Consider the following 105,121-nt stretch of genomic DNA (forward strand, 5'->3'; position numbering starts at 1 on the left):
GCGCTGCCACCAGCCGCGGCGCGGTGCGCCATCGTCACCTTCGTCTGCCGCTTCGGCTTCTCCGTTCACGATGACCGTCTCCGCAGCCTCATCCGATGGAACGGCCTCGACGGGCGTTTCAACGGATGGCGCGGTCTCGATGGCAACGGCTTCCTCGACCACCGGATCGGCCTTCTTGCGACGCGTGCGCTTGGGCTTGGCCGGCGCCTCTTCGGCGGCGGGCGCTTCCGGTGCAGCCTCGGCAGCAGGTGCTTCCTCCGCCACCGGATCGGCCTTTTTGCGGCGCGTGCGCTTGGGCTTGGCCGGCGCCTCTTCGGCGGCGGGGGCTTCCGGCACGGCTTCGACGGGCGTTTCCACGGGAGCTTCGACCGCAACGGCTTCCACCGCTTCGGCGGCAGGTGCGGCGCTTTCCTTCGCCTTGCGTGCACGGGGGCGGCGGCGGGTCTTGGGTGCTTCTTCCTCGGCAAGGGCTTCGGGCGTTGCTTCCGCCACGGGCTCCTGAACGACTTCGGCCTCGACGGCTTCGACCGCTTCCTCGCTTGCAACCGAGCCTTCGCTCACCGCTTCCTCGCCGGCTTCGCGGCGGCGTCGTCCGCCCCGGCGGCCCCGGCGGCCCCGGCGACGGCCTTCGCCCTCCGCTTCGGCGGCGGCTTCGGCCGGAACAGCCTCGGTCTCGCCCTCGATCTCGGCTTCCTCTTCGGCGCTGTCGGCGTCCTCGCCAGCCTCGCCTTGGGTCTCCGACTCGGCGCGATGCTCGTCGCGCTGACCGCCGCGACGGCGACGACGGCGGCGACGGCGACGGCCGCCTCCTTCCCGATCATCGCCGCGATCCTCGCCCCGCTCGGCGCGTTCCTCCTGCGCGGCGTCGACTTCCTCGATCTCTTCCTCGTCCAGTTCCTCGATGACGTCGAGATCGTCATCCTCTTCCGCGATCGGCGTATAGTCGACCACCCGCTCCGGACGCGGCCCGCTGGCCTCGACCGACATGCGCGCGCCTTCGACCTCGCCATCGGGCAGGATCGCGATGCGCACGCCATAGCGCTGCTCGATCTCGTCCAGCTCCCGGCGCTTGTTGTTGAGCACGTAGAAGGCCGCTTCCTGACTCGCCCGCAGCGTGATCAGGCTGCCGCGACCGCGCGCCGCCTCCTCTTCCAGCATGCGCAGCGCGCTGAGGCCCGCCGACGAAGCGGTGCGGACCAGCCCCGTGCCTTCGCAATGCGGGCACTGGCGGGTCGATGCTTCCAGCACGCCGGTGCGCAACCGCTGGCGGCTCATTTCCATGAGGCCGAAGCCGGAGATCCGGCCGACCTGGATGCGGGCGCGATCGTCCTTCAGCGCCTCCTTCATCGCCTTCTCGACCTTGCGGATGTTGGAGTTCATCTCCATGTCGATGAAGTCGATGACGACCAGGCCCGCCATGTCGCGCAGGCGCAATTGACGCGCAATCTCCCGCGCCGCTTCCAGATTGGTGGCGACAGCGGTCTGCTCGATGCCATGCTCGCGGGTCGACCGGCCCGAGTTGATGTCGATCGAAACCAGCGCCTCGGTCGGATTGATGACCAGATAGCCGCCGGACTTCAACTGAACGACGGGATTGTACATCGCCGCGAGCTGGTCCTCGACGCTGGCGCGCTGGAACAGCGACACCGCGTCGGCATATTGCTTCACCCGGCGCGCATGGCTGGGCATCAGCAGCTTCATGAAGTCCTTGGCCGCCTTATAGCCATATTCGCCCTCGACGATGACCTCTTCGATATCCTTGTTGTAGATGTCGCGGATCGCCCGCTTGATGAGGTCGCTGTCATTGTGGATCAGCGCGGGTGCGTCCGATTTCAGCGTCTTCTCGCGGATTTCGTCCCACAGGCGCGCCAGATAGTCGAAGTCGCGCTTGATCTCCGGCTTGGTGCGCTGGAGGCCCGCGGTGCGGACGATGCAGCCCATGGTGGAGGGCAGGTTCATCTCCGCGATGATCGACTTCAGCCGCTTGCGGTCGGCGGCGTTGCTGATCTTGCGCGAAATCCCGCCGCCATGGCTGGTGTTCGGCATCAGCACGCAATAGCGGCCGGCAAGCGACAGGTAAGTGGTCAGCGCCGCGCCCTTGTTGCCGCGCTCCTCCTTGACGACCTGCACCAGCAGCACCTGGCGGCGCTTGATGACGTCCTGGATCTTGTAGCGGCGGCGCAGCGCCATGCGCTTGCGGCGCAGTTCGTCGGCGGCATCGTCGCCCTTGCCGCGACGGCCGCGGCCCCTGCCGTTATCGCCGCCATTGCCGTTCTCGGCCGTTTCCTCGCCATGATCCTCATCGTCATGATGATGGGTGGCCTCGACGACTTCCAGCCCGCCGTCGGCGGCGACATCCTCGTCATCCTCGACCTCGGCGCGCAGCGCGGCCTCTTCCTCCGCATGGGCGCGTTCCTCGCGCAGCAGCGCTTCGCGGTCCTCGCGGGGGATCTGATAATAGTCGGGGTGGATTTCGCTGAAAGCCAGGAAACCGTGCCGATTGCCGCCATAATCGACGAAGGCCGCCTGCAAAGACGGTTCTACGCGAGTGACCTTGGCGAGGTAGATATTGCCCTTGAGCTGCTTGTGCTCGGCCGATTCGAAGTCGAACTCCTCGATCCGGTTACCTTTGACGACCGCGACCCGGGTTTCTTCCCGGTGGCGCGCATCGATCAGCATACGCATTGTCATTTATTGTTCTCCGGCGCTGGCGGCCGACGGCACTGGGCCGGGCTGCCGCGCGATAGTAAGGGGGCGGCGCGAGTTGCTGCATCGCCCGGTTTGGCATGGAAAATTGCGTGTCTGCTGCCGGGGCAGGGCCGGACCATGTGCCGGACACCACCAACCACGCCGCATCGCCCGGGATCGGGTTCAGCGTGGATTGGAAATCATGCCTCATGCAGCGTCAACCTGTTCGTGCATCGGTTCCGGGCGTTGCCGCCCGCCGGTGCCATCGTGAATATCCCCGAAAGAACGTCGCCCGAAAAGGCGCGTCTCCAAGGAATGTGAATGGGTAGCAGTCAAAATGGCAAGGAGCAACGGCTCCTGGAAATATTGTTTCGCGTCGCGCCACTTTGACCCGAATGGCGCCAGGCGGTTTATCGCCCCTTATGTGAAGATGGTGTTAAGCCTGCCGTTCGGCAATGCTTGACGCATCATTCGGTTGTCGTTCGCCTGCGCGCGTGAAATTGCGCTGGACGGCGACGGGCCGCGCGGTGCACAAGCGGCGCATGCTCCAAAGTCTTGCGCTCGCAAGCATGATCCTTTCGGCCGTCCCCACTTCCGCCGACCCGCTCCATGGCGACCGGGCGAGCATGCGCTTCGACGCGCCCGCGCATATGGCGCCCCGTCCGGCGAAGCGCCTGCACAGCATCACCGTTCCCATCCCGCCGGTGGCGCGCGGCGTTTCCTTGCCCCCGGTGGAGGGACCGCGCGACGCATCCCGCCCGCTGGTCGTGATCGATGCCGGCCATGGGGGCCATGACCCGGGCGCCGTGAACCGCGACAATGGCGAGCGCGAGAAGGACGTGACGCTCGCCATCGCGCTGGCGATCCGCGACCAACTGGCGCGCTCGGGCCGCGTCCGCGTCGCGCTGACCCGCAATGACGACCGGTTCCTGGTGCTGCAGGAGCGCTACGGCATCGCGCGCCAGCTCAATGCGGACCTGTTCATCTCCATCCACGCCGATTCGGCCGATGACGACCAGGCGCGCGGCGCGACCGTCTACACCTTGTCCGAAACCGCATCCGACCGCGAGGCGGCCCGGCTGGCGGCGCGAGAAAACAAGGCGGATATGTTGAACGGCGTCAATCTGGGTGGCCAGCCCAGCGATGTCTCTTCGATCCTCATCGACCTGACGCAGCGGGAATCGATGAACCTCTCGGTGGCCTTCGCCCGGCTGCTCCAGCGCGAGGCGGCGCCCTATGTGCCGTTTCGCGGCACGGCGCACCGCTTCGCCTCGCTGATGGTGCTGAAGGCGCCCGATACGCCGTCGGTGCTGTTCGAGGCCGGCTATCTTTCCAACAGCGCCGACGCGGCTTTCCTGGCGTCGAAGGCAGGCCAGGCCGACATCGCCAAAGGCGTCGCCCGTGCGATCGAAGTGCATTTCGCCCGCAGGCTGGCGGTTGGTAACGGCGGTTAGGGCCCGTCCTTGCCGTCTTGCCGTCATGCTGAAACAGGTTCGGCAAAATCAGAACCGAGCCGCCAACGCACTCCGGCCTCACATGGGCATTCCACTCTGGCGCTTCCCCCATTTTGACCTTACAGCCTCGACCATCATGGAAGAGGCACGCCCCAAATACGCCGCATCGTCCTTTGCTCAGCGCCTGCGCCGCGGCGCGAGCGGCTTTGGGGAACGCCTCCGGCCCCATTGGGACAAGCGCTGGTTCCGCTGGATCGCGATCGGTTTCGGCGGTCTCCTCCTCGCCTATGCGCTGTTCTGGCTGGTCTTCGCGCGCGGGCTGCCCGATGCGGCGACGCTGCTGGAATATGAACCGCCCCTGCCGACCATCGTGCGCGACACCAACGGACAGCCGGTCCACAGCTATGCCCGCGAACGGCGCGTGCAGCTCCAGTATAGCGACTATCCGCCGCTCCTCATCCGCGCCTATCTTTCGGCGGAGGACAAGACCTTCTTCGAGCATCATGGCGTCGACATCCCCGGCTTCATCGGCGCGGTTTTCGATTATGCGACCAAGATCGGGTCGGGCCAGCGCGCCCGCGGCGGCTCCACCATCACCCAGCAGGTGGCGAAGAACCTGCTGATCGGCGACGAATATTCCCCCACCCGCAAGGTGAAGGAAATGATCCTCGCCTATCGCATGGAGGGGGTGCTTTCGAAGCAGCAGATACTGGAACTCTACCTCAACCAGATATTCCTCGGCCGCAACGCCTATGGCGTGCAGGCGGCGGCGCGCGCCTATTTCGACAAGGATGTGGCCGACCTCAAGCTGCATGAGATGGCCTATCTGGCGATCCTGCCCAAGGGGCCTGCCAATTATCGCCCGGAAAGCCCGACCGGCCATGAACGCGCACTCGAACGCCGCAACTGGGCGCTGGGCGAAATGTACAAAAATGGCTGGATCACGGAGGCTCAGCGGAACGAGGCGCAGGCCCAGCCGCTCGGCACCGTGGCCGCGCACGGCTCCAGCTTCGACGCCCGCGCCGGCGGCTATTATATGGAGGAGGTGCGCCGCCGCCTGATCCAGCTTTTCGGGGAGAAGGCGGAGGATGGCCCCAACAGCGTCTATGCCGGCGGCCTTTGGGTCCGCAGCCCCTATGATCCGAAGATACAGGATCTGACGACGACGGCGTTGCGCAACGGGCTGTTGCGCTTCGACGCGGGCAAGGGATGGTCCGGGCCGGTCGCCAGGATCGACATGGATCGCGGCTGGAAGCGCGAGCTGGCGGCGAGCTATATCGACGTGGACTATGCCGGATGGCGTGTCGCCGTGATCGTCAGCCGGGATTCCTCCGCGGCGCAGATCGGCTTTTCCGATGGATCGACCGGCACGCTGCCCGCAGGCGCCGCGCAACTGCCCTATCGCAAGACGGGCGGGCCGGCCTTCGCCGCGATGAAGCCCGGCGACCTGATCGTGGTGGCGCGCAACGGATCAAGCTGGGCGCTGCGCAACGTGCCCGAAGTCTCCGGCGGCATGGTGGTGGAGGAAACCCATTCAGGCCGCGTCCGCGCCATGCAGGGCGGCTTCGACAACCGTCTCTCCTCCTACAACCGAGCCACGCAGGCGATGCGCCAGCCGGGATCGACCATCAAGCCCTTCGTCTATGCCGCCGCGCTGGACAATGGCATGACCCCGGCCTCGATCATCGTCGACGGTCCCTTATGCGTCTATCAGGGCGCGGGCCTCGGCCAGAAATGCTTCCGCAACTTCACCGGGGGCAGCGCCGGGCCGCAGACCATGCGCTGGGGCGTCGAACAGTCGCGCAACCTGATGACCGTGCGCGCCGCCAGCCAGACCGGCATGGACCGTGTCGTGCGCACCATCAAGGCGATGGGGATCGGGGACTACCAGCCCTATCTCTCCTTCGCGCTGGGCGCGGGCGAAACCACGGTGGAGCGGATGGTGAACGCCTATGCCATGCTCGCCAATCAGGGACGGCAACTCAGCCCCAAGCTGATGGACTATGTGCAGGACCGGCGCGGCAAGGTGATCTGGCCGCTGCGCTGGCGCGCCTGCGACGGCTGCAATATGGCCAATTGGGATGGCAAGCCCATGCCCCGCTTCGGCTTCGAAGGGCGGCAGGTGATGAATCCCATGACCGCCTATCAGGTCGTGCACATCGCCGAAGGCGTGATCCAGCGCGGCACCGCCACCGTGCTGGCGGACCTCAAGCGCCCGCTGTTCGGCAAGACCGGCACCACCAACGGCCCGACCAATGTCTGGTTCGTCGGCGGATCGCCGGACATCGTCGCGGGCGTCTATATCGGCTATGACCAGCCGCGCAGCCTGGGCGGCTGGGCGCAGGGCGGCCGCGTCGCCGCCCCGATCTGGAAGGCGGCGATGACGCCGGTCCTCGAAACCATGCCCAAAACGCCCTTCATCGCGCCGGCCGGCATCCGCATGGTCACGATCGACCGCCGCTCGGGCAAGCGCGTCTATGGCGTCTGGCCGACCGACGAACCCAAGCCCGCCGTGATCTGGGAAGCGTTCAAGCCCGAATCCGAACCCCGGCGCTCGATCCGCAAGGAAGAGGTCGCCGCCCAGGACAAGGCCGCCGCCCGCATCGAAGCGACCGTCCAGCGCCGCCAGCGCACCGACAGCGACTTCCTGCAGGACCAGGGCGGGATTTACTGACAGGGCAGGGGGGGGGGGTCGCTGCCCTCCCTTTCCTTTGACCACGACATGCTGCCGCCAGGGCAGGAGCCGAGTCCTGCCGTCAGTGGAACACCGCATCGCCTGAACCGGGCTCTCATGAGTGCCTTCGCAGGAGCGCTTTGTGCTTAATGGCAGCCACTGTCGAACAGAGCGCCGCCTCAGTCCCTATCCGATCGCCTGTTCCGCCGGGATGTAGGGCAGTCCCAGCGCCTCCGCCACGGCCCGATAGGTGATCTGCCCGTTCCACACGTTCAGCCCGGCGAGCAGATGCGGGTCCGCCCGCAGCGCTTCGTTCCACCCCAGGTCGGCGATTCGCAGCGCATGGGGCAGGGTCACGTTGTTGAGCGCATAGGTGCTGGTCCGCGCCACGGCGCCGGGCATGTTGGCGACGCAATAATGAACGATGCCCTCGACGATATAGGTGGGGTCGTCATGGGTGGTGGGGTGGCTGGTCTCGAAACAGCCGCCCTGGTCGATCGCCACGTCCACCAGCACCGCGCCCTTCTTCATGGTCTTCAGCATGTCCGCCGAGACCAGCTTGGGCGCGGCGGCGCCGGGGATCAGAACCGCGCCGATCACCAGGTCCGCCTCCGCCACGCATTCGGCCAGATTGGCGCGGTTGGAAAAGCGCGTCTTCGCCCGCGCCTCGAAATGAATGCCCAGCCGCTCCAGCACTTCCGGGCTGCGGTCGAGGATGGTGACGTCCGCGCCCAGACCCGCCGCCATCTGCGCTGCGTTGAAGCCGACCACGCCGCCGCCGATCACAGCCACCTTCGCGGGCAACACGCCGGGCACGCCGCCCAGCAGCACGCCTCGCCCGCCATGCGCCTTTTCCAGCGCGGTCGCGCCGGCCTGGATCGCCATGCGGCCGGCAACCTGGCTCATGGGCTTCAGCAGCGGCAGCCCGCCATGAGCGTCCGTCACGGTTTCATAGGCGATGCCGATCGCCCCCGACGCCATCAACTCCCGCGCCTGGTCGGGATCGGGCGCCAGGTGGAGATAGGTGTAGAGGATCTGGCCGGGGCGCAACAGGGCGCGCTCCTCCGGCTGGGGTTCCTTGACCTTCACGATCATCTCCGCCGTCGCGAAAATGCCGGCCGGGTCGTCGACGATCTCCGCACCCGCGCGGGCGTAGAGGCCGTCATGCGCGCCGATCCCCTCCCCCGCGCCGCTTTCCACCAGCACGCGGTGGCCGTGGGCGGTCAGCTCATGCACGCTCTCAGGCGTCAGGCCGACGCGATATTCGTGATTCTTGATCTCCCTGACGGTGCCTACGATCATGACCATCTTCTCCATCCTTGCCGGCGAAGCTGTAATGTCCGTCAGATAGGCATCGTTCCGGCAATTTGCCCGTTGCGGCGGAATGGAGCGTTCAGGGCGCCTCCCGCACCGGCACCGGCGCGTTGCAGAGGTCGACACCGCCTGCGGGACGCTCGTAGAAATCATCCTTCCGGTTCGCCCGCAGGCGAAGATAATCGGCAAAGCTCCGCGAGCCGACGTCCATCACCTGATAGCGTGGCCGCTGCGATTCCGGCAGGTCGCTGGCGAGGCGGACGGAGAGGATCGGCAGGCGCTTCTCCCCCGTGGCATAGAAGCCGAGATCGCCGGAGCCGCGCGGCAGGCTGGCGAGCAGGTCCATGCCTTCGATCACCCGGCCGACGACCGCGATATTGCGGTCGAGTTGGCGCGGGGCCTGGCCGATCACGGCGTAAAGCTCGGCGCCGGTTCCCGCGTCCGGGGAAAGGTTCCGCGCCACCCCGACCATGGCATAGCAATGGGGCAGCCAGGCCGACGCCTCGTCCATCGCGACCGGCCAGCCATTGATGAAGCCGGTGCGCGGGGCATAAGCGTCCGGATAGGGCAAGGGTGTCACGGGCGTCTTGAGGGCTGCGAGGGGGCGGGCATAATCCGCCCCGATGTCCGTGGCGATGCCGGAGGGCAGGGCTTTCTTCTCGGTCACATCGCCCCATTGGGCGACATAATTGTCCTGCACGCGGTAGACGCTTTCGCCATCCCACCAGCCCGCGCGGGCGAGTGCGCGGATATTGGCGACGTGGGCGGGCGCGAAATCGGGCGCGAGCTGGATGACGACGCGCTTGTCGCCCTCGACCGTCATGACCAGCAGCGTATCGGCCGCGATGGCCTGCCATGCGCTGGCGGGCGCCTGTGCGACGATGGCGGACGGGGTGGCTGGCGCATCGGCGGCAAGCGCCGGGGAAGGCAGGAAAAGCGCGGCCAGGAAAGCGAGGGAACGGATTTGCATGCTGCAATCAAGCATGGGAGGGAAATGAAAGTAAAGCATCCCCTTGCCTAGCGCGCCGACGCACGATAGGGAGCCGCCTCCAGTGCAATGCGGAGCGGTGGCCGAGTGGTCGAAGGCGCTCGCCTGGAAAGTGAGTATACGTCAAAAGCGTATCGAGGGTTCGAATCCCTCCCGCTCCGCCACTTCGGTATAAAACCGGGAACGCCGATTCCCGCCGATTTCCCTCCCTTAGTGGCTATCAGCGCCCTCAACAGCGTGTTTTTGCTGCCGTTGATGTAGATCGCATCGTCCGCGACCTCGACATGCTGGGCGAAAGCCCGGACGTGATCCCGCCGATAGCCGCCCTTTTCGAGCCGAAGCCCGGTGCGCGCCTCGCTCGCCAGTTCTCGCACGGCCGCGCCTGTGAGGCCCTTATGAGCCGAGTTTTTCAGCATGGCTTCGGTCCTCACCGCGTCGGCCCGTGCCTGATCCCGTATCGCAGTAAGGCCCGCGATGCGTTCGCTAAGGGCGGATTCGGCCGGGTCGAGCGAACCCGCCTCGATAGCATCGTAGAGCCGCTTTAGCCGCATGTCGGCCTCGGCCGCGCGCTGGTTCAATTCGGCGATGTGCTGGCCGCGCCGCTCGACGCTCTCCTGCCGGCGATCCAGCAGCGAGGCGAGCACGTCTTCGATCCGCTCGGGGTCCAGTAGCCTTTCCTCGATATGGCTGACCACGATGCGGTCCAGCTTGTCCATGGGGATCGCGCGGCCCTTGCAGCCGGTTTCGCCCTGCCGTGCCCGAATCGAGCAAGCATAATAGCGGTAGCGGCCGTTCTTGCCGGTGCGCAGCGTCATGGCCCCGCCGCAATTGCCGCAATAGCAAATGCCAGTCAGCAGGTTCGGGCCGCTGACGACGCGCGGCGGCGTCACCTTCGGATTGTTGACCTGCAACCGCTTCTGCACCGCCTCGAATATCTCAAGGTCGATCAGCGGCGGCACCGCGACGGTGACGACTTCTTCCTCCGGCTTCACCTCGCCTTTCTTGGACCGGCGATTGAACCGATGTTCGCCGATGTAAGTGCGGCGAGTCAGGACGCGGTGAAGCTGACCGATGCCCCAACGCCCGCCGCTGCGGGTGAACATGCGGTTCCTGTTGAGGTAGCTGACGATGTTCTTGACGCCCATGGGGCCGGACGTGCCGTCGCCTTCCGATGCTAGGCGGAAGATCAGCCGCACGGTGTCGGCGTGCAGCGGGTCGATTTCCAGCTTCTTCTTCATCTTCGTGCCGCGCTGCTCGGCATCGACGACGCGGTAGCCGATGGGTGGCAGCGAGCCGTTCCAGAAGCCTTGCCGGGCGTTCTCCTTCAAGGCGCGCAGGACGTGCTTGGCGTTTTCCTTCGACTGGTATTCGTCGAACAGTGACATGATCCGCCGCATCATTTGGTGGATCGGATCGTCACCAAGTTCCTGCGTCATGGATACGAGCTTGACGCCGTTCTTTGCCAGCTTCCGGTAATAGTATTCCATTTCAAATTCGTCGCGGAAGAAGCGCGAGAAGCTATGCACCACCACCACGTCGAACGCTGGAGGCTTCGACGTGCCGGCTTCGATCATGCGCTGGAACTCGGGGCGGCGGTCGTTGGTCGCCGATGCGCCCGGCTCGACGAAGGTTTCGACAAGCTGATAGCCGCGTTGCTCGCAATAGGCTTCGCCCTGTCGCTTCTGGTCGGGGATCGACACGTCATGCTCGGCCTGCCGTGCCGTCGAGACGCGCAGATAGAGCGCGGCGCGCAGGGCGACGTGCGGGGAATGAATGTTCATAGCGCGCCTCCTTTCGCCGCGCGGCGTTCGAGCAAGGGCAAGTCCAGCTCGACACGATCATGCAGCACCTTGGGCACGACTTTCTGGCCCTCGCCGGGGTCCATGCGGATCAGGCCGTAGCTCGCCATCTTCTTGAGGGTGCGGGACAGGCTGGGCTTCGCCCGCCCCGTGATCCGCGACAGTTCCTCCAGCGAGCCGGGCGACTGCTCGTCGATGACGCGCAGCAGCTCGCGGTTCCCGCTGGAAAGGAGTTGCGCAAAGGATTCCATGGAAGTGAACCACACCTTCGGATCGCCCGCCGCCGGCTTTTCCTCGCCGCGCGCGATCCGCATGGTGCGGGCCTTCATCTCGTCGTAACCGGCAATCCCGACTTTCAATGTGGTCATGTTACGCCTCGCTCCTTCAATACCGCGTCCACCGCCTGCCAGAAGTCGGCCAGCAGCGTGGCCGCATCCTCGTAGGCGTAGGGCTTCACGGTCTGGAGGCGGTGCCGATGGTCCATCGGCTCGCCGCGCTTCCCCCGGCCGACCGGATGGGCGTTATCGAAGCCGACCAGCCGTTCGCCCGAAGGCCCATGAAGCGTGAGCGAGTAATCGAGGCCGTGCGGCTTTTCCGGCGAGGCCGGAACACGGGTGACGATGAACTTCACCCAATGGCCGCCCTCGGGATCGACGACAAGCACCTGACCGTCGAGGTCCAGAAGCACGTCGAGGCTCTGGTCACGATCCTCGCTCATGGCTTACTGTTACCATCTGATGTTAACGATGACAAGCCCTTATTGTCAGGATCGGCGTCGATGGGGCCGAACAGGCGGTCGAGCACATGGCCGAAATACCGCTCGAAGATTTGCAGTTCTTCCTCGGTGATCGGCACCTTCTCGGGCCAGTCGTCGAAGACCGGCAGCGTCTCAACATCGACGATGCGAAGCGGCGAGCTGCGGCGTTCCCGGCCGTCTGGCGTGGGTTCGTCGGCGTAGTCGAAAAGATCGTCGGGAAGTGCTTCGGGGACCGGGTGTCGCGGTCGCCCTTTGCGGGCGCGACGGCGCTCTGCGCACATGGAATCCTCCTTGGTTCTGGTGGATTCCGGGGCGCTATTGGCCCCGGAATTAGGCGAACCATGGAGGGCAGTCGGCGGCCTGTAGCGTGCCGTATTTGCGCCTATGCGCTGGCGGCACCCCTGCCGGAATGGGGTTAGCTGGAGGCTCGCCGCGCCTTGGCGAAACCGCGATCCGTGGCGATGAAGTGTTGAAGCATCGGCACGATGAGTTTGGCGGGATCGGCGACGGGCTGGCCGCTCTGGCGGGCCAGCACCTCGGCATAGGCGATCAGATCGCGGTTGAGCGTTGCGGGCAGCTCCAGCATGACCTTCACGGGCTTGTCGTCGGGCAGCGGGCCAAGTTTCAGCTTGGTCATGGTCAACCTCCTGCCGGCTCGAATACAAGGTCGCGGGTGACGATGATCCTGACCGGGAAGCCGGGCCGGATGGTGAGCGTCGGCGCAACCTGCAACTGGCGCTGCACGATCTGCTGGCCCGCCTGATTGACGGTATCCTGCGCCCCATCGCGGATAGCTCGAACAAGCCGGTCCTCGTCGCTCGTCGCCAGCTCCGTGCCGACTGCGAGCAGCATGGATAGCCCTGCGGCCTTCATCAGATCCCACCAATGATAATCGACGCCATCCTCAAGGCCGGCATAGCCGCTGGCGTCCGCGCCCGGCAGACGCTCAAGGACGATGGAACGGCCTCCCGGCAGGATCAGGCGATTCCACACCAGCAACACGCGGCGCTGGCCGAAGGTCACGCCATCATCGTATTGACCGATGATGCGCGTTCCCTGCGGGATCAGGAGCAGCGAGCCGGTTGGGCTGTCATAGACGTTCTCTGTCACCTGCGCGGTGATCTGGCCGGGCAGGTCGGAACGGATGCCGGTGATGAGCGCGGCCGGGATCACGGCCCCGGCCTGAAGGATATACGGCGATGCCGGCGGCGCGACGCGATCCGGAGCGACTGTTTGCCGGTCCACCGGCCCATTGAGAAACGCCGCGTGGCGGTCCTGTGTCGCGGGCTGCCCGCCGAGGCCAAGCCCGGCAAGGCTGGGCATGGCCGTTCCTGCCGGCGCTCCCGTGCGTGGGCCGGACTGGAAGAACACATTGCTCAAGCGCGCGGCTTCTTCCTCGGCCCTGCGGCGTTCTTCCTCGGGATCGACGGCGGGCGTCGTCATGACAGAGGGCGTGACCGGCTGTCCCCTTGTCTGCGCGTCGAGGATCGGGCGGCCGAGGTCGCCGGGCAGCGCGGGGCCGAGCAGCGGCCCGCTGTAGTCGCTCGGCAAGCCGGACAGGCCGTCCGCCGTGGGGCGGTTCTCGGTCGAATAGAGTTCGTCACCTCCTGATCCTGCATCGCGGGTCTGGAGCGCATAGATCAGCGCGCCACCGATGCTGAGAAGCGCAACCGCGCCGACGCCTGCCAGCATCTTGCGGGAAAGACGGGTGACGCTGGGCGTTTCGGCGCGCAGGCGCATGGGGGCGGCGGTATCGGTATCGCTCATGAGGACGATCCTCCCGTGGTCGTGCTGGCTGGCTCTGCTGCGGCCTGCGTCGGGTTGGTGCGGACGATCCTGACGACCTGCTGGCGGTTGCCGCTGCCAAGGCGCAGCTCGGCCGCGCCAAACAGCCTGTCCACGATCAGGATGTTCTGATGGATTCGGCTGTTGACGATCTGCGGCTCGCCATTGGAGCCGAGCACGAAGATCGGCGGCATCTCGCCCTGCACGATCCCGGCCGGGAAGACGACATAGACGCGGCGTCCATCGTCGAAGACGGAGACGGGCCGCCACGGCGGGCTATCGCCTGTCAGGCCGTAGCGGTAGTTCCTCGCAGCCTCGGCCGGGATGACCGGCGCGGCCGGAACCGTCTGGCGCTGGCCGGGCGGCGGGGCGGGATAGGCCCATGCCACGGCGGGCATGTAGAGCGATTCCCGCGCGCGCAGCTCGAGCATGTAAGTGCGCCGGTCGGTGGTGACGACAAGGTTGGTGGAAATATCCGGCCGCGTCGGCTTCACGAGGATATGGACACGGCGGTTTGCACCGCTGCCGCTCTCGGTGTCGCCGATGATCCAGCGAGCGGTGTCGCCCGCCGCGATCGGCCCCGCGCCTGTCAGGCTCTCGCCCGGCTCCAGCGCAATGGTCGTGATCTGCCCGACTGCGGCATAGACCTGATAGAGCGCGCCTTCCGACCACGGATAAATCTGGATGGCGTTGTAGTAGCCTTCCCGGCGCGGCTCGACGCGGGCGGCGGCATTGGCGTTCTCGACGCGCCCGGTCGGCGTGCCTGCGGCGGTGCCGCCCCGCGCCACGGTCCATGCCGGGGGTACATGCAACGGCCGGGGCGTGTTGTCGGTCGCCGCCGCCTGCACGGTCGGCAGCGGCGGCACGCTGGCGTCATAGCTGAATTGCGGCGTCCGGTTGGTGGCGCAGCCTGCAAGCATGGTGGCCGAAAGCAGCACGGCCGCGATTGCCGGGGTGCGGGTGGTCGTCCTCATTGGCTCATCTCCCGCGACCACGAAATTGCATTGACGTAGATTCCCAACGGGTTGGCGCGCAGGCGCTCGGCGTCGCGCGGCGGCTGGATGACGATGGTGAGGATGGCCGTCCATCGTTCCGTGGTGGAAAGCTGGCCGTTCTCAAAATGGCGTTCGGTCCACGCCACGCGGAAGCTGTTGGGCGATGCCCGGATGACGCTCGACACCTCGACGGCGACCTGCTGACGGCCGACCTTAGCAAAAGGATCGTTTGCCCTCGCGTAGTCGTTCAATGCCGCCGCGCCGCGATCCGTGGTCCACTCATAGGCGCGAAGCCAGTTCTGGCGGACAATGATCGCGTCGGCCGGGATCGCACGCACCTGCTCGATGAAGCGGCCGAGATGGAAAGCAATCTGCGGATCGGTCGGCCGATAGTCGGCGTTGGCAGGCGCGACGGTCTGCGCCTGACCGAGATTGTCCACTTGCACCACCCAAGGCACTACGGTCCCGCGCGCGGACTGCCAGACCAGCGCCGAGGCGAAGCCGGCCGAAAGAATCAGCGAACCGAACGCCATGTAGCGCCAGTTCCTCGCCTGCACGCGGGCCGAGCCGATACGCTCGTCCCATGCCTGCGCGGCCTTCTGATAGGGCGTCTCGGGTTCGGGCGATTTGCCGTAGTGGGTTGCTGGTCGTTTGAAGATGCTCATGAGCGGTCACTTTCGGAAAGGTTGACGGAGGAACCGGAGCCGTGGCTGTCGCCGGAGCGGACGGCATGGGCGGTCATGGTGGTGCCGTGGTTGAGGGCCTGCCGGCGCTGCATCCGCTGCGCCCATGCCGGAGGGCTGCCCGCCGGGCCGGATGGAGCGGCTGCGGGATCGGCACTCGCACCGCCGACCGTGCCCATGGTCGAGCTGCCGCCAGTCGCGCCGAAGCCGGCCTTTGCGCCAGCGGAGAAGCTGGACTTGATGCTTTCGCTTGCTTGGGATGTTGCGCTGGAGGCCGCGCGTTTGAGCGGCGAGACGGCGGCCGAGCCTGCGGCGCGTGCAACACCGCCGAGGCCGGAAGCGACACCGGCCGCGCCGGACTGGCCGAGCGAGCCGAGGCTATAGGCAGCGGTCGCCGCGCCCGCGGCGGTCGCGCCGCCGCGGGCGGCCGCGGCCCCACCGGACAGGGCAGCAGCACCGCCCTTCGCGGCGAGCATGGCCCCGCCGCCAGCCGCCGCACCGCCAGCAAGCACCATGCCACCGGCTGCGAGGCCCGTGCCAACGGCCGCGCCCGCGCCGAGCTGCGGCCCGCCAGAGACGATGCCGTTGGCGATGCCGGGACCGAAGATGCCGAGGCCGAGCAGCGACAGGGCGGCGAGCACAATCGCCATGGCGTCGTCGATGGTCGGGGTTGCCCCGCCGAAACCGGCCGTGAATTGCGAAAACAAGGTGCTACCGATGCCGATGATGACGGCGAGAACCAGAACCTTGATGCCGGACGACACCACGTTGCCGAGCACCTTTTCGGCCATAAACGCGGTCTTGCCGAACAAGCCGAACGGAATCAGCACGAAGCCGGCGAGCGTCACCAATTTGAACTCGATCAGGGTGACGAATAGCTGGATGGCGAGGATGAAGAAGGCCAGCACCACCAGCGCCCATGCGAACAGCAGGCAAGCGATCTGGATGAAGTTCTCGAAGAACGGGATCCAGCCCATCAGGTCGGAAATGGAATCGAGCAGCGGACGGCCGGCGTCGAGGCCTGTCTGCGCCACGCGGCCCGGCCGCATCAGATCGGTGACGGAAAAGCCGGTGCCCGACGCCATGAGGCCGAGGCCGGCGAAGCTCTCGAAGACGATGCGGGCGAGGTTGTTCCAATTGCCGATGATGTAGGCGAAGACGCCGACGAACAGGGTCTTTTTGACCAGTCGGGCGATAATGTCGTCATCCGCCCCCCATGCCCAAAAGAGCGCGGCGAGCGTCACGTCGATGACGATCAGCGTCGTGGCGATGAAGGCGACCTCGCCACCAAGCAGGCCGAATCCGCTGTCGATGTAGGAGGTGAATACGCCGAGGAAATTGTCGATGACGCCCGTGTTGCCCATGGTCAGCGCCCTTCGCTGCGGTCACGGCCGAGAAAACGGTCGCGGGATTGCGCCCATGCGGCGAGGCAGTCAGCGTCACTCGCCGCCGCCTCGCCGAGCTGCTGGCAACGGCGCAGGGTTTCGCGCAGCGGGTCGGCCGGCGGCTGGAGGGCCGGCGCGGGGGGCGGCGCGGAAGGTTCGTCCTTCCGCGCCATGTCGATTGCGGTCGCCGTGACGGCGATGGCGATGAACACCACGGCCCCAAGCCGGGCCAGCATCTTGCCGTCCATGGCGAGCCTCCCGGTCAGTTGTTGCCGTTGTTGAACATCTGCGCGTTGCCGGGCTGATAGCCGCTGCCCGGCGTCAGGAAGCGGCGGCGCTGCTCGCGGCCCTGTTCGGCAGCGGTCGCGCGCTCTGCTTCGGTCAGCGCGTCGGCCCGGCCGTTCGCCGAGATGACCGCGATCAGGTCGGAAAGCTGCTGCGACTGGAGGGCGAGAAGCTGATTGCCAGCCTGCGTGGCTTGCAGCGCGCCGGTCGCGCCTTGGCTCTGGCCGACCAGCGCGGCCATCTCGGCGCGGTTGCTGTCGATATTGCCGACCGCGCCTGCCTGCACGCGCATGGCGTCCTGCAAGCCGCCAACCGTGTTCTCCCATCGGCCGCGCGCATCGGCGACCAGTTGGGCGTCGGTCGCCGATAGCGAGACATTGCCATATTGCTGCTGGAACGCTTGGTCGATCTGCCCGACCTCGAAAGCGATGTTCTGCGCTTGGCCGAGAAGCTGCTGCGTGCGCTGGACGTTCTGCTGGAGCTGCTGGAGCGAGGAATACGGCAGGCTCGCCAGATTACGGGCCTGATTGATGAGCATTTGCGCCTCGTTCTGGAGGCTGGTGATCTGGTTGTTGATCTGCTCCAGCGTGCGCGCTGCCGTGAGCACGTTCTGCGCATAGTTGCTCGGGTCATAGACGATGCGGCCGAAGCCGAATTGCGCATGGGCCGGGCTTGCCAGCATGGGCGAAAGCGCGACGGGCACGGCGAGCGCCAGCGCGAGGGCCGAGGCCCCGACGATCTTGGAATAGGTCATGGAAGAATCTCCTGTGTGGGGTGGGTATCCGGCATGGCCGACGCGGCGGATTCCGGCCGGTCGGCAAGATTGGTGAGGTTGGGGATCAGGTCGGCCGCCCAATCGACGCCGCGCTCGCGCAGCCATGCGGCGAGGAAGCCGTCGCGGCCGGCCTCAGTGACGATCTGCGCAATGAGGGTCTGGTCGGATTTGGCGGACGCGGCGCAGAGCGCGAGGCCGACTTCGGACAGGCCAAGCTCGAACAGGCGATTGCCCCTGCGGCTTTGGCAGTAGTAATCCCGCTTGGGCGTGGCCCGTGCGAGGATTTCGATCTGCCTGTCATTGAGGCCGAAGCGGCGATAGATGGCCGTGATCTGCGGTTCGATGGCCCGCTCGTTCGGCAGCAAGAGCCGCGTCGGGCAGCTCTCGATAATGGCGGGCGCGATGTTGCTGCCGTCAATGTCGGACAGGCTTTGCGTGGCGAAGATGACGCTGGCGTTTTTCTTGCGCAGCGTTTTCAGCCATTCGCGGAGCTGGCCGGCGAAGCCCTCGTCGTCCAGCGCAAGCCAACCCTCGTCGATGATGAGCAGCGTCGGCCGCCCGTCGAGTCGGTCGCCGATGCGATGGAACAGATAGGCGAGCACGGCCGGGGCCGCGCCGGTCCCGACAAGGCCCTCGATCTCGAACGCCTGCACGTCCGCCGATCCCAAATGCTCTGTCTCGGCGTCGAGGAGCCGGCCATAGGCACCGCCGACGCAGAACGGCCGGAGCGCCTGTTTCAGATCGTTGGATTGCAACAGCACCGCAAGGCCGGTGATCGTGCGTTCCTCGACCGGCGCGGAGGCGAGTGAAGTCAGCGCCGTCCAAAGATACTCTTTGACCTCGGGCGTGATGGCGATGCCTTCGCGCATGAGGATGGCGGCAATCCAGTCCGCCGCCCAAGCGCGTTCATAGGTGTCGTGGATGCGGGCAAGCGGCTGGAGCGAAACGGACGCCTCGTCCCCTTCCGTGAGGCCACCGCCCAAATCGTGCCAATCCCCGCCCATGGCGAGCGCGGCGGCGCGGATGCTGCCGCCGAAGTCGAAGGCGAAGACTTGACTGGCCGCATAGCGCCGGAACTGCAAGGCCATGAGGGCGAGCAACACGGATTTGCCCGCGCCCGTGGGGCCGACGACAAGGGTGTGGCCTACGTCGCCGACATGGAGACTTAGCCGGAACGGGGTTGAGCCTTCGGTCTTTCCAAAGAGCAAAGGGGGTGCACCGAAATGCTCGTCCCGTTCCGGCCCCGCCCACACCGCCGAAAGCGGGATCATGTGGGCGAGATTCAAAGTGCTGATGGGCGGCTGACGGACATTGGCGTAGGCGTGTCCGGGCAGGCTGCCGAGCCATGCGTCAACCGCGTTGACGCTCTCGGGCATGGCGGTAAAGTCGCGGCCCTGAACGATCTTCTCGACCAGGCGCAGCTTCTCGTCGGCAATGCGCGGGTCGGCATCCCAAACGGTGACGGTGGCCGTGACATAGGCCATGCCCGCCACGTCCGCCCCAAGCTCCTGCAACGCCATGTCCGCGTCGAGCGCCTTGTTCGCCGCGTCGGTGTCCACCAGCGCGGACGCCTCGTTCGTCATGACCTCTTTCAAGATCGCGGCGACGCTCTTGCGCTTGGCGAACCATTGGCGGCGGATGCGGGTCAGCAGCCGGGTCGCATCGGTCTTGTCGAGCAGGATCGCGCGCGTGCTCCACCTGTAGGGGAACGGCAGCCGGTTCATGTCGTCGAGCAGGCCCGGCGTGGTCGCGGTCGGGAATCCCACGATGGTCAGCACGCGCAGATGCGCGTCACCAAGGCGCGGCTCCAGCCCGCCGGTCAACGGCTGGTCGGCAAGCAGCGCGTCGAGGTGCATGGGCACCTCGGGCACGCGCACGCGATGGCGGTTGGTCGAGATGGTGGAATGGAGATAGGTCAGCGTCGCGCCGTCATCCATCCAACGGCACTCGGGCATGAAGCCGTCGAGCAAGGCCAGCACGCGGTCGGTGCGGTCGATGAAGCCGCGCAGCAGCTCCCACGGGTCCACGCCTGTTTTCTCGCGCCCCTCGTAAAGCCATGTTTCGGCACGGGCGGCTTCCTCGGCCGGGGGCAGCCAGAGGAAGGTCAGGAAATAGCCGGACACGAAATGCGCGCCCGCTTCCTCGAAACCGGCCTTGCGCTCGGCATCGACCAGCGCCGATGCGGCATCGGGAAACGTGCTGCCGGGATAGGTCGCGGCCTCGCTGCGCTGCGCCTCGACGAAGATGCTCCAACCGGAGCCGAGGCGGCGCACGGCATTGTTGATGCGGCCGGCGACGGCGACCAGCTCGGCGGCGACGGCGGAATCCAGATCGGGACCGCGAAACTTCGCCGTCCTCTGAAAACTGCCGTCCTTGTTCAAGACGACGCCGGAGCCGACCAATGCCGCCCATGGCAGATAGTCGGCGAGCCGGGCGGCGGTGCGGCGATATTCGGAAAGGTTCATCATGGCCGCGCCCTCACACCGCCAGATGGCCGGGGACGCGCAGATGCCGACGCCCGACCTCGACGAATTGGGGATCGCGCTTCGCCGCCCATACGGCTGCGAAATGGCCGATTGCCCAAATGGCGATGCCGACCAGCCAGAGGCGCAAGCCGAGGCCCACGGCCCCGGCAAGCGTCCCGTTCATGATGGCAATGCTTCTCGGTGCGCCGCCAAGCAGGATATGCTCGGTCAATGCCCGGTGGACCGGGATCGAGAATCCCGGCACCGCGTCGAGCTGTTCGAGTCCGCCCGCCATCAAACGAGCGCCCCGCCGCCGAAGGAGAAGAAAGACAGGAAGAAGCTCGATGCGGCGAACGCGATGGACAGGCCGAAAACGATCTGGATCAGGCGACGGAAGCCGCCGCTGGTATCGCCGAACGCGAGGGTCAGGCCGGTGACGATGATGATGATGACGGCGATGATCTTGGCGACCGGCCCCTCAATGGACTGGAGGATTTGCTGCAAGGGCTGTTCCCACGGCATCGACGAACCGGACGCATGGGCGGCCGGGGCGAGCATGAGACTGATGGCAAGGGCGGATGCGGCGGTCGCCATGCGGCGATAGCCGCGCGAAAGCGTGCGGATCATTGGGGTTCTCCTGTGCTGGTTTGGATTGCGGGGGTGATGCGATAGTCGCCGTCCGGCCCCAGCCCCTCGACGCGGGCAAGCTCGGCAAGCCGGCGCGCGGAACCGCGCCCGGAAAGGACGGCAACAAGGTCGATGGTTTCCGCGATCAGGGCGCGCGGGACTGTGACGACTGCCTCTTGAATGAGCTGTTCAAGGCGGCGTAGCGCGCCGATGCCGGTGCCGGCGTGAATAGTGCCGATCCCGCCGGGGTGCCCCGTGCCCCATGCTTTCAGAAGGTCGAGGGCTTCCGATCCGCGCACCTCCCCAATCGGGATGCGGTCGGGGCGCAGGCGCAGCGAGGAACGGACCAGATCGGAAAGCGTCGCCACGCCGTCTTTCGTCCGCATGGCGACCAAATTGGGCGCGGCGCATTGCAGCTCGCGCGTGTCTTCAATGATGACGACGCGATCCGCGCCCTTGGCGACCTCGGCGAGCAGCGCGTTGGTCAGCGTCGTTTTGCCGGTGCTGGTGCCGCCCGCGACAAGGATGTTGGCGCGGGTTGCGACGGCTTCACGCAGCATTTCCGCCTGATCGGCGGACATGATGCCGGCGGCCACATAATCGTCGAGCGTGAACACCGCGACGGCGGGCTTGCGGATGGCGAAGGTCGGGGCGGCGACCACGGGCGGCAGCAGGCCCTCGAATCTTTCGCCCGAGTCCGGCAGCTCGGCCGAGACGCGCGGGCTGCGGGCATGAACCTCCGCGCCGACATGATGCGCGACCAGCCGAACGATGCGTTCGCCATCGGCGGCGGACAGGCGCTCGCCCGTGTCGGAAAGCCCTTCGGACAGGCGGTCGATCCACAACCGCCCGTCCGGGTTCAACATCACCTCGACCACCGCCGGGTCTTCGAGCAGCCGGGCAATGGCGGGGCCGAGCGCGGTGCGCAACATGCGCGCGCCGCGCTGGATCGCTTCCTGTCTGTGGTGGTTGGTGGTCATGTCGGCCCCGGCTTCTGGCGGGGCGCAACAGGCGGTCCCCGGATCGGGGTCGATTAAGAAAGCCCGGAATTGGGCCGGTTCAACAAGTATCTAGCTGCGTGCGGTGATCGGCGGCGAACGGCGGTAAATAGGATGGGTCCGAATACTTACTCTTGATCGCCGTTGCTCTCGGACTCGTCCGGTAACGGATCGTCGGGAAGTGAGTCGAGGTCACGAGACAGCTCTTTGAGGAACCTGTCGCCGGTCGCCAGACGCCGGCCGAGATTCTGCATGAAGCCCTCGAACCGCTCCGCGCCTTTGGCGCGGGCAGCGGATTGTGCGGCTCCCGTAAGCGGCGGCGTGATGGTCATCCAGAAATGGATGAACTGCGCGACCGTCTCGCCGAGGACGGCGAGATCTAGGTCGAGCGTGTCGATCTGACGGCCGAGCTTGTCCAGACGGCGCGACATGGCGGCTTCAAGCTGGTCGTCGGCATCGCCGGACAGGTAGGACATAACCGCCGCCTCCACGATGGCGGATTTTGACACATTGCGGCGCAGCGCCACCGAGCGGCGCAGCGCCATCGCCTCGATCTGCGGAATGAGCGCGGGGTCGAAATAGATATTCAGGCGGGTGCGTGTGGTCATGGGCGTGTCCTCAAAGCTCGATTCCATCATCGGAGTTCATCGCCACCTGCCGCGCGACCATCTTCATGCGCTGGCGCAAGGCGCGGGCCTTGGCCGCGTTAACGTCCGGCTCGTCGTCTAGAAACTCGAACTCCTGTTCGGGCGACGGCGGCGGGGCGACGATTTCCTCATGCTCGGGCAATTCCGGCTCGCGGCGGATGCCTGCATTGGCCGGATCGCCCTCGGCCCCGTCTGCGGCGTCGGTCGCGGGACGGCTTTCCGCCGCGACCACGCGGCCGGACCAATCATCGGTCGATGGGCTGGGCGCCAGCGGAGCGGCGACCAGATCGGGCGGGGTCAGGATGCGTTCCTGAAACCGCGCATCCTCGAAATAGCGGGCCTTGGTCGCGCGGATCGGCGGCGTGCCCGCGACCATGACGATTTCGTCGGTGGGTGGAAGCTGCATGATTTCGCCCGGCGTGAGCAGCGGCCGGGCCGTCTCCTGCCGGGAAACCATCAAATGTCCTAGCCATGGTGCAAGGCGATGGCCGGCGTAGTTGGTGGAATCGCGCAGCTCGGTCGCGGTGCCGAGCGCGTCGCTCACCCTTTTGGCGGTGCGCTCGTCATTCGCGGCGAAGCTGACGCGGACGTGGCAGTTGTCGAGGATTGCATTGTTCGGGCCATAGGCGCGCTCGATCTGATTGAGGCTCTGCGCGATCAAAAAACCCTTGAGGCCGTAGCCCGCCATAAACGCCAAGGCGGACTCGAAAAAATCCAATCTGCCGAGCGCGGGAAACTCGTCCAGCATGAGCAGAAGCCGATGGCGCTTGCCGGAGGTGGTCAAATCCTCGGTCAACCGCCTGCCGATCTGGTTGAGAATCAGGCGGATAAGCGGCTTGGTGCGGTTTATGTCGGACGGCGGCACGACCAGATAGAGCGTGACGGGCTGGCGGCTGCCGACCAGATCGGCAATGCGCCAGTCGCATCGTGCCGTCACGCGAGCCACGACAGGATCGCGGTAGAGGCCGAGAAACGACATGGCGGTAGAGAGCACGCCCGACCGTTCGTTCTCGGATTTGTTCAACAGCTCGCGGGCCGATGACGCGATGACGGGATGAACGCCCACCTCGCCGAGATGCGGCGTGTCCATCATCGCGCGCAAGGTCGCCTCGACCGGGCGGCGCGGATCGGACAGGAAGTTGGCGACGCCGGCCAGCGTCTTGTCCTTCTCGGCATAAAGAACATGCAGGATCGCACCGACAAGCAGGCTGTGGCTCGTCTTCTCCCAATGATTTCTTTTATCGAGACTGCCTTCGGGATCGACCAGAATATCCGCGATGTTCTGCACGTCGCGGACTTCCCATTCGCCCTGCCGGACCTCCAGCAGCGGGTTGTAGGCCGACGATCTGGCATTGGTCGGATCGAACAGAAGAACGCGGCCATGCTTCGCGCGAAAGCCCGCTGTCAGCGTCCAGTTCTCGCCCTTTATGTCGTGGACGATGGCGGATGCGGGCCATGTCAGCAGCGTCGGCACCACCAATCCGACGCCCTTGCCGCTCCGGGTTGGCGCGAAGCATAGAACATGCTCGGGACCGTCATGGCGCAGATAGTCCCGGTCGTATCGGCCGAGCAGGACGCCATCGGGGCCGAGTAATCCGGCCGCGCGGATTTCCTTGCCCTCGGCCCATCGCGCGGAGCCGTATGTGGCGACGTTGCGCGCCTCCCGCGCCCGGATGATCGACATGAAGATGGCGGCGGCGATGGCGATGAAACCGCCCGATACCGCGATGATGCCTCCCTCCACGAAGATCGCGGGCGCATAGGCATCGAAGGAAAACCACCACCAGAAGAAGGCGGGCGGATAATAGAGCGGCAGGCCCGCCAGCTCGAACCATGGTGCCCCAAGCTGCGGCTGGAAGCCGAGGCGGAACGCCGTCCATTGCGTCGCTGCCCACACCATCACCAGAACGATGGTGAAGACGACAGCGATTTGACCCCAAAGGATTCGGCCTCCGCGCAATGCAGGCTCCAGTCGGCAAAAGAGACGGAGCCAATCAGAGAGTAGGCAAAATCGGGACAGGCAACAGGAAAGGGGGTGCGGGAGGGCTACAGGATATTATCGGCGGTAAATAGGACGGTCGTGGCAGGGTTATCGCCTGCGCCAATGGCTATGCTGGCGGATCAAACCGAATCGCGGGGAAAATCAGTCCGTCCGAACCAGCCGCCCCATGTCGCTTGCGAGTGTCAGCAGATTGCGGAGTGCGGCGCTACGGTTGAACGGCGACCAGAGGGCCGAGAACGGAACGGGTTCCGGCTCGTCGGCGAACGGCAGGAAGACCACGCCGGACGTTTGCAGCAGCGACGTGGCCGCACCGACGATGGTGATGCCGAAGCCCTGTCCGACCATGGACAGCAGCGTGCCGCGCCCCACGTCGAAACGCAGGATCGACGGCGCGGGCCAGCGCCCGGCGAGGCGCAGCACAATATGGTCATGCACCTGTGGGCCGGTGCCGCCATGGCGGACAATGAAAGTCTCGCCGGCCAGATCGGACCAAGTGATTGCGGACTGCCCGGCGAGGCGATGCTCATCCGATAGCACGGCCACCAGCGGTTCGGTCCAGATTGGTCGGGTATGGCAGTCGGGCATCTCGGGCTTGCCCGCGACGAACGCCACGTCCAGCCGGTCGGCACGAAGCTGCATCACCGCATCACGGGCCGTGCCTTCGGTGATCTCGACCTCAATGCCGGTATGGGCTTCCCGATAATGACGGATCAGCTCCGTGAGAAAGCTGCGTGGGATCAAGGCATGGATGCCGATGCGAAGCCGGCCGCATTCTCCTTGAGCTGTCATGCCGGCGGTCTTCACCGCGTGATCGAGTTGATCGACACCCGCTGCGACTCGTTCCATGAAGTGCCTGCCGGCGTCCGTTAGCCGAACGCCACGCGCATGACGCTCGAACAGCAGGACACCAAGATTATCTTCCAGCGCTTTCACACGCGCGCTGACGCTCGACTGGCTGACGCCGAGTGATTTGGCCGCGTGTCGAAAGTTCAGGTGCTCGGCGACGGCGATGAACTGAACAAGGGAAATGAGCGGTATCCTGCCGGACAGAATACCGCCATTCACGAGGTTTCGATGGTTCGTGCGCCGCATCGGAGCGGGCCTCTACCAGTCGTCGGTCAGACGACTGGTAACTTCTCGGTGGCAGTCCTACGGGACCGCAAGAGCGCCAACCCCAAGGAGACCAGCACCGCCATCGCCGTGGCGTAACAGATCAGGGGCCATGCAGTGCCGCCGTCCAACAGCGTTACCGCCAATGTCCCGACGATACTGACGATTAGGCTTTGGATGCAGAAGTAGAACGCAACCGCTGATCCTGCGATGTCGTCGAACTCTGCCAAAGCGCCGTTCGCGGTAACGGATACCGTGAAGACAATCCCAACCGCGATAACCCACATCGGCAGGATGAAGCTGAGAAAAGAAGGCGATCCAAAGAGTTGGCCGATCCCCAACAGGATCGCGCCGCAAACGAGCAACGCCATGCCACGCGCCACGCATCCAGCGATTCCCCATTTGGCGACGAAGGATTTTGCGAAACGGGTTGTCGCGACCATGACCAGAGCGACAGTTGCGAAGGCCAAGCTGAATCCGATCTTGGAATAGCCGGCTTGGCCTATGAGAACACGGGGCGCTGTCGAGAAGAAAACGAAGAATGTGCCCATGCCGGCACTAAATCCGACTGTGTAAACCCAAAAGGCCGGGCTTGCGAAGATCGGCAGAACGGATCGGCGCATTTTGGTCTGATCCAACGAGCGGGTTTCGTGCCACCTGAAACCTGCATTTAGGAGTGCGAGCAACGCCAGTGCAGCCAAAGTGACGAATATCGCCTGCCATCCCAAGAACTCGCCGATTAACGCACCGGCGATAGGGCCGAGTGCAGGCACGAACGCCAGCATCGAACTGAAAAGGCCGTAGATGACGGCACCTTCGGGACGATTGGCATATACGTCGCGCACGGTCGCGAAGGTAGCCACCAGCATAGCCGATGCTCCAACTGCCTGAACCACACGGAAAGCGACAAAGGCCAATGCAGTTGAAGAGCAGGCTGCTCCTATAGACGCAACAACGAAAGCCGTTGCGCCCGCGAGCAGAATTGGCCGCCGCCCGATGCGATCCGAGAGCGGTCCAAAGATCACTTGGCCCACGCCGAGCATCACCATGTAGAGGCTCAACGTGAGTTGGATTATGGAGGGAGTCGTGTTCAGGATGCCCGGCATCGCTGGAACGACTGGAAGATAAATATCCATCGCCAGCGAGGCGAGAATGTCGAAGGGAGCCATAAGCAGCAATGCTGCTGGCAGCGTATAGGCCCACGCGGGGCGTGTGGTGGTCATGACGAATCAACCGCTCGATTTAAGGATACCGGGCAGCGTCTGCTCGTCAGCAATCAGATGGGATTGGTCTTACAGAGCGCCGCAACAACAATTCTGATGTTGCGGCTTACTTGTCTGCGGACTGGGAACTTCCCATGCTGATGACTCCACGATTACGAAATTGAACAACTGTCTCTTATCGGATTACCTGTTGCGTCGCAATGCGGTATCGTTGGCTCCTAGAGGCCCAACCCCCTCTGCCTTCCCAACTGCCACGACACCGATCCGCCCTGCATGACGCCCATGACCTCGCGGCCGAGCTGGCGGTCGATGACCGGCCGCCACGGGACTAGCGTAAACTCATGGGATTTCTCGACCACGGCGAACTTGCCGCTGGATAGCTGCACGGTGCCGGTGAACTTGCCGCTGACGTTCTCGCCGTCCGTGGCGGCGCGGAACGGCAGCCCCTTGCCCTCGGCCATCTCCGCGCCGACGCGGGCAACCTCGCGCTCGCGCAAGGTGGCGAGAAGGCTGCGCCGATAGAAGATGCGACCGTTCCGCGCTCGGGTGGCGTCGCCCTGTTCGATATGATGCTCGCGGCGCTGGTCCATCGCCTCGCGCACCTGCTGGCCGAAACCGACCGACGCAAGCTCGGCCGTTTCGCCATGGATCAATCGGCGGTCCAGCCATGTCGCGCCGTCCGATCCGATCTGCTTGCCTAGATCGACTGGGGAAAGGACGCGCACGCTGGCCTGTCTGTCGCGGCCGGCGTCATAGACGGCGGCGCGGCTGACCAGATCATCGGGGATGCGCCATTGGTCTGCGTCGATGCGCTCGACGATACCGGCGCGGCGCAGCGCCTCCAGTCGGCGGACATGGGCATCGACATAGCCCTCATAGTCGCCGCCCGGAACGCGGCCCTCGAATTTCGCCTGCTCCAGATGACGGCTCGGGCGATAGATGCCGTCCTCGGCGATGACCGTGATGGTGCGGTCGGACGGCCGGGCTGCCGCCTCTGCCGGGCCGATCTCGATGATGCTGCCGATGCGGGCATCCTCCAGCCGCTCGGGCGCGATGCCGGCGATGTGGTGCGTCCAGCCGTCGATGCCGTCCACCACAATGGTCAGGTTCTCGCCTAGTTCGTCGGACAGATGCTTGTCCACGACGCGGCCAAAGATCGGCGTCTCGGGCACTCCGTCATGGATTTGGAAACTCATGGGATCGCGCTCGCCGCCCTGCGGGCCGAGCGCCTTCTGCATGGTGCGGATAATGTCGCCGCGCTCGCCCAATTCGCGCAGGGCCGGTTCCATGTCCTTGCTCAATTCCCAAACGGCAGGCGCGTGTTCAGTCGCCAGCCCCATCTTCTCCAGCTTGCCGAGACGGCGCAGGCGCAGCGCCCGCTCGAACTGCCGCCTCGGCTCTGCCGATTCATGGCGCAGGTCGAGGAAACGGGCATCGGCTTCCTCGACCATGGCGCGGTCGATCCGGGTGAAACGGTCTTGGTCGATTTCGGCGGACAGCTTGCGGGTCTGCTCGATCTCGGTGACGGGGCCGAGTTCCAGACTGGCAAGCTCGCTGGCGCGCTCGCGCAAGCCAGCGGAAAGATAGTCGCCGTTGATGACTAGATCCCCGCCCGTGTCGTCGCGGCCGTTGACGACGATATGCACATGGGGATGGCCGGTGTTGTAGTGATTGACGGCAACCCAATCGAGTTTCGTGCCGAGGTCCGCTTCCACCTGTTTCATGAAATCGCGGGTGTAGGCCGTGAGGTCCGACAGCTCCGCGCCGTCCTCGGGCGAGACGATGAACCTGAACTGGTGGCGGTCGTCCTTGCCGCGATCAAGGAAGGCGTCGCCATCGGCGCGGTCTTCGGTCGCCGAATAGAGCCGGCCCCGCTCGCCGTCGCGTGACGTGCCGTCGCGCTGGACATAGCGCAGATGCGCGCGGGCACGGACGCCCTTCCATGCGGCCCTGACGCTGCGCTGCTTGACGATGACGCGGCGGCTGCCCGGCTGGCGATGATGCCAATGGCCGGAGATATTGCGGGCGCGCACGAAGCTCGCGCCCCGGCCGCGCTTCACGCCCTTGCCGCTGGCGACCACGGCACGGGACCGGCCCGGCGATGACGGGCGGGCGGATGACGACATGGAAGGATCGCGGGAGGCTGCCGCCTGATGCTGGCGGGTGATCTTCTTGACCTGCGTGAAAAAGCTCTTGGTCTTGCCGGCCTTCGGCGTGTCGGATCGGATGCGGCCGGGCTTCGGTCGGAAGCGATTTTCGTCGTCGGCGCTCAAGGGCGCGACTCCAGCCCAAACCGCCGAAAACAGGCCGATATGGGCCTATGGTGCCGCTCGAAACCCTGCAAAGCCAAGGCTTTGCACGAAATCGCGGCACGCGGCCTCTCAAAACCATGGTGCCGGAACCGGCCACCTAACCAGTGTGCAGACAACAATAATTTCCAGAAGCGGCCCGACATGGTGCCGTCTTCTTTAATCTTGCCCTCCGCCCTTTCTGTCTTTTCTGCCCCTCCTGCCGGAAATCCTGCCGGGCGCAAACATGCCCAACCGGATGCCGAAACCAGAGCCGCCGAGCGCGGGAACGCCGCCCTCATGGCGTTCCCCCATCGCTGGCGCTCGCCACGAAAATGCTGCCGTCCTGCGGCTCCGCACGGGCGGGGTCGCGCGCCGGAACGGCAGCGCGGCCGTCGCCTGTTTGCACCTCGGACGGCGGCGCGGCGGCAGCCCGCGTGTCGGCCGGGCGCATGACGAACAGCGGTGCCTCCCGCCAATCGGGCGGCGGTGCCGGTGGTTGCAACGGCGCATCCGATGGAGCTGCGCCGCCAAGGATCGGGGCGAGCGCGGCGACATAGGCGCGTGTCTCGGCGGGAAGCGGGCGGCCCGTCGCTCGGTGCTCGTCGTAGCGGCCGGGGCCGGCGTTGTAGGCCGCCAGCATCGCCGCGACATTGCCGTGGCGGTCGAACATCTCGCGCAGATAGGCCGTGCCGGCGAGGATGTTATCGCGCGGGTCGTAAGGATCGCGGCCGAGGCCATGGCGGACGCGCAGGCCCGCCCATGTGGCGGGCATTACCTGCATCAATCCCATCGCCCCGGCCGACGATACTGCGCGCACGTCGCCCGCGCTCTCGGCGCGCAGCACGGCGCGAATCCAGTGCTCGGGAATGCCGAACCGCTGCGACGCCTCAGCGATGTGCGCCGCATAGGGATGGGCTGCGGCCGGGCGCTCGACCGGCACGGATTGCGCAACAGCGACGCCCGATCCGATGCAGACTGAAAGCGCCCCCGCCAGCAGCAGGACGGCATAATGCCATGCCGGCCTGTCTCCGCTTCGCCGCCAGCCTGCCAGCGTGCTCGCTGCGGTCAAGGGCAAGGCGCAAGCGCCGGCCGATGGCCGCCCCTGACCTTCGCTGCGCGCGCCGGCCGTCTGGTCGCCGAGCGGGACGAAGGGATGAGACGGCTTTTCCGCGAACAAAGGGATGCCGATCTTTGACCGGATGGCGGGCCGGACGCGCGCGGCCGTCATTCCTCATCCTCGACTTTCCGGGGATGCTTCCAACGCAGCGTCCAGACCGAAGGATCGTCGTTGGACTGGAACAGTTTGGCGCGGATCGGGAACGGGAAGATTGGCCCCTCCAATCGCATCGACACGAACTCGCCAGCGTTCTCGCTGGAGTCTTTCCATGCGGGGCCGGCGTCCGGGCCGTCCTCGCTATTGAGGCGCACGCGATAGTCGGGTGCGTTTTTTACGTCGCTCGGCTTAGCCGGGACGATGAACAGCTTTTCGTGGAGGCCGAACGAATGAAGCTCCCCCGCATAGCCGGTTTCGGTGCGGGTGAATGTGCCTATCTCTGCCATGGGAAATCTCCTGCGGTTGATTTTCGGGGGTGGTTCAGTGGGTCGGCGCACGCCACTCGTAGCGGCCGACGCCTTCCTCATCGGTCCAGAGCGGGACCGCTCGGCCGATGACGGAGGCTGCGGGGATGGGTCCGAAGTAACGGCCGTCGAGGCTGTCGCGGACTTCCCAATTCATGAGGAAAAGCTGGCCGTCGCCGATGACGCGGCAGCCCTGCCAGATGGGCAGATCGCGGCCGAGGCTGTCGCGCTCCAGCGCCTCGCCCATCTCGATCCCGTCAACCGTGATCGTGCGGCCTGCGCGGCAAACCCGCTGTCCGGGCAGGCCCAAGACGCGCTTCAAGAGCGGGACGCCTTGCGCGATATAGCCGCGCTCGACCATGAAGCCGGCGAGCGGTTCGGGCGGCATGATGGCGACCAGCTCGGGCACGTCGAGCGCGTCGGCCGGCTCGACCGTATAGAAGCCGATGGGCGCGCTGGCCGTGGCGTTCCAGATGAGTTTCGTCGGCGTCTGGACCGCGATTGCGGCGGCGATGCCGATGACGGCGAGCGCCGTCACCGTGAGGGTGCGGCGGCGCGTCATGGGTCGATCCTTCGGCGGTGAAGCCAAGCGGCATGTCGCTCGGGCGTGTAGGCGTGCGGTTCCAGATTGGCGGTCAAACGGTTGTGGACGTGCCGCCAGTGCTCCGGCGAGGCGTCGGCCGGATCGAGGCCGAGCGATTCCACGGCGTCGATAGCGGCAAGCGCGCGCTGCACCTTCGGCCAGCCGTCGAGGCGCAACAGGATTTCGCCGCCGGGGCGCACGAACGGCAATGTCTGGAACGGCTCGCCGCGACCGATGGCGCGCACAATGTCGATGCGCGAAACGACAGTGCCGTGCTCGCCTTTCGCCCATCGCACGAAGGCAAAGACGCTGCCCGGCGCGAAGCCGACGACGCTGCGGCGGCGGTCGATGATCTGCTCGTAGCTCTTGCGGCCGAAGCGTATCCAGTGCTCGACCTTGCGTTTCTCAAAGGTCAGCTCGACCAATGTGGTGAAGGGCGCAGGTCCGTCCGGCAGCGGACGGCAGTGCGCGCTGCGGCGGGCGCGACGGGTCATTGATCGTCTCCGATGATGTGCTGGGGGTTGCGCGGGCGCAGCGCGTCGAGCGCGGCCGTCATGGCTCGCCCCTTCGGGCAGAACCGGCACCACGCTTCGCCTGCGCGCGCGTCAAAGAAAAAGAGTTAGATTCTCTGTTAGATAAGTTAGCGGTCGGATTCCGCTTTTCAGGCCAAAGCGTTAGCTGCGGTTCGTGCGCCTGATGTGCCGATAGTGCTACGCCTGATGTGCCGATACCCCGTGCGCCTGATCTGCCGATGGCATTAACAGGGTTATCAACAGTGCCTGTTGACAGGTTTCCGGGCCGGATGCGCAGCAGTTCGCGGTCGTCCTCCCGCTCGATCTGGAGGCGGTAGCCGGGGAGCTGCTGGCGGGCCGCGATGCGGCGCAGGTCGAGCGCGAAGTCGGACGGCCGCGCGAGGCTGCCGGATTTCTGGTGAAGGTGCCCGACCTCGAAAACCCAGCCATGGCGTTGGTGCCCGGCGTGCTTTCGGGCGACGCGGTAAAGCCATCGCTCGATGCCGCCAGTCAGCCGGAAATAGGCCGGGTCGATGGTCAGGACCAGCGAGCGGTCGATGACGCTGTTGTAGAACCATTCGGGCAGGACGAACTCCATGCCCTCGACGCGGCCGGCGCGCGTCGTCATTTCCTCCCACTCGTTGATCCATGAGAATTGCCGGCGACGCCAATGCGGGCCGTTGCGGATGGTGGTGGCGATGACGGTCGATTGCAGCCGCGCCAGCGCGGCTTTCAGAAGCCGGTATTGATGATTGCCGGTCGGCCGCCCGATGGCGCGCAACAGATGGTAAGGCGTAAACCGGACAAAGCGCGAAGTGGTGAGGCCGTCATTCTCGGCCGCAACGATCTGCGAGGCCGCCCATATCAGCACATCGGCGTCCCATATGGTCGCCATGCCGTGCTCGGGCATCCCGAACACCTGCACCTCTATGTCGGCGGCCTTGTAGAGAATCGGCTTGGTGCGCGGGGTCTTCGCCAGCGAGAAAAACGGCCGTTCCATCAAATCGCGCTGGTCGCGCGGCGGCGCGTCGCCCGTTGCGACCACGAAGGGGTCTAGGCGGCTGCGCTCGCTGTCCTCGGTCGGCTGCGCGGGGTTGTGGTCATCCTCGCGCAGCATCTAGCGCTCGTTCCGTTCTTGGGGTGTGAGCGGACGTGCGGGGAAGACGGTGCCGGCGGTCTTGTCTCGGGTGGATTTACGTTCGCCGACCGCGCTCCAGTCCTCCAGATCGCGGACGGTGTAGAGGACGCGACCGCCGACCTTGCGATAGGTCGGGCCGGTGCCGTAGGTGCGATGTTTCTCAAGGGTGCGAATGGATATGCCGAGGAAGCGTGCGGCTTCCTTGGTGCGCAGCAGGCGCGGCGGCAGGCCCGCAAGCGGGTTGGGCATGGATCACCTCCAGTCGGGTTTCGGCTGCCGAAGGGCGGCAGCGGACTGTGGCGAACCATGGCGAGGGATCGGCGGTGCGTAGCGTGCCGCATTTGCGCCTATGCGCTGGCGGCACCCCCTTCGGGGCGGTGCGCGGCCAATAGATGAGGGATTTCAGCGGCTCGCTGCCTGCTGCGCCGAATAGGCGAAGACATTCGCGGCCGGTTCGGATAGAAACGTAGACGGAGCAGACGCGCTGCTCTGGGGCGTAGTAACCCCTGACTAGCGGTTGGTGCCGGCCGTGACGGCACCACCATCCTCGAACCTTATGGTCGGGGAGCCCATGGCGTATGTCCAGGGCTTCTCGCCTAAAGGTCATGGGGCCGTCTAGTCACGGTTACTAACTCCCCGATCACCAGGTAGAGGGGCCAATTGCGGGGGCGCACCGCAAGCGAGGCTCTCTGGAACCTAGGGGGAATGGCTATGCGGGTTCCCGTCGAACTCGATCCCGATGTAGATGACGAAGCGCCGGCCGGCGACACCATAACCGTCTATGACGAACGGCATTACGTCACCTATCTGCGTTTGCTGGATGCGAAGGCCGAGGGCGCGGACTGGAAGGAAGTCGCGCAGATCGTGTTGCACCGTGATCCGGTCGCCGATGAACTTCGCACCCGCCGTTGCTGGCAAAGCCATCTCGAACGCGCACAATGGCTATCGCGTGAGGGCTATCGGAAGATTCTGGAACAGGCAGCAGCCAACAAGGCGTGAGGACTACATACGCACGATCAACGCTTGCCGGGCTTGATCGGGTAGTGAAGCAGCAGGCGATAGCCGCCCCGCATCATCTTGATGCCGTGCGCAACCAATCTGCGGGCCTTGTTCTTGCGAGGGTCGTTCTCGAAATCCTCCTTGGTGCCTCGAAAGCCAAGCAGGACTTCGGCGATGGTGCGATAGCTCTCGCCGCGCAGCCGGGCGTCGAGCGCGCGCAGGGACAGGATATGCCATTGCCGGAGTTGAGCGGGGACTGCCCGGAAGTCGGGACCGGGCGCACGGCCGTTAAGGGACCGCCAGAAACGGCGTACAGCGTGAGCGCGAAGCTCCAGAAAAGCATCCATCGGCAGAGTGACGGCATAAAACGCGGCGGCGTCCGGCGCGGCCTCGGGCAGCCAGAATTGATGCGCGACGCCGTCTACCTGCCAGATGCCGTGCCAACCATCGGCGGCGCGGCGGAGGTCGAGGCCGTCGAGATGCGCCAGCGTCAATGTCGGTTCGGTGTCGCTGTCCTTGTGATCGACCGGCAACAGCCTCACGGCTTGCGGTTGAAGGCGCGGACTCCAGATCGGCGATTGCCGGTCATGCGGCGCGTCGGGATCGCACGGGAAATCGCAAACCCCAACGATGCGCGAACGCTTCAAGGTCGCGGCCAGCCGTCCCTCCGGTCAATGCGATGGTCTGGCAGTCCCGACGATATTCGTCGTTTCGGCGCAGGTATTCCCAAGCGAAACCAGCGGCAGGGATGTGCTTTGTGTGCCCGTATGCCGCCGGTGATCGCCAATCGATGCTGAGCATGGCGTCACCTCCCTAAGCCGGGATGCTGGGCAGCGCCCGGCAAAAAGAGGTTCAAGGATCACTGGAAATATAGAAGCCGCTCAAAGCAGATACCTTGAGCGGCTAACTCGATCATTTTGGTATTTTTGGCTAGGCGACAGCCGGTGATTCCGGGACGCCTGCCCATATCAGCACGGATAAGCAGCTTTGTTCTCATCTGCTGGAAAACACATGCACCTCGCCGTGCGCCGTCTCGATGGTGAACAGATCGCCGCCCATCTCGGCGTCGCGCGCCATCGCGTCCCAATCGACATAGTAGCGCAGCGCCTCGGCGATAGTGACGCTTTCGGTGGTCAGCTCTTCCATGTAGTCGGCAAGGCTGGCGAACTGACCATGATAGCAGTCCTCCAAGGTGGATTCGGCTTGGTCCATGTCGCCGCCGAACTGCTCCAGCAGGCCCGCGCCGAGTGCGCCATGCTCTGCAATGAACTTGGCCTTCAGCGCCACGCTGTCGATGCCGGCATATTCGGAGATGCTGACACCCTCGAAGCCCTCATAGTCATGAATGGCATATTCCTCTGCATCCTCGACGGGGGAACGGGCAAGCATCGCAGCGATCTCGTCCCTGATCTGGTCGGCGTCCTGACCCGCGTCGATCCAAGCCCCATGCAGATAGCCATTATTGTAAGCTGCAAGGCAGGCCACATAGATGCGGGGATTGCTGTCGGATACGTTGGTCATGTCTCTGATCCTCGGGTCTGAAGGTCAGCGAAGCGGAACGCCGCGCCTGACCTTCTGGCCGTCGCCGAGACTGGGGTAGCAACGAGCAAGGGCGGCCGGGGTGGAGGGGGATCACCCGGCCTGCACAAGCCCCTCGGGGCGCGGAAGGCTGGGGATACCGCCCCGGACGGTTCCACTTACCTTGCTGGCGCGAGGGCAACGCCCTTAGCAACACATTCACTATCAGCTGCCGGAAAATCGCTGTTCTCGCGAGTCAAAGTGATGCAGTGTGTTGCACTTAGAATCACATCTCGCTAAAGTGAACATTAGGGGAACATTAGCAGGTCTGCCATGAGTGATCGATCAAAAAAACTCGGCCCCCGTGTCACCGTCAGCGTCACGCCCGGAGACTATGACACGTTGAACACCCTCGCCGAAAAGGACGAGGTATCCGTGTCCTGGGTCGTGCGGCGTGCCATCCATGAATATTTGCGGCGACACCAGCAGCCCGCACGGGCTGTGCGGCGGCCGGCTCTGGACAAGCGGGCAGCGGCACCGGAGCGGACATGAAACAAATGAGAATGCCGGGGGACCACGAACAGATGCTTCACACCGCGACTAGGCCGCGCAAGGCAGCGCCGGCGATGCCCGCCAAATCTCTGGATGCCCTCTACCGCCAGCCGCTAGCGGCAAAGCGTACCGGTGCCCTGTACGGGGCCTTTCCCTACCCGACAAAGATTTCCCCGGAGGCGATTGCCCTATATATCGCCGCCCATACCAAACCCGGCGATACCGTGTTTGACGGGTTCGGAGGCAGTGGGACGACCGGCCTCGCCGCGCTGCTTTGTGAACGGCCAACCGAGGAATTGCGCGCCGAAGCGGTCCGCCTTGGTCTTGATGTGCAATGGGGTGCCCGCAATGCCGTTCTCTATGAACTGGGTGCGCTCGGCTCGTTCGTCGGCCGGACCCTGACCAATCCGCCCGATCCTGCCGCGTTCAGGAAGGCCGCCGAAGATGTACTGGCGGCCGGGGAGAGCGAAGACGGCTGGATGTATGAAGCGCGCGATCCCTCCGGCGCGCAAGGCTCCCTTCGTCATCTGATCTGGAGCGATAAGCTGCGCTGCCCCGGTTGCCGCAGCTCTGTCACCTTGTGGGATGCGTGCGTCTCGCTCGATCCGGCGGAGATATCCTCGACCTTCTCCTGCCCGAAATGCCGTCATGAAGCGCCGCTGGATGACGTGCAGCGGGTGACGGTACAGGAACAGGATGACGTACTGGGCGAACAGCGGGCACTGCGCGGGCGCGCAATGGCCCGCGTCTATGGTTCGACCGGGAAAAAACGCTGGTCGCGCCCGGCCACGGCCGCCGACCTGACCCTTGTCAAGAAGATTGAGGCGGAGCCGATCCCGTCATGCGTCCCGCAGGCGCTGATCCCCTGGGGCGATCTCTTCCGAAAAGGCTACCATCAGGGCATTACGCACGTTCACCACTTCTACACGCGGCGCAATCTCATCGTCTTCGCCCGCATGTGGGAGCGCGTGGAATCCTATAGCGGCGAACTCCGCGAAGGGCTGCGTTTCTGGCTACTCAGCTATAACGCGGCTCACGGGACGATCATGACGCGCGTGGTGGCGAAGTCCGGCCAGAAGGACCTGGTCGTCACCAGCGCCCAGCCAGGCGTGCTGTATGTCAGCGGCCTTCCGGTCGAGAAGAATTTTTTTGCAGGATTGCGGCGCAAGCTGACAACGATTGCGCAGGCATTCGAGACCATTCACGGCGGCAGCGGCAAGGTCGAAGTCGTCCACGGCTCCAGCTGCGATGTCGCGCTGCCTTCCGGCAGCATCGACTATGTATTCACGGACCCGCCCTTCGGGGCCAACATACCCTATGCGGAACTCAGTTTCATAAACGAAGCCTGGCTCGAGACGTTCACCGACCGCACGGATGAAGCCATCGTCAGCCCGGATCAGGGCAAGGCCATCGACGAGTACCGGAAATTGTTGACCCGGTCATTCAGCGAGGCTCGCCGGATTTTGAAGCCGTCCGGTAAGGCCACGATGGTGTTTCATTCCGCTTCAGCCGAAGTCTGGAACGCCTTGCAGCGCGCCTACCAGGATGCGGGCTTTGACGTGGAATATGCGGGGGTTCTCGATAAGAAGCAGGGCAGCTTCAAACAGGTCACGACGGAAGGGGCTGTGCGCGGCGACCCCGTACTCCTGTTGGGGCCGCGTCGCAAGGTCGAGGCCCGGATCGAAAGCAAGACCGGAGCGGACGAGTGTGTATGGACGGTCGCAACGGCCCTTCACCGCGCGGCGACCGCCGCGCATGATCCGGCCGAAACAACGGCGCAGCGGCTTTACTCCCGCCTCGTGACACATTTCCTCAGCCATCATCAGCAAGTCCCGCTCGACGCGGATGTCTTCTATCGCTGGTATGCGGAACAACCGCTGCCCGGAGTTCTATGCAGTGCCGGCGACTAACGCAGTCGGCGCGATTAGGTCTTCGGCGCGATCCTTCGAGGAAAGCCTGCCGCCGGCGCAGCGCAAACGGCTGGGGCAGTTCTTCACCGGACTGCCGCTAGGGTCGCTTCTTACGCACCTAGCGCTCGACTCCGGCGCGCGCTCTGTGATCGATCCGATGGCCGGGCACGGTGACCTGCTTGATGCGGCAGCATTAACGGCACAGGCGCGGGGAGCCCGTCTCAGCCGACTGGACGGCATGGAGCTTGATTCCAAAACAGCCGCCTTCTGCGGTCGCAGGATGGCGGCTTTGCAGGCGGACGATGCTGCGGAGAGCAGCCATATTCTCACGGGCAGCGCGTTCGACCCCACCACCATCGCGGCGCTGGATGTGCCCGGCTACGATCTTGTCATCACCAATCCCCCCTATGTGAGATACCAGTCGCAAAACGGGAACGGTGCCGGTGTCGGTGACGTGCGCCGGGGCCTGTCAGCGATTGTGGACGCGCGCATGACCGGCGGCGAGCGCGTGCTCTGGCAGGCGCTGATTGACGGCTATTCAGGCCTTGCCGATCTTTCCGTACCGGCCTGGCTCCTGTCCGCCCTGTTGACACGGCCGGGCGGCCGCCTGGCCCTTGTCGTTCCCGCCACCTGGCGTTCGCGCGACTATGCCGATGTCGTGCGCTACCTGCTGCTGCGCGCGTTCCGTCTTGAGTACATTGTCGCGGATACCCAGCCCGGCTGGTTTTCCGATGCGCTGGTGCGCACGCATCTTGTGATCGCGCGGCGGCTTTCTTGGGACGAGGCGCAAGCGCCCGTGTCAGGCCGGTCGCTTTTGCCGGCAACCTGGCTGCAAGTTGCACCGGCGGCTGCGGGCGGAGAGTCGCTTGTGGGCGGTGCCTTTCCCGGTTCGGAACCGGAGCGGGATTTTGCGGCATGGGCGGGCGCGGCAAACGGGGAGGTGCCGGGCATTGAGCGCCGCCCCTTTGCGCTGGATGAGGAATGGCACACGCTGGAGCAGCGCCTTGCACGCAAGGGCTGGTTCCAAAAGGCCGAAAACAGGCGCGATACCCTGCCGCTATTTTCCGCCCGCGACGCAAGGCCGGCGGCGATACCGGAAGGATTGCGAGACATGCTGCCGCCGGGAACGGCGCCGGCGCACCTCCAGACGCTCGAACAGGCGGGCATCCGGGTCAGCCAGGGCCTACGTTCGGGCTGCAACCGGTTCTTCTATGTGACGCTTGCCGGTGACGAACAGGGCGAGACCGTCACCGTCGAAACATCGGACAGCTTTGAGAACATGCAGGTTCGCGTTCCCGTAGCGGCGCTGCGCCCCATTCTTCATCGTCAGGCGGATATGCAAGCCTTTGCGGACGGGCGCGTTCCGGCCACGCGCGCGCTTGATTTGTCTGATTGGGTTCTGCCGGAAGACCAGCCGCTCGTCGCAGAAGCGGCGGAGGCCTATCGTAAGCGGCGCGTGTCTGCGCCCCGCGTTATGCCTCCCGAGCTCGCTTCGTTCGTACGTCTGGCAGCCCGGACCGCGCTGGACCCGAAAGAGCCGGCCCGGTTCGTTCCCGATCTCACGGCCGTGCGCACCAATGTCCGCCGGCCCGCGAACGGCCGCGACGTGCCGCGCTTTTGGTACATGCTGCCGGCCTTCACCGCGCGCCACCTACCCGAGATTTTTACGCCGCGCATCAATCACGGCACACCGGCCGTTGCTCTGAATACGCAGCCGCCGGTCCTAATTGATGCCAACTTCTCAACGCTGTGGGCGGAGCAAAGGCGGTGGACAGCGCATGCGCTCTACGCCCTGTTCCACAGCAGCTGGTGCCGGGCGGCGATGGAAGCCGCCGGCACGCCGCTTGGCGGCGGCGCGCTCAAACTCGAAGCGACGCACATCCGTCAGGTGCCGATTCCCACTTTATCGGACCGCGATTGCGAGAAACTTGCCGCGCTCGGACAGCAGCTGGCTGCGGACGTGCCGTCAGCCCGGCACCAGATCGACATGTTCATCCTGGCCGCTTCGCTGCCCGGTATGGATAAAAACCACCTCAAAGACCTGGCGCACCACATCGATTCCCGCCTTGAGGCCGCGTGCGCCGCCCGCCAAAGGACCGCCCATGACAGCTGATATTGGCCGCATTCGTGAAACTATCGCGCGTTGCCGCATGCTGCGGGATGCTGGTCATGTCGAGGCGGTGCTGCGCAGCGAGTTCCAGGGGCGATTGCGGCTTATGTTCCCGGACACCGCGCACGAGACCTGGATCAACAACTACACCGAAGGAACGGAAGCCCATACCAAGGTGGGCACAGCATCGGGCAAGGCCGCATCCCGGTTCATCGACAATCTCGTGGGTTCGACCACGATTGAGTACGAATCCGACCTGCGGAACACCGCCAAGCGCGATACCGGCTACGGGCAGGTGCAGGAGCAGGCGGCGGGGCTTGTCCGCGCGGGCATGCCGGTTTCAACGGTCCGGGGTGTGTTGTCAGACACGGTCGAATGGCACGCCTACGATGCCGAGCTTGCGGCGGGGGTCGATCCATCGTCCTGCACCGCTGCCGACATCACGCTCATTGTTATCGACGAACTCAAGCTGCCCGATGACAGCGTCCTGTCCGCCGAGCAGCTCGGCGGCTTTATCAAAAAGCATCTGGCGCGCGAACAGTCGCGGCCGTTGCGGTCCGAATTTCTTGCCTCCGACCTTGGCATGGACTCTGCCGCATATAAGAGCAGCGCCGGCCCTTTGTCGTTGCTGGTGGACAAGGGGCGTAAGGCCGATCCGTCGGCGAGCCTCGCCACCGATCTCTGGTCGAAGTTCGTCGATCATCTGGAAGGGCCGGCAGGCACCTTCCGCACCGCCGCGTATGTTGATGAGGCTTACGTGACCCTTCTCGCGCGGCTTCTGAGCGCGAACGTGCTGACAGGTAAGGCGGTGCTCAGCACGGACGACGAGTTGAAGACAATCCTGAACGGGGAATTCTTCCGCAACAATTTTCAGCTGGAGAATGTGGTCGAGCAGGATTATTTCGGCTGGCTTCTCGGCCCGTCCTACATCGAGCGGCTTGTCGCCGTGGCCCGCGACCTCCAGCGCGATCTCTATGCTTACGATTTCGGCTGGTATCCCGAAGAGGATTTGTTCGGCCGTTTGATGGCGCAGCTCGCCCGCCGTAGCCAGCGCAAGTTGCTTGGCCAGGAATGGACCCCGCACTGGCTCGCCCGTCTGCTTGCCGACCGTTGCATCGACGGCCTCCCGAACGGGGAAAACCCCCGGATCGTCGATATGTGTTGTGGGTCCGGGACGATGCTCGCGGAAATCATAAAGGCCACACGAATACGGTTCGGCTTTTCCACCATCGAACAGCTTGAAGACGTAGCAACCGGCTTCGACATCGACCCGCTGGCCGTCAGTCTCGCCAAAACAACTTGGGTCGTCAGTCTCTCGGCTGAGATCAAGGCGGCGACACAACCCATCGTCATCCCGGTCTATCATGCGGACTCGCTGTTTGCCGTCACACCGGTTTCCGCGTCAGTTCCGCTGGTCGGCGAAAGCGATACCATTCCGATATCGCTTGACGGCACGACCGTACATTTACCGACAGCGTTGGTGCAGCCGACGTACCGGGAGTTTTTCGACCGGATCGTGGACTGGGCCTATGACGAAGCGCGTGATGCGCAGCGGCGCGGAACCGTTGAGGGTTTCACAAAGGCGGACGCAGACAGTTTTCTCGACGGTACGATTGCGGCGTTCGGGATCACGTTGTCGCCGGAGCTTTACACGCAGCTTTCCGAGGCGCTGTTCCCGCTGGCGCATCGCATGGCCGAACTGGCCGTTGCCGGGCGCAACGGCATCTGGGCGTTCATCCTGCGCAATACCTACAGGCCGGGCCTTCTTACAGGCCACTTCAACGGGCTCGTGTCCAATCCGCCATGGCTCGCCATGAGCGGGCTGGCCGACAATCCGTACCGGGACTTGCTGAAAGGCCGGGCGAAACTCTACGGTATCCAGCCCGCAGGACAGTCCTTTCTCCATCTCGAGTTGGGCACGATGCACCTGCTTCACGCCATCGACCGTTATTTAGGACCGGATGCCTGCGTCGCCTGCCTTGTACCCGGTACGGTGCTGAACGGCACTCACCACGAGAGGCTCAGGCAGCATGATTTCCTGACTAGCGACCGTCCGGTGCCGTTCGACATCGCCGAAATCTGGCAGGTCGCGCCCGGAACCTTCAAGTACCCCGGCGCGGCGCTGGTCGGTCACAAAAGAACGGATACGACCGGGCTTCCTCAAAGCACGTTTAGTGGCTTTGTGGCGACCGACGCAGCATTGGATGCCGCAGGCTTTTCGGTTCGCACAATCGGTTCGTCGCGCAGCGCCTGGGTGCTCGAAACGGGCGGCGGTTCAGCCGTGGCAGGCGGTGGCGGCGACCTGCCGCAGCAAGGAGCCGACCTTATGCCGCGCACGGCCGTATGCGTGGACATCATCCAGAATGCGGGCGCGGAGGTTCGCGTCGATACGCCGACACGCGCTTCGGCCTGGGGATTTACGATCAAATCAGCCAAAGAAATGGCGGCAGACCGCTTCCCTGGCTACGTCGCGCCGCGCTTTCTTTTCCGCATGGCCCAGTCGGAAAACCTGCTGCCGTTCGTGCTCGGTGTCCATCGCGCGCCGCTGGCTCTGCCAGCGCTGCGCGCTGCGGGCGGAAGGTGGAGCATTCTCGACGAGGCCGAAATCCGCAGGCATGGCTTTACCCAGACCGCACGGCGGTTCGCCGCGATCAACCAGAGGCTCAAAACGGTGGGGAAAGGCAAGTCGCTCCAACAGCGTATCGATGAGCGGGGCAAGCTTTCCAAGCAAGTCTTCGGCACAAGCGGGCACCTCATTCTGGCCGGTGCCGGCGGCAAGATCATCTGCGCGGCATGCGTTGCGGTTGCGCAGGCGCAGGACCTTGTGGTTGACCAGACACTGTACTGGAAAGTCGTGACGGACGCGGACGAGGCCTGGTACCAGGTCGGCATGCTCAACAGCGAGGCTCTCACCAACGCCACCCTTGCGTTTAACCCGAAGGGCGATTTCGGTGAGCGGCATCTTCACACGCTACCCTACAGAATGATGCCCGCATATGATGCCGCCAACGGCGATCATCAGAAGATCGCGGACCTTGCCAAGGATATTGCCACACTAGCGGAAGGCCATTGCACGACAGACCCGTATCTGGCTGATCCTGCCAAAGCACTGACGGCGCGCCGCCGCAAATTGCGCACGCTGCTCGAAGCATCGCCGCTACTGGCGCAGCTTGAAACATTGTCGCAGTCGGTGCTGGCCGGTGCATCCACCGCGCCATCCGGCGGCAGTGGTAGCGAGACGGCGGCTCCGGTATGCTGATCGTCCAGAACGCCGCAGAACCGGCTCGCTTGCGCAATGCTCTCGTCGATATGGTCGCGGCGGGAGCCATCGATATCCGCGCCGCCTCCGCATACGTCACGCTCGGCGGCGCAAACATATTGCTGTCTGCCGTCGCAAATGCGGTGGGGCCGGCCGCGTTCGCGGCGATGCCCAAAACCCTTGTGACATCCTTTGATTTCGGCCTTACTGAACCCCAAGCCTTGCAGCATTGGCGCGGGCTGGCGAACGCCACCGTTCTGGTGTCAGGCGCGCAGAGGCTGGCGCAGGGTTCGCTGATGCCGCAGCGCGCCTTTCATCCCAAGCTCTACGTCTTTGGCATCGATCCCCAGACATGCAGCACGCTGGTCGGCTCGGCGAACCTGACCAGCCGCGGTTTTAGCGTGAATACTGAGGCGGCATGGGCACAGCAGGGCGTTCCGCGCGCCGATGCCGATGAAGCCTTCGACAAAGCGCGCTTTGAAACGACTGCCCTCACCGACGACTTGCTCGCAGCCTATACCGCCCTGCGCCAGGTCCAGCCACCGCCCCCCGAAATTAAGCAGGAAGCGCAGCCTGTCGCGGCACCGGCACCGGTGGCGGGTGCCGCGTTGCCCTTGTTCCGCGTCGCCATTGAAACCGAAGAGATCAACCCCGCCGACTATGCCGCCATGTGGGTTCACGGCGAGGCCCTTCAGGGCGGATCGAGCAACCAACTGGAGCTGCCGCGCGGCGGACACCGGTTCTTCGGCTTCGTGTTCGACCAATACAACTATCCGCATAACTTGATAATCGGTGAGCCCATCCTCCGCAGCGGCGCGCGCGTGTGGAACGACCGGCGGCTGACCTGGCATGGCAATAACAAGATGGAGCGGATGAACCTGCCGACTGCCGCACAGGGCGGATACAATTATGCCGACACGGCGGTCATGTTCCGCCGCCTGACCGACGGTTCCTTCGAGCTGATCGTGACTCCCTGGGAGTCCGATCTTGCCCGTTCATGGCGGCAGGCCTCGGCGCAGCGTCAGACGCTTTTTCGCCTTGGCACCGTGGCAACCAACAGGGTGGTCGGTTTGCTGTAAAGCAGCGAATTTAATCGTCTTGTGCGGCCGCCTAGATTATGTTGCCTCCGTGTGCGTGGGCCGGGCTCAGTGCCGCCGGATGCCCCGGCTCTACGAGAGCCAGCCAAGCCGTCTCCGCCCATGTGCGTGATGATCCCTCGCACGAAGCATTCAGAGCGAGCTTGGTCACGGCAAGGCGTTCTGCCGGACCCGGATCGAATCCGCCCAATCCGCAAGGGTCTTGATGTCGGCAAGGATATCGTCGGGCGGGGGCACCGCGCCGTCCCGTGCGCGCGACGGGTCGTGCGCGTCAACGAGGTCGCTGCACTTCTTGAAGTTCTTTCGGAACGTTTCGACATCCGCGTCTTCAATGACCGTCACCCGTTTTAGGTACTTGGTGTCGATATAGTCCCGGTGGCGATGGATGACCCCGGCGAAGGCGACATCTTCCAGCCCGCGCTCCCACGTCGCCCGCAGCCGGTCATAGATTTTCACGGCCGCGTCCCGGTATCCTTCTTCATCGTTCGTGTCATAAAGTTTGCGCGCCTCTCGCGCCGCCTTTTCCAGCTTATCAACCCGGTCGCGGATACCGGCGTGCTGCCAGGGCAGGCCATCCGTGACCATACCCGTCCCGGCAGGCCCGCGCGACAGGCTGACGAGCTTCATGGGAACACTCTCGCGGACGGCCTTGTCGTGAAGGTCGTTCACGAACACCATGTCGTGCGTGAAGACGATAATCTGGCGGGTCGCGGATTCTTCGACGAGCCGCTCCGCCACCTTTTCGCGCCAGCGATGATCGAGCGACGTCACCGGGTCGTCGAACACCAGCGCAGATTTGTGATGGGCCGTCGCCAGTTCGGTGAGGAACGCAGCGAGGGCGACGCAGGTTTGCTCGCCCTCGCTCAGGACCATATGGACCTTGGCTTTCGGGTTGGCAAAGAGGCGCACCTGGTAGTTGGGCGAGCCGTACTGCCCGCCCGAGCGCACGATTTCCACACGCACTTTCTCCGCTGCGAGACGGACGATTTCCGACTGGAACTGGTCGCGCATTTTCGGGGTGATGACATTGTCGGCGATATCGTTGCCGAGCTTCGTGATGGCGTTGGTTGCCGTGTCAGTGATGCAGGCGCGGACAATGCGCAGGTCATCAAGTCGCTTGATTTCTTTCTTTGCGGTTTCGAGGAAGTCGGCAACCGCCGCCCGGTCCGTCAACGAGTCACGTTCGAGGATCAGCCGGTCGTGGCCCTCAGCGTCGGCCGCTTCGTCAAGTTCCGCAGCATAGGCTTCCAGAGTGGCCGCTAACGCCTCCAGCTCCGCCTTCGGTGACGGCGAAAACGGTGGCAGGATTAGCGGGTCAGCGGTCGAAAGGGCGCGAAGGCATTTCAGGCGGCGCAAATCCGCGCTGGCGACAAAGCGCAAAACCTTGCGGGCAAGGCCGGGGTTCTGGAGGGCGATGCGCTGGCGCGCCTGCGCGATCACGCGCACGTCCGGTTGGCGCGCCTTGAATGCGGCAAGAGCCTCAGAATAGTCCTGCTCGGCGCGCGCCGCTTGTGATTCGGCATCAGCGCGGACGAATGCCTCGAAGCTCCCCAGCCGGTCCTTGGCATCCGCATGCAGCGCCTGGTGACACAGGACGCAGGCTTCGTCCCCTGTGGGCGGGAAAGGCGCGCCGGGATAAGCCGTTTGTTCCGAATAGCGGCGGGCGGCCTCCCATAGCGCCCGCCATGTTTCCCCTCCGACACCGGGAATGGAAAGGCCGTCAAAGGTCTCGCGCGCGGCAAGATCGGCCGCCGCCCGCTTATCCCGCGCCGCGTCCGCCAGCGTTTTCATCCCGTCCAGCTTTTCATCCCCATAGGCGGCGGTAAGCCTGTCCAGGGTAGCGATCAGCTGCCGTACATTGCCGGCAAAAAGCCTCTGTTCGGCGGCAGCGTCCGCCGGGTTTTTCAGCAGGTCTTCGTTAAGGCGTGCCAGCCGCGCCCGCTCGTCGGCGCTCATCTCACCAAGTTTCTCAAGCGCGGCAAGATCGGTGTCATGGCTCAGTGCCGACATGATCGCGCCGACCGGCGTGGCCGGGTTCCACGTCGGCTTATCGAAGGCCGGGTCGCGGACCGCATTGAGCTGGGTTTCTTCAGCACCCAGTTTCTGCTTGAGCGCCTGGCAGACACCGGCGAGATCGTCGGGAATATCCAGCCCGAAGGGCCTGAAAGCCACTTCGTTCTTTTCCTGCACGTGCACGGAGCCGCAGTCCCGGTCGAAGACGCTGATAGCGGACAGCACCGCGTCCGGTTTGTTGTCGTCGGTCCAGCTGACAGGGGGTGCAGCCACACCGTCCTTGAGAATTGAAAAGGTGCCAGTCGCTTTGCCGGCTGGGGATGGGTTGTACGCATCGGGCATTATCTCGCCTGCCTTGCGCGCGCGGCAGGCGCGCTTGAGCACGCGCCCGTAGCCGGATTTACCGGACCCGTTCGGCCCGTACACAACAGTGAGCCCCGCCGGTTCAAATTGCAGGGACTGGCCGGGGGCAAGCTGGTTCACACCGGCGATATCCCCGACGCTTGCCAGTGCTATCGACTCCCCGCCGACGGGAGCGGCAGGCAAATGCGCGGCTTCAAGAGCTTCCGGTGCAAGTGCAATGCCTTCAACTCCGTGCTCCTTTTTGCACAGAGCTAGTATGTCGATCACACCAGCTTCATCAGGCGTCCCTCCGGTAACGATCCTGCGCAGGGCATCCCGCTGCCAAAGCGGACGATCAGCCGACCAGTCGAGTATCGTTTCAAGGACTGTCTTATTTGCTTTCTTGTTCATTCTGTTGCCCCCGGCGTGTTGCTTGTCTTCTTTACTCGATAGCACCAGAAACCAGCCAAAATAGATTCGATAGACGGACGAATCCACGCCTCTGCCGGGTAGCATGCAACCCTGAAGTGTCTGGCAGCGCTAGGTGAATTCCATCTGACGTGAAGCCGGACGGCGAGTTTAGAAAAGTCCCGGCGCGAAGCGCCGGGCCCACGCTCATCAGTCATTTAGGAGGGGTATAGCGTAGGCGTAGTTCTCTGTTTCGTCGGCTTCGGCCCGCCAACGACTGTTCCACAGCGGTCCGCAACAGACCACTGGGATCGACTTTTTCCTCCTGATTACCGACGCTTAGCAGACCGGTTCGGCCTTGGCCGTCCATGCCCGTCCATGCCCATCCAGCGATTCGGGAGGGCCAAAACGAGGTATCGCCGGTCGGAAAACGAGGTATCTCGAGGAGACCGAAATTGCTTACAGACACGAAGGTCCGGACGGCCAAGCCGCGGCCGAAATCCTACAAACTGTTCGACGCCAACCGGCTCTTCCTTCTTGTCGCGCCCGGCGGCGGCAAGCTCTGGCGCTGGAACTACACCTACGATGGCAAGAACAAGACCATGGCGTTTGGCGCCTACCCGCTCGTTTCGCTGGCGGATGCCAGAGCAAAGCGCGACGAAGCGTGGGCCACGCTTTCCGAGGGCGTTGATCCCTCGCTTGCCAAGAAGCTGAAGATCGAGGCGAACCTTGAGGCGAGCCGCCAGACGTTTGAGCGCGTCGCCCGCGAGTGGTTCGACAACGCCAAGGCGCAATGGGCGAAGATCCATGCGGCAGACATTATCCGCAGCCTTGAGCGTGACGTCTTCCCGACGATCGGTGATCTCCCCATCGCGCAGCTCACGCCACCGCTGGTGCTCGGGGTGCTCAGAGAAATCGAGGCGCGCGGGTCGATTGAGACCGCCAAGCGCATCCGTCAGCGCATATCCGCCGTCTTCATCTACGGCATCGCCCAAGGGATTGTGCAGTCCGATCCAGCAGAGAAGCTGGGCAAAGTTCTCAAGCCGCTGCGTAAGGGCCGCCAGCCTGCGATCACCGACCTCGTGCCGCTGCGCACCATGATCATCGCTGCCGAGGAAGATTATGCTCGGCCGATCACCCGTCTGGCCCTCCGATTGCTCGCGCTCACTGCCGTGCGACCGAGCGAGTTGCGCGGCGCCCGCTGGGATGAGTTCGAAGACCTCAATGGGAAGCTCCCGCTGTGGCGGGTTCCGGCGTCGCGCATGAAGGGAGACCTCGAAAGGAAGGAGGAGCTGAACGGCGACCATCTGGTCCCACTCACGCCTCAGTGCCTTTCCGTGTTGCGGGCGCTGTGGCCGTTGACCAGTGACGGCGACCTGCTGTTCCCGAGCAACCGCCATACACATCGACCCATGAGCGAGAACGCCATCGGCTAGACGAGCAGCGCGGTGCCGTCGGTTAGGTCGAGCCTGCAGCCGATGATCGCGCGTACTCCGGTGGCCAGGCGAATTGGACGAGTCCGGTTGCCAGTATATGCGACGGCGCCTTGTTGCGATCCAGTTGTGGCTGGAGCGCGGTGAACGAAACATCTGGTCCATCTTCGAGAGAGCCGGCTTCGTCGAGCTGGATCGGCTGGAAGGCGGCGGTTTCCTGGCGATGAATATGGGCCTCTATGACGCGGTTCAGGAGGACGTTGCCAGGATGGCCAGCAGCAAGGGACTGTCAGGAATTTCGTGTGCGGCGAGGCGGTTGACCATCAGGCCGTCATGGCCCTGATGAAGCGTTCGCCGAAGAGAACGGCAAATTGAGCCTTCGCCATGTTCCACTCGCGCGGCGGCATTTTCCACTCTTTTTCCGATCGGTTCAAGATCAGATAGAGCAGCTTGGTGGCGGCCTCATCGTTGGGGAAATGACCTCGCGCACGAACGGCGCGGCGGAGCTTTGAATTGAGGGCCTCTATCGAGTTTGTCGTGTAGACGATCCGCCTGACTTCTTCAGGAAACGCGAAAAATGGGATGACTTCGGGCCACGCCCTGCGCCAGCTCTGGCCGATAGCCGGATAGCGTTGCCCCCAGAAGCCCGCTTCGAAGGCCGTCAGCGCTTCCTCGGCGGCTACGGCATCGACGGCGCGGTAGATGGCCTTCAGAGCTGCCCCAAGCGCCTTACGGTCTTTCCATGCCACGAAATCCATCGAGTTCCGCAGCAGATGGACGATGCATGTTTGAACCATCGCTTCGGGGAAGACGGCGGTGATGGCGTCGGGAAAACCCTTCAGGCCATCGACGACGGCCAGCATGATATCCTCGACACCGCGGTTGCGCAGTTCGTTCATGACGCGCAGCCAGAACTTGGCGCCTTCATTCTGCTCCAGCCATAACCCCAGGACCACCTTGGTGCCGTCGGCCATGACGCCCAGGGCAATATGGATCGCCTTGTTGCGGACCATGCCTTCGTCGCGGATCTTGACCCGGATCGCATCGAAGAAAACCAGCGGATAGGCTGGGTCCAGCGGGCGTTGCTGCCAGGCTGTGACCTCCTCCAACACCGCGTCCGTGATCGTGCTGATCAGGTCGGGCGAGGCCTCGATGCCATACAGTTCGCGCAGATGCCCGGTGATCTCCCGGGTGCTCATGCCGCGCGCGTACATCGAAATGATTTTGTCGTCGAAGCCGGGGAAGCGTCGCTGGTATTTGGCAATCAACTGCGGATCGAAGCTGCCAGCCCGATCGCGTGGCACCTCGATCTCGATCCGTCCTCCGTCGGTCGTCACTGTCTTGCGGCCATAGCCGTTCCGGCTGTTGTTCCCTTGCTCCTCCTGGCCAAGATGGTGATCCATCTCCGCATTGAGCGCACGTTCGGCAAAAGCCTTCTTCAGGGAATCAAGCAGGCCGCCCTGGCTGAGCGCTGCCGCCGCGTCAGTGCCGGCAAGCAGCTGATCGAGAATGTCGTTCGGTATCGAGGGTTCTTTGCGTCGTGACATATTGGGTCTCCTTGTTACCCATTATGCCTCGCCACACACGAAATTCCTGACAGTCCCAGCAGCAACGGCCCCACGTCATGAATCCTGCGCTCAAGGAGATACCGCAGCGGATTCTAAACCTAGCGATCGGCGCGCTGACGCAAGCTAACACGCACGCGGTCTACTCTGATCCGGGAAACGAGCATTGGGAGCACATCTGCATCCTCAACACCGCTCACGCTGGTGAGCTATTCCTCAAGGCGATCATCGCTGAAGAGCACCCACTGCTGATTTTTAAAGACATCTTCACGCTCGATGACAACACAGGCAGCTCGCTCGATATCGAGACCTTGGTTCGGCGCGGGCGCACACACGACTTCGAGCGGTTACCTCAAATCCTTTGGGCCACGACCGGCAAACGGCTTCCGAACCAGCAATGTTTCGAGCGCTTGCGCCAAGCACGAAATTCGATCCAACATTTTTGCGCGCCCGAACAGCAGGATTTTCGGAAGCTATCGCTCGAGTTTATCTACACCATTATCGACCCCCTGATCGCTGAGGCCTTCGATCTCTTCGCAATTGAGTATCATGAGGATCACAGCGTCAGCTACGATTACGTCGTGGGCGCACTCCTCAGATCCGAATTGAAGTTTAGCGTTCCCGGGAATTTCAAAGTCACGGAAATCAACATGCGTGACGAACTCGCGGGGGCATCCGCTGCATATCGAGCTTGGGTCCGGAAGCAGATGAAGCGTGTAGGTCGGCTTGATCTCGTCTCGTGATGCCGTTGTCGATCGATAAGGCGAACCTTGCCACGGATCGTGGGTTCGAATACCATGGCCTCCGTCGAACTGAGCCTACAACGCGCTGGAATCAGTTGGAATTTTCGACGAGGCACATTCCGAGGTATCAAGAGCAGAAGGGCCAATCAGGACTGCGGAAAATCAACCGCTTAGCGCCTGAGTTCGAATCCCTCCCGCTCCGCCATTTACCCATTCATCACTGTTCATAGACAACCGCCAAAAGGCGCGGTTTTCTGAAGAAAATCTGGCTTTCAGAGGCCATCATGTCTGCTACTATTCACCCACAGCCACGATAAAATGTGGTGGAAAGTGTGGTGGATTTCAGGGGGTGTGGTGGAATGTGCCCCGGCGAGGTGAAGCATGGGGAATGACGGCCAATGAGGTGAAGGCCGACCTGGGCCTCATGGCCAACCGGCTGGAGGCTGACATAGCCTCGCACGGCGCCATACTATTTCGTCTGACGTCAGCGGCCTGACTATGTGTTTGATCCCATGGTTGAAGCAAATGACTGGGGTGTCTCTCGCTCACGGGAAGAGACGGCCAGCTCAAATGTCTGGCCGTCCCCCTGTCGTTATTGGACAAACCGCCAGTGATCGAAGTCGAATAGCGACCTGTCGCCGCTGCCCTTGAAAAGCAGGTACAAATCATGGGTGCCGATTGCACCTGCTATGCTTGTCTGGCGCTCCTGCCAAACGCCAGGCGCGCCGGTTTCGCCGATCGGCAGAGTGCCGATCACTGGCCCATCAGTACGGTCCAAACGCAGCTCTATCATCGAACCCGGCAGGCCGTTGGCGACGGTGGCAATGAACCGTCTGGCGCCAGCGGAACCAAAATCCACACCAGCGACCTTGATGTAACTGCGATTCTTGGTCGTGGTCACGAAGATACCGGATTTCGCATCCCCCGCCGTCGTTACGCCCGGGGCCCAATCATATGGCCGGTCCTGATCGCGCTTGAGACGCGAAGTCCAGGCTATCGTCTCTGCTTCAACGCGCTTGTAAGGATTCAGCGCCTCAAGTTGAGGTGCGCTGGTTCTGTCCCACCAGTGCAAGTTGGGGATCGTGCCGTCTGGATTGTAATTGAATTTGGCGACCGCCACCGAGCGCCGCTCGTGATGCATCGGCGTCATCGCGAAGTTCAGTTCATAGTTAAAGCCGAACAGGTACGATCCGCCCTTGTAGTCGATGATGCCAGGATGGTTGCCGGTCGCGCGCGCGTCGTGAGCCATGATAGGCCCTTTATAGGTCCATGGGCCCGTCGGCCTGTCGCTCATTGCATAGCCAATCCCTTCCGAGCAGCAGGTAGAGGCGAAGGCCATGTAGTAGTGGTTTTTCCGCTTATAGAACCAAGGTCCTTCCTGATAATCCAGGATCCGATCGACCTTGGTGATCTGACCTGAATAGGAAATCATGTCCTTGTTGAGCTTGACGTAATACAGGTCAGGATTGCCCCAGTAGAGATAGGCTTGACCGTCGTCGTCGATCCAAACGGTCGGATCGATATTGTCATTGGCCGGAGCGATCAAAGGCTTGCCCAACACATCGACGAAAGGCCCTTCAGGCTTGTCGGCGACCGCCACTGCAATGACATTCTTGGGCCGCCCCGCGATACTGATCGGAGCGTAGAGGTAGAATTTTCCGTCTCTGGCGATGACTTGCGGGGCCCAGGCGTCGTTGCTCTGCACCGCCCATGGGAAAGTCTTCAAGGAGGCGACGGTTCCCCGATCGGTCCAGTTCACCATGTCCGTCGAGCTGTAGAGCTGCCAGTCGAGCATCTTGAAGCCGGTTGCGTCATCCTCATCATGACTGGTGTAGAGATAGACCACGCCATCATGCACAAGGGGGGCAGGGTCGGCCGTGAAATGCGTCTGGACGATAGGATTCTGCGCGCGAGCCAGCGACGGCACAGCCAGGGCACACAGAATTGCAGTCGCCGCCCCGATACCAATTCCGTTCATTGAAATCCCTTCGATTTTCAAACTGGATAGTCGACGCGAGTTCTGCTTCTTGAACTCTGCTGTGTCGTACGCTCGAGCATATGTCCCATTTCGAGCTAGAGCGATTTCCAAGCAGATGGAATCATCTGCTGACTCGGAAAACGCGACAAAACAAAAACTTAGAGCAGTCGAGCCGATGCAATCGGATCGGAATCTGCTCTAGACCGATTTGAGCCGCATGGTGCGGGCCGTATAGACCTCGACGCCCTGCCACTTGTCCGATTCGAAGCGGACGCGAATCTTCGACTTACCCTGCGTCATTTTCGTCGGCAGCGCATAGGTCTGCACGTTGCGGGCGCTAGTACTCTCCCCCGGCAAGCGTTCGCGCACCAGTTGCTCGCTATCGATCATGATCCGAAAATCCTTGTCGCGCTGCCCGCCGCCATAAGCGACCTGAAGCGCGAGCGGGCCGGGCGCGACGGCCAGGTCAAATTCGAAGAACCCGACATTCACGTTCCGGCTGCGGTCGGCGACGTGGGAAACGGGCGCCGACTGACCGCTGTCCGCAAAGGCGTGATCCACCTCCGGCTGTTGCTCCCCCAGCCGGATCACGTCGATCGTGCGCGCGGCCAAGTCCGCCCGGTCTTTCGAGGCTTGGGTCCACGCGGCTTGCTGGGTCGGCCATTCCGCCACGTCGAAGCGTCGGAAATAGACGGCGGTGCGGTTCTCATGCTGCGCAAAAAAGGGGCGTAGCGTCAGGTCGTCCGGCTTGCCCTGTTCGCCCAGGCGATAGTGATGCAGTCCGGCAGCCGCCACCAGCACCGGTTCCGCGCGGTCGGTAACGATGGCGGGGTCGAGGCCGTCCCAAGCTCCCTTGCCAGGCCCCATATCACCGGCCAGGACGAGCGGCCCGCTGACGAACGCCACCAGCTTGGCATCATCGGGCATCGATTCGACCCGTACCGGCATGGGCAGCGACAGTTCAATCCGGTCCCCCGCCTTCAGTCCGGTCAGCATCAGATAGCCGCCATCCCGGACGCCCGCAGTCTTGCCGTTCACCTTCAACAACGGGTCGGCGCACCAGCCCGGCACGCGCAGCGCGAGCGTTTTCGGCGCATTCGTCACCGCAATCCGCACCATATTGCCCAGCGGAAATTCGGTATCCATGTCGAGTTTCGCTTCGGGCGCGTTCAGCGTGGAGGCGTAATAGAGGTTGATCGCAACCGCATCGCCGCGCTTCCAATAGATACTTTCGCCATGCTTCGAATGGCTCTCCATACCCGAGCCGACACAGCACCAGAAATCCTCGGTGGGGCTGGAATGCACCCGTCCCATTCCCGGTGCCAGCGCGGTGAAATAGGTGAACATGCCCGTATTCGGGTCTTGCTGGCTCATGATATGGTTGAGGTGCGCGCGCTCGTAGAAATCGAAATAGCTGGCCTCGCCACTCCAACTGTACAGATGCCGCGTCAAGCGCAGCATGTTGTAGCTGTTGCACGCCTCGCACGTCTGTTGGTCGAGCCGTTGGGCAAGCTGGCGCGGCAGGCCGAAATGCTCGTGATCCGAGTTGCCGCCGATGACGTAGCTGTGGTCGCGCATGACCGTGGTCCAAAAGAACTGCGCGACTTTCGCGCGGTCCGCGTTGCCCGTCAGTTCATGCAGTCGCGCCTCGCCGATGATCTTCGGAATCTGGGTATTGGCGTGCTTGCCGGCGAGTTCATCACGCCCGGCCTGAAGCGGATCGACGATCGCGTGATGCCGCATCCGTTCCGACAGGGTCAGCCAGCGGCGATTGCCGGTGCGCTTGTAGAGTTCGGCATATGATTCGGTCAGCCCGCCATGCTCGGTGCGCAGGATGTCTTGGACCTGCGTATCGCTCAACCCCTCTAGGATTTTGCCCAGATAGTCGCCCAGCCCGATCGCCACGGTCAAGCCGTCCTTGATCCCCGCATGCTGATGCGCGTCCAGCGCGCCTGCCATGACCTTGTGATAGGTGTACAAGGGGACCCATCCGTCGTTCAGGCTGAACCCGGTCGAGCGGATTTCGCCCCTGCGCAGTTCCTCATACACGACCTTGCCATCGACGGTCTTGCCGTCGCGATCGACCGTGGTGCCGCCAGCATAGCCGTCCCCGTGCCTGGCTTGGATCGCCTTGAGTTGGCCGACGATATGAGCGGCGCGGTCGCGGAATTGCGGGTCGCCCGTCTGGGCGTGGATCAGCGACACCGCGCTCATATAATGGCCCAGCGAATGGCCCGCGATCCCGCGCGATTCCCACCCCCCATAGACCTTACCCCTGGTCGGCAATCCGGCGCCGGCGTGGAAATTATGCAGCAGCCGGTCGGCGTCGAGCGACAGGAGATAGCGCGCGTTCGCCCGGACCGACGTCAGGAAGATCGAAGGCTTCAACCTAACCTGCGACAGGGAAAAGGGTGTCGCGATCGACGTCGCAGCCGGCGCGGCCCATGTGAATCGCGGCAGGGCCCCAAACGCGATTCCAGCCCCCAGCGTGCCGCGGCGCGTCCAGCTCATGTAAATCTCCCAATCAGATGCCCAAGAGCACCCTATCGAACCAATTTGTCGGAGTAAACTATGAATCTTATCGGAGTAAATATCGAGGTCCAGGCGCCACCTCGGTTCGACATGGACCGTTCGTCGGGCGCGATATTTGTCGCATATGGCGGATCACGCACCATCGTGGCTGCGCATACAGGCCCGTGCTTATGCTGGTGCAGCACGGCCATTTCCTTATTCAAGTCCTGGTGCGGGGAGAATGCTGGCTTGTGAACCACAACCGTGTCTATTAACTCTGCCGAGTATGGCTTGAGCCGTTGGCTCACACACCCGTGAGGATCGGCGTGCAATAGCCACCCCAGTCGGGGGGTGATCGGCGAGTAAAAAGGACCCCTTTCATCCCGGAGTTTTATGAGGCCGCGTGGTTTGACCAAGTGGCGAGAACGGGATGTTGGTAGTGGAGACAGTAGTACGGATTCGTCGTGAGCATGCGGCGGGCAAGTCGATCAAGGCGATCGTTCGTGACCTTCGTCTTTCCCGGAAGGTAGTGCGCAAGGCGATCCGGTCTCCAGAGGCGGCATTCAACTATCAACGCAAGGTGCAGCCATTGCCGAAGGTCGGTCCTTTTCAGGATCGCCTCGACACGCTTCTTGAAGAGAACGAGGCACGCAGCCGGCGCGATCGGCTACGGATGACGCGCATCCACGACCTGCTGGTGCGGGAGGGGTTTGAAGGTTCCTACGATGCGGTCCGCCGCTACGCGAGCCGATGGCGGGAGCGGCGGCGCAAGGACGGAGGTGACGACGCATCGGCGTTCATCCCGATGACGTTCCAGCCCGGCGAGGCGTATCAGTTCGACTGGAGCCATGAGGATGTGGAGATCGCCGGCAAGCCGATGCGGGTGAAGGTGGCGCATGTCCGCCTCTGTGCCTCCCGTGCGCCCTATGTCCGGGCCTATCCGCGCGAGGGCCAAGAGATGCTGTTCGACGCCCATGCGCGGGCCTTTGCCTTCTTCGGCGGCGTTCCCCGGCGCGGTATCTACGACAACATGAAGACGGCGGTGACGAGCGTGTTCACGGGCAAGGAGCGTGTGTTCAACCGCCGCTTCCTGATCATGACCGACCATTACATGGTCGAACCGACCGCCTGCACACCGGCGGCAGGATGGGAGAAGGGGCAGGTCGAGCAGCAGGTGCAGACGATCCGGGCGCGCTTCTTCCAGCCCCGCCTTCGGTTCGCGAGCCTGGCCGAGCTCAACGGATGGCTCGAGGCGGAGTGCCGGCGCTGGGCCGAGCATCACGCTCATCCCGAGCGCGGCGATATCACCGTGGCCCAGGCGCTGGAGATGGAGCGGCCTGTCCTGCAGCCGATCCTAGCGCCCTTCGACGGCTTCCATGAGAGCGAGCATGCGGTCACCGGCACCTGCCTCATCAGCTTCGATCGCAACCGCTACTCGGTCATGTCCAAGGCGGCGCGCCGGACGGTACAGGTGCGCGCTTATGCGGACCGGATCGTCATCCGTTGCGGCGAAGAGATGATCGGGGAACATGAGCGTCACTTCGGTCGGAACCGCACCATTTACGACCCCTGGCATTATCTGCCGGTTCTGGCCCGCAAGCCCGGCGCCCTGCGCAACGGCGCGCCGTTCCAGGACTGGGAGTTGCCGCCATCCCTCCATCGCCTGCGGCGCAGGCTGGGGCACGGGGATGAGGCGGATCGCAGGTTCGTGCGGGTGCTCTCGGCCGTGCTCACCGATGGCCTAGAACAGGTCGAGGCGGCGGTGCGCGAAGCGCTGGCGAACGGAACGGTCAGCGACGACCTGATCCTCAACATTCTCTCCCGCCGCCGCGAGCCGGCGACGCCGCATAGCATCGTCACTTCGGAAGACCGGATGTTAAGCCATCCGCCGATCGCCGACTGTGCCCGCTATGACCAACTGCGAGGATATGATGCAGCGGCATGAGATGATCGACACGATGCGCGGCCTGGGCCTCAAGGGCATGGTCGCGGCGTACGACGAGGCCGTCACCACCGGCCTCCAGCGCAAGCGCACCACCATGGAGATCCTGACCGATCTGCTCCGCGCGGAAGCCACCCATCGCGACGCAGCCTCGATCCGATATCGCATGACGGCCGCGCGGCTGCCGGTAGTGAAGGACCTGGAGCGGTTCAACTTCGAAGGGACGCCGATCAACGAGGGGCTGATCCGTTCCCTGCATGACGGTTCGTTCCTGCCGGTACGCCGCAACATCGTGCTCGTTGGCGGCACGGGCACCGGCAAGACCCACCTCGCCATCGCGATTACCGCTAATCTCGTGCGTAAAGGGGCTCGGGCGCGATACTTCAACACTGTCGATCTGGTGACACGCCTCGAAGAGGAGACCCGGATCGGCAAGGGCGGGACCCTGGCGGGCCAGCTCTCGCGGCTCGACCTGGTGGTGCTCGATGAGCTTGGATATCTGCCGTTCGCGCGCTCTGGTGGCCAGTTGCTGTTCCACCTGATCAGCAAGCTCTATGAACGCACCAGCGTCGTCATCACGACGAACCTCGCCTTCGGCGAATGGCCTACCGTGTTCGGGGATCCCAAGATGACCACCGCCTTGCTCGACCGCGTTACGCATCATTGCGATATCGTCGAGACCGGCAATGACAGCTGGCGCTTCAAAAACCGCAGTTAGTCGCCACTCTCACCCCATCTTCAAAACCGACTTGCGCTGTGCGCGCCTCCGGCCGGGCTACGCCCGACCTCCGCCGCGCACAGCGCAGGGCGCTCCCCACAACCCTCCGCTCAATCCCGGAAAGGGGGTCCCTCTTCAACGCCGATACGGGGTCCCGTTTGCGCGCCGTTTGACATGCCTGGGGCCTTGCCGTCAATGAGGCCTTCGGGGCCACGGCTATTGAACCGCACGACCCAGTCCCGCACGATCTGCAGCGTCACACCGCCGATCCGCGCCGCATCGCTGCGGCTACCGCCATCATATATTTCGGCCAACGCCAGCAGCCGGCGGCCCTGGTTCGCGCTTTTCGTGCTCCGTGCCAGTCGCCTCAAGCTCGTCGCATCAAAGTCGTCCCGTAATCCGATCGCTGCACCCATAGCCATGCCCTCCAACAGGCCGCCATAGATTCATACTTTTGCCGGTTTGGGAATCATCGGCGTGAGTCAGCATCACTGAAGGTTGGTATTACAGGTTGCTTCCGGGAGCATGGCGTCAGGGCATGGTGCATCACCCTCCACCAGTTTTGGGCGATGACACGGTGATGCTCGTTTGATGCAGCCGTCCGGCGAGAGATTTCGCCATTCGAGAATAGTTATGAGAAGGCCTTCACCTACTCAAGACATGATCCTCTGCAGACAAGCGGCGGTCATCCATGAAGCACTGACATTCTCGCGGGCCGAGAGCGTTTTGATGTCGACGGGATCGTCCCGCAGGATTTTCCACCAGCGATGGGCTTTCACGATCAGCCGCACGAGCGGAAGGTCCATGCGATCGGCAGTCGGTGCATCTCCATCATGGACCAGTCGCAGTGCCCGTCCCGATCTGGTCAGGCGTACACCGGATCTGAAGCTGACCACCCGGCTTTCAGTGCCGTATCCGCTGCCAGCATCTGGCGCCAGAGCCCGGCAGCGGCAGTCCATGGTGATCCCGTCGCGGCCTACTTCAATTCTGGCCAGAAGGCTGCGGAGAGTGTCGCTGTCCCGCCGTCTCACGGATCCGGCCAGCGTCTCGATGCCGGCGACGAATGCTGGCAGGTTGGCACCATCGATGAGCATGCCGATGTTGATGGCGAACTGCAACGGATACCTGCACAGGGTCGGGAGCTTCTCTACCACGATATTCTCCAGTTCCCGGGCCGGGATGTGCATGCCTTCGCTGCTTTCCCCATGCTGGAGTGCCCGGCCGACATAAGAGCATCTGATGGCGACGAGTTCGCGTTGGACTGACAGCACCGTCTGGAAAAACGCCTCGCACGGCCGCGCTGGCAGAATGCCATCCTCTGGTCAGGCTGAAGGCGTCACCGAACCGCTGGGTCCGTGCCACGTCATCGATTGCCGGGCATGGCCTCGAGTCGTGGGCCGGTGAGATTCGCGTTATGCCCGCCTGTCAGGTGCCCCGGGACACCATCAGGCCTTTTCTAAGGTGCACTGGAGCGGGTGCTGGTTCTGACGGGCAAAGTCCATCACCTGATTCACCTTGGTTTCCGCCACTTCATAGCTGAAGATTCCGCATACGCCGACGCCCCGCTGGTGGACGTGCAGCATTACGCGCGTCGCCTCCTCCATGTCCATGCGAAAGAATTGCTGGAGAACGTGCACGACGAATTCCATCGGCGTGTAGTCGTCGTTCAGCATCAGCACCTTGTAGAGAGAGGGCTTTTTCGTCCGGGCGCGCGTGCGCGTGGCGATGCCGACATTGGGGCCGCCCGGGCCGTCGCCCTGGTCGTCCTGATCCTTGTCCGCCATCATCGCGGGATATGCCATCATCGAGAAGCTGTTCATGATGGGGAAGGATATGGCTATTTGCTCTTGCATGGCAAGGGGTCCGACGGGGCGTAAACCATCCTTCCGGGTGGGAACGGCCTGGGGGAGGGTGGAACGGGGTGGAAGGCGGCGATTCTGTTCCACGTTCTGGCCTGGGGGCTCCGCGCTCCTGCTCCCGGCGGATCATCGCACCGTCTGAACCGGCCCTGCCGACTGTAACCTCCCGGCCACGGCTGGCGAAAAACATCCTATTGCCCGGCCTGGCACCGCTTTCATCCTGTCCTACATCCCCGCGGTCAGCCTATTCCGCTCCCTTCTTTGAAATGTCGGACCCATTACCCGGGCGGCTACGCGCGCTCGCGCGCATGCGCGCATATGGTGTGAACTTCGGCGTAAAACGGCGCTTTTCCGTCGCCTTCCATCGCCAATCGCCAGATTTTGCGTGACAGGGGGCCTCCAAATCTGTAGGGGCGCCCGCAGCAGACCCCCGGCAGAAATGTCGATGGTCTTCCGTCCGAGACAGTCGGTGAAGGGAATATGCCCTTCTTAATTTCCGGCCTAGACGGGGAAAAGTTCTTTACCGGCCGGGCCTTGCCTGTCCGGGTCTGCCTGTTCTCCCTGAGGGATGCGGGCCAGTCGATCTCTCCCCTTCGGACCAATGCCCCGCGATTCGTCGCGGGTTTTTGCCGTCCACCGGATTTTCCGGCGGACATGAAGTGGAGTAAAGGCATGGATCGTAATCAGAAAGCTGAGGTCGTTTCCGCGCTGAACGCACATCTGGCCGAAGTCGGCGTGGTCGTCGTGACCCGCAACCTCGGGCTGACGGTCGCCCAGTCGACCCAGCTGCGCCAGAAGATGCGCGAAGCCGGCGGCACCTACAAGGTTACGAAGAACCGCCTCGCCAAGATCGCCCTTGAAGGCACCGACTATAGCGGCATCAGCGACCTGCTGACCGGTCCGGTCGGGCTCGCTTCCTCGGCCGATCCGGTCGCAGCCGCGAAGGTTGCGGTCGAATTCGCCAAGACCAACGACAAGCTTGAGATCGTTGGCGGTGCGATGGGCGAAGTGCTGCTGAACGCGGAGGGCGTCAAGGCGCTCGCCTCGATGCCGTCGCTGGATGAACTGCGCGCGAAGCTGGTCGGCCTTCTGGTCGCCCCGGCTACCAAGCTCGCAACCGTCACCCAGGCCCCGGCTGCCCAGCTCGCGCGGGTCTTCAACGCCTATGCGGAAAAGAACGCGGCCTGATCGCCGCGGGATTTTCCGGAATATTGTTTTCAACTCTCGTTTAAGGGGCTCATGCCCCGCCCAGAAGGGAATAGGTAAAGTAACATGGCAGACATCAATGCTCTGGTCGACCAGCTCTCGGCCCTGACCGTCCTCGAAGCCGCTGAGCTTTCCAAGGCTCTGGAAGAAAAGTGGGGCGTTTCGGCCGCCGCTGCCGTCGCGGTTGCCGCTCCGGCCGGTGGCGCTGCCGGCGCTGCTCCTGCTGAAGAAGCCAAGGACGAATTCGACGTCGTCCTGACCGGCGACGGCGGCAAGAAGATCAACGTCATCAAGGAAGTCCGCGCCATCACCGGCCTGGGCCTGACCGAAGCCAAGGCTCTGGTCGAAGGCGCGCCGAAGGCCGTCAAGGAAGGCGTCGGCAAGGACGAAGCCGAGAAGATCAAGAAGCAGCTGGAAGAAGCCGGCGCGACCGTCGAACTCAAGTAAGTTCGGTCGAGCCCCCCGCGCAGGCGGGGCTGCTTTCCGGCTATGGCCGGAGGAAATCGGGGCGGTGCCTTCGGCGCCGCCCTTTTTTCTTTTCCCTGGGCAGAATTGGTGAGGGAATGTCGGTTGCTGCGGTTGAGCGCATCATACCCCCGCCTTCGCAAGAACGCGCCATACTTCCAGGAAAGCTGAAGGGCAGCCGCCCACCCCGCATCCTCATTCCCCGCGCGGCCGGCAAGAAGAGTTGGCGTCCCGCCAACCATCCTTCGCTGCCGCTAGAGCAGATTCCGATCCGATTGCATCGGCTCGACCGCTCTAAGTTTTTGTTTTGTCGCGTTTTCCGAGTCAGCAGATGATTCCATCTGCTTGGAAAACGCTCTAGACCCGATCCGCCTGCACCACCGTGTCGAGGCCGCGCAGGGCGGAGAGGATGCGGTTCAGATGCTGGGCGTCGGCGACTTCCAGGTCGATGATGTCGGTGTGGAAGGGGCCTTCGCGGTTCACCAGTTGCAGGTTGAGGATGTTCGCCTTGGTCGCGCCGAAAACGTTGGTGACGGCGGCCAGCGCGCCCGGCTGGTTCTTGACGATCACCTGAAGCCGTGCGGTGCCGCCCTTGGACCTGCTGTCCCAGCTTAAATCCACCCAGTCGTCATCCTGTCCCGCCTCCAGCGAACGGCAATCGATGGTGTGGACCTCGATCGGTTCGCCGGTGCGGCGGACGCCGACGATGCGGTCGCCGGGGACGGGGTGGCAGCAGTCGCCCAGATTATAGGCGATGCCGGGCGTCAGGCCGCGGATCGATACCGGGGCGTGCTGGCGCGGATGGGCTTCCTCCATGCCCTCCACGCTGGTGGAGCCGGGAATGAGCGCCTCCATCACCTCCGAATCGAGCAGGCGATGGGTGGCGATGGCCACCATCAGGGATGCGCGGTCGTCCAGCTTCAGGCGCTTCAACGCCGCCTTCAATGCCTTGTCGCCCAGTTCGCTTGCCAGTTCGGGGGAGAAGCGGCCGATGATTTCCTCATAGAGCTTCTCGCCCAGAGCGACTTCCTCGCCGCGCTGCTTCTGGCGAATATAGCGGCGGATGGCGGCGCGGGCCTTGCCGGTGATGGCGAAGGTCAGCCAGCCGGGCTGCGGCTCCTGTCCTTCGGATTTCAGGATCTCGACCTGATCGCCATTCTCCAGCGTCGTGCGCAGCGGCACGACCCGGCCGTTGACCTTGGCGCCGACCGTCTGGTTGCCGAGCGAGGTGTGCACGGCATAGGCGAAGTCGACCGGCGTCGACCCCTTGGGCAACTGGTGCAGCTCGCCCTTGGGGGAAAAGGCGAAGATGCGGTCCTGATACATCGCCATGCGGGTATGTTCGAGCAGCTCGTCCGCATCCTGGCTCTGCTCCAGGATTTCGACCAGGTCGCGCAGCCAGGCTGCATGGTGGTCGGTGGCGTCGCCCTTCTGCTTATAGGCCCAGTGCGCGGCGAGGCCGAGTTCGGCGTCATGGTGCATGTCGCGGCTGCGAATCTGCACCTCGATGCGGGCATTGTCCTGATGGATGACGGTGGTGTGCAGCGAGCGGTAGCCGTTGCGCTTGGGCGTGGAGATGTAATCCTTGAACCGCCCCGGCACCATCTTGTAGGTCTGGTGGATGACGCCCAATGCGCGGTAGCAGTCCTCCGTCGTCTCGGTGATGACGCGGAAGGCCATGACGTCGGTCAGTTGCTCGAAGCTGATATGGCGTTCCTGCATCTTCTTCCAGATGGAATAGGGATGCTTCTCGCGGCCCGAGACCGTGACCGGCAGCCCCTTGCCGCCCAGCAGCAATTGCAGTTCCGCGCCGATCCGGTCGACCTTGTCATGGCCGCCTTCCTTCAGTTGCTCCAGCCGCTTGGTGATGCTGTCATAGGCCTCCGGCTCCAGTTCGCGGAAGGCCAGGAGCTGCATCTCGCGCATGAAGTCGTACATGCCGATCCGCTCCGCCAGCGGGGCGTAGATGTCCATCGTTTCCCGCGCGATGCGGCGGCGCTTCTGCTCATTCTTGATGAAGTGCAGCGTGCGCATGTTGTGCAGCCGGTCGGCCAGCTTCACCAGCAGCACACGGATGTCGTCCGACATGGCGAGCAGGAATTTGCGCAGATTTTCCGCCGCCCGCTCATTTTCGGACATGGCCTCGATCTTGCTGAGCTTGGTGACGCCGTCGACCATCCGGGCGACGTCCTTGCCGAAGGCGTGCTCGATCTCCTCATAGGTGACGAGCGTATCCTCTATCGTGTCGTGCAGCAGCGCAGTCACGATGGTCTGATCGTCCAGGTTGAAATCGGTCAATATGCCGGCGACTTCGATGGGATGGCTGAAATAGGGGTCGCCGCTGGCGCGCTTCTGAGACCCGTGCTTCTGGACGGAAAAGACATAGGCGCGGTTGATCATCGCTTCGTCCGCATCCGGATCGTAGCGCTTTACCCGTTCAACAAGTTCGTATTGGCGTAGCATCCTGTTGCGATTGTCCGCGATGCCCCTTGCTGTGCAACAAAAAAATCCCATCTTAGGTGAATAGCGATGCGCTTTTGCAACGCGGGTGGCTTTGAGCTATCAAATGAAGACGATGACACATAATCTGGCGCAGGATCTGGAACAATGCGCGCTGCCCAGCGCATTGGAGGCGATGGGAGAACGCTGGTCGTTCCTCATCTTGCGGGGCGCTCTGTCGGGAATCCGGCATTTCGAGGAGTTTCAGTCGACCCTCGGCATTGCCTGCAACATCCTGGCGAATCGACTCGCGCGGCTGGTGGAAAACGGCATCATGGTGCGTCAGCCGATGCAATGCGACCGGCGCAAGGTGGAATATCGCCTGACCGACAAGGGACAGGATCTGGCGCCTGCGATGATCGCGCTGCGCCAATGGGGTGAGAAATGGGGCTGCGGTCCCATCTCCTGCCAGGTGCTGGCCGACAGCCGCGACCGGCAGCCGATCCGCAAGATGACCATCCAGGCCCATGATGGCCGCACGCTGGAGCCGAGCGATCTGATCTGGTTGTGCGTCGATGAGGAGACGCCGGTGACTCAGGAAGCGGCGGCTGCCTGACGATAATGCGCGCTTTGAATCGGTCGGCCATGCTGAATTCGTTCCAGCATGGCGAGTCCCCTTTGTGTTTCATTTTTTCATCGATCACGTACCGGCCGCAAAAAACCGGTTCCCACTTTTTTGCCTGATGCTTTAGGCTGGCGATAATGTCGGTCCATCGTTTCCAGCCCCAGCCTTTCTTCGCGGACAAGAACCGCGCCTTCTGGAACCTCCAGTCCGTGGGGTGGGCCGGCGCCTTCCTGTTGCGCGGTTCCTCGACCATCGCCAATGGGCAGCCGCTTTCCAGCCTGATCCCGGTGATGATCTCGACCGTGTCGGGCTATTCGGTGACGCTGCTGATCGCGGTGGTGTTCCGCTTCCTCCAGCGGCAGCGGCCCATCGTGACATGGGGCGCCTCCATCGTCACGGTGGTGGTCGCGGCGGGGTTGGTCGCATTTATCGACGCCTGGGTCTTCTCCACCCAGAATCGGGGCAGCGACACGGCGGGGCTGCAACTGTTCCTGGGCGCCTTCTACCTCAGCATGACATTGCTGGGGGCATGGTCGGCGCTATATTATGCGATCAACTTCTACCTGACGGTGGAGGAGCAGGCGGACCAGTTGCTGCGGTTGGAGAATCAGGCGTCGAGCGCGCAACTGGCGATGCTGCGCTATCAGCTCAACCCGCATTTCCTGTTCAATACGCTGAACTCGATCTCGACGCTGGTGCTGCTGAAGCAGACCGACCGGGCCAATGCCATGCTGTCCCGCCTGTCCTCCTTCCTGCGCTATACGCTGATCAACGAGCCGACCGCGCAGGTGACGATCGAGCAGGAGATTGAGACGCTGAAGCTGTATCTGGAGATCGAGAAGATGCGGTTCGAGGATCGGTTGCGGCCGGTCTTCAACATCGATCCGGCGGTCTCGCAGTCGCGCCTCCCCTCTCTCCTGCTGCAGCCTCTGGTCGAAAATGCGATCAAATATGCCGTGACGCCCAAGGAAGAGGGCGCGGAAATCTCCGTCACGGCGCAGCCTGCCGGTGAAAACGTCCGGATCATCGTATCCGATACGGGTCCGGGATTGAATGAGGGGTTCACCCGCCCGAACAATCCGGCCAGCGAAGGAACGGGCGTCGGTCTGGCGAACATCCGCGACAGGCTGATTCAGGCCTTCGGGGAACGACAGAGCTTCGAAACGCGTTCCACGCCTGGCGGCTTTTCGGTCCTGATCGAAATGCCGCTTAACCTGGATGAACCATCGAGAGTGGCCGCATGACCATCAGAACAATCCTCGTCGACGACGAAAGCCTGGCTATCCAAGGCCTCAAGCTGCGTCTGGAAGCGCATGAGGATGTCGAAATCGTAGAAACCTGTTCCAACGGCCGGGAAGCGATCCGCGCCATAAAGACGCATAAGCCCGACCTTGTGTTCCTTGACATTCAAATGCCCGGCTTCGACGGATTTTCCGTCGTGCAGGGGCTGATGGAGGTCGAGCCGCCGCTTTTCATCTTCTGCACCGCCTATAGCGACCATGCGATCCGCGCCTTCGAGGCGCAGGCGGTCGACTATCTGATGAAGCCCGTCGAAGAAGGCCGGCTGGCCGACGCGCTCGACCGGGTGCGGCAGCGGCTTTCGGAAAAGCGTCAGGTGCAGGAAGTGGAAAAGCTGCGCGAAGTGCTGGCCGAGGTTGCGCCCGATGCGATGAACGATTTTTCGGGCGATGGCGACGCGCCTGCCGCCAATCGCTTCGAAAAGCTGATCAACATCAAGGATCGCGGGCAGATTTTCCGCGTCGATGTCGATTCCATCGAGCGGATCGACGCGGCGGGCGATTATATGTGCATTTATACCGCCGACAATTCGCTGATCCTGCGCGAGACGATGAAGGACCTCGAAAAGCGGCTCGACCCCCGCAATTTCCAGCGCGTGCACCGCTCGACCATCGTGAATCTGAGCCAGGTGCGGCAGGTGAAGCCGCATACCAATGGCGAATGCTTCCTGGTGCTGGAATCGGGCGCGCAGGTGAAGGTCAGCCGGTCCTATCGCGATGTGGTGGCGCGGTTCGTGCATTGAGTTTCGGCCGCGCAGGCGGCCCCCCTCGAAGGCCGACAGGCTTGTTCTTCACCGGAACACCCATTGCCTGTTCAGCCCGAACACCACGGCGGGCGTCACGAACAGCATGGCCGGGATGGGCGACCATTCCGGCCAACGCATATGGGTGACGCACAGCCACACCCATAGCGCGTTCAAGGCATAGCTCACCAGCGAGACCGCGAAGAAGCGGATGCCGCGGGCCGCCTGATTGTCGCGGCTGCCATGGCCGCGGAAGGTGAAGCTGCTGTGCGTGACATAGCCGATCGCCACCGCCGCCAGATAGCCGACGCCGTTCGCGACCTGCGGATGCAGGCCGACCGGCGCGGCCAGGGTCCAGTAGATCGCGGCCTGACAGGCGGTCACGAACAGGCCGGTCAATCCGTAGCGGACGATCTGCCAGAACAGGGCCTGTTTTTCCGGTGTGAGGATTCGGAGGATTTTCATGTGCCCCGTTGCGCTTTGATGCGGAGCCTCTAATGGCTTTCCGGTTCGGATTGAACCGGAAAGCCATTGGCATCTTTGTTTTCCGGGATTTCCGAGCCGCCAGATGTTCCATCTGGCTCGCAATCCCTCTAATCGAGCCACCATGAAACTGCAAAGCTGGCCTGTCCTGCGCGCTCATGTCGCCCCTGTCGCGGCGCAATTCTCCGGCTATACGGAGCGCAACTGGAAGTGGCTGACCGTCCTGCTGTGGATCGGCGCCATGGCCTATATGATCGCCACCCGCTGGCCGCAGATTCATTGGCTGACGCTCAGCGATACGGACGACAATATCCGTTATCTTCAGGTGAAGGACTGGCTGGCCGGGCAGGCATGGTACGACCTGCGGCAATATCGGCTGGATCCGCCCGCCGGGTTCAATATCCACTGGTCGCGGCTGGTGGACCTGCCGCTGGCGGCGCTGATGCTGTTCTTCCGCGCTTTCCTGGACCAGGGGCTGGCCGACCGGCTGGCCTGCGGCATCGCGCCGATGCTGCCGATGCTGCCGCTGATGCTGGGCCTTGGCTTCATCGCGCGAAGGCTGGCGGGGGGGAACAGCTGGTTCCTGGCGGCGGTGGCGCCCTTCGCCGCGCAGATGGGCATCAGCATGTTCCTGCCGATGCGGATCGACCATCATGGCTGGCAACTGGCCTTCACCGTCCTGATGCTGGCGGGCGTGGTCGACCGCAACTGGCTGCGCGGCGGCATCGTCGCGGGCGTTAGCAGCGCGCTGTCCATCGCCATCGGCATGGAAATGATCGTCTATCTAGCGGCAGGCGGCGCGCTGATCGCGATGCGATGGGTGTTCAAGGACGGCGCGGCCCGGCGGATGCTGCCCTATGCGATCAGCCTTGGCGGAGCGACGTCGCTGCTGTTCGTGCTGTTCGCCAGCTACGCCAACCGGGAAATGGTGTGCGACGCAATCTCGCCCATCTGGGTGGCGATCTTCGCGGTTGCGTCGGCCGGGATGGTGCTGCTGGCGCTGCTCCCGCTCAAGAGCTGGCCGGCGCGGCTGGGCGCGGGGGTACTGGTCGGGGCGGCGGTGGCGGCCTTCGCTTGGACGAACTGGCCGCAATGCCTGTCGGGCGCCTATCAGATCTCGCCCGAGTTGGAGAAGCTGTGGCTGGTCAATATCCGCGAAGCCAAGCCGATCACCGTGCAGGCGCGCAGCCTGGTGGTGCCGTTGATGGCCATTCCGGCGGCTGGCCTGATCGGCCTGCTTTGGGCGCTGTGGGACGCGCGCAGGGACGCCGACCGGCTCTGGGCCTGGGCCACCGTAGGCCTGATGATGCTCTTTTCCACCGCGCTGCTCTTCTGGCAGCTTCGCGCCGGACCGGCGGCGCAATTGCTGGCCATACCGCCCGCCGCCTGGGCCGCCTATCGGCTGCTATGCCTGATCGCGACGGGACGGCCCGCCGCCCGTCTGGCCGCCGCGCTGGGCGCGGCTGTGCTCGCCGGGGCAGCCTTTGCAACGCCGCTTTATCCGCAGTTGAACCAGCTCTGGGTCAAGGCGACGGGCGAACAGCCCAAGCCGCAAAAGCCGACGGCACAGCTGCGTCGCAAGGCCATCGACAAGGCCAACGGCCGGTGCCGCACCCTGCCGGCGCTGCAGGTGCTCGACCAGTTGCCGCCCGCCACCATCTTCACCATGGTCGACCTGGGACCGCGCCTGATCGTCGCGACGCACCACAGCGCCGTGGCAGGCCCCTATCACCGCAACGGCGCGACGATCCTCGACATGCACCACGCCTATGACGGCCCTGCCGACGCGTTCCGGCCGATCGCTGCGAAGCACCATGCCACCTATCTGCTGGTCTGTCCTGGCTTTCCCGAGGGCACCATCTATCAGTCGCGCAGCCCCAGGGGCTTTTATGCCGGGCTGATGCGGGGCGAGGTGCCCGGCTGGCTGAAGCCGGTGCCGTTGAGGACGGGGATGACGCTGCCCTACACGCTCTACCGCATCGACTATTCAGCGCCGGGCGAGAAAAAAAGCCTTGAGCAGCGTTGATGCTTCCGCAGCGGCGAGGTCGCCATAGACCTCTGGCCGGTGGAGGCATTGCGGTTGCGTGAAGAGGCGGGGTCCCTGTTCGATCGCGCCGCCCTTGGGGTCCGCCACGGCATAATAGAGGCGGGCGATGCGGGCGTGGGAGATCGCCCCGGCGCACATGGCGCACGGCTCCAATGTTACCCAGAGGTCGCAGCCGGAGAGGCGGAAGTCGCCCAGACGGGTTGCCGCGGCGCGGATCGCGACCATTTCGGCATGGGCGGTGGGATCATTGTCGCGCCGGTTGCGATTTTCCCCTTCACCGATGATGCGGCCGTCGAGGGTGACGACCGCGCCGATCGGCACCTCTCCCGCTCTGGCGGCGGCATAAGCGAGATCGAGCGCACGCCGCATCGGATCGGGCAGGGGGAAGGGCGAGGACATGGCTTCGCCCCATACAGGATGACGGGGCTTTGGGGGAGAGGCTGTAATGCCTCGCTATCCCGCTGTCAGAACAGGCCTCAGGGCTTCTGTACGTCCACTGTCGGCAGCTCGACCGTCTCCTTGTGTTTGCCGACCTCCACCCTGGCCACGCTGGCCTCATATTTGGGCAGGGAGCCGCCCTTGACCGCGATTTCCGGCAGCCGTCCCTCCTGCGTTTTCTGCAGGTCGATGAAGCCGGTGGCAATTCCGCCGGCCAGAACCAGCAGCACGATCAGCAACAGGCCACCAATGAATCGCATTTCCGCCTCCTTTGGCTTATGGCCCGTCAACGCTCATGAGTCGGAAAGGGTTGCGGCCCTGAAAGGCGCTGGGCGGGTTGACGAGCGTCGGGAATCCCGTTATCGGCGCCGCTTTCCGAACGAACCCGAATTACAAGGTTGATTGACTATGTCGCGCATTTGCGAGCTGACCGGCAAGGGCCGCCAGGTGGGTCACAATGTTTCCCACGCCAATAACAAGACCAAGCGTGTGTTCCTGCCCAACCTGCAGAACGTGTCGCTGATCTCCGAAGCGCTGGAAACGACCGTGAAGCTGCGCGTGTCGACCCATGGTCTGCGTTCGGTCGAGCATAATGGCGGCCTGGACAACTGGCTGCTGAAGACCAGCGACGACAAGCTGTCGCTGAAGGCTCGCCGCCTGAAGCGCGACATCGCGAAGAAGAAGGCCGCCGCAGCGGCCTGATTCGGCTTGCTTCGTTCGCTTGAAAGAGCGGCCTGGCAACAGGCCGCTTTTTTGCGTTCGCATGGATGGTGGGGCTGGCTGATTTAAACAATCCGAGCCCATGTACCCTAAAAGGGTTTGCCCCAGAATTTGGCGACCTTCGGATCGCTGGCGCAGGAAGCGCGCAGCGCCTGCCATTGTGCCTGGTCCAACGCCGGGCGGTAGGATGTGTCCGGCTTCACGGCAGCGGCGAAGCGGCGGCGGCGTTCGGCGGAGAGGGGATGGGAGGAAAGCCAGCTTATCGCCCGCGCTTCCGTGCCCTCGTCCTTGCCGCCGATCCGGTCGAAGAAGGCGGCCGTCGCGGCAGGCGAAATCCCGGCGCCGCGCATCTGGTCGATGGCGACGCCGTCCGCGGCGCTTTCCGCGCCGCGGCCATAGCTCAGCGACAGCACGCCGTTCAGATAATTGCCGGCATTGCCCCCCGCGCCGCCCAGCACGACGCTGAGGCCAAGCTGGCGGATGAGGCCTGTCATCGTGTCGCGGTGGCGCACATGGCCCAGTTCATGGCCGAGCACGCCCGCGACTTCATCGGCGGACTTTGCCTGCTGGACCAGGCCATCGAAGAGGATGATCCTTCCCCCCGGCAATGTCACCGCATTCACCATGGGAATGTTGGCGAGCGAAATGTCGCGGGCCTCATGGCCGGGGTCGATCCGCGCCGCCAGCTGTTCGAGCGCGGCATCGCCTGCCGGTGTGTGGCAGAACCGCCCGCCGAAATCGCCCACCATGGCATCGCCCATGCGGTTCTCCCAGCTTTGCGGGACGAGCGGGGCGATGACGGCGGGTGCTTCGAGCGCGCCCCAGACGATGAGCGCGGCGGTCACGGTGAAGATTCCCGCCGCCGGCCACAGGCCGAAGCGATCGATCCAGCGGCCATAGCGTTCGCCCGTCGGCAGATGGGCGGCGATGTCGGGAGGCGCTTCGCCGGAAAAGCCCAGGCGCCAGCCGGGGATCGCCTTATGGCCATAGACCGAACGGTCGTCCTGCAGGCTGATGACGGTAAGGTCGCTCCAGTCTATGGGCAGGCCCGTCCAGCCGCTCTCCGGCTCCTCCAGCACGAAGCCGGTGCCGGCGGTACGAAGCAGGACATTGCGTCGGACCGCCGTCGCGCCGTCATAATGCCAGAGCCGGAAGTCCGACATGCGGTTCAGAAAGCGCCGACGTCCAGCGCGTCGAGCAGGCCCTCGCCATGGCGGCTGGTCTTCGTCTGCGACTGTGTGAGTTCGTCGGTATAGATCGTGCCGGTCACGCCCATATGGGTGACGAAGAACTTCCAGTGCCGGTATTGCAGGAAGATCGACCCGATGCCGATGGTGCAGAGGACCAGCGCAATGTCACCCAGGAACAGCCATATCCAGTCTTTGGTCCGCGCGTAGAAATGGAAGTCGAGGCCCGTGAGCGACAGCCCCTCCACCGCTTCACGGAAGAAACTCGCGTAGAAGGCGAGCGCGATGAGGCCGAGACCCAGATAGAAGGTCAGCACGAACGCGATGATGCCGAAGATGGCCCCGGCCATGCGGGAGCGGGAGCCGGCACCGTCCTGTCCCGGAAAGCCCGCCATCGCGACCATTGCGCCTCCGCCCACGAACAGCAGGATCGGCAGGAGGTAGAAGAGCAGGAAGCGCCGGAAGGTCGGGCCGTGATCGCCTGCCGATTCGAAACTGTGCGGGCCGAAGCTCATCTTGTTCCAGCGTTCGTTCCACAGCGACATCATCGACCATGGGACGAGCAGGCCCAGCGCCAGGCTGCCCACCGCCGACTTCCACATATAGGAAATGCCGTAGCCGAAGCCCTGATCGTCGCTGCCGCCCCGGATGCCGTGCCACCATGTCCGGCTGAGCCGGTAGCGCAGCGCGCGGAAGCGGGCGAGACCGACCATGTAGAAGATCGTCACGAACGCAGCGAGCGTCAGTATCGCGGCCATGCCCCCATGCCCCTGAAGGACGAGGGCCTGCGCGCCGAACTGAAGGAAGAGGAACGGCAGGCCGATCAGCGCCAGCACCATCAGGAAGCCGAGGAATAGTTCCTTGCCCGTTCCCGTCCATTCCAGCCGGTCGTCGATGAAGCGCGTGTTCGCCCAGAGATAGCGCCGCGTGCGCGTTGTCGCCCAGAAGCGATATATGCCCAGCGTGACGATCGTCAGCAGCAGGTTGGTGAAGGCAATGGGCGCATAGTCGCGCCAATTGCCCTCAAAAGCGAAGCCGTCGCCGCCAATGCGTTCCTGATCCATGATGCCCCCCTTGGTCCCCGGTGGGAGAAGACTATGCCGGGGACCGTTGGTCAAGGGGTTTCATGGCCATATGGAATGCTATCCCCCTGAAATCACGCGGATCGTCATTTTTTACGGCCGATCAAAAGCTGGCGTAGCGCTCATTGCCGATGAAGCCGAGCTTCGTCACGCCTGAGCGGCGGATGTCGGCCAGCACCTCATCCACCGTCACGTAACGCGCGCCGGCATCGGGCTGGAACTGGAGTTCCGGTTCGGCAGGCAGGCGCAGCGAGGCGGCGAGATATTGGCGGAGCGTCAGCCGGTCGACGGCCCCGCCGTTCCAGCGGATAGTGCCGTCGGCGTCGATGCCGACCCTGTTCTTGACCGTGTCGACCGGCGGCGGCGTCAGTTCCCTGGGGGTTTGCGGCAGGTCGACGCCGACGCTGTGCGTCTGGATCGGGATCGTGATGATGAACATGATCAACAGCACCAGCATCACGTCGATCAGCGGCGTTGTGTTCATGTCCGACATCGGCGTTGCCCCGTCGCCCGGCCGGGGTCTTGCGAAGCTCAAGGCCATATGCATCCCTCCTGTTGAAATAATGATATAACAACACATGTATCATGCGCTGATCGCGATGCGCTGGCAAGAGGGCTTCTATTGACAGGGCGGGCGGCCCATTTATGGGGAAGGCGCGGCTTTTTTCGGCTGCGCAACCTGCCATTTCAACAGAAAGACCCTCCGTGTCCGCCATGCTCAAGATAACCCTGCCCGATGGTTCCGTGCGTGAAGTCGCGCCCGGCACTACCCCGGCGGACATTGCGGCGGCGATCGGGCCGGGGCTGGCCAAGGCGGCCATCGCCGCGCGGGTCGATGGCGAGCTGCGCGACATCATGCGGCCGCTGGAGGCCGATGCGCAACTGGCGCTGGTGACGTCGAAGGATGAGGCCGATGCGCTGGAACTGGCGCGGCACGACTTCGCCCATGTGCTGGCCGAAGCGGTGCAGGCGCTGTTTCCGGGGACGCAGATCACCTTCGGCCCGGCGACGGACGATGGCTTCTATTATGACTTCGCGCCCCCCGTCATCGAAGGAAAGCAGCGGCCCTTTACGGAGGAGGACCTGCCCGCCATCGAGGCGAAGATGCGGGAGATCATCGCCGCCGACAAGCCGCTGCGCCGCGAGGTGTGGAAGCGCGAGGACCTGATCGCGCGCTGGCGGGCCGGGGGCGAGACCTTCAAGGCCGAATGGGCCGCTGAGCTTCCCGAGGGCGAGGAACTGACCGTCTATTGGTCGGGCGGCGACTGGCTCGACATGTGCCGGGGGCCGCATCTGGCCTCGACAGGCAAACTCGATCCGGCGGCGTTCAAGCTGACCCGCGTGTCGGGTGCCTATTGGCGCGGCGATCAGAAGAATGCGATGCTGAGCCGCGTCTATGGCACCGGCTGGCTCAACAGGAAGCAGCTCGACGCGCATCTGACGCGGCTGGAAGAAGCGGCCAAGCGCGACCATCGCAAGCTGGGCGCGGAGATGGACCTGTTCCACCTCCAGCAGGAGGCGCATGGATCGGTCTTCTGGCACCCCAAGGGCTATATCATCTGGCGGGCTCTGGAAGCCTATATGCGCCGCGCCATCGACGATGCGGGCTATCGTGAGGTCAAGACGCCGCAGGTGATGGACGCGCGCCAGTGGGAAGCGTCCGGCCATTGGGGCAAATATCGCGAGAATATGTTCGTCATCCCCGACGAAGTGCCGAATGTCGAGGATGAAGGGCCGCTGGTGTCGGACGATGCCGACTGGATGGCTTTGAAGCCGATGAACTGCCCGGCGCATGTCCTGATCTTCCGTCAGGGGATCAAGAGCTATCGCGACCTGCCGCTGCGCTTCTACGAGAATGGCTGCTGCCACCGCAACGAGCCGCATGGGGCGTTGCACGGGCTGATGCGTGTGCGCCAGTTCACGCAAGACGACGCGCATATCTTCTGCCGCGAGGACCAGATCGTGGAGGAAGTGCGCGCCTTCTGTGCGCTGGCGGATCGGATCTACAGGGATTTCGGCTTCACCTATTCGATCAAGCTCGCCCTGCGCCCCGAAAAGCGCTTCGGCAGCGACGAGATGTGGGATCAGGCGGAAAATGAACTGCGCGACGCGGTTGCGGCGGCGGGGCTCAACACGCCCGAATATGGCTGGGAGGAACTGCCGGGCGAAGGCGCCTTTTATGCGCCCAAGCTGGAATGGCATCTGACCGATGCGATCGGGCGGACCTGGCAGGTGGGGACGATCCAGTCGGACCGGGTATTGCCGGAGCGACTCGACGCCTCCTATATTGGCGAAGATGGCGAGCGGCACCGGCCGGTGATGCTCCACCGTGCGATCTTCGGTTCCTATGAACGGTTCATAGGCATCCTCATCGAACATTATGCGGGCCGTTTCCCGCTCTGGCTGGCGCCGGTGCAGGCGGTGGTGGCGACCATCGTGTCCGATGCGGACGGCTATGCAGGCCAGGTGGTGGAGAAGCTCCGGGCGGCTGGCATCAGGGCCGAAACCGACGTCCGCAATGAGAAGATCAACTATAAGGTGCGCGAGCACAGCCTTGCAAAAGTGCCGAATCTGCTGGTCGTCGGCCGCCGGGAGGCGGACGAGGGCACGGTGGCGCTGCGCGAGCTGGGCAAGGAGGGGCAGAGCGTCCTTTCTGTCGACGACATCATCGCCCGTCTTGTAAAGGAGGCGAAGGCACCCGATATGCAGTGAGGCAGCAATGCCACATGGGGCCGGCAAATCCGCGATTGCGGGCTTGCCGCCCCTTTCGGCTTTGCGCTAAAGGGCCGCCAGAGTCGATCGATCAACTACCATAGGAGAAGCCACTATACGTCCCCCGATGATGCGCCGTCCCATGGCGCCGCCGCCGAAGTCCGGTCCCCGTTACAACGAGTTCATCAACGTGCCCAAGGTGCGCGTGATCGATGACGAAGGCGAAAATCTGGGCGTGATGTATACGCAGGAAGCGATCGAGCGCGCCTATGAGATCGGGCTGGACCTGGTCGAGGTGTCGCCCAACGCCGATCCGCCGGTGTGCAAGTTCCTGGACATCGGCAAGTACAAGTACGAGGCGCAGAAGAAGGCGAACCTCGCCCGCAAGACCCAGAGGACGCAGGAGATCAAGGAGATCAAGATGCGTCCGAACATCGACGATCATGATTATGATACGAAGATGAAGAAGGTCCACGACTTTATCGGTGAAGGCGACAAGGTGAAGATCACCCTGCGGTTCCGTGGCCGTGAATTGTCGCACCAGCAGCTTGGCATGCAACTGCTCCAGCGCGTGGCGGAGAATGTGGGCGAGATCGCGAAGGTCGAAGCCTATCCGCGTATGGAAGGCCGCCAGATGCTGATGGTGCTGGCGCCGAAATAAGATCGCCGTTCTTCGGTGACATTAGTCGGGCGGGGTCTGGAAGCAGGCTCCGCCCGAACTGTCTGTGGAACAGGTTCTGGTCAGTTGCGAATGTTAATCCTCCTCATCTGAAGGTGGGGAGGGGCCTCTGTCTAAGTCCGACGGAGGGAAGCGCGACAGGCGCCTCCTCTCGCCCGGGGGAAGGGCTGCGTCCAGAACGGCACTTGCATCCACCTAGCCATAAGCGGGTGCGGATGGCCTCTCCGCCCGCTGGATCTGGTCACGGCCTGACTTCTTTGCACGGTAGAGCGCCTCGTCGGCCTTGCCGATGGCGGCCATCACCGGCCCGCCGCGCCATGCGCATAGCCCGGCGGAGAAGGTGATCGGCTGCTCGTTCGCCGTTCCCACGGGCTCCCGCCGCATCCGTTCCGCAATGCGGGCCAGCGACCAGCTCGCCTCATCCTCCATCGCGTCCTGATAGAAGATCGCGAACTCCTCGCCACCCCAACGGGCGATGATGTCGATGCGGCGGGTCTGGGACGACAGGCGCGTGGCGAAATCGGCCAGGACGCGATCGCCCGCGTCATGGCCGAGCATATCGTTGACCTGCTTGAAATGGTCGAGATCGATGATCGCGATGCAGCCCCTGCGCTTGGCGAGCGGGAGCGCGTCGAGTTGCGCCAGGAACCCGCGCCGGTTGGCGATGCCGGTCAGCGCGTCCTCATTGGCGGCGATGTTCAGTTCGTCGATCTGTTCCCGCGTCGCGGCGGCGGCTCCGCGCACGCCATGGAAGAGCCTGGAAATAATGTCCCCCACTTCCGGCAAGGTCGCCCCACCGCCTTTCCGGCCGGGCTGCCCCACCGGGTTCAGCGCATCCGCCAGCGCATGGATCGGGTCCAGCAGGGCGCCGATGCCCATCAGCGCCCCGGCCGCGCCCGCCATGGTCGCCAAAGTCAGGACTATGAACTCCGCCCAGGCGATACGTCCTGTTGTCGCGCCCCAGACGATATAGCCGAGCAACGGCAGGTGGGTGGTCACGAAGCAGAGGGTGAAGAGGCGAAACCGCAGGGAGCGGGGAAAGATGAAGGAGGTCGCGAGGTAGAATTGCATCCCGGGGCCCTGTCGTTGCAATGGGGGCCAAAATTGGGACGGCGTGTAAAGGCGGGATGAAGGAAGAGGGTTAACGCCCGGCCCGTGGACGAACCGTGCCGTGCATGAGTCGAACGGTTAACGGGAGGCGCCCGGCACCCATTTCACATCGTCCGCTCCATTGCCGTTGAGGCGCCGGGCCAGCACGAAAAGCAGGTCGGACAGGCGGTTGAGATAGGCCAGTGCCTGCGCATTGAGCGCAACGTCGGCTGCCGCGGCCGTGGCGGAGCGTTCGGCGCGGCGCGTGACGGCGCGGGCCAGATGGACGGCGGCCGCTGCAGGCGACCCGCCCGGCAGGACGAAGCTGTCCAGTGGCGCCAGATCGGCGTTCATCGCGTCGATCTGCCGCTCCAGCCGCTCGACCTGAGAGGCGACGATCCGCAGCGCCCAGGGTGCGTCCTCTCCCTCCGGCAAGGGCGTGGCGAGGTCTGCGCCCAAGTCGAACAGGTCGTTCTGGATCGTCGTCAGCCAGCCCGCCTCCGGCCTGTCGTTCATGGCGACGATGGCAAGCCCGATGGCGCTGTTCGCTTCATCGACATCGCCCACCGCCTGCATGCGCGGGGCATGTTTGGGCAGGCGCGACCCGTCGACCAGGCCTGTCGTCCCCGCGTCCCCGGTACGGGTGTAGATCTTGTTCAGCTTCACCATGCCGGGCGGAACCCTCAGCCGTTGCCCTTCATCAGCAGCAACAGCGCCACGATGATCACCGCCACAGCCTGGAACAGGATGCGGTTCATCATCATCTTGTTCTGCTTGAGGCTGGATGGGCTCGGCCCACCTTCGGGCGAGTTCAACTGTTCCTTGGTCGCCTGAAGAAAGGCGACGATCCCCCGGATCAATGCGAACAGGGTGGCGCCCATGGCCAGGATCAGGGCGATGACGAGCAGCGTGTTCATGCCGTGAATCTAGGCGCTGGCCAGGGAAATGCCAATCGGAAAGCGTGCATGGCGCAGATCGTCGGCCAGTCGCCGTGGGTCCATGCCCCCCGCGCGCAGATCGGCGAGGGCGATCGACCCGTCGCGCTTGGCGAGCCGCCGGCCGTCCGGCCCGACCAGCAGGGGATGGTGGACATAGATGGGGGACGGAAGGTCGAGCAGCGCCTGGATCAGCCGGTGGATGTCGGTCGCGCTGCGCAGATCGTCGCCGCGCAGCACATGGGTCACGCCCATCGCCGCATCGTCCAGCGTGCAGGACAGATGATAGCTGGCGGGGGCATCCTTGCGCGCCAGCACCACATCCCCGGCGGCAAGCGGCTCGGCGCTGATGCAGGACGCCGCTTCCTCCCCGGGTGGGAAGGGCAGGGCGCGCCAATGCAGCGGGCCTGCCCGCGCGGCAGCCCGCGCCATGTCGATCCGCCAGGCATGCGGCTCGCCCAATGCGATCCGCCTTGCCCGTTCCGCTTCGTCCAGCGCGCGGCATGTGCCGGGATAGACGGGTCCCTCCGGCCCGTGCGGCGCAGTCGCGCTGGCGGCGATGTCGGCGCGGGTGCAGAAGCAGGGATAGAGCAGCCCCATGGCCTCCAGCCGTTCCAGCGCCGCTTGATACCGGTCCAACCGCGCCGACTGGAAGACGATGTCCCCATCCCAGGCGACGCCCAGCCAGCGCAGGTCCTCGATTATGCCGGCGACATGCTCCGGCCGGCTGCGGGTGCCATCTATATCCTCGATCCGCAGGAGGAAGTATCCGCCGCGCGCCCGGGCCAGGTCCATGGCCAGCAGCGCCGACCAGGCGTGTCCGACATGCAACCTACCCGTGGGGCTCGGGGCGAAGCGAGTCACCATATGCTGTGGCTGCGCCGATTGAGTCATACAGGCCCTTGACGGGATAGGGGTGTTAATGCTGTCATGCTGGCGTCACGTTTCTGATCGATCAGGACGGTGGCGAAAGGGGGTTGAAGGGTAATATATGTACCATCCCGACCTGATACGACATCCGGAAAACTGTCCGGCTTTGGTCCTGAACGCGGACTACACGCCTTTAAGCTATTATCCGCTGAGCCTCTGGCCCTGGCAAACCGCCATCAAGGCGGTTTTTTTGGATCGGGTGGACATCGTCGCCAGCTATGAGCGGCAGGTGCACAGCCCCAGCGTTCAGATGCAGATACCTTCGGTGATCGCGCTGAAGCAATATGTGAAGCCGTCGGAACATCCCGCCTTCACCCGGTTCAACCTGTTCCTGCGCGACAAGTTCGCCTGCCAATATTGCGGTTCCCCGAACGACCTGACCTTCGACCACGTCATTCCGCGCCGCGCAGGCGGGCGGACGACCTGGGAAAATGTCGCAACGGCCTGCTCGCCCTGCAATCTCAAGAAGGGCGGCCGCACGCCGAAGGAGGCGCATATGCAATTGCATGTGACGCCGATCCGCCCGACGAGCTGGCAGCTGCAGGAACATGGCAGGGCCTTTCCGCCCAACTATCTGCACGAAAGCTGGCACGACTGGCTTTATTGGGATGTGGAATTGCTGGCTTGACGACAAACCGGCAAGGCTGAGCGGCGCGCCCCTGCGAAGGCAGGGCCCGGCCCGACGGTTCGAACCGGGTTCCTGCCTGCGCAGGAACATGTCGCGTTCATTCTCATTCCATGCCCGGAAGCCAGTCCAGGTCCATATCCTTGTGCCGGTTGGTATAATGGCCGATCTCTTCCAGCCGCGCCATGTCGCGCAGGGTGATCCGCCCATTGGCCCGGCTGATCAGCCCTTCCTGCTCCATCTGCCGGATCATCCGGTTCACATGGACGGAGGTGAGGCCGATGGCATCCCCGATCTCCTCCTGCGTCAGTTTCAGGTCGAAGCTGTCGGTGATGCCGTCGTCCGTCACCCGAAGGCGATCGAAAATGTCCAGCAGGAAGGAAGCCACGCGCGCCTTGGCCGAGGTGCGTCCCAATGAAGCGAGCCGGTCGGTCAGCGCGACCCGCTCCGCATTGGAAAGCAGGAACAGCAACGCGGCGACGCGGGGATATTCCTCCAGCAGCCGGCGCAGAGCATGCTTGTCGAACGGACAGATGATCGAATCCGACAGCGCCACCAGCGATTCCGGCGCGCGGTTATAGATTGTGCTGGCCGATCCGATGAAATCGCCCGGGAAATAGACCCGCAGGATCTGCCGGCTTCCATCGGGCAGGATCACGAAGCTCATTACCCGTCCTTCGCGCAGGACAAACAGTTCCGTCACCGTTTCGTTGACGCGCTGGATCATCGCGCCGCGCTTCACCTTGCGGGGATTTTCCTCCAGCCTTGTAAGCGCCTTCTTCTCCGCATCGGACAGGGGCACATGCTTCGCCAACCTGTCCGCGAAACAACTTGTTGCCACCAAAAACACCTTTTTGCTTACATTGTCGTTACGATGGCAAAACGCCCCACGCGTCTTTTGGCTGCATTTCCGCAAACTGCACTAAACTCGATCAATAATGAGCGGGCGAACGCACAAATGTTTCATGGCGGCGCAGAAAGAAGCCCGCGATGGAACCGTCGTGCCGACTGCCTTGCGGAAACCGTAATTAACGTTAAGAACCCAGCCGATGGACCGCATTCATATCCGCGGCGGCAAAGCGCTGAACGGCCGCCTTCCCATTTCCGGCGCGAAGAACGCCGCGCTCACGCTGTTGCCCTGCGCGCTGCTGACCGACGAGCCGGTGACGCTGCGCAACCTGCCGCGGCTGGCGGATGTCGACAGCTTTGGCCATCTGCTGAACCAGCTCGGCGTGTCGACCATGATCGAGGGCGCCCGGCCGGAGGATTTCGGCCGCGTCATGACCCTGCGGGCTGGCCGCGTCACCTCGACCGAGGCGCCCTATGACATCGTGCGCAAGATGCGGGCATCGATCCTGGTGCTCGGCCCGCTGCTCGCCCGCGCGGGCGAGGCGCGGGTGTCGCTGCCCGGCGGTTGCGCCATCGGCAACCGTCCGATCGACCTGCACCTGAAGGCGCTGGAGGCCTTCGGCGCGATCATAGAGATCAATGCGGGCTATGTTCGCGCCAGTTCGCCCGACGGCGGCCTGCCCGGCGGCATCTACACCTTCCCCGTGGTGTCCGTCGGCGCGACGGAGAACGCGCTGATGGCGGCGGTGCTGGCCAAGGGCGTCTGCATCCTGGAAAATGCGGCGCGAGAGCCGGAGATCGTCGACCTCTGCAACCTGCTGATCGCCATGGGCGCCGACATTGAAGGCGTGGGCACCGACAAGCTGACCATTCACGGCAAGCCCCGCCTGCACGGCGCCACCTACAGCGTGATGCCCGACCGGATCGAGGCGGGCAGCTATGCCTGTGCCGCCGCGATCACCGGCGGCTCGCTGGAACTGGCCGGAGCCAGCGCCGAAGACATGCACGCCATCCTCGCCGCGCTGCGCGACGCCGGGGTTCATGTCGAGGAACTGAAGGATGGCATCAGGGTGTCGGCGGACGGCCGGCTTCGCCCGCTCACCATCTCCACCGCGCCCTTCCCGGCGTTCCCGACCGACATGCAGGCGCAGTTCATGGCGATGCTGACGCTGGCCGACGGCGCGTCGGTGCTGACCGAGACGATCTTCGAGAATCGCTACATGCACGTGCCCGAGCTGGCGCGCATGGGGGCGGACATCGGCGTCAACGGTCGCACCGCGGTGGTGCGCGGCGTTGATCGGCTGGTCGGCGCGCCTGTCATGGCGACCGATCTGCGCGCCTCGATGAGCCTCATCCTCGCGGGCCTCGCCGCGGAAGGCGAGACCCAGGTCAACCGCGTCTATCATCTCGACCGCGGCTATGAGCGGCTGGAGGAGAAGCTCTCCGCCGTCGGCGCCGACATAGAGCGCGTCAGCGATGGCTGAAGGACGCGGGCTCGAGACGGACCGCGCGGCGTTGCTGGCGCGATACGATCTCGATACCGGTGGCTTTGCCACGCTCGACCAGATCACCGCCTTCGCCGCCGCGCTGTGCGGGACGCCCATCGCTCTGGTCAGCATCGTGGAGGATGACCGCCAACGCTTCCTGGCCCGCACCGGGCTGGATGCGGAGGAAACGCCGCGCGATATGTCCTTCTGCGCCCATGCGATGCAGGGAAGCGGCATCTTCGTGGTGCCCGATACTGCGCAGAACCCCGATTTCCGCGACAATCCGCTCGTCACCGGGGCGCCCTTCATCCGTTTCTATGCCGGTGCGCCGCTGATCGATGGCGAGGGGGCTTCGCTCGGCGCGCTATGCGTCATCGACGACAGACCGCGTGAAGGTCTGACGGATGTGCAGCGCCAGGGGATTTCCCTGCTGGCCCGTCAGGTCATGGTCGAGCTGGAGGGCCGTCGCCGCGACCGCGACGTGATCGCCCGGCAGCAAAGGGATGCGCAGGCGGTGGCGGAAAGCGACCGCATGTTCCGGACCCTGGCCGACACCATGCCGCAAATGGTCTGGTCGACGCTGCCGGACGGCTATCATGACTATTATAACGCCCGCTGGTACGAATTCACCGGCGTTCCCCTGGGATCGACCGATGGCGAGGGATGGAACGGCATGTTCCATCCGGAGGATCAGGAGCGGGCCTGGGAACGCTGGCGCCATTCGCTGAAGACCGGCGAACCCTATGAGATCGAATATCGGCTGCGCCATCATAGCGGCGATTATCGCTGGACATTGGGTCGCGCGCTGCCGATCCGGGACGAGGAGGGTGCGATCGCCCGCTGGATCGGCACCTGCACCGACATCAACGACCAGATCGCGATGGTGGAGGAGCGGGAGGTCATCGCCCATGAACTTTCCCACCGTATCAAGAACATCTTTTCGGTGATTTCCGGCCTGATCGGCCTGTCGGCGCGCCAGCATCCCGAAATTCGCGCGGCGGCCGACGACCTGCGCGACCGCATCATGGCACTGGGACGCGCCCATGATTTCGTGCGGCCCCACGGCCCCAATTCGCAGCCGGACCAGGACGAGGGCCGGCTTTGGGGCATATTGGAACAGATTTTCGCGCCCTATCGCGACGCGCTGGGGCCGCGCATACGCTTCTCAGGCGATAATCCGGCGATAGACGACCGCTCCGCCACGCCATTGGCGCTGCTGTTCCATGAACTGGCGACCAATGCCGCCAAATATGGCGCGCTTTCCGTTCCTTCGGGCGGGGTTGCGATCCTCGTGGGGAGGGAAGGCGAGGACATCCGCATCGACTGGCGGGAAGAGGGTGGACCGCCGGCGCTTCCGGCGACGCATGAGGGCTTCGGCAGCCGGCTGATGCAGCTCAGCATCGAACGGCAACTGGGCGGGCGGATGACCCGCGACTGGCGACCCGAAGGCCTTGGCCTCAGCCTCTGGATTCCAGCGCGCTCCATGAGTCGGATGCCGGCAGGAAAGGGGTGAAGCCCGCGATCTCGGCGGCCTCCAGTTCCGGTCGGTCGGTGGCGGCGAGATGCAGCGTTTCGGCTATGCTATGCGCCCGGAACGGCTTGGTGATGACGCCCAGCGCGGCGGTGGAAGCCGCCCCGATCTGCGCGGGATTGGCCGTCACATAGATGACCCGTATGCCATATTGGCTGGCCAGTTCGACGCCGATGCCGGGTCCGGTCGGTCCATCGCGCAGATTGAGATCGACAAGGGCGATGTCGCAATCGTCGGCCGCATCCAGCGCCGCCTGACGATCGGCCGCGATGGCGCCGACCGTAAAGCCTGCATCCTCCACGATATGCTCGATCTCCAGCGCGACGAAAATCTCGTCTTCTACGATCAGAACCTTTTTGCTCATCCCAACGTCCACGCAACCGGAGGCGTTAAATGCGCGGATCGCGGGGCGGTTCCCGCAGATGCGAAAAAATTTTTCAGGCGCTGTCGGGCTGCACGCTGGTCCAGAGCGTTTCGAAGGCCGTGCCCTGCATCAGCAGGACCGAGGCGGGATAGCCCGCGCCGCTGGCCTTCTGCGCTGTCCCGGTGGCGTTTTCCACCGCTTCCTCCCGCGTCGCGAACGGCCCGTAATAGCGGTTGTCGAGATTGATCTTCCAGACGCCCTCATGTTCCAGGACGATGTAGCGGGCATGGGGCAGGGGCACTTACAAAACCTCCGTATTATAATGGTGCCAGGCCATGATCGCCGCGGCGCCGCGATGGGGACGCCAGCGTTCGGCGAGTTCGCGCGTCAGCTTTTCGCTGGGGCGTTCGGCCAGGCCCAATATCCGTCCGATCTCGATCTGCACGGCCAGATCGCCCGCCGGCCAGACATCCGGCCGTCCTTCCGCGAACAGCAGGTAGATTTCCGCCGACCAGCGCCCGATCCCCTTGATCCGCACCAGTTGCGCAATGGCGTCCTCATCATCGTCCGGCAGGTCGTGCAGGTCGATGCCGCCGCTGACCACCAGCTCGGCCAGGCTTCTGGCATAGCCCTGCTTCTGTCGCGACAGGCCGCAGGCGCGCAGCGTATCGAAATCGCGGACGAGCAGGGCGTCTGGCGCGCAGCCCGCGCCCAGTTCCGCCTCCAGCTTGCGCCAGACCGCCGCGGCCGCGGCGACGCTCACCTGCTGGCCGACGATGGTGCGCAGCAGGGTTTCATAGCCGGGCTCGCGGAGGCGGGGCGGCGGATAGCCGACCCGGCCTATCGCTGCGGCGAAACCGGGCTCCATCGCGGCGATGGCGTCCAGGCTGGCCCGCAATTCTTCTGCTGTATTTACCATGAATTGTCGTCCGGCCCTTGATTTCCCGTTGCCCGTCCGACATGAGCGGCGGGAAAAATTTGAGGGACCTGGGTACATGGCGAAACTGATTGTGGTCAACCGTTCGGGCGAAGAGCAGGCGGTCGAGGCGGAGAACGGCCTTTCCGTGATGGAAATCATCCGCGACAACGGCTTTGACGAACTGCTGGCGCTCTGCGGCGGCTGCTGTTCCTGCGCGACGTGCCACGTCTTCGTCGATCCGGCCTTTGCCGACAACCTGCCGCCGATCAGCGATGATGAGAACGACCTGCTCGACAGCTCCGACCATCGCAACGAGACCAGCCGCCTGTCCTGCCAGCTGACGTTCAGCGATTCGCTGGACGGCCTGCGCGTCACCATCGCGCCGGAAGATTGAGGTCGGCCGGCAGAGGGGAGCGAACCGGCCTGTAGAGCATCGCGCAGAAATGCCTGTCCCGAGCCTGTCGAAGGATGGGGACCGGTTTTCTGCTTGAAAGGATGCGACGACAGAAATCTGGAGCGACCTGCGCCTGATTGACGCAGCGCGCTCTGAGGGCTGGTTCCTGACATCGTCCTCCGCGTCACCCCCGGACTTGATCCGGGGGCGCTGCCATTCAGACGTCTGCGTTTCGGAAGAAAAGCGGCGCCCCGGGTCGCGTGGGGCGCGACGCCTGCCCTCTGCCCACCATCAGCCGTTCGGGACGATCAGATATTTCTCCCCCGTGCGGCGGGCATTGTAAGTCAGCACGGCGTCGCGGGTCAGTGCTTCCTTGAGGGAGATGCGCGCCTTGTAATGGCTGGCAAAAGTCGTCGTCAGACCGTCGCGCACGCGCTGGCGCAGGCGTTCGGCCGTTTCCGCGTCCGTCCTTTGCAGGAAGGGAAAAAGCAGCCAGCCGCCGACGTTCCAGCCAAAGCCGAAGCTGCGCGTCAGGATGGTCGGCGACAGGTCCAGCGCACCGTAGACATAGGCCTGCTTCAGAACGTTCGAGCCATAGCGGCTATAGGGCGCGTCCTTGCTCGCGGCCTGCTCCATGGCATGGAGGATCTGGCTGACCAGATGGCCGCCGCCGATCGCGTCGAAGGCGATGGTCGCGCCCGTGGCGGCGACCGCGTCCTGAAGCTGGACGAGAAAGTCGTCCCTGGAACTGTCCAGCACATATTCCGCGCCCATATCCCTGAGGATCGCCACCTGCGCTTCATTGCGGACGATATTGACCAGCGGAATGCCGTCCTCCTGGCAGATGCGCACCAGCATCTGGCCCAGATTGGACGCGGCGGCGGTGTGGACGATCGCCTTATGCCCTTCGCGCTTCATTGTTTCGACGAAGCCAAGCGCCGTCAGCGGATTGACGAAGGCCGATGCGCCCTCCTCCGCGGTGACATCGTCGGGTAGGACCATGCAGCCGCTGGCGGCGAGCAGGCGATGTTCCGCATACATGCCGCCGCCGATCATCGCGACCCGCTTGCCGAGCAGGGCCTGGGCTTCCGGTGCCTCGCCCGCGGCGATGACGGTGCCCGCGCCTTCATTGCCGATGGCCATGGATTGGCCGACCCGCCCCGCAAGCGCGCGGCGCGCGGGATCGGGCATGCGGGCGACGATCCGGCCTTCGGCATAATCCGCATTTGCCACATCGGCGGAAGCGAACAGCAGCCCAAGGTCGGAGGGGTTGATCGGCGCGGCTTCCACCCGGACAAGCACCTGATCGCCCGTGGGAGCGGGGAGCGTTTCTTCGGCCAGTTCGACGATCAGGCGGCCGTCGTCATGCAGGGTCGAAAGCAGCTTGAGGCCGTGGGTGTGGCTCATGAAAACTCCCTTTTCAGGCTGAGGGGCGGTCGCTGTAGAATGCCGGAAACATCGCCTTGAGGGCGGCCAGCTTCGGCATGTCCCAACGCTGGATATAGGGATGCCGCGGGTTCTTCGTCAGGAAGTCCTGATGATGGCGGTCCGCATCCTGGAAGCCGGTGAAGCCTTCTATTCGGGTGACGATGGGATCGCGCCAGAGGCCCGATTGACCGAGTTGGGCGAGATAGGCCCGGGCCGCCCTGTCCTGCCCTGCATTCAGGGGAAACAGCGCGCTGCGATATTGGGTGCCGTGGTCCGGGCCCTGATAGTCGAGCGTGGTCGGGTCCGCGATCACCGAGAAGAAGATGCGCAGCAACGTGCCGTAGCTGACCTGCCGGGGATCGTAGGTGACGCGAACGGCCTCGGCAAAGCCGGTATCGCCCTGGCTGACCCGTTCGTAATCGACCCTGCGGCCGCGCGGACCGCCTGCGAATCCGGAGACGGCGAGGCGGACACCCCTTACATGGGAGAAGACGCCTTCCACGCCCCAGTAGCAACCGCCCGCGAAGATGGCGGTTTCAAGCTTGCGGGCGGGGACTGCGTCGACCGCCGGGGCGGGCGCGAGGACCGGCCGTTCGGCACGCAAAGGGGAAGCGACGGCCAGGGCCGCCAGAAAAGCAAGCGCGATGCCGTCAGCGCGCCGCATTGCCAGCGGCCGGGGCGGATGCAGCCATGGCGGGACTGGTCAGCGGCGGCGCGTCGCTGTTCGGCTGAAGCACGAAGACCCCGATAGCGCCGATCGCGAACCCGCCCATGAAGCGCAGGAACAGGTCGGATTTCAAGAAGGCCAACATGGCGTTCTTCCTTTCGGTCGTCTTGGTCGCCGCAAGCGGGCGGAAATGAATGTCGCGCGGCTTAGTCCCGGATGAACGCTGCGCCAGGGCAGTTTCGACCAACGTCCGATGTGGGACGATGGATGTCGGGCAAGGCCAGTTTCGGTTCGAAACGGGATATAGACCCCCGCTCTCCATCTGCAAGACGGCGCCGGAGAAATTTTCCGTTTCCGAAATGGAGGTGATGGGGAAGGGAAGGACGGACTTGGCGTCCGGTCCTTCCCTTCCAGCTTCGCTGGTCCCGTTCCAGGCTAAGCCCGGGGGGATTGAAGAGGGCTCACTTCAAAGCGGCGCAGGCTTCCTGGATGCGGGTGCAGGCCTTGCGCAGCACCTCTTCCGAAGTCGCGTAGCTGATGCGGAAGGCCGGGGAGAGGCCAAAGGCGGCGCCGTGGACGGCGGCGACCTTCGCGTCGTCCAGGAAATAGCCGATCAGCGCTTCGTCGCTGTCGATCACCTGTCCCTTGGGCGTCGTCTTGCCGATCACGCCGCTGGCATCGGGATAGACGTAGAAGGCGCCCTCCGGCGTCGGGCAGTCCAGGCCCGGTGCGTCGTTCAGCATGGCGACGACCATGTCGCGGCGCTTCTTGAAGGCGGCGTTGCGCTCTTCCAGGAAATCCTGGTCGCCGGTCAGCGCCGCGACGGCGGCGGCCTGGCTGATCGAGCAGGGATTGCTGGTCGATTGCGACTGGAGCTTGCCCATCGCCTTGATGATCCATTCCGGGCCGCCGGCAAAGCCGATGCGCCAGCCCGTCATGGAAAAAGCCTTGGAGCAGCCGTTGACCGTCAGCGTGCGGTCGTAGAGGTCCGGGCAGACCTGCGCGATGGTGGCGAAGGGGGTCGGCGCGTACCAAACATGCTCATACATATCGTCCGTCATCACCAGCACATGGGGATGGCGCAGCAGCACTTCGCCCAGCGCTTTCAGCTCTTCGGCCGAATAGGCTGCGCCTGACGGGTTGGAAGGCGAGTTCAGCATGACCCACTTGGTCTTCGGCGTGATCGCGGCTTCCAGCTGGGCGGCGGTGATCTTGTAGCCCTGGCTTGCCGGCGCCTCGATGAAGACCGGCGTGCCGCCCGCGAAGTTCACGATGTCGGGATAGCTGACCCAATAGGGCGCCGGAATGATGACCTCGTCGCCCACGTCGACGGTCGCGACCAGCGCGTTGAACAGCGTGTGCTTGCCGCCCGAATTGACGCTGATCTGGCTGCGCTTGTAGATAAGGCCATTGTCGCGCTTGAACTTGAAGGCGACGGCTTCCTTGACGTCGGCGGTGCCGTCCACGTCGGTATAGCGGGTAAGGTTCTTGCGGATCGCCGCGATCCCCGCCTCCTTCACGAAATCGGGCGTGTCGAAGTCCGGTTCGCCGGCGGAGAGGCCAATGACGTCCACGCCTTCGGCTTTCAGGGCATTCACGCGCGCGCTCATCGCCAGGGTGGCGGAGGGCTGGATGCGACCGAGGGCTGCGGAAGTCTGGCTCATCATGACAATCTTTCTCTAGAATCCCCTAGGTCCGCTTGAAGCGGACGCGAGGCTCCTTAGTGTGCAACGAAAGAAGGGGCAACCGCCAGTTGGCTTCGGCTGGCCGTAACGGCAGATTATAGGGCCGGGAGGGAGGAAGATCTGCAATTCATGCGTGCGGAAAAGGGTTGCCCGTGCCCCTAGAGCGCGCTGCGTTCAATCGTACGCAGGGCGCGCGCTCCAAGCTTTGTTGTCGCATCCTTTCAAGCGCAAAGCCGGTTCCCACTTTTGCGCACGATGCTCTAGCGCACCAGCGACGCCGCCACCATGCCGCGCGCCGCATTGCCGATGAAGAAGCCGTTTTCCAGGTCGCGCGGGCGCAGGTCGGCCTCCACTGCCTCCCCCATGTCGAGCAGGCTGCGGCGCAGCACGCCGGGCAGCAGGCCGCGCGACAAAGGCGGGGTCAGCAGCTTGTCGCCGCGTTCGACGAAGATGGAGGAGAAGCTGCCCTCCGTCAGGAAGCCCTGTTCGTCCGTCATCACCACTTCATAAGTGCCGCCGCGCCGCAGGGCGTCACGGTAGAGCGAACGGTCGGTCGTCTTGTGCGCCAGCCGCGCATCGGCGGCGGGGGCGTTGCGGGGGACGAGCGCGACCTGCATGATCGCCTGCGGCCAGGTGCGGTGCTCGCGCACTTCGATGGCGATGGAGCCCCGGCGCGACACCAGCAGGCGAAGGCGGCTGCGCTCCCGCAGGCGGAAGGTCGCGGCCTGAAGTTCATTGCGCACATTGTGGCGGTCGAAGGCGAAATCGAGCGCCTCCGCGCTGGTCTTCAACCGCTCCAGATGCAGTTCGAGCAATCTGATGCCCTCGACCGGATCGAAGGCCATGGTTTCGAGCAGATCGAACCGTCCGTCAGCCAATGCCATGGAAAATTGCAAACCCCTTATGCCGATCGATGATGGCGCGATGAATCAGGCCGGTGCGAGGAAGCGCCCCTTGGCCAGACATTCCGCCCATTCGGAAGCGACATCCGAATCCGCGACGATGCCCGATCCCAGACCCAGGCGTCCCTCCCTGCTGCCTTCTTCGACGCAAATGGTGCGGATGGCAACATTGAACGCGGCATCGCCCGACGGATCGATCCAGCCCATGGAGCCGGTATAGACGCCGCGCGGAAAGGGCTCGACCGCTTCGATGATCTCCATGGCGCGGACCTTGGGCGCGCCGGTGATCGACCCGCAGGGGAAAAGGACGCGCAGCACGTCGACGGGCGACAGGCCGGGCAACAGCCGGGCCCGGACGGTCGACACCATCTGGTGGACGGTCGGATAGGTTTCGACCTTGAACAGGTCGGGCACGGTGACGGTGCCGGCGTGGGAGACGCGCGACAGATCGTTGCGCAGCAGGTCGACGATCATCAGATTTTCCGCCCGCTGCTTGGCATCCCGCTCCAGCCATTGCGCCAGTTCCGCGTCGCTGGCGAGATCGGGATCGCGGGGGGCGGTGCCCTTCATCGGGCGCGCGGTCAACTGGCCGCGGACATGAGTGAAGAACAGCTCCGGCGAAAAGGAGAGGATCGAATGTTCCCCGGTGCGCAGCACGCCGCCATAGCCCGCCTGCTGGCGCGGACGGATGGCGGCATAGAGCGCCATGAGATCGCCCATGAAATGCGCGGCGCAGGGGAAGGTCAGATTGACCTGATAGATGTCGCCGGCGCGGATATAGTCCTGGACCTGGGCGAAGGCGGCGCGATAGGCGGTCTCGTCGATCAGCGGCTGGAGGCGATCGACCCTGGCGCCCGCCGGGTCCGGCAACAGGCCGGTCATGGCGGCGGGATCGATCAGGCGCACCCCTTCGAACAGGCCGAACCAGAGCAGCGGCGTCTTCGGCCTGTCCTGCCGATGCCGTTCCGCCAGCGGGTGAAGGCGGTCCTCCAGCGCCAGCCCGGCTTCATAGGCGATGAAGCCTGCTGCGTGCAGCCCGGCTTCTGCCGCTTCGGACAGCCGGTCGAGCGCTGGCTGCACCTCCGCCAGCCGATGAGCGGCGATGACCGATACCGGATCGCGATAGAGGCGCGCGGGGGCGGGAGCCCGGGTACGGGCGTCGTCGAACAGGACGAAGGCTTCGGTCGGTCCCGGAAGGCGCATGGCCGCCCTCTTAACAGGCTTTGCGCGGCGCGGAAGCTCTAACAGGGCGCGGGCATGTTGCACGGGGCGCGCATTGGCCATAGGAGGAAAGGCCATGAGCAAGGGATTGCCCCAGGATGATGCGGCGCGGCCGCTGCGGCCGGCGCTGGCGCTGGCGCTCAGGGGCCGTTGTCCCGCCTGCGGCGAAGGCCGGATGTTCGCCCGCTTCCTGAAGCCCAGTCCCGCCTGCCGCCATTGCGGACAGGCCTGGGACGCATCGCGGGCGGACGATTTCCCGGCCTATATCGTCATATTGCTGCTGGGGCACCTGCTCGTGCCGCTGATGATAGAGGTGAACGCGGCGCTGGATATTCCGCTGGGGGTGCAGGCGGCGCTATGGCCGGGCCTTGCGATCCTGCTTGCGCTGGCGATGATCCAGCCCGCCAAGGCGGCGGTCATCGCCTTCCAGTGGAGCCGCCGCATGGACGGCTTCCGCTAGAGCGGGTTACGATCGGTTGAAAATCGATGCGATCCCATCAGTCCGGACGGATGATGAAGTTGCGTTCCATCGCCTCCCGCAGGCTTTCGTCGATGGAGCGGCGCCCTTCCGAACCATGGGTCACGACGGTGGTGTCGGCGGTGGCGACGCATATGCCCTTCTGAAAGCCCGCCGAACTGATCGTCCAGCTCGTGCGTCCGATATGGCCGATCGCGCAGTGCACCTCGAACGGATAGGGAAAGTGGGATTCCTCGACGAAATTGAGGTTCACGTTCGCGACCAGCCAGCGCACCCCCTGTTCCTGCGGATGGCGGCCCAGATGATGGTGGAAGCGGATGCGGGCCGTTTCGAATATGCCGGAGATCGCCACATTGTTGATGTGGCCCATCGTGTCGATGTCCTGGAAGCGGGTGTCGATGCTGGTGACGAAACGATAAGCTTCCGGGCGGAGGCGCCAGGATTCGGGTTTGGCCATGTCCTGCTTGTCCTATGTCCTGTTTTCCTATGCTCTTAGCCCTTGGCGGCGGGGATGCAATCATCGGGTCGAAATTGATCGGACTGCGACCTTTATGACACAGGCGCGAAGCTTATCGTTCTGCTGAGGTAACGGATCGTTTCCGGGCGCGGCGGTGGACTTCCGCGCAGGTGCAGCATAGCTTCCGGGCCGGATTGTCGCGCATGGGGGTTTCGATGCAACGCTATAGTCGGCTGGCCATTTTCCTGCACTGGGCGATCGCCGCCCTGCTTGCCTTCCAGATCGCGGTGGGATGGGCGCTCGAGGATCTTGGCGCGCGCGGCTTCGCGCTGTTCCAGTGGCATAAGTCGATCGGCATCTCGATCCTGCTGCTGACCTTCGCCCGCGTCGCCATACGCTATTGGAAGCCGCGTCCCGCGCCGGTCGAGCGCGGCTGGCAGGGCGCGCTGGCCAAGGCGGTGCATGCGGGCCTCTATCTGTTCATGCTGGGCGCGCCGCTCACCGGATGGGCTTTGGTGTCGACCGCGAAGGTGAAGGTGCCGACCTTGATCTTCGGCATCGTCCCCCTGCCTCATCTGCCCCTGCCCATGAGCGCGCATGATCTGGCCGAGGGCGGACACGCCCTGATCGCCTGGATCGGCATCGCGCTGTTCGTCCTGCACGTCGCGGGTGCGCTGCGGCATCATGTGCTGATGGGCGATGGGTTGCTGTGGCGGATGATGCCGGTGCGTTCACCGCTGTTGCTGGCAGCCTTGCCCGCGCTGATCGCGGTGGGGTTCGTCCTCGGGCGCGCCGTCCTGCCAGCGCCCGCAGCGAAGGCGGTGGCCGCGCCGGTCCTGCCGGCGGCGGCCGAGGAGGAAGAGGAAATGCCCGCCAATGCCGCTGAGCCGGCCGCCAATGCCGTCAATGCCGCGGCCCCGGCCGAAGCCGGCAATGCGGCGGTCGCGGAAGAACCGGTGGGACCGCCGCCCGCCTGGACGGTGCAGCCCGGCGGGACCATCGGCTTTTCCGTCGGAAACAGCGGCGAGACGATCAGCGGCCGCTTCTCCAAATGGACGGCGAAGATCGTCATGGACCCGGATCATCCGGACAGCGCGGACATCCGCGTGGAGATCGACCTGGCGAGCGCCAGCGTCGGGGACAGCTATAAGGACGGCATGCTGGCCGGGGACGAATTCTTCGGCGTGGCGGCGCATCCCAAGGCCGTCTTCACCGCAAGGGGCGCGGAGAAGACGGGGACGAACGCCTATCGCGCTTCGGGCACACTGAACCTCAAGGGGGTAAGCAAGCCGCAGAGCATCCGCTTCACCCTTTCCGGCACCGGGAAGGCGCGGAAGGTCTCAGGATCGGCCACCATCGCGCGTGCGTCCTTCGGCGTCGGCAATGGCGAGAGCAGCGCGGGACTGGACCCCAAGGTGTCGGTCAGCTTCGGGTTCAGTGCGCAGGCGGAATAAGCAGGCATGGATTTGGCGCTGCACTTCTGCCAAAGCGGCGTCATGGACAGGAGCACGGAAAAGCCAAGCGCGCGCATAGAGGATGGGGTCTTCCTGGGCTTCGTTCTCATCGTCTCGGTCGCCTTCGCGCTGGTGGTCGAGCCCTTTTTCGCCGCCATATTGTGGGGCGTGATCGCCGCCATCCTGTTCGCGCCGGTCAACCAGGGGCTGATCGGCGTGATGCCCCGGCACCGGAACAGCGCGGCGGCGCTGACGCTGTTGCTGATCGTCGCGCTGGTGATCGTGCCGGCGATCATCCTGGCCATGGCGCTGGTGCAGGAAGCGACCCTCTTCTACGCCAAGGTGCAAAGCGGCGAGATCAACTTCGCGCGGATGTTCGCGCAGTTCCAGGCGAGCCTGCCCGGCTGGGCCGCGGCCTTTCTCGACCGGCTGGGCATAACCAACTTCGCCGCCGTGCGCGAAATGCTGAGCGCCGGTGTCGCGTCGAGCTTCCGCACGGTTGCGACGCAGGCGTTGCAGATCGGGCAGAGCGCGTTCAGCTTCCTGATGGCGCTGGGCGTGATGCTGTACCTTACCTTCTTCCTGCTGCGCGACGGACCGAAGCTGGCGGCGATGGTGGACAGGGCCGCGCCGATGCGGACCGCGCATCGCCGGGCCCTGATCAATCAGTTCGTCGTCGTCACGCGTGCGACGATCAAGGGCAGCATCGTCGTCGCCATCGTCCAGGGGCTGATCGGCGGCGTGGTGTTCTGGGCGCTGGGCTTGCCGGGTGCGCTGCTCTGGGGCGTGCTGATGGGGGCGTTCTCGCTGATTCCGGCGGTCGGAACCGGGCTGATCTGGGTGCCGGTCGCCATCTATCTGTTCGTCACCGGGGCGGTGGCGAAGGGGCTGATACTCGCCTTTTGCGGCATGTTCGTGATCGGGATGGTGGACAATATCCTGCGACCGATACTGGTCGGGCGGGACACGCGGATTCCCGACTATGTGGTGCTGATCACCACGCTGGGCGGGATCGACCTGTTCGGGTTCAACGGCATCGTCATCGGGCCGGTGATCGCGGCGCTGTTCATCGCGACCTGGAACATCGTGACGAAGATGCGGACGGGGGCGGATGGGCTGGAGGGGCCTTTGACGGAATGATCAGGCGCTTCTCTTCAAGAAAGTGAAGGGCTTCGACATTTGAACGGGACAGGTGGCTCGTGAAAACGGCCCGAACGGAGCCTGGTTTCCGCGATCTATAACTCCTCCAGCGCGGCGCTGGCCTCCATCCAGCTTTCTTCCGCCGCTTCCAGTTTCCTTTCCAGGTCGGCGCGTTTCACCATCAGTTCGGTCATGGTCATCTTCGCCTCCGCGCCGGTCGCGCTTTTGGGGTCGAACAGCGCCTGGTCGATGCGGCTGCGTTCGGCGGTCAGCATGGCCATCTCCTTTTCCGCCTTGCTGACGGCGTTCTTCGCCGCCTTCTGCCGTTCGCGCCATTGCGCGGCGTTGCGCTTTTCCGCCTTGCGGTCGGTCTTCGGGGCATCGCCCCCCGAACCCCCATTGCCGCCATTGCCGTCGGCCTTGCGCAGGATGATGTCGGTATAATCCTCCAGGCTGCCGTCGAAGGGCTGGGCCGTGCCATTGTCGACCAGCACCAGCCGGTCGGCGACCAGTTCGATCATGTGGCGGTCGTGGCTGACGATGACCACCGCGCCCGAATAGTCGTTCAGCGCCTGCACCAGCGCTTCGCGGCTGTCGACGTCGAGATGGTTGGTCGGTTCGTCGAGGATCAGCAGATGCGGCGCGTCGCGGGTGATGAGGGCGAGGGCCAGCCGCGCCCTTTCCCCGCCCGACATGGAGCCGACCTTCTGCGTCGCGCGCTCGCCGGAGAAGCCGAAGCGGCCTAGCTGGGCGCGGACGGCGGCGGGGGTGGCGCCCTTCATCACCCGGCTCATATGTTCGAGCGGCGTGTCGCCGACGTCCAGTTCCTCCACCTGATATTGGGTGAAATAGCCGACATTCATCCTCGCCGAGGCGTTCATCGCGCCTTCCATCGGCTTCAACTGCGCGGCGATCAGGCGGGCGAGCGTGGTCTTGCCATTGCCGTTGCGCCCCAGCAACGCGAGCCGGTCGTCGGGATCGATGCGCAGATTGACGCGGCGCAGGACGGGCGTGTCGTTGTAACCGACCGCCGCCATGTCCATGGTGATGAGCGGCGGGCGCAGTTCGGGCGGGCTGGGGAAGCCGAAATGCAGCGTCGGGTCCTCGATGGCCGCGGCGATGGGCTGCATCTTCGCCAATGCCTTGGCGCGGGACTGGGCCTGTTTCGCGGTCGAGGCGCGGGCGGAGTTGCGCGCGACATAGTCCTGCAACTTCTCGCGTTCGGCCTGTTGTTTCGCGCGGGCGGCCTCCTGCTGCGCGAGGCGTTCGGCGCGCTGGCGTTCGAAGGCGTCGTAGCCGCCGGGATAGAGGGTGATCTTCCCGCCCTCCAGATGCAGGATATAGTCGACCACATTGTTGAGCAGGTCGCGTTCATGGCTGATGACGACCACGGTGCCGCGATAGGCCTTGAGGAAATTTTCCAGCCAGAGCGTCGCTTCGAGGTCGAGATGGTTAGACGGCTCGTCCAGCAGCAGCAGGTCGGGGTTGGAGAAAAGCAGCGAGGCGAGGGCGACGCGCATCTTCCAGCCGCCCGAATAGCTGTCGAGGGGGCGGCCCTGCATTTCCTCGTCGAAGCCGAGGCCGACGAGGATGCGGGCGGCGCGGGCCGGCGCGGTATAGGCGTCGATCGCGTTCAGCCGTTCGTAGATATGGCCGAGGCGGTCGGGGTCTTGCGTATGTTCCGCCTCCGCCATCAGTTCGGCGCGTTCCCTGTCGGCGGCGAGGACGGTGTCGAAGGGGGTGGCCGTGCCCGAGGGCGCTTCCTGCGCGATATAGCCGAGGCGCGTGTCGCGGGGCATGTCGCAACTGCCCTCGTCCGGGTCGATCTGGCCGATCATCACCTTCATCAGGGTCGACTTGCCCGCGCCGTTGCGGCCGATCAGGCCGACGCGGCTGCGCGGCGGCAGGGAAGCGCTGGCGCGGTCGAGAATAGTGCGGCCGCCGAGGCGCACGGTGATGCCGTTCAGGTTGAGCATGGAGGGGGCCTCTAGCAGAGGTGCATGGGGTGGTGAAGGCGTTGAGGCGGAGTTTTGCAGACTGCCTCATGCCTGCGAAGTTCACGGCGTTGTGGCCGACGCATTTGCGTGGGTGCGGAGTGGTGGCGTCGATTTCGCAATAGGAGAATTTTTGCGGAATGGGTGTGCGGAGGGCGCCCGCTTAGGGTGTGTGGAATGGGTTGACGGTGGGAAAGAGCCGGTGGGGTTATGGCATGGTCGGGGCCGTGTAGGACAGGGGTTTGGGCGGTGGGGGAGTCCATGTCCTTTGGGAGGCGTCAAGGGGAACGGGCAGGAGATGGGTCCCCGCCTTCGCGGGGATAACGGGAGAGAGATGGGGATGACGAAATGGGGAAAGAGGTGACGGGATCGGGATGGACGCGATCCGGGGTGGGGATGATGGTTTATTGGGGGAAAGCGGGCGTGGTTTCCGCCGCATAAAGCGTGAACTGGCTGTGGAGGCCGCCATTGGATGATTGCCCGAGCCAGAGGTCGAACAGGCCCGGTTCGGCGATGATCCTGCTGCCCGCGCCGACAAATTGCAGGTCGGTGCGGGACAGGGAGAAGCGCACCGTCCTGCTCTCGCCCGGGTCGAGGGTGACGCGCTGGATGCGTTTCAACTCGCGGATCGGGCGGGTACGGCTGGCGACGCGGTCGCGGATATAAAGTTGGACGACTTCGCTGCCCTTGCGGGTGCCCTTGTTGGTGAGGCGGGCGGTGATTTCGATGGCGCGGTCCCAGCGCAGCGCCGTGTCGGACAGTTTCAACCCTTCCAGCGTGAAATCGCTGTAGCTGAGACCGTGGCCGAAGGGATAGCGCGCGCTGTTGTCGGTGGTGGCGTAGCGCGAGCGATATTCGGTGCGGTTGTCGATCACCGGGCGGCCGGTCGACTTGCGGTCGTAGAAGAAGGGTTCCTGCCCCGATTCCCAGGGGAAGCTGACCGGCAGCTTGGCGGACGGGTTCTCCTTGCCGAACAGGATGTCGGCAATGGCATGGCCGGATTCGGAGCCGAGGAACCAGGTCGCGAGGATCGCCTGCGCATTCGCCACCCCGTCATGCAGCGCCAGGGCGCGACCGTGGCGGAGAAGGACGATGACGGGCTTTCCGGTCGCGGCGACGGCATCGGCCAGCGCCTGCTGCACGACGGGGATTTCGATGGCGGTGCGGGACTGCGCCTCGCCCGACATGTCCTGCGATTCGCCCAGCGCCAGGATGACGATGTCCGCGGCCTTCGCCGTTTCCACCGCTTTGGCGACGCCCCCGTCGATGGGCGTCAATATGCCGCTGCCCGGCGCGACCAGCAATCTGGCCGGGTCCGGCATGGCGGCGCGCAGGCCGGTGGCGATGTCGACGCCCTTGCCCTTGTCGCCGTAAAAGGCCCAGGGGCCGTAGACATTCTCCCTGTCCTCGCCGAACGGGCCGATGAGCGCGATGGTCTGCGCCCGGGCGGGATCGAGCGGCAGGACGCCATCATTCTGGAGCAGCACGATGGAACGCGCCGCCGCCTCCCGCGCCAAGGCGCGATGGGCGGGGGTGAAGATGCGGGTCTTTTCCGCTTCCTCGTCCAGCGAGCGCCAGGGATTGTCGAACAGGCCGATGGCGGTCTTGACGTAAAGGATGCGCCGGACGGCGACGTCGACCGTTTCCATCGGCACCGCGCCGCTTTTCACCAGATCGGGGATGTGGCGGATGTAAAGGCCGCTCTGCATCGACATGTCGACCCCGGCCAATATGGCGAGGCGGGTGGCGTCGCGCTCATCCTCGGCATAGCCGTGGGCGATCAGTTCCTCGTCCGCCGTATAGTCGGAAAAGACGAAGCCGCGGAACTTCATCTCGCCGCGCAGCGTGTCGGTGAGCAGGTCGCGGTCGGCGGTGGCGGGCACGCCGTTGATCTCGCTGAACGCCGCCATGGTGGTGAGCGCCCCCGCCGCGAAGGCGGCGCCGAAGGGCGGGAGATGGGTTTCGCGCAGCGTTTCGTCGCTGATGTCGACGCTGCCATATTCGAGGCCCCCGGCGACGGCGCCATAGGCGGCGAAATGCTTGGGGCAGGCGAGCAGGGAATCGTCGCGGCGCAGGTCGCGCCCCTGAAAGCCGCGCACGCGGGCGGCGGCGAAGAGGCCGCCCAGAGCGACATCCTCCCCGGCTCCCTCGACCACCCGGCCCCAGCGCTGGTCGCGGGCGACGTCGACCATGGGGGCAAAGGTCAGGTGCAGGCCGGCCGCCGTCGCCTCCACCGCCATGGCGCGCGCCGTGCGTTCCGCCAGCGACGGATCGAAACTGGCGGATTCGGCCAGGGTCACGGGGAAGATCGTCTTCAGGCCGTGGATGACGTCGCCCGCGAACAGCAGCGGAATGCCGAGGCGGCTTTGCCTCAGCGCGATTTCCTGCGCGCGGCGCGCGCCCGCGACGCCGATGCCGTTGAACAGGCAGCCGACCCGGCCCTTGCGGATTTCGTCGGCAAGCTGCCTTTCATTCTGGATGCCGACCTGCGGATTGGGGGGATTATAGGGGCGGAAACTGTCGGCCAGGCAGGTCATCTGCCCTGCCTTCTCCTCTATGGTCATGCGCGCGATCAGATCGTCCACGCGCTCCACCTCCGTCGCGGCAAGGGCGCGGCGGGGCAGGGGAAGGGTCAGGAAGCCGGCAAGGGCGGCGGTCAGGACGGCGCGGCGGGTCGCGGGAGGAACTGGGGTCATCAAGGGGAGCGTAACAGATTCCGGATGAACCGCACTTATCCCGTCAATGCGCGCAGGAAAGCAAGCTGTGGAGAGATGGGATGAGCCCTGAAGCGGATCAATTCGGCCCGGCGGCGGCGCCCGCGGCCAGCGATGGTGGACAGGGCTGGATTCGAACCAGCGTACGGGAAACCCGGGCAGATTTACAGTCTGCTGCCTTTAACCACTCGGCCACCTGTCCAGTCGCCTAACCGGCGTCGGAGGGTGCCCCGACCGGCTGGAGGGCGCTCCAATGGCGAAAGGAGACTTGCCTGTCAATGGCCCAATGTGAAAAGAGCGCTTCCCATGAAAAGAGGAAATCGCACCGGAAAGGCCAAAGGGACCTTTCCCCGCTTCTATGGACGGCATGCCGTCATCGCCGCGCTCGCCAATCCGGACCGGGTGGTGCGCAAGATATGGGGGACGAGGGAGGCGCTGAACGCGCTCGACCTGCCGCCCGTCTTGCCCATCGTCTATGCCGACGGCGCCGATCTGGGCCGCATGGTGCCGTCGGATGCGCCGCATCAGGGGATCGTGGCGGAGGTGGAGCCGCTGGACGATGTCTGGCTGGGCGACGTGCTGGAGGCGGGGCGGGACGATAACAGGCCCGTGCTGGTGCTGGACCAGGTGACGGACCCGCATAATGTCGGCGCGATCCTGCGGTCCGCCGCGGCGTTCGACGCGCTGTGCATCGTGACGCAGGACCGCCATGCGCCGCCCGAATCGGGGGTGCTGGCGCGCGCCGCGTCGGGCGCGCTGGAGATCGTGCCCTGGGTGCGGGTCGTGAACCTTGCCCGGGCGCTGGATGAGATCGCGGAAGCCGGTTACTGGCGCATCGGGCTGGACGGCGAGGCGGAGCAGACGCTGGGGGAGGCCATCGGCACGTCCCGCGTCGCGCTGGTGCTGGGGGCCGAGGGCGAAGGGCTGCGCCACAACAGCATGGCGCATTGCGACATTTTGGCTAAACTGCCGATCAGCCCGCGCATGGAGAGCCTGAACGTCTCCAATGCGGCGGCGATCGCCCTCTACGCGGCTGCCAGCCGGTAGCGGCCGGGGCCACGGACGACAGGGGGTTCGATCGTGACGGTCTTTCTGCGCTCGGCCGCCGTGCTGGCGGCCAGTCTGCTGCTCTCCGCCTGCCTGGTGACGCCGGGCAGGTTCGATTCCACGCTCGACATCCGCGCCGACCGGAGCTTCAGCTTTACCTATAAGGGCGAGATACTGGCATCGGACATGGGCAAGGGCCTGGGTTCGATGCCGGGCAATGACGATCCGATCGACGGCGCGACGCCCAGGGACCAGCAGAGCAGCCTGCGCACGGCGCTCCGGTCCGGGACGCAGGGCAAGGCCGAGGAGCGTTTCGACGTCAAGGACGACAAGGGCGACGAGCAGCAGATGCAGGCGATCGCGGCGGCGCTGTCGAAGGAGAAGGGCTTTCGGTCGGCCCGCTACATGGGCAATCGCCGGTTCGAGATCGACTATGCGATCAGCGGCCGGCTGACCCACGCCTTCCTTTTTCCCTTCAACAGCGACGCGCAGATCGTGCTGCCCTTCGTGGCGGTGGAACTGCGTGGGGAAGACCGGGCGCGGGTGAAGGCGCCGGGCTATTCCAACGGCTATGACAAGAGCCAGAACCCGATGGGCGGCAATGGCGGCGACGATGCCGCCAAGGCGCTGGACGGCACCTTCACCCTCACCACCGATGCGGAGATCGTCAGCCAGAACCAGGAAGACGGCGCGCAGGACATGGCGCAGGGGAAACGGATCGTCTGGAAGATCACGCCGCTGACCGGCGAGGCGCCGGCGGCCACGCTGAAGTTCAGGCCCTAGGCTCAGCACCCATTTCGGGCGGGTTCGAGGCGTCGGAATGGCATAGGGAAGCGGGTTCGCGTCGAGGCCGTGCCCGACGGCGGGCTCGCAACCGGCAACCGGCCGTCACCAAAAGGTCGTAGCCGCCGCCATCGCGCCCGCGCCGGCCATCCCCGCCAGCAAGGCCACGAGCATATAGCGCCAGCCGCTGCCCACCCGGATCAGCCTGACCTCCGTCAGGGGCGGCGGAGGGGGGGCGCCGCCCTTTTCCGGAAAGGCTTCCTCGATCCGCTTCACAAGGCCCGGCAGGCGCTGCAGGATCCGGACATTCTCGATCAGCGCGTCGGCGGCCTTCGCCTCCGGCCCCAGTTCGGCGCGCAGCCATTCCTTCACATAGGGGCCGCTCGTCTCCCACAGGTTGATGTCGGGGTCGAGCGCGGTCGCGACGCCCTCCACCATCACCATCGTCTTCTGGAGCAGCAGCAGGTGCGGCTGGGTCTGCATGTCGAAATCGCGGGTGATGGCGAACAGGCCGTCCAGCATGCCGCCGACCGACAGTTCGCGCACCGGCTTGCCCCGCATCGGTTCGCCCACGGCTCTGAGCGCGGTGGCGAATTCCTCTACATTGTGGTGGCCCGGCACATATTGCGCCTCGAAGTGAATTTCCGCCACGCGGCGGTAATTGCCGGTGATGAGGCCGTAGAGGATTTCCGCCAGCCACATGCGCGCGCGCCGGTCGATGCGGCCCATGATGCCGAAGTCGATCGCGACGATGTCGCCATTGGCGGTGACGAACAGGTTCCCCTGATGCATGTCGGCATGGAAGAAGCCTTCGGCGATCGCCTGGCGCAGGAAGGCGTTGACCAGCCTTGCCGCGATTTCCTTCACATCATGGCCGGCGGCGATCAGCGCGTCCCGGTCGGAGATCTTGACCCCGTCGATCCACTCCATCGTCATGACCTTGCCGGTCGTGCGGTCCCAGTCGATGGCGGGCACGCGATAGCCGGGCATGGCCTCCATCGCCTCGCCCAGTTCCGAAGCCGAGGCCGCCTCCCGCCGCAGGTCGAGTTCGCGCGCAGTCCAGCGCTTCATGTTGGCGATGACGAGGCGGGGGCGGAGGCGGGCCACTTCGCCGCCCAGCATCTCGACATGGGCGGCGGCCCATTCATAGGTCTGGATGTCGCGGTTGAACTGGTCGATGACGCCGGGGCGGATCACCTTCACCGCGACATCGCGCCCGTCCGTCGTCACCGCGCGGTGCACCTGCGCGATGGAGGCGGCGCCCACCGGCACCTCGTCGAAGCGGCTGTAGAGCGTTTCCAGCGGCCGCCCGAAGCTCTGCTCCATCTGCGCGCGGATGGTGGCGAACGGCACGGGGGGCAGGGCGTCCTGCAGGCGCAGCAGGTCGTTCGCCGCATCCTCCCCCACCAGGTCGGGACGCGTCGCCAGCGTCTGGCCCAGCTTGATCGCCGCCGGGCCGATGGACTGGAAGGCGTCGGCATAGCGCGGCTGCCGGGGCACCCGCGCGCCCAGCCGCGCCACCCGCACCAGCCGCCGCACCGGCGTCGGCGTCAACGGATCGCGCTCGATCCCGGTCAGCGCGCCATGCCGCGCCAGGGTGCGGCCCCATTTCAGCAGCCGCCAGATATGCGTGAGGTGGGAAGGCATCGCTATTTATGCCCTTCCCCTGCGGGAGAAGGACGTGACGGGCGCCCCATCAGATTTTCCACCCGCTATGGATCGCCACCAGCCCGCCCAGGATCGGTTCCACCTTCGTCTGCACGAAGCCGGCGTCGCGGATCATCCGCTCGAACGCCGGCATGGGGGGGAAGCGGCGGATCGATTCGATCAGATAGCGATAGCTGTCCTCATCGTCGGCCAGCAGCTTGCCGAGCCTGGGCACCAGCCGGTGCGAATAGACGTCATAGACGTCGGAAAAGCCCGGCCATGTCGTGGTGGAAAATTCCAGGCAGAAGAAGCGCCCGCCGAACTTCAGCACCCGATGCGCCTCGCGCAGCGCCCTGTCGACATGGGTCACGTTGCGGATGCCGAAGGCGATCGTATAGGCGTCGAACGCCCGGTCCGCGAAGCTCAGCTCCTCGGCATTCTGCTCCGACCAGATGAGGCCTTCCAGCCCCTTCTTCCTCGCCCGATCGACGCCCACGGCCAGCATTTCGGGATTGATGTCGGAAACCGTCACCCGCGCGCCATGGCGATGCATGCGGAAGGCGATGTCCCCGGTGCCGCCCGCCATGTCCAGGATAAGCTCATCCCGGCGCGGCTTCACCCGGCTGACGAACTGGTCCTTCCAGAGCCGATGCGCGCCGCCCGACATGGCGTCGTTCATCAGATCATATTTGGACGCCACATTGGAGAAGACGGCGCGGACCATCCCCTGTTTTTCGGCGGCTTCGACATCGCGATAGCCAAAGGAAGCGGTTTCACTCATGGGCGCACGCTCTAGAGCATTTTTCCGGGGAGAGGAAACCTCCGAGATCGGGTAAAATGTCCATGGCGCGCCGCATGCGGCAAGAGGCCTGTTGCCGGGCGGTCCGGGGCGCTCCATAGAGGGCCATGCCCGAACTTCCCGAAGTCGAAACCACCGTCGCGGGCCTGCGATCGGTCCTGCAGGGCTCGCTCCTGACGCGGGTCGAGCCGCGCCGCGCCGACCTGCGCTTTCCGATACCCGTCGACCTGCGCCAGCGGCTGACCGGCGCCACCGTCACCGGCCTGTCGCGCCGCGCCAAATACGGCCTGATCGACACCGACCGCGGCGACACGCTGATCTTCCACCTCGGCATGTCGGGCCGCTGGCGAATCGATCCGGCGGAGATCGGGCCGCATGACCATCTGTTGATCGGGACCGGGGGAGGGCGGCTTCTGTCGCTCAACGACCCGCGCCGCTTCGGCTCGCTCGACCTGGTCCGCAGCGAGGCGTGGGAGGCCCATAACCCCTTCACCCGCATGGGACCCGAGCCGCTGGGGCCGGATTTCACGGCCGACGCGCTGGCCGCCGCCCTCAAGGGCAAGGCGGCGTCGATCAAGGCCGCGCTGCTCGACCAGCGCATCGTTGCCGGGCTGGGCAATATCTATGTCTGCGAGGCGCTCCACATGGCCGGCATCGCCCCGACGCGCGAAGCGGGCCGGATCGGCCGCGCCCGCCTCGCCCTGCTGGTCGACGCGATTCGGGAGGTGCTGACCGCCGCCATCGCCGCGGGCGGATCGACGCTGCGCGACTATGCCCGGCCCGACGGCGAACTGGGTTATTTCTCCAAGCAATGGCGGGTCTATGGCCGCGAGGGGGAAGCCTGCCATTGCGGCACGCCCATCAGGCGCCGCGTGGATGGGGGCAGATCGACCTTTTTCTGCCCGAAATGCCAGAAATAGCGGGGCGCTCAGCGGTTGACGCAACCCCTGTTCCCCTGTAAGGGGCGCACCTTCACGAGAGCCGGTTGGGGATTCCGACGGGCTCCTTCACGAGATTTGACGAGAACCGAGGACAGTAAATGGCCAATACGCCGCAAGCCAAGAAGCGCATCCGCCGCAACGCCCGCCGCGCCGAGATCAACGGCGCCCGCATCAGCCGGATTCGCACCCTGGTGAAGAAGGTCGAAACCGCCCTCGCCGCCGGCGACAAGGCTGCCGCGACCACGGCGCTTCAGTCGGTCCAGCCGGAACTCGCCCGCGGCGTCGCCCGCGGCGTGCTGCACAAGAACACCGCGGCCCGCAAGTTCGGCCGCCTGACGAAGCGCGTCAGCGCGCTCGGCTAAGACCCAGCCACTTTCCAGCTCGTCGGTCAGAACAGGCCCGCCCCGCAGTCGATGCGGGGCGGGCTTTTTCATGTTTCATTCACCAAAAGGTCATTTTGGAGGAAGCCCCGATTTCCGGCGATTCTCCTTCGATTCGAGAGGGGGGAGGGTCCGGAGGCGGGAATAATATATTGAAATTGCTGGGTAATTCTTCAAACCGGCCTTTTCTGCGGGGTTTGCCGAGTCAACGGCTTTATTTCACATTTTTGACTGGCAGCGCCCTTGATCCGGCGAAGCAGGCCTGTCTATTTTGATCCTCCGGCCGCCACTCGAATCGAATTTCCGGCGGTCATCAGATGGTTGGTTGATGCACGAGATTCGGGAAGGCGGGGCTTTTCCGGAACGGGTCTCTGCGTCGCATCGCCCCTGCCTATGGGGTGCAGTTGATGGGGGTCGACTGTTT

95 protein-coding genes, 2 tRNA genes and 3 pseudogenes (1 of these 100 cut by a window edge) are annotated in these 105,121 nt (G+C 64.4%); 33 read left to right on the forward strand and 67 right to left on the reverse strand.

What is annotated here, in order from left to right:
- Positions 1-2,691 carry the 5' portion of an Rne/Rng family ribonuclease gene (locus EGM87_RS17725; RefSeq protein WP_216614568.1) on the reverse strand. 15 nt of this gene lie to the left of the window's left edge, so the window shows 2,691 of its 2,706 coding nt (coding positions 1-2,691); it begins with the start codon at positions 2,689-2,691; the stop codon falls past the left edge of the window.
- Positions 2,692-3,143: 452 nt separating this feature from the next.
- On the opposite strand from EGM87_RS17725, the gene EGM87_RS17730 reads away from it, so the two are divergent.
- Together EGM87_RS17730 and EGM87_RS17735 are read left to right on the forward strand one after the other, a co-directional pair.
- Entirely contained in the window at positions 3,144-4,142 is a 999-nt protein-coding gene (locus EGM87_RS17730; RefSeq protein ID WP_410483101.1) for an N-acetylmuramoyl-L-alanine amidase family protein, read from the forward strand.
- Between the two features lie 136 nt (positions 4,143-4,278).
- On the forward strand, positions 4,279-6,816 hold the full coding sequence (locus EGM87_RS17735; RefSeq protein WP_048577065.1) for a penicillin-binding protein 1A: 2,538 nt from the start codon (positions 4,279-4,281) through the stop codon (positions 6,814-6,816).
- A gap of 186 nt (positions 6,817-7,002) precedes the next feature.
- On the opposite strand, the gene ald is transcribed toward EGM87_RS17735, so the two are convergent.
- Complete coding sequence (gene ald, locus EGM87_RS17740) at positions 7,003-8,118, reverse strand: alanine dehydrogenase (RefSeq protein WP_025551745.1); 1,116 nt, start codon at positions 8,116-8,118, stop codon at positions 7,003-7,005.
- Positions 8,119-8,209: 91 nt separating this feature from the next.
- On the reverse strand, positions 8,210-9,139 hold the full coding sequence (locus tag EGM87_RS17745; RefSeq protein WP_137709425.1) for a peptidylprolyl isomerase: 930 nt from the start codon (positions 9,137-9,139) through the stop codon (positions 8,210-8,212).
- A 52-nt stretch (positions 9,140-9,191) separates the two neighbouring features.
- Here EGM87_RS17745 and EGM87_RS17750 point away from each other — a divergent pair.
- Positions 9,192-9,282: transfer RNA gene (locus EGM87_RS17750), tRNA-Ser, on the forward strand.
- Between the two features lie 576 nt (positions 9,283-9,858).
- Here EGM87_RS17750 and EGM87_RS17755 read toward each other — a convergent pair.
- The 27 genes and pseudogenes from EGM87_RS17755 to EGM87_RS17885 form a co-directional block, all read right to left on the reverse strand.
- Positions 9,859-10,899, reverse strand: a pseudogene (locus EGM87_RS17755) (recombinase family protein); the annotation flags it as partial.
- Complete coding sequence (locus EGM87_RS17760; protein WP_137709424.1) at positions 10,896-11,285, reverse strand: HVO_A0114 family putative DNA-binding protein; 390 nt, start codon at positions 11,283-11,285, stop codon at positions 10,896-10,898. The gene EGM87_RS17760 and the pseudogene EGM87_RS17755, both read right to left, overlap by 4 nt.
- Entirely contained in the window at positions 11,282-11,635 is a 354-nt protein-coding gene (locus tag EGM87_RS17765) for a toxin-antitoxin system TumE family protein (protein ID WP_137709423.1), read from the reverse strand. Before EGM87_RS17765 ends, EGM87_RS17760 begins: the two co-directional genes overlap by 4 nt.
- On the reverse strand, positions 11,632-11,955 hold the full coding sequence (locus EGM87_RS17770) for a hypothetical protein (protein ID WP_137709422.1): 324 nt from the start codon (positions 11,953-11,955) through the stop codon (positions 11,632-11,634). The genes EGM87_RS17765 and EGM87_RS17770 overlap by 4 nt, the downstream gene beginning before the upstream one ends.
- A gap of 134 nt (positions 11,956-12,089) precedes the next feature.
- Positions 12,090-12,311 carry a DUF2274 domain-containing protein gene (locus tag EGM87_RS17775; protein ID WP_137709421.1) on the reverse strand — a complete coding sequence of 74 codons (222 nt, stop codon included), beginning with the start codon at positions 12,309-12,311 and terminating at the stop codon, positions 12,090-12,092.
- Positions 12,312-12,313: 2 nt separating this feature from the next.
- Complete coding sequence (locus EGM87_RS17780) at positions 12,314-13,414, reverse strand: TraB/TrbI/VirB10 family type IV secretion system protein (protein ID WP_503345425.1); 1,101 nt, start codon at positions 13,412-13,414, stop codon at positions 12,314-12,316.
- 23 nt (positions 13,415-13,437) lie between these two features.
- Positions 13,438-14,433, reverse strand: a complete 996-nt coding sequence (gene trbG, locus EGM87_RS17785; protein WP_137709419.1) for a P-type conjugative transfer protein TrbG — start codon at positions 14,431-14,433, stop codon at positions 13,438-13,440.
- The gene (gene trbF / locus EGM87_RS17790) at positions 14,430-15,113 is read right to left on the reverse strand and encodes a conjugal transfer protein TrbF (protein ID WP_503345426.1); all 684 of its coding nucleotides are present in this window, start codon (positions 15,111-15,113) and stop codon (positions 14,430-14,432) included. The genes trbG and trbF overlap by 4 nt, the downstream gene beginning before the upstream one ends.
- Before the next feature lie 2 nt (positions 15,114-15,115).
- On the reverse strand, positions 15,116-16,501 hold the full coding sequence (gene trbL / locus EGM87_RS17795; protein WP_137709417.1) for a P-type conjugative transfer protein TrbL: 1,386 nt from the start codon (positions 16,499-16,501) through the stop codon (positions 15,116-15,118).
- Positions 16,502-16,503: 2 nt separating this feature from the next.
- Positions 16,504-16,770 carry a putative entry exclusion protein TrbK-alt gene (gene trbK-alt / locus EGM87_RS17800; RefSeq protein ID WP_137709416.1) on the reverse strand — a complete coding sequence of 89 codons (267 nt, stop codon included), beginning with the start codon at positions 16,768-16,770 and terminating at the stop codon, positions 16,504-16,506.
- Positions 16,771-16,784: 14 nt separating this feature from the next.
- Positions 16,785-17,561: a P-type conjugative transfer protein TrbJ gene (gene trbJ / locus EGM87_RS17805; protein ID WP_137709415.1), complete on the reverse strand. Its 777-nt coding sequence runs from the start codon at positions 17,559-17,561 to the stop codon at positions 16,785-16,787.
- Complete coding sequence (gene trbE / locus EGM87_RS17810; protein ID WP_137709414.1) at positions 17,558-20,050, reverse strand: conjugal transfer protein TrbE; 2,493 nt, start codon at positions 20,048-20,050, stop codon at positions 17,558-17,560. The genes trbJ and trbE overlap by 4 nt, the downstream gene beginning before the upstream one ends.
- 10 nt (positions 20,051-20,060) lie before the next feature.
- On the reverse strand, positions 20,061-20,342 hold the full coding sequence (locus EGM87_RS17815; RefSeq protein WP_043619038.1) for a VirB3 family type IV secretion system protein: 282 nt from the start codon (positions 20,340-20,342) through the stop codon (positions 20,061-20,063).
- A complete protein-coding gene (locus EGM87_RS17820) occupies positions 20,342-20,674 on the reverse strand; it encodes a TrbC/VirB2 family type IV secretion system protein (protein ID WP_137709413.1) in 333 nt (110 codons plus the stop codon). The genes EGM87_RS17815 and EGM87_RS17820 overlap by 1 nt, the downstream gene beginning before the upstream one ends.
- Positions 20,671-21,654, reverse strand: a complete 984-nt coding sequence (gene trbB / locus EGM87_RS17825; RefSeq protein ID WP_137709412.1) for a P-type conjugative transfer ATPase TrbB — start codon at positions 21,652-21,654, stop codon at positions 20,671-20,673. The genes EGM87_RS17820 and trbB overlap by 4 nt, the downstream gene beginning before the upstream one ends.
- Positions 21,655-21,800: 146 nt before the next feature.
- On the reverse strand, positions 21,801-22,280 hold the full coding sequence (locus EGM87_RS17830; protein WP_171009991.1) for a CopG family transcriptional regulator: 480 nt from the start codon (positions 22,278-22,280) through the stop codon (positions 21,801-21,803).
- 10 nt (positions 22,281-22,290) lie between these two features.
- Complete coding sequence (locus EGM87_RS17835) at positions 22,291-24,279, reverse strand: conjugal transfer protein TraG (RefSeq protein WP_137709411.1); 1,989 nt, start codon at positions 24,277-24,279, stop codon at positions 22,291-22,293.
- 183 nt (positions 24,280-24,462) lie between these two features.
- A complete protein-coding gene (locus tag EGM87_RS17840) occupies positions 24,463-25,413 on the reverse strand; it encodes a LysR family transcriptional regulator (RefSeq protein ID WP_137709410.1) in 951 nt (316 codons plus the stop codon).
- 26 nt (positions 25,414-25,439) lie between these two features.
- A complete protein-coding gene (gene floR / locus EGM87_RS17845) occupies positions 25,440-26,654 on the reverse strand; it encodes a chloramphenicol/florfenicol efflux MFS transporter FloR (RefSeq protein WP_137709409.1) in 1,215 nt (404 codons plus the stop codon).
- Positions 26,655-26,872: 218 nt separating this feature from the next.
- Positions 26,873-28,105 carry a DUF3363 domain-containing protein gene (locus tag EGM87_RS17850; RefSeq protein WP_216614581.1) on the reverse strand — a complete coding sequence of 411 codons (1,233 nt, stop codon included), beginning with the start codon at positions 28,103-28,105 and terminating at the stop codon, positions 26,873-26,875.
- A 168-nt stretch (positions 28,106-28,273) separates the two neighbouring features.
- Positions 28,274-28,780 (reverse strand): annotated as a pseudogene (locus tag EGM87_RS17855) (relaxase/mobilization nuclease domain-containing protein); the annotation flags it as partial.
- A 460-nt stretch (positions 28,781-29,240) separates the two neighbouring features.
- Positions 29,241-30,173, reverse strand: coding sequence for a lytic transglycosylase domain-containing protein (locus EGM87_RS17860; RefSeq protein ID WP_137709407.1), 933 nt, complete (start codon positions 30,171-30,173; stop codon positions 29,241-29,243).
- Positions 30,170-30,505, reverse strand: coding sequence for a DUF736 domain-containing protein (locus EGM87_RS17865; RefSeq protein ID WP_126001231.1), 336 nt, complete (start codon positions 30,503-30,505; stop codon positions 30,170-30,172). The genes EGM87_RS17860 and EGM87_RS17865 overlap by 4 nt, the downstream gene beginning before the upstream one ends.
- Positions 30,506-30,539: 34 nt before the next feature.
- On the reverse strand, positions 30,540-31,085 hold the full coding sequence (locus tag EGM87_RS17870) for a S26 family signal peptidase (protein ID WP_137709406.1): 546 nt from the start codon (positions 31,083-31,085) through the stop codon (positions 30,540-30,542).
- Positions 31,082-31,600, reverse strand: a complete 519-nt coding sequence (locus EGM87_RS17875; protein ID WP_137709405.1) for a DUF2840 domain-containing protein — start codon at positions 31,598-31,600, stop codon at positions 31,082-31,084. The genes EGM87_RS17870 and EGM87_RS17875 overlap by 4 nt, the downstream gene beginning before the upstream one ends.
- 58 nt (positions 31,601-31,658) lie before the next feature.
- Positions 31,659-32,735, reverse strand: coding sequence for a replication initiator protein A (locus tag EGM87_RS17880; protein ID WP_137709404.1), 1,077 nt, complete (start codon positions 32,733-32,735; stop codon positions 31,659-31,661).
- Complete coding sequence (locus EGM87_RS17885) at positions 32,736-33,005, reverse strand: helix-turn-helix transcriptional regulator (protein ID WP_137709403.1); 270 nt, start codon at positions 33,003-33,005, stop codon at positions 32,736-32,738.
- Between the two features lie 462 nt (positions 33,006-33,467).
- On the opposite strand from EGM87_RS17885, the gene EGM87_RS17890 reads away from it, so the two are divergent.
- Entirely contained in the window at positions 33,468-33,755 is a 288-nt protein-coding gene (locus tag EGM87_RS17890) for a DNA -binding domain-containing protein (protein ID WP_137709402.1), read from the forward strand.
- Positions 33,756-33,772: 17 nt separating this feature from the next.
- On the opposite strand, the gene EGM87_RS17895 is transcribed toward EGM87_RS17890, so the two are convergent.
- The 3 genes from EGM87_RS17895 to EGM87_RS17905 all read right to left on the reverse strand — a co-directional run bounded on the left by EGM87_RS17895 (position 33,773) and on the right by EGM87_RS17905 (position 35,276).
- A complete protein-coding gene (locus EGM87_RS17895; protein ID WP_253719100.1) occupies positions 33,773-34,297 on the reverse strand; it encodes a DUF2285 domain-containing protein in 525 nt (174 codons plus the stop codon).
- A gap of 43 nt (positions 34,298-34,340) precedes the next feature.
- On the reverse strand, positions 34,341-34,556 hold the full coding sequence (locus EGM87_RS17900; RefSeq protein ID WP_137709401.1) for a transcriptional regulator domain-containing protein: 216 nt from the start codon (positions 34,554-34,556) through the stop codon (positions 34,341-34,343).
- Between the two features lie 192 nt (positions 34,557-34,748).
- On the reverse strand, positions 34,749-35,276 hold the full coding sequence (locus EGM87_RS17905) for an antirestriction protein ArdA (protein ID WP_137709400.1): 528 nt from the start codon (positions 35,274-35,276) through the stop codon (positions 34,749-34,751).
- Between the two features lie 330 nt (positions 35,277-35,606).
- On the opposite strand from EGM87_RS17905, the gene EGM87_RS17910 reads away from it, so the two are divergent.
- The 5 genes from EGM87_RS17910 to EGM87_RS17930 all read left to right on the forward strand — a co-directional run bounded on the left by EGM87_RS17910 (position 35,607) and on the right by EGM87_RS17930 (position 44,183).
- On the forward strand, positions 35,607-35,825 hold the full coding sequence (locus EGM87_RS17910) for a ribbon-helix-helix protein, CopG family (protein WP_137709399.1): 219 nt from the start codon (positions 35,607-35,609) through the stop codon (positions 35,823-35,825).
- 74 nt (positions 35,826-35,899) lie between these two features.
- On the forward strand, positions 35,900-37,735 hold the full coding sequence (locus EGM87_RS17915) for a DNA methyltransferase (RefSeq protein WP_137709710.1): 1,836 nt from the start codon (positions 35,900-35,902) through the stop codon (positions 37,733-37,735).
- Positions 37,722-39,848 carry an N-6 DNA methylase gene (locus EGM87_RS17920; protein ID WP_137709711.1) on the forward strand — a complete coding sequence of 709 codons (2,127 nt, stop codon included), beginning with the start codon at positions 37,722-37,724 and terminating at the stop codon, positions 39,846-39,848. Before EGM87_RS17915 ends, EGM87_RS17920 begins: the two co-directional genes overlap by 14 nt.
- Positions 39,838-43,104 (forward strand): N-6 DNA methylase, encoded by a 3,267-nt coding sequence (locus EGM87_RS17925; RefSeq protein WP_137709398.1) that lies wholly within the window; start codon positions 39,838-39,840, stop codon positions 43,102-43,104. Before EGM87_RS17920 ends, EGM87_RS17925 begins: the two co-directional genes overlap by 11 nt.
- Positions 43,098-44,183 (forward strand): phospholipase D family protein, encoded by a 1,086-nt coding sequence (locus tag EGM87_RS17930; RefSeq protein ID WP_137709397.1) that lies wholly within the window; start codon positions 43,098-43,100, stop codon positions 44,181-44,183. The genes EGM87_RS17925 and EGM87_RS17930 overlap by 7 nt, the downstream gene beginning before the upstream one ends.
- A 165-nt stretch (positions 44,184-44,348) precedes the next feature.
- Here EGM87_RS17930 and EGM87_RS17935 read toward each other — a convergent pair whose 3' ends face one another.
- Positions 44,349-46,967: an AAA family ATPase gene (locus EGM87_RS17935; protein ID WP_137709396.1), complete on the reverse strand. Its 2,619-nt coding sequence runs from the start codon at positions 46,965-46,967 to the stop codon at positions 44,349-44,351.
- Positions 46,968-47,419: 452 nt separating this feature from the next.
- Here EGM87_RS17935 and EGM87_RS17940 point away from each other — a divergent pair, with 452 nt between their 5' ends.
- Positions 47,420-48,400 carry a tyrosine-type recombinase/integrase gene (locus EGM87_RS17940; RefSeq protein ID WP_137709395.1) on the forward strand — a complete coding sequence of 327 codons (981 nt, stop codon included), beginning with the start codon at positions 47,420-47,422 and terminating at the stop codon, positions 48,398-48,400.
- Between the two features lie 320 nt (positions 48,401-48,720).
- On the opposite strand, the gene EGM87_RS17945 is transcribed toward EGM87_RS17940, so the two are convergent.
- On the reverse strand, positions 48,721-49,944 hold the full coding sequence (locus EGM87_RS17945; protein ID WP_044660505.1) for an IS256 family transposase: 1,224 nt from the start codon (positions 49,942-49,944) through the stop codon (positions 48,721-48,723).
- Positions 49,945-50,021: 77 nt separating this feature from the next.
- On the opposite strand from EGM87_RS17945, the gene EGM87_RS17950 reads away from it, so the two are divergent.
- Positions 50,022-50,705, forward strand: coding sequence for a hypothetical protein (locus tag EGM87_RS17950; protein WP_137709393.1), 684 nt, complete (start codon positions 50,022-50,024; stop codon positions 50,703-50,705).
- A 592-nt stretch (positions 50,706-51,297) separates the two neighbouring features.
- Here the strand turns inward: EGM87_RS17950 and EGM87_RS17955 are convergent.
- Together EGM87_RS17955 and EGM87_RS17960 are read right to left on the reverse strand one after the other, a co-directional pair.
- The gene (locus EGM87_RS17955) at positions 51,298-52,683 is read right to left on the reverse strand and encodes a glycoside hydrolase family 43 protein (protein ID WP_137709392.1); all 1,386 of its coding nucleotides are present in this window, start codon (positions 52,681-52,683) and stop codon (positions 51,298-51,300) included.
- A gap of 198 nt (positions 52,684-52,881) precedes the next feature.
- Entirely contained in the window at positions 52,882-55,194 is a 2,313-nt protein-coding gene (locus EGM87_RS17960; RefSeq protein ID WP_137709391.1) for a glycoside hydrolase family 127 protein, read from the reverse strand.
- Between the two features lie 430 nt (positions 55,195-55,624).
- Here EGM87_RS17960 and istA point away from each other — a divergent pair, with 430 nt between their 5' ends.
- Together istA and istB are read left to right on the forward strand one after the other, a co-directional pair.
- On the forward strand, positions 55,625-57,139 hold the full coding sequence (gene istA, locus EGM87_RS17965) for an IS21 family transposase (protein ID WP_140042175.1): 1,515 nt from the start codon (positions 55,625-55,627) through the stop codon (positions 57,137-57,139).
- A complete protein-coding gene (gene istB, locus EGM87_RS17970; protein ID WP_099185604.1) occupies positions 57,126-57,854 on the forward strand; it encodes an IS21-like element helper ATPase IstB in 729 nt (242 codons plus the stop codon). The genes istA and istB overlap by 14 nt, the downstream gene beginning before the upstream one ends.
- Positions 57,855-58,030: 176 nt before the next feature.
- Here the strand turns inward: istB and EGM87_RS17975 are convergent.
- From EGM87_RS17975 to clpS, 3 genes and pseudogenes are all read right to left on the reverse strand, one after another.
- Positions 58,031-58,276: pseudogene (locus tag EGM87_RS17975) on the reverse strand (helix-turn-helix domain-containing protein); the annotation flags it as partial.
- 231 nt (positions 58,277-58,507) lie between these two features.
- On the reverse strand, positions 58,508-59,041 hold the full coding sequence (locus EGM87_RS17980; protein ID WP_137709389.1) for a hypothetical protein: 534 nt from the start codon (positions 59,039-59,041) through the stop codon (positions 58,508-58,510).
- A gap of 258 nt (positions 59,042-59,299) precedes the next feature.
- The gene (clpS, locus tag EGM87_RS17985) at positions 59,300-59,659 is read right to left on the reverse strand and encodes an ATP-dependent Clp protease adapter ClpS (protein WP_229742482.1); all 360 of its coding nucleotides are present in this window, start codon (positions 59,657-59,659) and stop codon (positions 59,300-59,302) included.
- A gap of 726 nt (positions 59,660-60,385) precedes the next feature.
- Between clpS and rplJ the strand changes: the two genes are divergently transcribed.
- Both rplJ and rplL read left to right on the forward strand, forming a co-directional pair.
- Positions 60,386-60,901 carry a 50S ribosomal protein L10 gene (gene rplJ / locus EGM87_RS17990; RefSeq protein ID WP_025551854.1) on the forward strand — a complete coding sequence of 172 codons (516 nt, stop codon included), beginning with the start codon at positions 60,386-60,388 and terminating at the stop codon, positions 60,899-60,901.
- An 84-nt stretch (positions 60,902-60,985) separates the two neighbouring features.
- Positions 60,986-61,366, forward strand: a complete 381-nt coding sequence (gene rplL / locus EGM87_RS17995) for a 50S ribosomal protein L7/L12 (protein ID WP_007687446.1) — start codon at positions 60,986-60,988, stop codon at positions 61,364-61,366.
- A 375-nt stretch (positions 61,367-61,741) separates the two neighbouring features.
- Here the strand turns inward: rplL and EGM87_RS18000 are convergent, their stop codons facing one another.
- Complete coding sequence (locus EGM87_RS18000) at positions 61,742-63,847, reverse strand: RelA/SpoT family protein (protein ID WP_044661528.1); 2,106 nt, start codon at positions 63,845-63,847, stop codon at positions 61,742-61,744.
- Between the two features lie 112 nt (positions 63,848-63,959).
- Here EGM87_RS18000 and EGM87_RS18005 point away from each other — a divergent pair, with 112 nt between their 5' ends.
- The 3 genes from EGM87_RS18005 (at position 63,960) to EGM87_RS18015 (ending at position 66,489) form a co-directional block, all read left to right on the forward strand.
- Positions 63,960-64,439, forward strand: a complete 480-nt coding sequence (locus EGM87_RS18005) for a winged helix-turn-helix transcriptional regulator (protein ID WP_137709707.1) — start codon at positions 63,960-63,962, stop codon at positions 64,437-64,439.
- Between the two features lie 146 nt (positions 64,440-64,585).
- The gene (locus EGM87_RS18010; protein ID WP_025549936.1) at positions 64,586-65,692 is read left to right on the forward strand and encodes a sensor histidine kinase; all 1,107 of its coding nucleotides are present in this window, start codon (positions 64,586-64,588) and stop codon (positions 65,690-65,692) included.
- Positions 65,689-66,489, forward strand: a complete 801-nt coding sequence (locus EGM87_RS18015; protein ID WP_020821166.1) for a LytR/AlgR family response regulator transcription factor — start codon at positions 65,689-65,691, stop codon at positions 66,487-66,489. Before EGM87_RS18010 ends, EGM87_RS18015 begins: the two co-directional genes overlap by 4 nt.
- 48 nt (positions 66,490-66,537) lie before the next feature.
- On the opposite strand, the gene EGM87_RS18020 is transcribed toward EGM87_RS18015, so the two are convergent.
- A complete protein-coding gene (locus EGM87_RS18020) occupies positions 66,538-66,954 on the reverse strand; it encodes a GtrA family protein (RefSeq protein WP_061936530.1) in 417 nt (138 codons plus the stop codon).
- 142 nt (positions 66,955-67,096) lie between these two features.
- Between EGM87_RS18020 and EGM87_RS18025 the strand changes: the two genes are divergently transcribed.
- Positions 67,097-68,998, forward strand: coding sequence for a hypothetical protein (locus EGM87_RS18025; RefSeq protein WP_137709388.1), 1,902 nt, complete (start codon positions 67,097-67,099; stop codon positions 68,996-68,998).
- Here EGM87_RS18025 and EGM87_RS18030 read toward each other — a convergent pair.
- Positions 68,960-69,418 carry a nucleoside deaminase gene (locus tag EGM87_RS18030; RefSeq protein ID WP_137709387.1) on the reverse strand — a complete coding sequence of 153 codons (459 nt, stop codon included), beginning with the start codon at positions 69,416-69,418 and terminating at the stop codon, positions 68,960-68,962. The two genes, EGM87_RS18025 and EGM87_RS18030, sit on opposite strands and share 39 nt — an antisense overlap.
- A gap of 77 nt (positions 69,419-69,495) precedes the next feature.
- Positions 69,496-69,717, reverse strand: coding sequence for a hypothetical protein (locus EGM87_RS18035; RefSeq protein ID WP_137709386.1), 222 nt, complete (start codon positions 69,715-69,717; stop codon positions 69,496-69,498).
- 148 nt (positions 69,718-69,865) lie between these two features.
- On the opposite strand from EGM87_RS18035, the gene rpmB reads away from it, so the two are divergent.
- A complete protein-coding gene (gene rpmB / locus EGM87_RS18040) occupies positions 69,866-70,159 on the forward strand; it encodes a 50S ribosomal protein L28 (protein WP_025549932.1) in 294 nt (97 codons plus the stop codon).
- Between the two features lie 107 nt (positions 70,160-70,266).
- Here rpmB and EGM87_RS18045 read toward each other — a convergent pair whose 3' ends face one another.
- The 3 genes from EGM87_RS18045 to EGM87_RS18055 form a co-directional block, all read right to left on the reverse strand.
- On the reverse strand, positions 70,267-71,340 hold the full coding sequence (locus EGM87_RS18045) for a M48 family metallopeptidase (RefSeq protein WP_137709385.1): 1,074 nt from the start codon (positions 71,338-71,340) through the stop codon (positions 70,267-70,269).
- A 5-nt stretch (positions 71,341-71,345) separates the two neighbouring features.
- Entirely contained in the window at positions 71,346-72,428 is a 1,083-nt protein-coding gene (locus tag EGM87_RS18050) for a YjgN family protein (protein WP_137709384.1), read from the reverse strand.
- Between the two features lie 121 nt (positions 72,429-72,549).
- Positions 72,550-72,987, reverse strand: a complete 438-nt coding sequence (locus tag EGM87_RS18055) for an ExbD/TolR family protein (protein ID WP_137709383.1) — start codon at positions 72,985-72,987, stop codon at positions 72,550-72,552.
- A 173-nt stretch (positions 72,988-73,160) separates the two neighbouring features.
- Here EGM87_RS18055 and thrS point away from each other — a divergent pair, with 173 nt between their 5' ends.
- Positions 73,161-75,158 (forward strand): threonine--tRNA ligase, encoded by a 1,998-nt coding sequence (gene thrS / locus EGM87_RS18060; protein WP_061936515.1) that lies wholly within the window; start codon positions 73,161-73,163, stop codon positions 75,156-75,158.
- A gap of 127 nt (positions 75,159-75,285) precedes the next feature.
- Positions 75,286-75,819, forward strand: coding sequence for a translation initiation factor IF-3 (infC, locus tag EGM87_RS18065; RefSeq protein WP_013039295.1), 534 nt, complete (start codon positions 75,286-75,288; stop codon positions 75,817-75,819).
- Positions 75,820-76,032: 213 nt separating this feature from the next.
- Here infC and EGM87_RS18070 read toward each other — a convergent pair whose 3' ends face one another.
- From EGM87_RS18070 to gluQRS, 4 genes are all read right to left on the reverse strand, one after another.
- Positions 76,033-76,908 (reverse strand): GGDEF domain-containing protein, encoded by an 876-nt coding sequence (locus EGM87_RS18070; RefSeq protein WP_025549927.1) that lies wholly within the window; start codon positions 76,906-76,908, stop codon positions 76,033-76,035.
- Between the two features lie 117 nt (positions 76,909-77,025).
- A complete protein-coding gene (locus EGM87_RS18075) occupies positions 77,026-77,595 on the reverse strand; it encodes a cob(I)yrinic acid a,c-diamide adenosyltransferase (protein WP_025549926.1) in 570 nt (189 codons plus the stop codon).
- 14 nt (positions 77,596-77,609) lie between these two features.
- On the reverse strand, positions 77,610-77,843 hold the full coding sequence (locus EGM87_RS18080; protein WP_137709382.1) for a twin transmembrane helix small protein: 234 nt from the start codon (positions 77,841-77,843) through the stop codon (positions 77,610-77,612).
- Positions 77,844-77,852: 9 nt separating this feature from the next.
- Entirely contained in the window at positions 77,853-78,728 is an 876-nt protein-coding gene (gene gluQRS / locus EGM87_RS18085; RefSeq protein WP_137709381.1) for a tRNA glutamyl-Q(34) synthetase GluQRS, read from the reverse strand.
- A gap of 124 nt (positions 78,729-78,852) precedes the next feature.
- On the opposite strand from gluQRS, the gene EGM87_RS18090 reads away from it, so the two are divergent.
- Positions 78,853-79,419 (forward strand): HNH endonuclease, encoded by a 567-nt coding sequence (locus tag EGM87_RS18090; RefSeq protein ID WP_025549923.1) that lies wholly within the window; start codon positions 78,853-78,855, stop codon positions 79,417-79,419.
- Positions 79,420-79,522: 103 nt separating this feature from the next.
- Here the strand turns inward: EGM87_RS18090 and EGM87_RS18095 are convergent, their stop codons facing one another.
- Positions 79,523-80,260: a Crp/Fnr family transcriptional regulator gene (locus tag EGM87_RS18095; RefSeq protein WP_044661539.1), complete on the reverse strand. Its 738-nt coding sequence runs from the start codon at positions 80,258-80,260 to the stop codon at positions 79,523-79,525.
- Between the two features lie 205 nt (positions 80,261-80,465).
- Between EGM87_RS18095 and murA the strand changes: the two genes are divergently transcribed.
- Together murA and EGM87_RS18105 are read left to right on the forward strand one after the other, a co-directional pair.
- A complete protein-coding gene (gene murA / locus EGM87_RS18100) occupies positions 80,466-81,749 on the forward strand; it encodes a UDP-N-acetylglucosamine 1-carboxyvinyltransferase (RefSeq protein ID WP_044661540.1) in 1,284 nt (427 codons plus the stop codon).
- Positions 81,742-83,265, forward strand: coding sequence for a sensor histidine kinase (locus EGM87_RS18105; protein ID WP_137709380.1), 1,524 nt, complete (start codon positions 81,742-81,744; stop codon positions 83,263-83,265). Before murA ends, EGM87_RS18105 begins: the two co-directional genes overlap by 8 nt.
- Here EGM87_RS18105 and EGM87_RS18110 read toward each other — a convergent pair.
- The 3 genes from EGM87_RS18110 to EGM87_RS18120 form a co-directional block, all read right to left on the reverse strand.
- Entirely contained in the window at positions 83,210-83,647 is a 438-nt protein-coding gene (locus EGM87_RS18110) for a response regulator (protein WP_044661542.1), read from the reverse strand. The two genes, EGM87_RS18105 and EGM87_RS18110, sit on opposite strands and share 56 nt — an antisense overlap.
- Before the next feature lie 73 nt (positions 83,648-83,720).
- Positions 83,721-83,948, reverse strand: a complete 228-nt coding sequence (locus tag EGM87_RS18115; protein WP_061936502.1) for a hypothetical protein — start codon at positions 83,946-83,948, stop codon at positions 83,721-83,723.
- The gene (locus EGM87_RS18120) at positions 83,949-84,566 is read right to left on the reverse strand and encodes a DNA-3-methyladenine glycosylase family protein (protein ID WP_099186239.1); all 618 of its coding nucleotides are present in this window, start codon (positions 84,564-84,566) and stop codon (positions 83,949-83,951) included.
- 76 nt (positions 84,567-84,642) lie between these two features.
- Between EGM87_RS18120 and EGM87_RS18125 the strand changes: the two genes are divergently transcribed.
- Positions 84,643-84,960, forward strand: a complete 318-nt coding sequence (locus EGM87_RS18125; protein ID WP_025549918.1) for a 2Fe-2S iron-sulfur cluster-binding protein — start codon at positions 84,643-84,645, stop codon at positions 84,958-84,960.
- A gap of 291 nt (positions 84,961-85,251) precedes the next feature.
- Here the strand turns inward: EGM87_RS18125 and EGM87_RS18130 are convergent, their stop codons facing one another.
- From EGM87_RS18130 to pabB, 6 genes are all read right to left on the reverse strand, one after another.
- On the reverse strand, positions 85,252-86,367 hold the full coding sequence (locus EGM87_RS18130) for a zinc-binding dehydrogenase (RefSeq protein WP_137709379.1): 1,116 nt from the start codon (positions 86,365-86,367) through the stop codon (positions 85,252-85,254).
- A gap of 13 nt (positions 86,368-86,380) precedes the next feature.
- Positions 86,381-87,052 carry a peptide-methionine (S)-S-oxide reductase MsrA gene (msrA, locus tag EGM87_RS18135; RefSeq protein ID WP_137709378.1) on the reverse strand — a complete coding sequence of 224 codons (672 nt, stop codon included), beginning with the start codon at positions 87,050-87,052 and terminating at the stop codon, positions 86,381-86,383.
- The gene (locus EGM87_RS18140) at positions 87,039-87,200 is read right to left on the reverse strand and encodes a hypothetical protein (protein WP_167706728.1); all 162 of its coding nucleotides are present in this window, start codon (positions 87,198-87,200) and stop codon (positions 87,039-87,041) included. The genes msrA and EGM87_RS18140 overlap by 14 nt, the downstream gene beginning before the upstream one ends.
- 316 nt (positions 87,201-87,516) lie before the next feature.
- A complete protein-coding gene (locus EGM87_RS18145) occupies positions 87,517-88,719 on the reverse strand; it encodes a pyridoxal phosphate-dependent aminotransferase (protein WP_137709377.1) in 1,203 nt (400 codons plus the stop codon).
- A 281-nt stretch (positions 88,720-89,000) separates the two neighbouring features.
- Positions 89,001-89,624 carry an aminotransferase class IV gene (locus EGM87_RS18150; RefSeq protein WP_025552028.1) on the reverse strand — a complete coding sequence of 208 codons (624 nt, stop codon included), beginning with the start codon at positions 89,622-89,624 and terminating at the stop codon, positions 89,001-89,003.
- Positions 89,625-89,669: 45 nt separating this feature from the next.
- Positions 89,670-90,845 carry an aminodeoxychorismate synthase component I gene (gene pabB / locus EGM87_RS18155; protein WP_137709376.1) on the reverse strand — a complete coding sequence of 392 codons (1,176 nt, stop codon included), beginning with the start codon at positions 90,843-90,845 and terminating at the stop codon, positions 89,670-89,672.
- 94 nt (positions 90,846-90,939) lie between these two features.
- Between pabB and EGM87_RS18160 the strand changes: the two genes are divergently transcribed.
- Positions 90,940-91,323, forward strand: coding sequence for a DUF983 domain-containing protein (locus EGM87_RS18160; protein WP_103000240.1), 384 nt, complete (start codon positions 90,940-90,942; stop codon positions 91,321-91,323).
- A gap of 37 nt (positions 91,324-91,360) precedes the next feature.
- On the opposite strand, the gene EGM87_RS18165 is transcribed toward EGM87_RS18160, so the two are convergent.
- Positions 91,361-91,798 (reverse strand): acyl-CoA thioesterase, encoded by a 438-nt coding sequence (locus EGM87_RS18165; protein ID WP_103000239.1) that lies wholly within the window; start codon positions 91,796-91,798, stop codon positions 91,361-91,363.
- A 215-nt stretch (positions 91,799-92,013) separates the two neighbouring features.
- Here EGM87_RS18165 and EGM87_RS18170 point away from each other — a divergent pair, with 215 nt between their 5' ends.
- Both EGM87_RS18170 and EGM87_RS18175 read left to right on the forward strand, forming a co-directional pair.
- Positions 92,014-93,252, forward strand: a complete 1,239-nt coding sequence (locus EGM87_RS18170) for a YceI family protein (protein WP_137709375.1) — start codon at positions 92,014-92,016, stop codon at positions 93,250-93,252.
- Between the two features lie 42 nt (positions 93,253-93,294).
- A complete protein-coding gene (locus EGM87_RS18175; RefSeq protein ID WP_137709374.1) occupies positions 93,295-94,392 on the forward strand; it encodes an AI-2E family transporter in 1,098 nt (365 codons plus the stop codon).
- 95 nt (positions 94,393-94,487) lie between these two features.
- On the opposite strand, the gene EGM87_RS18180 is transcribed toward EGM87_RS18175, so the two are convergent.
- The 3 genes from EGM87_RS18180 to EGM87_RS18190 form a co-directional block, all read right to left on the reverse strand.
- Complete coding sequence (locus EGM87_RS18180; RefSeq protein WP_103000237.1) at positions 94,488-96,368, reverse strand: ABC-F family ATP-binding cassette domain-containing protein; 1,881 nt, start codon at positions 96,366-96,368, stop codon at positions 94,488-94,490.
- 422 nt (positions 96,369-96,790) lie between these two features.
- The gene (locus EGM87_RS18185; RefSeq protein WP_171009989.1) at positions 96,791-99,082 is read right to left on the reverse strand and encodes a glycoside hydrolase family 3 N-terminal domain-containing protein; all 2,292 of its coding nucleotides are present in this window, start codon (positions 99,080-99,082) and stop codon (positions 96,791-96,793) included.
- A 133-nt stretch (positions 99,083-99,215) separates the two neighbouring features.
- Positions 99,216-99,302, reverse strand: a tRNA-Tyr gene (locus EGM87_RS18190).
- 104 nt (positions 99,303-99,406) lie between these two features.
- On the opposite strand from EGM87_RS18190, the gene rlmB reads away from it, so the two are divergent.
- On the forward strand, positions 99,407-100,147 hold the full coding sequence (rlmB, locus tag EGM87_RS18195) for a 23S rRNA (guanosine(2251)-2'-O)-methyltransferase RlmB (protein WP_061936478.1): 741 nt from the start codon (positions 99,407-99,409) through the stop codon (positions 100,145-100,147).
- A gap of 33 nt (positions 100,148-100,180) precedes the next feature.
- Positions 100,181-100,930: a hypothetical protein gene (locus EGM87_RS18200; RefSeq protein ID WP_103000229.1), complete on the forward strand. Its 750-nt coding sequence runs from the start codon at positions 100,181-100,183 to the stop codon at positions 100,928-100,930.
- 105 nt (positions 100,931-101,035) lie between these two features.
- Here the strand turns inward: EGM87_RS18200 and ubiB are convergent, their stop codons facing one another.
- Complete coding sequence (gene ubiB / locus EGM87_RS18205; protein ID WP_044661614.1) at positions 101,036-102,577, reverse strand: 2-polyprenylphenol 6-hydroxylase; 1,542 nt, start codon at positions 102,575-102,577, stop codon at positions 101,036-101,038.
- A 49-nt stretch (positions 102,578-102,626) separates the two neighbouring features.
- Positions 102,627-103,358 (reverse strand): class I SAM-dependent methyltransferase, encoded by a 732-nt coding sequence (locus EGM87_RS18210; RefSeq protein WP_025551633.1) that lies wholly within the window; start codon positions 103,356-103,358, stop codon positions 102,627-102,629.
- Positions 103,359-103,483: 125 nt separating this feature from the next.
- Between EGM87_RS18210 and mutM the strand changes: the two genes are divergently transcribed.
- Positions 103,484-104,296, forward strand: a complete 813-nt coding sequence (mutM, locus tag EGM87_RS18215; protein ID WP_137709373.1) for a bifunctional DNA-formamidopyrimidine glycosylase/DNA-(apurinic or apyrimidinic site) lyase — start codon at positions 103,484-103,486, stop codon at positions 104,294-104,296.
- A 119-nt stretch (positions 104,297-104,415) separates the two neighbouring features.
- Positions 104,416-104,679: a 30S ribosomal protein S20 gene (gene rpsT / locus EGM87_RS18220; protein WP_007687699.1), complete on the forward strand. Its 264-nt coding sequence runs from the start codon at positions 104,416-104,418 to the stop codon at positions 104,677-104,679.
- The last annotated feature ends 442 nt before the right edge of the window (positions 104,680-105,121 follow it).

It is taken from the genome of Sphingobium sp. RSMS, assembly GCF_005406185.4.
In the GTDB taxonomy this organism is placed as follows: Bacteria; Pseudomonadota; Alphaproteobacteria; order Sphingomonadales; family Sphingomonadaceae; genus Sphingobium; species Sphingobium fuliginis.

Coding starts and splice junctions, on each gene's coding strand:
- EGM87_RS17730 (WP_410483101.1), top strand. CDS start 3,144: ATGCTTGACGCATCATTCGGTTGTCGTTCGCCTGCGCGCGTGAAATTG.
- EGM87_RS17735 (WP_048577065.1), top strand. CDS start 4,279: ATGGAAGAGGCACGCCCCAAATACGCCGCATCGTCCTTTGCTCAGCGC.
- ald (WP_025551745.1), bottom strand. CDS start 8,118: ATGATCGTAGGCACCGTCAGGGAGATCAAGAATCACGAATATCGCGTC.
- EGM87_RS17745 (WP_137709425.1), bottom strand. CDS start 9,139: ATGCTTTACTTTCATTTCCCTCCCATGCTTGATTGCAGCATGCAAATC.
- EGM87_RS17760 (WP_137709424.1), bottom strand. CDS start 11,285: ATGACCACATTGAAAGTCGGGATTGCCGGTTACGACGAGATGAAGGCC.
- EGM87_RS17765 (WP_137709423.1), bottom strand. CDS start 11,635: ATGAGCGAGGATCGTGACCAGAGCCTCGACGTGCTTCTGGACCTCGAC.
- EGM87_RS17770 (WP_137709422.1), bottom strand. CDS start 11,955: ATGTGCGCAGAGCGCCGTCGCGCCCGCAAAGGGCGACCGCGACACCCG.
- EGM87_RS17775 (WP_137709421.1), bottom strand. CDS start 12,311: ATGACCAAGCTGAAACTTGGCCCGCTGCCCGACGACAAGCCCGTGAAG.
- EGM87_RS17780 (WP_503345425.1), bottom strand. CDS start 13,414: ATGCGCCTGCGCGCCGAAACGCCCAGCGTCACCCGTCTTTCCCGCAAG.
- trbG (WP_137709419.1), bottom strand. CDS start 14,433: ATGAGGACGACCACCCGCACCCCGGCAATCGCGGCCGTGCTGCTTTCG.
- trbL (WP_137709417.1), bottom strand. CDS start 16,501: ATGGGCAACACGGGCGTCATCGACAATTTCCTCGGCGTATTCACCTCC.
- trbK-alt (WP_137709416.1), bottom strand. CDS start 16,770: ATGGACGGCAAGATGCTGGCCCGGCTTGGGGCCGTGGTGTTCATCGCC.
- trbJ (WP_137709415.1), bottom strand. CDS start 17,561: ATGACCTATTCCAAGATCGTCGGGGCCTCGGCCCTCGCGCTGGCGCTC.
- trbE (WP_137709414.1), bottom strand. CDS start 20,050: ATGATGAACCTTTCCGAATATCGCCGCACCGCCGCCCGGCTCGCCGAC.
- EGM87_RS17815 (WP_043619038.1), bottom strand. CDS start 20,342: ATGGCGGGCGGACTCGAACAGCTCGACGCGGTGCCGGGATTCTCGATC.
- EGM87_RS17820 (WP_137709413.1), bottom strand. CDS start 20,674: ATGATCCGCACGCTTTCGCGCGGCTATCGCCGCATGGCGACCGCCGCA.
- trbB (WP_137709412.1), bottom strand. CDS start 21,654: ATGACCACCAACCACCACAGACAGGAAGCGATCCAGCGCGGCGCGCGC.
- EGM87_RS17830 (WP_171009991.1), bottom strand. CDS start 22,280: ATGACCACACGCACCCGCCTGAATATCTATTTCGACCCCGCGCTCATT.
- EGM87_RS17840 (WP_137709410.1), bottom strand. CDS start 25,413: ATGCGGCGCACGAACCATCGAAACCTCGTGAATGGCGGTATTCTGTCC.
- floR (WP_137709409.1), bottom strand. CDS start 26,654: ATGACCACCACACGCCCCGCGTGGGCCTATACGCTGCCAGCAGCATTG.
- EGM87_RS17850 (WP_216614581.1), bottom strand. CDS start 28,105: ATGGTCGAGGAAGCCGATGCCCGTTTCCTCGACCTGCGCCATGAATCG.
- EGM87_RS17860 (WP_137709407.1), bottom strand. CDS start 30,173: ATGACGGCCGCGCGCGTCCGGCCCGCCATCCGGTCAAAGATCGGCATC.
- EGM87_RS17865 (WP_126001231.1), bottom strand. CDS start 30,505: ATGGCAGAGATAGGCACATTCACCCGCACCGAAACCGGCTATGCGGGG.
- EGM87_RS17870 (WP_137709406.1), bottom strand. CDS start 31,085: ATGACGCGCCGCCGCACCCTCACGGTGACGGCGCTCGCCGTCATCGGC.
- EGM87_RS17875 (WP_137709405.1), bottom strand. CDS start 31,600: ATGACCCGTCGCGCCCGCCGCAGCGCGCACTGCCGTCCGCTGCCGGAC.
- EGM87_RS17880 (WP_137709404.1), bottom strand. CDS start 32,735: ATGCTGCGCGAGGATGACCACAACCCCGCGCAGCCGACCGAGGACAGC.
- EGM87_RS17885 (WP_137709403.1), bottom strand. CDS start 33,005: ATGCCCAACCCGCTTGCGGGCCTGCCGCCGCGCCTGCTGCGCACCAAG.
- EGM87_RS17890 (WP_137709402.1), top strand. CDS start 33,468: ATGCGGGTTCCCGTCGAACTCGATCCCGATGTAGATGACGAAGCGCCG.
- EGM87_RS17900 (WP_137709401.1), bottom strand. CDS start 34,556: ATGCTCAGCATCGATTGGCGATCACCGGCGGCATACGGGCACACAAAG.
- EGM87_RS17905 (WP_137709400.1), bottom strand. CDS start 35,276: ATGACCAACGTATCCGACAGCAATCCCCGCATCTATGTGGCCTGCCTT.
- EGM87_RS17910 (WP_137709399.1), top strand. CDS start 35,607: ATGAGTGATCGATCAAAAAAACTCGGCCCCCGTGTCACCGTCAGCGTC.
- EGM87_RS17915 (WP_137709710.1), top strand. CDS start 35,900: ATGCCCGCCAAATCTCTGGATGCCCTCTACCGCCAGCCGCTAGCGGCA.
- EGM87_RS17925 (WP_137709398.1), top strand. CDS start 39,838: ATGACAGCTGATATTGGCCGCATTCGTGAAACTATCGCGCGTTGCCGC.
- EGM87_RS17930 (WP_137709397.1), top strand. CDS start 43,098: ATGCTGATCGTCCAGAACGCCGCAGAACCGGCTCGCTTGCGCAATGCT.
- EGM87_RS17935 (WP_137709396.1), bottom strand. CDS start 46,967: ATGAACAAGAAAGCAAATAAGACAGTCCTTGAAACGATACTCGACTGG.
- EGM87_RS17945 (WP_044660505.1), bottom strand. CDS start 49,944: ATGTCACGACGCAAAGAACCCTCGATACCGAACGACATTCTCGATCAG.
- EGM87_RS17950 (WP_137709393.1), top strand. CDS start 50,022: ATGAATCCTGCGCTCAAGGAGATACCGCAGCGGATTCTAAACCTAGCG.
- EGM87_RS17955 (WP_137709392.1), bottom strand. CDS start 52,683: ATGAACGGAATTGGTATCGGGGCGGCGACTGCAATTCTGTGTGCCCTG.
- EGM87_RS17960 (WP_137709391.1), bottom strand. CDS start 55,194: ATGAGCTGGACGCGCCGCGGCACGCTGGGGGCTGGAATCGCGTTTGGG.
- istA (WP_140042175.1), top strand. CDS start 55,625: ATGTTGGTAGTGGAGACAGTAGTACGGATTCGTCGTGAGCATGCGGCG.
- istB (WP_099185604.1), top strand. CDS start 57,126: ATGCAGCGGCATGAGATGATCGACACGATGCGCGGCCTGGGCCTCAAG.
- EGM87_RS17980 (WP_137709389.1), bottom strand. CDS start 59,041: ATGCACATCCCGGCCCGGGAACTGGAGAATATCGTGGTAGAGAAGCTC.
- clpS (WP_229742482.1), bottom strand. CDS start 59,659: ATGATGGCATATCCCGCGATGATGGCGGACAAGGATCAGGACGACCAG.
- rplJ (WP_025551854.1), top strand. CDS start 60,386: ATGGATCGTAATCAGAAAGCTGAGGTCGTTTCCGCGCTGAACGCACAT.
- rplL (WP_007687446.1), top strand. CDS start 60,986: ATGGCAGACATCAATGCTCTGGTCGACCAGCTCTCGGCCCTGACCGTC.
- EGM87_RS18000 (WP_044661528.1), bottom strand. CDS start 63,847: ATGCTACGCCAATACGAACTTGTTGAACGGGTAAAGCGCTACGATCCG.
- EGM87_RS18005 (WP_137709707.1), top strand. CDS start 63,960: ATGACACATAATCTGGCGCAGGATCTGGAACAATGCGCGCTGCCCAGC.
- EGM87_RS18010 (WP_025549936.1), top strand. CDS start 64,586: ATGTCGGTCCATCGTTTCCAGCCCCAGCCTTTCTTCGCGGACAAGAAC.
- EGM87_RS18015 (WP_020821166.1), top strand. CDS start 65,689: ATGACCATCAGAACAATCCTCGTCGACGACGAAAGCCTGGCTATCCAA.
- EGM87_RS18020 (WP_061936530.1), bottom strand. CDS start 66,954: ATGAAAATCCTCCGAATCCTCACACCGGAAAAACAGGCCCTGTTCTGG.
- EGM87_RS18025 (WP_137709388.1), top strand. CDS start 67,097: ATGAAACTGCAAAGCTGGCCTGTCCTGCGCGCTCATGTCGCCCCTGTC.
- EGM87_RS18030 (WP_137709387.1), bottom strand. CDS start 69,418: ATGTCCTCGCCCTTCCCCCTGCCCGATCCGATGCGGCGTGCGCTCGAT.
- EGM87_RS18035 (WP_137709386.1), bottom strand. CDS start 69,717: ATGCGATTCATTGGTGGCCTGTTGCTGATCGTGCTGCTGGTTCTGGCC.
- rpmB (WP_025549932.1), top strand. CDS start 69,866: ATGTCGCGCATTTGCGAGCTGACCGGCAAGGGCCGCCAGGTGGGTCAC.
- EGM87_RS18045 (WP_137709385.1), bottom strand. CDS start 71,340: ATGTCGGACTTCCGGCTCTGGCATTATGACGGCGCGACGGCGGTCCGA.
- EGM87_RS18050 (WP_137709384.1), bottom strand. CDS start 72,428: ATGGATCAGGAACGCATTGGCGGCGACGGCTTCGCTTTTGAGGGCAAT.
- EGM87_RS18055 (WP_137709383.1), bottom strand. CDS start 72,987: ATGGCCTTGAGCTTCGCAAGACCCCGGCCGGGCGACGGGGCAACGCCG.
- thrS (WP_061936515.1), top strand. CDS start 73,161: ATGCTCAAGATAACCCTGCCCGATGGTTCCGTGCGTGAAGTCGCGCCC.
- infC (WP_013039295.1), top strand. CDS start 75,286: ATGATGCGCCGTCCCATGGCGCCGCCGCCGAAGTCCGGTCCCCGTTAC.
- EGM87_RS18070 (WP_025549927.1), bottom strand. CDS start 76,908: ATGCAATTCTACCTCGCGACCTCCTTCATCTTTCCCCGCTCCCTGCGG.
- EGM87_RS18075 (WP_025549926.1), bottom strand. CDS start 77,595: ATGGTGAAGCTGAACAAGATCTACACCCGTACCGGGGACGCGGGGACG.
- EGM87_RS18080 (WP_137709382.1), bottom strand. CDS start 77,843: ATGAACACGCTGCTCGTCATCGCCCTGATCCTGGCCATGGGCGCCACC.
- gluQRS (WP_137709381.1), bottom strand. CDS start 78,728: ATGGTGACTCGCTTCGCCCCGAGCCCCACGGGTAGGTTGCATGTCGGA.
- EGM87_RS18090 (WP_025549923.1), top strand. CDS start 78,853: ATGTACCATCCCGACCTGATACGACATCCGGAAAACTGTCCGGCTTTG.
- murA (WP_044661540.1), top strand. CDS start 80,466: ATGGACCGCATTCATATCCGCGGCGGCAAAGCGCTGAACGGCCGCCTT.
- EGM87_RS18105 (WP_137709380.1), top strand. CDS start 81,742: ATGGCTGAAGGACGCGGGCTCGAGACGGACCGCGCGGCGTTGCTGGCG.
- EGM87_RS18110 (WP_044661542.1), bottom strand. CDS start 83,647: ATGAGCAAAAAGGTTCTGATCGTAGAAGACGAGATTTTCGTCGCGCTG.
- EGM87_RS18120 (WP_099186239.1), bottom strand. CDS start 84,566: ATGGTAAATACAGCAGAAGAATTGCGGGCCAGCCTGGACGCCATCGCC.
- EGM87_RS18125 (WP_025549918.1), top strand. CDS start 84,643: ATGGCGAAACTGATTGTGGTCAACCGTTCGGGCGAAGAGCAGGCGGTC.
- EGM87_RS18130 (WP_137709379.1), bottom strand. CDS start 86,367: ATGAGCCACACCCACGGCCTCAAGCTGCTTTCGACCCTGCATGACGAC.
- msrA (WP_137709378.1), bottom strand. CDS start 87,052: ATGCGGCGCGCTGACGGCATCGCGCTTGCTTTTCTGGCGGCCCTGGCC.
- EGM87_RS18140 (WP_167706728.1), bottom strand. CDS start 87,200: ATGTTGGCCTTCTTGAAATCCGACCTGTTCCTGCGCTTCATGGGCGGG.
- EGM87_RS18145 (WP_137709377.1), bottom strand. CDS start 88,719: ATGAGCCAGACTTCCGCAGCCCTCGGTCGCATCCAGCCCTCCGCCACC.
- EGM87_RS18150 (WP_025552028.1), bottom strand. CDS start 89,624: ATGGCATTGGCTGACGGACGGTTCGATCTGCTCGAAACCATGGCCTTC.
- pabB (WP_137709376.1), bottom strand. CDS start 90,845: ATGCGCCTTCCGGGACCGACCGAAGCCTTCGTCCTGTTCGACGACGCC.
- EGM87_RS18160 (WP_103000240.1), top strand. CDS start 90,940: ATGAGCAAGGGATTGCCCCAGGATGATGCGGCGCGGCCGCTGCGGCCG.
- EGM87_RS18165 (WP_103000239.1), bottom strand. CDS start 91,798: ATGGCCAAACCCGAATCCTGGCGCCTCCGCCCGGAAGCTTATCGTTTC.
- EGM87_RS18170 (WP_137709375.1), top strand. CDS start 92,014: ATGCAACGCTATAGTCGGCTGGCCATTTTCCTGCACTGGGCGATCGCC.
- EGM87_RS18175 (WP_137709374.1), top strand. CDS start 93,295: ATGGACAGGAGCACGGAAAAGCCAAGCGCGCGCATAGAGGATGGGGTC.
- EGM87_RS18180 (WP_103000237.1), bottom strand. CDS start 96,368: ATGCTCAACCTGAACGGCATCACCGTGCGCCTCGGCGGCCGCACTATT.
- EGM87_RS18185 (WP_171009989.1), bottom strand. CDS start 99,082: ATGACCCCAGTTCCTCCCGCGACCCGCCGCGCCGTCCTGACCGCCGCC.
- rlmB (WP_061936478.1), top strand. CDS start 99,407: ATGAAAAGAGGAAATCGCACCGGAAAGGCCAAAGGGACCTTTCCCCGC.
- ubiB (WP_044661614.1), bottom strand. CDS start 102,577: ATGCCTTCCCACCTCACGCATATCTGGCGGCTGCTGAAATGGGGCCGC.
- EGM87_RS18210 (WP_025551633.1), bottom strand. CDS start 103,358: ATGAGTGAAACCGCTTCCTTTGGCTATCGCGATGTCGAAGCCGCCGAA.
- mutM (WP_137709373.1), top strand. CDS start 103,484: ATGCCCGAACTTCCCGAAGTCGAAACCACCGTCGCGGGCCTGCGATCG.
- rpsT (WP_007687699.1), top strand. CDS start 104,416: ATGGCCAATACGCCGCAAGCCAAGAAGCGCATCCGCCGCAACGCCCGC.